Here is a 94,250-nt window from a genome sequence, read left to right as displayed (position 1 = left end):
GCAACCTCTTGATTTTGCTTGCCTGTTGCGCACTCTAAAATAATTTGAGCACGCTCGACCAGTCGACGCTCGGCACTATGACTGCGGACTATTTTTTCAAGCTGTTGTTTTTGTTCGGTGGTCAGTGTTATTTCTATCGCTATACTAGGCATAATGCCTAGTATAGCTGATATAATATATTATTTCTGCAATTAAACACTAGTTCTTACATTTAGTTGATGAAAACCCTTGGCTAGGCTAAGCGTAGGCTTGTCTTGTCGAATAATTAGTAATTGTGGCGTTAGTCTTGCTTAAAAATATTAATTATGAGGTCAAGAGTCAATTTTTTGTCGTTAATCAGTGCGGTATTAAGTTTAATAATTACTTACCTAACTGGCTACTTACTCTTGGGTGTTTTATATAGTAATTATAAAAATCATTATATTATGGGAATTTTATGACTGAATTGCTAAGCGGTTACGTCTTTGATCCAAAAAACAAAATTTGGGTTCGGAAATCAGGAAGTGAGCCTTTTAGTTACTCGGATGGGGATTTGACTGAAACTCGATTATATAACGCACTTAAAAACTGTAGGGATGTCAGTCTGTTTTCATCAGATATTCAGCGGCATTGTATAGATTGGCCTAGCCGCTATCATTTTGCGCCTGATAGAGCAAATATTGTGAGACCTTTTGCTGATCGCATTAAGAATGGGAAAACACTTGAGTTAGGATCTGGATGTGGGGGCGTAACCCGGTTTTTAGGTGAACTAGGAGGAGATGTAATAGCAGTTGATGGAAGTGCAATACGATCAAAAATTAATTCAGAGAGATGCCGGGATTTGACAAATGTTACTGTTATTGTTGATACCATCCAGGAGTTTAAAACAACAGAGTGTTTTGATGTGGTTACTTTAATCGGTGTGCTTGAATATTCTCAAGTGTATGTTGAAAGCGAGAATCCCATTGACCGGATATTGAAGATTGCAAGTGGGTTTCTAAAAGAAGACGGTGTTTTACTGATAGCTATAGAAAATCAGTTAGGTTTGAAATATTTTTGTGGTGCACCAGAAGATCATGTTGGACGGTCAATGTATGGAATTAACGATAGCTATACCGATAAATCTGTTATTACCTTTGGTCGTAAAGAGTTGACCGATCGTATAAAGCAATCGGGTTTTAAAAATATAGATGTTTATATTCCATTTCCTGATTATAAACTGCCTTTAACTATGATTTACCCAAGAGGGCTTAATACAGATGATCCTGATTGGAATTTGGGGACTCTCATTTCTAATACTGTAGTTCATGAGCCTCAACCATTTAAAAATCCGTTATTTTCGCTTGAGCAGGCCTGGCAAGTTGTAGTTCGTAATGGTTTGACGGCTGATTTAGCTAATTCATTATTACTTGTAGCCCATAAAAATAATGACGATGTTCTAAATACTAACATTCTGGCTGCACATTACAGCAGTCCAGCAGGCAGATGGACCTCAATACGAGAACATCAATTTGTTCAAGGGAGTGAAATTAAGGTAAGAACTCGTTCCATAATGCCGACGTCAGTCTTTATTAAGGATGATTGGACTTATACTGTCTATGAGCCTGGCGTCAAAAGTTATGATTTGTTAGTTCGTATAGTAAACAGACCTTCCTGGCGGTTACAGGAGTTAATAGATTGGGTTTGTCCATGGATAGAGTGTTTACGTGGAGCAGCAATAACTGTTGATTTGAAGCCAAAAAGATTCAAGGAATATGAAACGTTTCTGCCAGGTAAGTATTTTGATGCAATGCCAACCAACTTGATAATTCGTAATGATGGCAAGCCTGTTTTAATAGATTTAGAATGGGAATATGAAACGCCAATTCCTATCGAGTTTGTGTTGCATAGAGGGCTTTATTTAAGCTTGTTTAGACTAGTTAGTTGCGATGCGCCAGAGATAGGTACATCGTTGAGGATTTTTGATATATGTGAGACAGTTTTAAAGAATTACGGTATTAATTTCAGTGAAAAATCGTATGGCGAGTACATAGATTTTTTCAACGATTTTCAGAATGAAATTGCAGGCTTTCAAAAGAATTCTAAAAACCGTTTGGTCGCGGCGTTATCAACAGCATATTTATCGGTTAGAGAGGGGCTGTCTTATTCTTCTCACGCTAACAAAAGTGAGAAGCAAAAAATTCAGGTTACTAAAAAGTCAGTTGATAAAAATTTATATAGTATATGGCAAAGAAAGCACAAAGATAGGTGTTTGGGTTATAAATCTATTTTCAACTCTTTGTCTAAACAATTCGATAGCTCGCCAATATTTAAATTTATTATGACTGTTATGCCAGGTGAAGAGGCCTATTTAGCCGATGTCGTTGATGCTTTGGCTGCACAGACCAGTGAAAATTGGAGGTTGAGTGTTGTTTCACCCATGCCAGCACCTGATATGCTATTTAATGAGCTAGAATCATTGGAATGGGTGACCGTAAGCAACGACTACGAATACTTTCAGGCTGTGGATAATTTACTGTCATTAAGTAACTATGATTGGGTGGGATTTGTTGAGCCAGGGTTATCTTTCGAATCAGATTATTTAATGGTACTAACTGTTTATGTGTTAAATAATATTGAATGGAAATATATTTACAGTGACGAGGACAGTTTTGATTTCTATAAAAATAGAGTAAGTCCTAAATTTAAGCCGAATATAAATATAGATTTATTGCGATCAACGCCATATTTAGGTGGGTTATGCTTTATAGATAGAGAAACTCTAGCTTGTATTGGTGGTTATTCAAGATTAATTGACGCTGATTTCTATGATTTTGCGCTTAAAGTATGGGAGAAATTTGGTGATACTGTATTTGGGCACATACCCGATATTTTAGTGCATACTATCAAGTTGCCGAACAGAAACATTAATTATGAGTCGTATCGCACATCTCTTCAGGATCATCTAGGTCGATTGGGATTAGATGGCACAGTTAAAAATGGTCAAATTGAAGGGACTTTTAATGTAGAGTTCAACTGGCCAAACCAACCCCTTGTATCTATTCTTGTGCCAACTCGAAATAGGCTTGACTTGCTGAAGCCTTGTATCGAAAGCATCGTAACTAAAACTAGTTATCCTAATTATGAAATTATTATTATTGATAATCAAAGTGATGAACAAGAAACTCTTGATTATTTTGAATATCTAGAGCGAGAGCGAGCAAACTATATACGAGTAATTAGTTATCCAAAAGTATATAATTATTCTGCTATTAATAATTTTGCCGCAGAACATGCTTTGGGCGATTATTTGTTATTGCTAAATAATGATACTGTTATAGTGCAAGATAATTGGATTGATAGGTTACTCAATCATGGTCAGCGGAAAGAAGTGGGTATAGTAGGAGCTCGGCTCGTTTTCCCAAATCAAACTATACAACATGCTGGAGTGATTTTAGGTATGGGGTCTTTTGGTGTGGCTGATCATCCGCATATTAGTTTGCCCATGACTGATCCTGGTTATATGAACCGCGCCCAAGTGGTTCAAAACTTTTCCGCCGTGACCGCCGCATGTTTGTTGATTCCTAAATCTTTATATTTTGAAGTAGGCGGGCTTGATGAGGAAAACTTTAAGGTTTTGTTCAATGATGTTGATTTATGTTTAAAAGTAAGAGAGCGGGGCTATAAAATTGTCTGGACTCCTTATGCAACAGTTGTTCATCATGGTTCCAGCTCAATAAAAGGTGATAAAAATCCTGATAAAGCCAAGAGAGCAAGGCAAGAAGCTGACAAAATGTTGGAAAAGTGGCTTCCTCAGCTTGCCAATGACCCTGCTTATAATCGTAATCTTAGTCTCAAACATCGGCATTTTCAGATTGAAACAGAAACAGATGTAACATGGAATATCGATTTTCATGATCGGCTTCGGATTTACGCCTTTCCTGCTAATGATTCAGGTGTCGGCGAATATCGGGTAAGAGCACCGCTTCGTGCATTAACTAATGCAGCGATGATTCAAAGCAGTTTATTGCCTAATCACAGCGCCACATTGATTCCTGATATTGTTGAAATTGAGCGGGTTAAGCCAGATGTCTTGTTGCTGCAAAATGGTACGGCTGATTATCTAATTCATGCATGGGAACAGTACAAACGCTTTAATTCAGTATTTAGAATCTACTCTCAAGATGATTTGGTTTTTGCATTGCCTGGCAAGCATCCTTTGCAAGGCAAGTGGCCTAAAGACATGCGTAAGCGGCTTAGAAAGTTAATGGAAAATTCTGATCGCTTGATTGTGGCCAATGAACCCTTAAAAGAAGCCTACAGCCGATGGATTGGCGATATTAAGGTTGTGCCCAATTATTTGGAAAGTAACCGATGGGTGGATTTGCCGGTCACCAAAAAAGAACGGACTAGCAATAAACTGCGCGTGGGTTGGGCGGGGGGCGCGCAGCATCATGGTGATCTTGAATTTATTTTTCCTGTGGTTGAATCCTTAAAAGACGAGGTCGATTGGATTTTTATGGGCATGTGCCCTGATAGGCTTAAGCCTATTATCAAGGAATATCATGGGGGCGTGCCGTTTGATCTTTATCCTCAAAAACTGGCTGAACTGGATCTGGATTTAGCCATTGCGCCACTGGAATATAACAATTTTAATATGGCTAAAACGAATTTACGCATACTTGAATACGGCGTGCTCGGCTGGCCGGTAATTTGTTCCGATATTCTTCCTTACCAGAATGCCCCGGTGACCTTAGTCGGTAATAATACTCAGTATTGGTTTAAAGAAATCAGGGAAAAAATCGCTGAACCGGAAGCGCTGCGTGCAGAGGGAAGAGTATTGCAGCAGTGGGTGCTGGATAATTATTTGCTGGAAGATCATTTGGATGATTGGTTGAATGCGCTGACTCCTTAAAAAATATGGATTTCTATAGCTATTGTCTGGGTTTTCCGGGCTATGGCGTTTCGAAATGTTTGGTATGGGGCGGTCAATTCGTTCTTCTTTGACTGGCGGAGGTGCGATTTATCCGCCTAAGGCCAATGAATCGTTAGGCAAAAGTATAGGGGGGTGTCTTGCCCGCTCCAACAATTATCTGCATTGCATTAGCAGGGAGGCCATTTAATAGCCTCTTGCGTTGATGATTAATCAGTCAGATTACGGGTCGTTGTGACGTGGTTCTCATTTATGTTTTTCCTCAGTGAATAGTAAGAAAAATTATTAAAGCTTCATGGGGCATGGTCGATAAACAAAGCGAGATTAAACAAACTTGCTTATTTAAAGCAAAGACCCTGAAGGAGAGTCATCATGGCACAAGTCATTAATACGAATGTTTCTGCGCTCACTGCGCAACGGAACTTAAATAAGTCACAATCAGCAATGCAAACCAATTTGCAAAGGCTCTCATCAGGGTTGCGTATCAACAGCGCCAAGGATGATGCGGCCGGTCTTGCAATTTCCAATCGTTTCCAAGCCCAAGTCAATGGTTTGACTCAAGCATCCCGAAATGCCAATGACGGTATTTCTCTTGCCCAAACGGCCGAAGGCGCATTGGATGAGGTGACCAACGGTTTGCAAAGAATGCGTACACTGGCTGTTCAAGCTGCCAACGATACCAATTCATCGAGTGACCGCCAGTCTATACAGCTGGAAATTGATCAAATTGTCAGCGAAATAAACCGGATTGGTGGCACGACCCAGTTTAATGGTAAAAATCTGTTGGACGGCAGCAATAAAGAGTTTTCTTTTCAAATTGGAGCAAATTCCGGTCAGCAATTATCCGTTAAAATGGGCGATATGCGTGCCAGTGCATTAGGTCAACAACCCGGTGCAGTTCAAACGGTAGGAACCCGTGTTGCGCTTTCTGGGGATACAGTAGGAAATATTGGTGTTTCAAGTGGTGGATCTACAAGTTCCTCTGGTGTGGCGGTAGCATCTGGTGATGTAACCCTAAGCGTCAACGGTGGTGCACAGAACGTAGATATTGCCTTAGCTCGTTATGGCGGTGATATTACCCAACGTTCTGGTGCGGAATTAACTACTACTTCGGGGACTTATTACGGAGCGGGCGTTGCTAAAGACATCGCTACCCGAGTTAATTCAATTCGTAAGTTAGGTGAAGTGGATTCAACCGGTAAAACAGTATTGGAAGGTGTTTATGCAACCGCTCGTACTGAATTTAATATTTCTGATGCCGTCTCAGGAGATGTAGGTGTTGCTGGAACCAGTGGTATGCCCGCTTTAGAAAATTCCAATGTGGGTGCGGGTAAACTGCAAAATGACAGTTTAAAAATAAACGGTGTTGATGTAGGTCCCGTTAACCTTCAGGAAAATGATGCCGGTGGTGATCTAGTTAATGCGATCAACTCTAAAACTAATATAACAGGTGTATCTGCTAGCGTTGACAAGGACGGGCGATTAAACCTTGCTGCCGAGGATGGCAGGGATATTATCATTGAAACGAAGGATGCAGTCGCATCAAATCTGATTTTCAATGGGGGTGGTGGTGCTGTCAATGGGGCAGGAAATACCGACAATGATTTTACTGGTGGATTAAATCTTCGAATTTCAGGCCAAGTGACTTATTCTGCTACTGACACTATTGTTGCATCCGGTGCCACAATGGAAAGTGCGGGATTGGCTTCTGGGCAAGCCGTATCAGCAGGTCGAGATATACAACAAAATGTTCAGGCCAAAGGAACCATTGCGAACGCTGATGTCACCACGATTCAAGGCGCGAATACTTTAATGAAGTCAGTCGATAGCGCCTTGGAACAAGTCGACTCTTTCCGGGCTAATCTGGGTTCGGCACAAAACCGATTTGAAATGACGATCCGGAACCTTGATAATGTCTCTGAAAACTTGTCAGCCGCGAATTCTCGAATAAGAGATGCTGATTTTGCAGCGGAAACCACGGCAATGACGAGAAACCAGATTTTGCAACAGGCCGGTATCTCAATGTTGTCTCAAGCTAACGCTCAGACTCAAAATGTGATGTCTTTATTAAGATAGTCTTTAATGCCGGAATAGGTGCTTAGGCAGCTATTCCGGCTAAACTACGAGGAACAGATGATGGACACGGGAATTAAAAATATCTCTCGCACCATTAACCAGGTCCCCTCAGAGCTGGAATCAAAAAAGCTTCATCCTGCTGAAAAAAAGGATGAGGCTAAACGTGTTTTAGTAGAGCAGCAAACCAAAAAGCTTGAGCCTGAAGGTGTTGAGAAGAATGAGAAAAAAGAGGCGCTAAATAAGGAAGACTTAGCAGACGTAGTCACCAAGATCAATACAGCTTTTCAAAATGAAAAGCGGAGTATTCAATTTAAACTCGATGATGATAGCGGTAGGACTATCATTAAAGTGGTTGATCAAAAAACCGGAGAAGAAATCAAGCAAATTCCATCTGAGGAGATGCTGGAAATTTCCAGAAGACTCTCTGATCAGTTGGATAAAGAGGATCTGTCCGGCATGCTTATCAAGAGTAGGGCCTAACCTTAAGAGGATAAGAACATGGCAGGAATTCAAGCGCCCGGTGTCGGTTCGAACTTAGACATCAACAGTATCGTGACTCAGCTTGTTGCCGCAGAAAAAGCGCCGACTGAGAAACGCTTGAACAGTGATGAGGCCTTAGCTCAAGCACGGCTCTCAACCCTGGGTATTGTAAAAAGTTCGGTCTCCGATTTCCAAAGCTCAATCCGGGCGCTGGCTTCACTATCCGCTTTTCAAAGTAAAACGGTTTCCATTGGCAATGAAAAATTGTTTTCGGCGACCGTCAGTAATGCGGCCAAAGCGGGGCAGCACAGCGTTGAGGTCAAGCAATTGGCCCAAGCGCAAAAGCTGGCATCCAAATCATTTGCTGGAAGTTCGGCTAATGTTGGCAGTGGAACGCTGAATATCCAGTTCGGGTCTTATGATGAAGATTCAAACTTGTTTACCGAAAATGCCGCTAAACCCAGCAAGTCAATAAGTATTACTCCCCAAAACTCAAGTTTACAAGGTATAAGAGATGCCATTAATTCGGCTAAGGCCGGATTAACAGCGACTATTTTGAATGACGGAACCGGCGATCGGCTGGTGTTAAGTTCCGAAAGTGGTGCAGCTAATAGTATGCGTATCACTGTGACGGATGATGATGGCGATCCTACCAATGATTCAGGCTTGTCTCAGTTGGCCTTTGATCCTGAGGCCGTTGGTGTGGGTAGTGGAAAAAACATGGAACAGACGTTGGCGGCAAAAGATGCTTTGCTCAAAGTGGATGGCATCAATATCAAGCGCCCCACCAATTCGGTTTCCGGGGTATTGCCTGGCGTGACGTTTGATCTAAAAGACATCGCGCCGGATGCACCTACCACGCTTACTATCGGTGAAAATAAAACCAGTATCAAAGAGTCGGTGGAAAAATTTGTTAATAGCTTTAATGAGCTAAAAGGTGTGCTGAACAAAGCGACAAAATTTGATGCGGAAGAGAAAAAAGGTTCTCTTTTAACCGGTGATTCCGCAATACGCAGTATGAACAGTCAAATGCAGCGTCTGATGGGCGATATGGTCAAAGGCTTGACGGCTGATGTCAGAGCGCTGGCCGATATCGGTATCACCAGCGCCAGAGACGGTACTTTGTTACTGGATAACGGAAAATTAGACAAAGCGTTAAACACTAATATCGATGATTTTGCGGCACTATTTGCAACGACGGGACGGAGTAGTGACAGTCTTGTTAGTTATGTTAAGGCGGGAAGTGAAACAAAGGTTGGCTCGTATGCGGTTAATATTACCCAATTAGCCACTCAAAGCAGCTACAACAGTACGATAGGTAATGGGCTTTTTACTATTGATGCGAACAATAATACGTTCAAGCTAAAAGTAGACGGTACTCAGTCTGATTTAATTACGTTAAGCTTGGGATCAGATCTTACCGGGGCTGAACTAGCAGGAGCGCTTCAAGCGCAGATTAATAAAGATACGGCATTAAAAACAGCAGGTCGATCCGTGACTGTTAGTTTTGATGAGGTGAACGGCGTGATGGCGATCAAGTCCGCTCGTTTTGGTAGTGAGTCGTCCGTTGATGTGACTCAGATTTCTGCAGGAAGCAGTTCTTTGGGATTAACCATTCGGGCCGGAACGGCAGGATTGGATATTGCCGGCACTATCGGTGGATTTCCTGCAAGCGGCTTAGGTACTCGGCTAACTGGTGCTCAAGATGCTGCGGGCTTGCAGATTGATGTGGCTGGCGGGTCGCTTGGTGATCGGGGTACAGTAGGTTATACCAAAGGCTATGCTGAGCAGCTTAATACATTGATTAACGGTTTTTTATCGAGTGACGGTGTGTTGACGCGCCGGATGAATGATTTTACGCAACGCATTGAGTCTATTGGCGAAAGCAGAGTCAAGCTTAATGAGCGAATGGTAAGCCTTGAGGAGCGCTTACGCAGCCAATTTTTGGCCATGGATTTAATGGTCAGTCAAATGCGTTCTACTGGCGACTTTTTGACAGGCCAGTTGGCAACTTTGCCGTTTACTAATAAGAATTAGCCGGTTTTCAAGCTGCTTCAGTTAAGCCCGAACAGGGTTTATCTTGCGTTGAAATGCTCATTAATCCTAAAAATCATATTTCTCCGGTAAAAGGAAGTATTCTGTAGGAGCGACGCCTACGCCGCGACTAAAGCTTCAAATCGCCCTGCAGGCGTTGCCCTACGCGTCTCAAAGTCTCCGCGCAGGTAAAACAAAAAAAACACCGATCATCCCCTCCAGGAAAAGTTTTTATGCTTTTTTAGTGGCATATGAAATAAAGCGGTAATTATTTGCCGCTTGCTAGGCAAGAATTTGCTGATCCGGTTTTCTCTATTCCCACTTTAATAAACTTTTCTGAAGCTGCGTTTTGCTTTTTCATATCTAGGCATCGCTGCTACAAGTACCGCAATGCATAACGGCACAGGTCAATTATAAATAGCGGGTCAAAATTTTGACTGAAAGCTGGATGAATTCTTTATTTCAATAGAAGTCTGTTTTAAGTTATTGAATTAATTTCATTAAATAAGTTTTGGCATAGCTCATGTATCTATCAGTGTGACTCAATTCTAAGCCGCATTCGCGGTGTTGGGATGAAATTACACATTAAATAGCGAAAGTTATTTGACATTGCGAATGCAAATGGGAGAAAGACTATGCCACAAATTATCAATACCAATATACCCGCGTTGACAGCACAACGGAATTTGAACAAATCGCAATCGGCTTTGCAGACCAGTATGCAGCGCTTATCTTCCGGCTTAAGGATTAACAGTGCCAAGGATGATGCGGCTGGTCTTGCGATTTCGGATCGCTTCATAGCTCAAATTAATGGTTTGAACCAGGCATCCCGAAATGCGAATGATGGCATCTCGTTGGCACAAACCGCTGAAGGGGCGTTAGACGAAGTGTCAAACGGCCTGCAGCGGATGCGGACCTTGGCGGTGCAGTCTGCCAATGACACCAACTCAGCCAGCGACCGCCAATCCATTCAATTGGAAATTGATCAAATTGTCAGTGAGATAAACCGTATTGGAACTACCACTCAGTTCAACGGCAAAAGTCTACTGGACGGAAGCAATAAGGTCTTCAATTTTCAGATTGGTGCCAATGCTGGTCAGCAATTAGCTGTCAATATGGGTGATATGAGAGCTAGCGCTTTAGGCCAACAGCCGGGCGCCGTTCAGACGGTAGGCACAAGAGTTGCCTTGTCAGGTGACGCATCTGGCAATATTGGTGTCACCACTGCAAGTAGCACGGCCGCTTCTGGAAATGCGGTAAAGCTTGGTGATGTTAATCTGAGCGTTAGAGGTGGAGCTCAGTTGGTTGATATTGCCGAAGTTCGTTATGGAGGCAGCATTGTTCAGTTTGCCAGTGGTGATCTTGTCGATAGCAATAATTTAAATTACGGCGCAGGGGTTGCTAAAGATATTGCTGCTCGTATTAATTCGATACGGGAGATGGGGCAGGTAGATCAAACTGGAAAGATTGTATTAGAAGGTGTGTATGCTACAGCTCGCACCGAATTTTCTATTGGTGACGCTACTTCTGGGGATGTCAGTGTTGCTGTTGCAGGAACCAGTGGTATGCCTTCTGTTGAGTTCTCATATGTTGGGGTCGGCAGAATTGATCATGAGGGTTTAAAAATCAATGGTGTAAGTATTGGACCCGTTGATATTAAGGTTAAGGATTCAGACGGTTCGTTGGTTAATGCTATTAATGCTAAAACTAATGCTACTGGTGTGGTTGCCAATATCGATAAGGATGGAAGGCTCAATCTAGTAGCTGAAGATGGAAGGGATATCATCATGCAGACCAAGGATGCTGTGGCGGCAAACTTGCTATTTAATGGCGGTGGAGGGGCGGTTAATGGTATTGGGGGTAATGCAGGGTATGACTTCAGATTGCCAATCGATTTAAGGGTTTCGGGCCAGGTAACTATTTCTGCTGCAGATACAATATCCGCTAGTGGTACATCAACAACTTCAATGGCTGCAATCGGTTTAGATCCGGCTGCATCGGTATCAACAGGGCGAGGGATTCAACAAAACGTTCAAGCCATCGGCACTATAGCCAATGCAGACGTCACTACAGTTCAGGGTGCAAACCAATTGATGAAATCGGTGGACAGTGCGATTAATCAGGTGGACAGTTTACGGGCTGTATTGGGTGCAGCACAGAACCGGTTTGAAATGACCATCCGAAATCTCGATAACGTGGCTGAAAATCTCTCGGCCGCAAATTCACGAATACGCGATGCCGACTTTGCGAAGGAGACGACCGAAATGACACGGAATCAGATCCTGCAACAAGCTGGAACAGCAATGTTGAGTCAGGCCAATGCGCAAACCCAAAATGTGATGAGTTTGCTGCAAGGCTAACATCGGATTTAAGTTCATAAAAAAGCCGATTTATTTCGGCTTTTTTGCTTTAAACTATTCAAGAAATGAAGCGTCTGCCGATAATTAAGGCATCGGTAAGTTACTTGAAGGAAGATCGTCATGAATATGGGTTCCAGAAAATATGCGGTTAACAGTTATAAGTCAGGAGCGGCTTCTGAAATTGATGGGGCCAGTCCGCACAGGCTAATCCAAATGCTTTATGAGGGCGGATTGCAAAAGATTGCCGTTGCCAAAGGAGCCATTCAACGCAATGAAATTGCGACCAAAGGTGAAAATATCAGTCGTGCTATCGCGATATTGGGTGGACTGCGTTCGAGTCTGGATCTGAGTCAGGGCGATATTGCCGTCAATCTGGACAATCTGTATGAATATATGGAGCGTCGTTTGCTTGAGGCCAATATCAAAAATGACGAAGAGATTCTGGATGAAGTGAGTAGCTTACTTAGAGATGTAAAATCTGCCTGGGATGCAATCAGTGTTTAGTGTTTTATTTCCGGCGCCGGCGTCAGGTGTTCTTTTTTAAGTTTATATGAATTCAGCTACCCTAGAGCAGGCGCTTGATTTAACAGAGCAAATGCTGATGTTTGCGTTGCAGCAGGACTGGGAACAGCTAAGCCAGGTCGAAGCGTTGCAGCGAGAAACGATTCAATCGTTTTTCAATCAGGGGCCGGTCCTGACTCAAAACGATCAGAGTCTCATATTAAAAATCAATTCGTTATTGGATCAGGTTATTAGCTTGAGCGAGGCGGAAATGCATGCCGTCAATGAGCAGATTACCCAGATGAAAAAGGGGCGTGCCGCCACTAAGGCTTATGGGCAAGGCGAGCCTTAATGTTTTTTGAGTATGAGTTCCAAGACCAGTTTGCTGCCGAAATAAGCCAGCAGCAGCAGAATAAATCCTATCAAAGTCCATTGTATGGCGGTATTACCCCTCCAGCCGTAACGTGAGCGTCCAATCAAAAGGCACGAAAAAATAATCCAGGCAAGGATGGAGAGTACGGTTTTATGGACTAAGTGCTGAGCAAATAAATCTTCAATAAAAATAAAGCCGGTCAGAAGCGAGGCCGATAAAAACAAAAGTCCGTAACCAATCATTTGAAATAGTAATGACTCCATTGCTTGCAATGGCGGTAATGACCGAATCAGTTTTCGGGGGTGGTGGCTGCGTAATTGTTGATCTTGAATAGCCAAAAGCGCGGCCTGAAGCGCGGCGATGTTGAGCAAGCTGAACGCCATGATTGACGTGAGTATGTGCGTTGACATTTGCCAGCTGTAGGAGACGGGCGTGAATGAGGCCTCGGGCATTGCTATTTCAAGTCCAAGCATCAACGAAGCTAATGGGAATATTACAATACCCAGTTTTTCCACCGGCTTGTCCAATACTGCAATGAGCAGAAGTAGTGCAATCGACAGTGAAATGAGAGAGGCGGTACTGAAGAAGCTGAAATTAAAGCCTTGATGTTTATCCGTGACTAACGCGATGTTGAGCGCATGCAGCAAAACACCTATCCAGGCAATAAATAAAAAGGGGCGCCGGGTTTTTGCACTAAACAAATCTTTTAATAAAAGAAAAGTAGCGGATAGATAACCTAGGATGGATAAAATACCGGTAAATAGGGCGGCCATAAGTGTAGTTGGTTTCAGGTTGTCAGTGTTTTTGTTCAGTAAAGCGAGTATGGTTTGTGATCGTTTGATTGTGGTTAGCGCAAAGCAACTTTAACACTCATGCCTTAATTCAGTTGGATCCCATTTATTTGTCCTGCAGGGTTTTGCGGTCACTGATTTTGCCTAATTACCACGGCCTTGCAATCATTAAACAAATCAAAAGGCGTATTCGTTACGTTATGTTAATATATCGAGCTGAATAGTCCTAGCGCATTTACGTATAGGCATATGACTCATTTCTGAAGGTGTAGACGCAGCCATGTTTGATAATTTAACCGATCGATTAAGTAGTACACTAAAAAAAGTTAAAGGTCAGGGAAAACTGACTGAAAGTAATATTAAAGAGACGTTACGCGAAGTTCGCATGGCGCTTTTAGAGGCCGATGTTGCTTTGCCGGTAGTAACCGATTTTATCGAACGCGTTAAAGAGGGCGCTCTAGGCCAGCAGGTTCAAACCAGTTTAACGCCGGGTCAGGCTTTGATTAAACTGGTTCAAGCGGAACTCGTCAAGGTGATGGGAGAGGCTAATGAAGAGCTTAATCTGAAAATGAACCCTCCCGCTATCATATTGATGGCCGGATTACAGGGGGCCGGTAAGACGACAACAGTTGCCAAGTTAGGTCGTTGGCTGCAGTTGAACAAAAAGAAAAAAGTTGGGGTTGTCAGTGCTGACGTCTATCGGCCTGCAGCGATCAAGCAACTGGAAACGTTGGCTAATGATCTGGATTTGACGTTTTTTGAAAGTGATATTTCTCAAAACCCGGTTGATATTGCCCGCAATGCCATTGAGGCGGCCAAGAAGAAATTTTTAGATGTTGTCATAGTCGATACCGCGGGCCGTCTTCACGTCGATGATGAAATGATGGCTGAGATTAAGGCCTTGCATGCGGCGATCAATCCTATCGAAACCTTGTTTGTTGTCGATAGCATGACCGGTCAGGATGCGGCAAATACGGCCAAAGCGTTTAATGACGCATTGCCGCTTACCGGCGTGATTTTGACCAAGGCTGATGGTGACGCCAGAGGCGGTGCTGCTTTATCAATCCGACATATCACTGGCAAACCCATCAAGTTTATCGGGGTGGGCGAGAAAACCGATGCGCTTGAGCCTTTTTATCCTGATCGCTTGGCTTCGCGTATCTTGGGGATGGGCGACATCCTTGGCTTGATCGAAGAGATTGAGCAAAAAGTTGATAAAGCCAATGCCGAAAAACTCGCCAAAAAACTGCAAAAAGGCAAAAGTTTTGATCTGGAAGATTTGCGCGAGCAGTTGGTGCAAATGCAAAAAATGGGTGGCGTAGGATCCATGCTGGAAAAATTGCCGGGGATGAGCGATATTCCGAAAGAAATGAAAGAAAAAGTTAAGGATAAGGACATAGCAAGGCAAGTCGCTGTGATTAATTCAATGACGATGAAAGAGCGGCGCTATCCTGATTTAATCAAGGGTAACCGCAAAAAGCGAATTGCCGAGGGATGCGGGCAAGAGTTGCAGGACGTCAATCGTATTCTCAAGCAGCATAAGATGATGGAAAAAATGATGAAACGATTCAAAAAAGGCAATATGGCCAATATGGTTCGTGGATTGAAATCCAATATGCGTGGCATGAAAATGTAGGTGATATATCAAGCGCTTACAATGAGTGAGCGGTTGAGCAAGATAGAGTCATATTCCGTACCAAAAGCCTGTTTAGAAATTTAGCCCTTCACATATTTCTAAAAATGCGTAAAATAGTGCGATTAATTTTTTGAATAATGTTTCGAGGAAACTAGATGGTAACCATTCGTCTTTCAAGAGGTGGCGCTAAAAATCGCCCTTTCTATCAAGTTGTAGTGACTGACAGTAGAAGTAGCCGTGATGGACGCTACATCGAACGTGTAGGCTTTTTCAATCCTATCGCCCGCGGTAATGAGCAAAAATTACAGTTGGATGTTGAGCGGATTGCATTTTGGCAAGCAAGAGGCGCACAGCCTTCTGAGCGTGTTGCCAGTTTGATAAAAAACGCAAAAAAAGCAGCCGCTTAAAATTTGTCTAAATCTTATTCAATCGATGTCGGTGAGATATCCGGCGTTTTTGGTTTAAAAGGCTGGGTAAAGATATTCTCGTTTACGAACCCTCGCGAAAATATTCTGTCCTATTCCCCTTTGATTTTAACAAAGGGTGATATCAGTAAATCCGTTGAGTTCGTAGAAGGGCAAAGGCAGGGAAAAACGGTTGTCGCTCATATCAAAGGCGTCAATACCAGGGAAGATGCTGAAGCGCTTTTGGGTTGGAAGATCTCTGTTGATCGTAGTCAACTGCCTGAACCGGATGAAAATGAGTATTACTGGACCGATCTTGTTGGTTTAAAAGTACTGACTACCGAAGGTGTAGATTTAGGTTTGGTTGATCATTTGCTGGAAACCGGAGCAAACGATGTTTTGGTTGTTATCGGTGACAGAGAACGGTTAATCCCATTTGTCATCAATGATTATGTCATCAAAGTCAATTTTGAAGACAGTCAGATAATAGTGAATTGGGATCCGGATTTTTAGCTTTAAACATGCGATTTGACATCATAACGTTGTTCCCTGAGATGGTTATCGGAGCCTCAGGTTATGGTGTGACAGGTAAAGCCATTCAGAGTGGTTTGGTTAGTTTAAAAGCCTGGAATCCAAGAGATTATACTGTCGACAAGTACCGGACAGTAGACGACAGGCCTTATGGCGGTGGACCGGGCATGGTTATGAAATACCAGCCTTTGTTCGATACGGTCAATGCCATAAAAGCCGAACAGAAGAATAAAAAACTAAAAGTGGTCTACTTGAGTCCGCAGGGACGGCCAATTAGTCAGAGTTTGTTAACTCAAGCGTCGGAATTAGAGCAATTGATCCTGATAGCCGGTCGCTATGAAGGGATTGATGAGCGCTTTGTGCAACAAGTCTGTGACGAAGAATGGTCCTTAGGCGATTATGTGATCAGCGGCGGCGAATTGGCTGCATTGATTGTGGTGGATGGTATTACACGTTTGTTGCCGGGTGTGTTGGGTGATGAAGAGTCTGCTAAGCAAGACTCGCACATGGACGGGTTGCTTGATTTTCCTCATTACACGCGACCTGAGAAAATTGATGAGGATAGCGTACCGGCGGTTTTATTGAGTGGCAATCACGCCGATATCGAGCGGTGGCGCACCAAGCAGGCCTTGGGGCGAACCTGGCTTAAACGGCCGGATTTGTTGAAAAACAAGCCATTGGATGAAATGCAGCGCAAACTGCTGGAAGAATTTATTGTGGAATTGAATAATTTAAGGTGTGGTAATGAGTAATATTATAGATGTTTTGGAAGCGGAACAGTTGAGAAAGGACATACCCGTGTTCGGCGCTGGTGATACCGTTGTTGTACAAGTTAAAGTAAAAGAAGGCGAGCGGGAAAGAATTCAGGCTTTCGAAGGTATCGTAATTGCTAAACGCAATCGCGGTCTCAATTCATCTTTCACCGTCAGAAAAATATCTCACGGCGAAGGTGTTGAGCGGGTTTTTCAAACTCACAGTCATTTGATCAGCGAAGTACAGGTTAAAAGACGCGGTGCTGTCCGCCGTGCTAAGTTGTACTATTTGCGTGACTTGACGGGTAAAGCGGCCAGAATCAAAGAAAAAATTTGATTAGGCATCTAAACACCGGAAAAAGGCAGCCTTGGCTGCCTTTTTTGTTGGCGGCAAAGCCAATTAATTTTTTATCTGACTGCCATGACATTTAGTATTGAATGGGTTGATACAGCAGAAGAGCCGGAGGCCTCTCAGCTTATAAGTCTGCCTTTTGCCGATATGAAAATTGACTGGCGGGGTGATGTAATCGTTTCTACTGACTGGCTGCTTAGTGCCGGTTCTGCAAATAAGATGCAGTCTGATTCAATCATGACGTCCGTTTGGCTGGAATGCTGGCAACAAGCGGATAAAACAAAACGCCTTAGATTACTTAAGCAAGGAACCTGCTATCAATTTAAGGTTTGGCAGGAGCTGATCAAAATTCCCTTTGGACAAACAATGACCTATAAAGCCTTGGCGATGCAAATAGGTTCAGGGGCCAGAGCGATTGGCAATGCCTGCAAAAAAAATCCCTACCCTTTTATTATTCCGTGTCATCGGGTTGTTGCGGCTCATGGTTTGGGCGGATACAGCGGGGAAACACACGGTGATTTAGTGGCAATCAAGCGAGAGTTATTGGAGGCTGAATCAATGTTTAACTATGTCTATTGATTTAATCGACACATTTCTTGACATGCTGTGGGCTGAACAAGGGGTGAGTGAAAATACCTTGTCTGCCTACGGCAGCGATTTAAGGATTTTTTCCAAATGGTTAAAAGAAAAATCACTGATAGCCGTTATGTCAGATGATATTTCAGCTTTTTTAGCCTATCGCTATAAGCAAGGTATTGGTAACCGCTCAACGGCGCGTATCCTGTCCAGTCTGAGAAAGTTTTATGGTTACCTGCTAAGAGAAAATCGGATTGTTATCGATCCAACCTCGCTTATCGATTTACCCTATATCGGCAGAAAATTGCCGATATCACTTTCCGAGCAGGATGTTGAGTGTCTTCTTAATGCGCCGGAGACAATCAATGTGCTTGGGCACAGGGACAGAACGATGCTGGAAATGCTATACGCGACAGGATTGAGGGTATCGGAGCTGGTCGGGTTAAGATTGGAGCAAGTCAGTTTCAGACAAGGTGTGGTACGCATTACCGGTAAAGGCAATAAGGAGCGGTTGGTGCCGGTAGGCGAAGAGGCCATGACGTGGCTGCAAGAATATGTTGAACGGACCCGGCCGCAGTTACTGAAAGAACGTCGTTGTGAGTTTCTTTTTGTGACGCAACGCGCTGAGGGCATGACACGGCAGGCTTTTTGGCATATTATCAAACGCCACTCAAAGCAGGCCGGTATCACTAAGGATTTATCGCCTCATACCCTGCGTCATGCCTTTGCTACACATTTGTTGAATCACGGCGCTGATTTGCGGGTTGTACAGTTGCTGCTGGGGCATTCGGACTTATCAACGACCCAGATATACACCCATATTGCCCGTGAACGTTTAAAAGACTTACATGAAAAATTTCACCCCAGAGGATAATGCGAATGGCAAAATTGATTCATCCAACCGCTTATATAGCCGATAAAGCCCAATTGGCTGACGATGTCAAAGTGGGTCCTTTCGCAGTGATCGAAGATGATGTTCAAATCGGTCCCGGCTGCCAAATAGGCGCGCATGCCGTTGTGCAGCGTTATGTCAAAATGGGATCAGGAAATGTTTTGCATCCTCACTCCGTGTTGGGCGATTTGCCTCAGGATCTTGGTTTTAAGTCCGAAACGGTCACTTGGCTGACTATCGGCGACAATAATGTATTCAGGGAGGGATTTACCGCGCACAGAGCCACTAAAGAAAAAGGTGAAACGCGGATAGGTTCAGGTTGCTATTTTATGAATAACAGCCATGTCGCGCACGATTGTGTAGTTGGGGACAATACCATATTCGCCAATAATGTCGCGATTGGCGGTCATGTCGAAGTGGGTCATAAGGTGTTTATGGGGGGGTCGGTGGTGGCTCATCAGTTTTGCCGTATCGGCGCATACGCAATCGTCCAGGGTACCACCGGTCTTAATATGGATGTGATTCCTTTTATGCTGATTGGCGGACGACCCGCCCGGCATTATCGTCTTAATACCATAGGATTAAGACGCGCCGGTATAACCGGTGATCGGTATAAAGCACTGGAAGCGGCATTTCGGTTACTAAAAAAGAAAAAATGCATAGATGAGCTTGAGGAAACTGAAGAGATTCTGCTTCTTAAAGAATGGTTGTCCGTTAAATCAAAACGGGGCGTGCATGGCTTTATCGAGCTGTCCAGAGCAGACGAACGATAAGCTTAAAATAGGATCCCCGTATCCGGTTTAGCGTTTACGGGGCAGGGTGTCCGTGCTTAATTTCGGGGGAGTAAATTGTCGGGCGTTAACAGCGTGTTTACCGCAGGTTTTGTGTTATCTGCTTCCGGATAATCCAATGTGTAATGGAGGCCGCGGCTTTCCTTGCGCTGCTGGGCGCAGCGAATGATCAACTCCGCAACAATCACCAGGTTTCTTAGTTCCAGTAAGTCACTGGTGACTCTAAAGTGACTGTAGTATTCGGTGATCTCGCTTTTGAGCAGTTCAATCCGGCGCATGGCCCGGCTCAAACGTTTATCGGTTCTGACGATGCCGACATAGTCCCACATAAAGTTTCTAAGTTCGTTCCAGTTATGGGAAACCACGACTTCTTCATCCGAATCACCGACTTTCGATTCGTCCCACTCAGGTATGGCAACGACAGCGGGTGTGGCGGCTAGTTTTTCTAAAATATCGCGACTGGCCTGTTCTGCAAATACCAGGCACTCCAGCAGTGAATTGCTCGCCATGCGGTTCGCGCCGTGTAAACCTGTAAAAGCCACTTCGCCTACAGCATAAAGATTGCTGATGTCTGTGCGGGCGTTTTGGTCGGTGACAATGCCCCCGCAGGTATAATGTGCGGCGGGGACCACGGGTATCGGTTGCTTTGTAATATCTATGCCCAGCTTCAGACACGTTTCATAAATATTCGGGAAATGCTCCAATATGAACGAGCTGGGCTTATGGCTGATATCCAGATAAACGCAATCAATCCCGCGTTTTTTGATCTCGTGATCAATGGCTCTGGCAACAATGTCTCTAGGCGCCAGTTCTTCCCGTTTATCGAATCTTGCCATAAACCGGGTGCCGTCGGGCAGGATTAACTTTCCTCCTTCACCTCTAACCGCCTCGCTAATCAGGAAAGAGCGGCCAAGCGGGTGATAAAGACAGGTCGGGTGAAATTGCATGAATTCCATATTGCCGATCCGGCAACCCGCACGCCACGCCAATGCAATGCCATCGCCGGTAGCAATTTGAGGGTTGGTGCTGTACAGGTAGACTTTGCTGGCGCCGCCGGTTGCCAAGGCAAAAATTCGGGCTGCAATTGATTTGACTTTTCCGGCTTTAACATCCAGCACGTAGGCCCCGATTACCCGGTCGGGTGCTTGGCCGCATTTAGGGGTTGTAATCAGATCAATGACGTTGTGGTGTTCAAAAATAGTAATATTCGGATGTTGCTTGGCTCGGCTGACTAACGATTCTGATACCGCTTTACCAGTGGCGTCGGCTGTGTGCACAATACGGCGGTGAGAATGGCCGCCCTCCCGGTTCAAGTGAAACTGTCTCTCCCCGCTGCTGGATTGTTCCTCGGTAAATGCGACTCCCTGGCTTTTAAGCCACTCGATCGATTCTTTGCCATGAGTGACCGTGAGTTTTACTATTTCCGGGTCGCAAAGTCCTGCGCCTGCATCCAGCGTGTCGGCGATATGGGATTCCAGAGAATCCTGCGCATCCAGTACCGCAGAAATGCCGCCTTGCGCATAAGCAGTACTGCCCTCAGATACAGTAAACTTTGATAAGATAGCAATGCGCGTATGATCAGCCAGTTTAAGCGCAAGGCTTAGCCCTGCAGCCCCACTGCCGATTATGAGTACATCATAGTTTTGTTGAATGTTGTTACTTTCTGACATTACTAATTGTTTTTTTACGAGAAGTATATAAACCCGTATAGCTCGATTGCTAAGGTTAATGGATAATAACGTTTTTTTTACCGATAGCAATTTTTTTTGCATCCATAAGAACTTGTACGGTTTGGTTTGGTCTATTTGAATGAATTTAGAATGCTGTGAAAAATAAAACAGGAAACAGCGAAGAGCTTGATCAAGACTTGGTGTTGCGCGTGCAGCAGGGTGACAAGTCTGCCTATGATTTGTTGGTGATAAAGTACCAGCATAAAATCATTCAATTGGTTAATCGTTATGTGAAAGATCAAAGCGAAGCTCAGGATGTTGCTCAAGAAACTTTTATTAAGGCTTACCGCGCACTGGGAAATTTCAGAGGCGACAGCGCTTTTTATACCTGGCTTTACCGGATTGCCATCAATACGGCAAAAAATTATTTGGTGGCCAGAACGCGGCGTGGTACTGACAGTGAACTGGATATTGATGACGAAGAACAGGTCCACAATATTAATGAGCTGAAAGGTCTGGATACGCCGGAACAGATGTTATTGAATGATGAAATTATTGAAACAATTAAATCAGCGATAGAAAAATTACCTGAAGAAATGCGCATCGCAATCACTCTGCGGGAATTTGAGGGCATGAGCTATGAGGAAATAGCTGAGGCAATGGATTGTCCGGTAGGTACGGTGCGTTCACGTATTTTTAGAGCTCGTGAGGCAATAGATAGTAAATTGAACCCTTTATTGGGATAACGGTGGTTTTTGATGATTGAAGAACTGAATCAAAAAATTTCTCAATTAATTGACAATGATTTAGACAAAGAAAGGGCGCTTGCTCTTCTTAAAAAGATGAAGCAAGACCCTGTTTTGCAGGCAAAATTAAGCCGCTATGAAACGATAGGTCATGCCATTAAATCGGATGTTTTCTTGTCTGTTGATTCTGATTTCGCAGCCCGGGTAAACCAGGCCATTCAGAAAGAACCTGTTTACTTGTTGCCCAAACGAAAGTCGTTGTTTACCCCTAATTTGAGACTTTCCGCATTAGCGGCATCCGTTGCGTTACTGGCTGTTTTGGTTTCTCAAGGATTTCTAACCTATAGTTCGTCTGAATCCCTTAATAAACCAAGTCTGCTTATTGCCTCAAACACCAAGCCAGAACCACTAAACACATTGGCCCAGGTGTCTCGGCCGTTGGTCCCATCAGACAGGCCTTTGGAAACAAAGGCGGGAACGGTTCAGCCATCCGTTTCACGTTTTGCCGAATATCTTCAAGCCCATAACAGCACCCGTTATATTGACGGGGGATTTGAGCGCCAACCTTACGCTCGAGTCGTGAGTTACAGTCAGGAATAACCCCGTGTTAAAACTGTTTAGTATTATTCTGATCCTGGCTGCGACAAATACTTTCGCGGATGAACTTCAGCCTTCACCAAGCCAAACTCTGATGAAAATGCAGCAAGCCATGGACTTGCTGAATTATCACGGTACTGTTGCTTTTCTTAGAAATGGAAAATTAAACACGCTCAAATATTCTCATGCTTCAATTGAAGGGCAAAATCAGGAGCGTCTTATTACCTTAAATTCCCCCATGCATGAAGTTATCAGGGATGCTGATAAGGTCAGCTGTTTCTTTGAGTCAACGTCCAAAGTCGTCGTCGATCACAGGCCGTCTGCCCGTTCATTTCTAATGGATTTGCCGGAGCGTATGGACGGAGTCGAAGAATATTATGACCTGACTTTTTCAGGTGAAGAGCAGGTCGCTCTTTTGACGGCAAGAGTTTTGGATATCAAGCCCAAAGATGCGTTCAGATATGCCAGGCGGATCTGGGTAGAGAAACAGCAGTTTTTGCCTTTGAAAATTGAAGTGTATGATCAAAACAACAATACAATAGAGCAGGTGGTCTTTACCGAAATGACGCTGGAAAAGTCGCTGCCCCTAGTTGATGTCAATGCCAGCTTTTCCGGACGGGAAATTCAGCATATCCATGATCGGATGCCCATGCCTTTTGATCAGGCCGGATTTGAGCTCACTCAAGTGCCAGGTGGCTTTGCCCCCCAGTTTTATATTCAGCTTAACATGAGTGATGCAGACCAGCCTGTTGAGCATTTATTGTTGAGTGATGGATTTTCATCTATTTCGGTTTACCTGGAACAAAAAAATGAAAAGATGGAATTGGGCGCTAGTTCATCCGGCACTGTTAATTCTTTCAGTCGTCTGGTGGATAATTACCTTCTTACGGTGATGGGTGAAGTGCCTCCTTCAGCTGTTAAGCTGATTGCGGAAGGGGCCAAGCTTCGCTCTGATTAAATGTGCTGAATATTCCCTGAAAAAACTATTTCTTTTCTGCTTTTTGAAAAAAATGAGATTCGAGTTCTCGCGGGCTTAACAAGCAGCGTTTTTGGATGTTTCTTTCGGCTGGTAACGAAAGAGACCGCGCAGGAAAAACTAATTTTTCATGTCAAGCCCCTTTCTAGTCATTATCATTTGGATTCTAAAATTTTAGCTGTATTCTTAGGCGACTAAATCCCCACCAAAACTGAATTAGCTGGTCTTGCCATTAATACGGGGACAGCGCTGTATTTTTTTATTTGAGTCTACCCGGAGGTTTTATGCTCAGAAATGTTTACGGAATTTTCTTGCTGTTGTTAATGGCTGCGCAATCAGCGTTGGCTCAGCTGCCTGATTTCACTGTCATGGTCAAAGAAAATGGTAAAGCTGTCGTTAACATCAGTACCAAACAAAAAATGCCTGAAAATGATATGGCCGGAACCACTGAAATGCCTCAGTTGCCTGAAGGCATTCCGCCGGAAATGGAAGAATTGTTCAAACATTTCTTTCAAGGACCGGGTGGCGGCATGGCGCCACGTGAAGCTAATTCATTGGGTTCCGGATTTGTGATTTCCAACGATGGCTATGTGCTGACTAACCACCATGTTGTCAATAATGCCGATGAAATCATCGTAAAACTATCTGATCGCCGAGAAGTGCCGGCCAAGTTGATTGGATCAGACGCCCGGACTGACGTGGCTTTATTGAAAGTAGAGGCCACCGACTTGCCGGCAGTTGTCATCGGTTCTCCGGAAAAGTTGCAAGTGGGGGAATGGGTATTGGCGATAGGTTCACCATTTGGATTTGAGCAATCAGTGACGGCGGGTATCGTAAGCGCTAAAGGCCGGAGTTTGCCGGGTGGAAATTATGTGCCTTTTATTCAAACAGACGTCGCGATAAATCCAGGTAATTCAGGCGGTCCGCTGTTTAACATGGATGGTAAAGTGGTCGGCATAAATTCCCAAATTTACAGCCGGACGGGCGGTTTTATGGGGCTTTCTTTTGCCATTCCAATGGATGTGGTGATGAATGTCGTTGATCAGATTAAAACCAAAGGGAAAGTGTCTCGCGGTTGGTTAGGTGTCCAGATTCAAGATGTTACCCGGGAATTGGCCGAGTCCTTTGGAATGAAAAGACCTGTTGGTGCGTTGGTTGCAAAAATTGTTGCCGGGAGTCCTGCAGAAGATGCTGCGTTGCAGATTGGCGATATCATTACCGAGTTTAATGGAACCCCGATAGAAATGTCCGGGGACTTACCGCCCATAGTCGGAATGACGCCGATTGATCAAAAAGCCAGTTTAACCCTGATTCGTCAAGGTGAGAAAAAAACAATTCCCATCAAAGTAGGCTTATTACCTGAAGAAGAAAGCGAGCAGCCGGCTGAGAAAAAAGAAATCAAGCCGACTAATCGTTTGGGCATTTCAGTAACAAATTTAACCGATCAACAAAGAGAGCAATTGCAAGTCATCAAAAACGGCGTTCTAGTTGAGATGGTTGCCAGAGGGCCTGCATCGCAAGCGGGTATTCAAACGGGTGATGTGATTTTACGGATCAATAATAATATCGTCCGTGATGTGGCCGATTTTGATAAGATAGTCAGTCAACTTTCTGCCGGGAAATCAATTGCAGTTTTGATCCAGCGTCGCGGAAATCCGGTATTTTTAGCAATTAAACTAGACAAGTAACCAGTGGATTTAAAAAATATAAGAAATTTCTCCATTATTGCGCATATCGATCACGGAAAATCGACCTTAGCAGATAGGTTTATCCAGATTTGTGGCGGACTTACAGATCGGGAAATGGGTAATCAAGTGCTTGATTCGATGGATATCGAGCGCGAACGCGGCATTACCATCAAGGCACAGAGCGTGACTTTGTTTTACACTGCTAAAAACGGTGAAACCTATCAGCTTAATTTTATCGATACGCCCGGCCATGTGGATTTTTCTTATGAAGTATCACGCTCCCTCGCTGCGTGCGAGGGCGCTTTGCTGGTTGTCGATGCAGCGCAAGGTGTTGAAGCCCAAAGTGTAGCCAACTGCTACACCGCTATCGAGCAAGGGCTTGAAGTCGTACCTGTGCTTAACAAGATTGACTTGCCTTCTGCCGAACCGGAGCGTGTCGCTGCCGAGATTGAGGACGTTATCGGTATTCCTGCTGATGCGGCTTTAAAAATCAGCGCAAAAACCGGAATCGGTGTTGAAGATGTTTTGGAACAGATCATCGAGCTGGTTCCTTCTCCCAAGGGCAACGAGCAGGGCCCCTTGCAAGCGCTGATTATCGATTCATGGTTTGATAGTTATCTTGGCGTAGTATCGCTGGTCAGAATATTTAACGGCAGTATCCGCAAAAAACAGAAAATTACGATCATGTCTACGGGCAAGTCGTTCCTGGTTGAGAAAGTCGGCGTATTTACGCCAAAGCGTCAAGAGCGGGACGAGCTTAAAACCGGTGAAGTCGGTTTCATGGTAGCCGCTATCAAGGATATTTACGGCGCTCCGGTAGGCGATACGATTACCTGGACCGATAATCCTGCCGATGAGCCTGTTGCCGGATTCCAAAAAGTTCAGCCGCGGGTTTTTGCGGGGCTTTATCCGGTCAGCTCAGATGATTATGAAGATTTGCGTGAAGCGTTGAATAAGCTAAGGCTTAATGATGCAGCGTTGCAGTTTGAGCCTGAAACATCTCAAGCGTTGGGTTTTGGGTTTCGCTGCGGCTTTCTTGGCATGCTGCACATGGAGATTATTCAGGAGCGCTTGGAGCGCGAATATGATGTGGACCTTATTACCACATCACCCACGGTAATTTATGAAGTGACCACGCATAACGATGAAGTTTTGATGGTGGATAATCCGGCAAAACTTCCCGATACCGGCACTGTCCGGACCATCAAAGAGCCGATCATTCGCGCAAATATACTGGTTCCCCAGGATTATTTGGGCGCAGTGATTTCGCTGTGTATTGAAAAGAGAGGGTCGCAAAAGGATATGCAGTATGTGGGACGTCAGGTTTCACTGCATTATGAACTGCCTTTAAGCGAAGTGGTGCTGGACTTTTTCGATCGTTTAAAGTCGGCAAGCCGTGGTTTTGCGTCGTTTGATTATGAGTTTCTCCGGTTTCAAGAAGCCGATTTGGTCAAGTTGGACATATTGATCAACGGTGATAAAGTGGATGCCTTGTCCATCATCGTGCATCGGGAAATGAGTCATATCAAGGGTCGCGATCTGGTCGAAAAAATGAAAGAATTGATACCTCGCCAAATGTTCGAAGTAGCCATTCAAGCAGCAATAGGTTCCAAGGTTATTGCTCGATCCACAGTAAAAGCGTTGAGAAAAAATGTCACTGCCAAATGTTACGGAGGTGATATAACGCGCAAAAAGAAACTGCTCGAAAAGCAAAAGGCCGGCAAAAAAAGGATGAAACAAGTCGGTAATATCGAGATACCTCAAGAAGCTTTTTTAGCTGTGCTTCAGGTTAATAAAGAGTAATTTTCGCCAAAACCATTTTCCTATCATCACCTATCAATTAAACATGGATTTCGATTTCTCTTTTTTTTTGCTGATGGCTACGGTTGTAACAGGTGTTATCTGGGGCGCTTATATTTTGCTGCTCAAATTCACGCACACAGAACCGGTTCCTGAAAACGAACCTCTGATTGTCGAATATGCCCGATCTTTTTTTCCAATCGTATTAATCGTTTTGGTGCTGCGTTCGTTTTTAGTGGAACCTTTCAGGATTCCATCAGGTTCCATGATGCCGACCTTGTTAATTGGCGACTTTATTCTGGTGAACAAGTTTACTTATGGTATTCGGTTGCCTGTTATCAATACCAAAGTCATTGACATGAATCAGCCTGAAAGAGGAGATGTTGTCGTCTTCAGATACCCAAAAGAGCCGGCTGTCGATTACATCAAGCGGATCATCGGTTTGCCGGGTGATAAAATCGCTTATTACAATAAAAATCTTTACGTCAACGGTTCGCCGGTTCAGCGCGTTTCCCTGGGCATGTATCACGGGGTCGGTCAAGGCCAGTCAATGACCGGTGCTGAACATTTTGAGGAAAACCTTCAAGGTGTTGAGCACAGTATTCTGATACATAATGGCGCGCCTTCGGTGGAAGGTGTTTATGTCGTTCCGGAAGGGCACTTCTTCGTCATGGGTGACAACCGCGATAACAGTAACGATAGCCGTTACTGGGGGACTGTTCCCGAGGAGAATCTGGTTGGCAAGGCCTTTTTTATATGGATGAGCTGGGATTGGCAGAATAAAGGCATTGGTTTTGACCGCATTGGTACAGTGCTTAAGTAAACTACACTTAATGAGTTTTAAATCTGACTCAGGAGTTTTCTAATGAACTTGTCATCTAATCGCGAAAGCGGTCTGACCTTAATAACCTTGACACTGTTGCTGGGCTTAATTGCCTTTATTACGTTGCTGGTTTTAAAAATTGCGCCGATTTACATCGACCACAGCAAAGTGAAAAGTGCTTTGACAGGGGTAGAGCAGATGGAAAATATTGAGACGGTGACTAGGGAAGAGGTATGGAGTTCTCTGGAAAAGCGCTTCAACATGAATTATGTAACGGATGTAACAAAAGACAATGTCAGGGTGACTCGCCGTGGCGGTTATTTAAAAGTTGAAATTGAATATGAAGTCGTTAAGCCCATCGTCGGCAATTTGAGTGTGCTGGTAAATTTTTATGAAATTATTGAGGTAGGGCAGGAGTGATAAAAAACCCGGAAGTGCTTTGTAAAAAACTGGGCCTTAAATTTAATGATCCTCAGTTATTTGTCATGGCGCTGACGCATCGAAGTGTAGGTGCGAGAAATAATGAACGATTAGAGTTTTTGGGTGATGCCATTTTAGGATTTGTCGTTGCCGAGAAACTGCATGAGATTTTTCCCGAGGCGAGTGAAGGCGTGCTAAGCAGGCTCAGGGCCAGTCTTGTGAATCAGTGTTCTTTGGCAGATGTGGCAAGAAAACATAATGTCGGTGATTATCTTATTTTAGGCACCGGTGAATTAAAAAGCGGTGGGTTCAGGCGCGATTCTATTTTGTCGGATGCTTTTGAAGCCATTATCGGTTCTCTTTTTAAAGACCAGGGCATTGAGGTGTGCAAACAGTGGATTCTGACCATGTTTGACGAAAAGTTTACTTGCCTGTCGCTGGAGAACTGGCAAAAAGACCCTAAAACACAATTGCAGGAACTGATGCAGTCCAAAAAACTCAGTCTGCCCGAATATACGCTTTTATCCATGTCAGGTTTGCCTCATGAGCAAACATTTAAAGTCAAATGCTCTATCGATTTGACCGATAAATTCTCAGTTGGAAAAGGCGTTTCAAGAAAGAGAGCAGAACAGGATGCCGCTGAGCAAATGTTGATCTTACTAAAGAGAGATAATTAATGAATTGTGGCTATGTCGCTTTAGTCGGTCGTCCTAACGTTGGTAAATCAACATTAATGAATCATCTTCTGGGGCAGAAGATCAGCATTACTTCAAGAAAACCACAAACAACCCGGCATCGGATTCTGGGGATTAATACCACCGATGAAGGTCAGGCTATCTATATGGATACGCCGGGTATGCATAATAACGAGAAAAAAGCGCTTAACCGTTACCTTAACAGAACAGCAGAATCCACGTTGGCGGGTGTTGATGTCGTGGTCTGGTTGATCGATGGTTTGGCGTGGCAGGAATATGATGACGTTATTTTTGCCAAATTAAAGCAAGCCGGTCTGCCTGCAATCCTCGCTGTCAATAAAGTGGATAAGGTTAAGGATAAAGACACGATGCTGGCTTTTTTTGCAGAAGCTCAGGCGCGGTTTCCATTTGAGCATATCGTTCCTATCTCCGCGCTTAAAAACACTAATTTGCAGATGCTCGAATCCCTGATCATGAAATTATTGCCGGAGAGAGAGCTCATCTATCCGGCAGATCAGATTACAGATAGGCCGGAGCGGTTTCTATGCGCTGAAATTGTCAGGGAAAAGTTGACCCGGCGATTGGGGGATGAATTGCCTTATGCGCTCACCGTTGAGATTGAGCGCTATGAAGAGCATCCCACTCTGTCAAAAATATATGCGATTATCTGGGTAGAAAGGAACTCTCAAAAATCGATAGTCATCGGCAAGCAAGGCGAAATGCTTAAAAACATAGGCACCGATGCGCGCCATGACATTGAGCGTCTGATCGGGCAGAAAGTGTATCTGCAACTTTGGGTCAAGGTTAAACACGGTTGGTCTGATAATGAGCGTGCATTACAGAGTTTAGGATTTAATGAGTGAAAGGCTCGTCTCTCTGCAGCCAGGCTTTTTAATCCGGCATTGGCCTTATGGTGAAACAAGTTTACTTGCGGACGTTTTGACGCGTGATTTTGGCCGGATTTCTTTACTAGCCAGAGGCTTGAGAAAACCAAAATCCAAACTGGCGGGCGTGCTGATGCCGTTTGTGCCGTTGCTACTTTCCTATGGTGCCGGGCGCGGTGAGCTACATTATTTGTCCCATGCCGAACATCAGCACAGTGCGTTTGACAGTCCTCTTCAAGGTAAAGCGCTTTTTTGCGGATTTTATATCAACGAACTCATAACGCATTTTCTGCATCAATCCGATCCCCATCCTGAAGTATTTGAGCTTTATCAGCAGAGTCTTATGTCTTTGCAAAATGGCGCTGAAGTAGAAAGCTGTCTGCGCTGTTTTGAGGTCAACTTACTGGAGTTGGTGGGCTATGGTTTGGACATACGCTATGACAGTCAAACCCATCAATTGGTAGAGGCCGATAGAAAGTATCATTTCAGCGTTGAGCAAGGGCCTAGGGAATCGGTTTACGGGGAAATCAATGGCACCACTTTGCACGCTTTGCATTCTCGCCAGTTCAAAGATAAAGAATCGTTACTGCAAGCCAAAAAAATCATGAGAATGGTGATCGACTTTCATTTGCAAGGCAAGTTGCTTAAAAGTCGGGAGACCATTGCTAAAATCATTAAACACATGTGAAGAATGAAAATTACAACTATTTTGCTGGGCGTTAATATCGATCATGTAGCAACTTTAAGGCAGGCAAGGGGAACCAAATACCCGGAACCTATTCAGGCCGCTTTGATAGCAGAGCAGGCGGGTGCGGATGGTATAACCGCGCATCTTCGAGAAGATCGTCGGCATATACAGGACAGGGATATTTACTTGTTGAGTGAGATGCTGCACACTCGCTTGAATTTTGAAATGGCAGTCACTGATGAAATGGTGGCTTTAGCGATAGATGTTGCGCCGGCCGCTTGTTGTTTGGTTCCGGAAAAACGTGAGGAATTAACAACGGAAGGGGGTCTGGATGTAATCGCCAGTCAACAAAGAATGGCAAAAGTGTGTGGTACGTTGGGTAATGCGGGCATTGAAGTGTCTTTGTTTATAGATCCTGAGCTAAGGCAAATAGATGCTGCGCTTAAAGCGGGAGCTCCCGTTGTTGAATTTCATACCGGCCGTTACGCAGATGCCCGCAATGCAGTGGAACGGGCAGAAGAATTGGCAAGAATACGGCAGGCGGCGGCCTACGCCCATTCGGTGGGTCTTCAGGTGAATGCCGGTCATGGCTTGAATTTCGCAAATGTGGAAGCCATCTGTCGAATACCTGAAATCGTTGAATTGAACATTGGCCATGCGCTGATTGCACAGGCCTTATTTTCCGGCTTATCCAAGTCAGTGGCTGATATGAAACAGTTGATGAGACAGGCTCGCTTGGAAAGCCTCTCTACGAAATAGATATGAAACTTGTTTGCTATCAATTAACGTCTGCCGGCGACCGCGAGTCTAATCAAGATGCAATGGCGCATCAGATTAACGAGGACTACGGGCTTTTTATAGTGGCAGACGGCTTGGGCGGCTATCAATCAGGCGAAAAAGCGGCTCAATTTCTATGTCAGGCTATGATGCAATTGGCCGAGCGATTCACTGACAATATCCGTTCATTTCCATTGGATGTGTTATCGGCTTGGGTCGAAGATGCTGTTGATGAGATGAAGCGTTTATTCGGAAATGATCCTACTGCAGATGAAGCGCATACGACCTGTGCCATATTATTTGTCAATGACCGGTTTGTTTTGACCGCTCATTGCGGCGACAGCCGGGTTTACCGTATGAGTCCGCGCAAGGTTATCTGGCGTACCCGGGATCATTCGGTGTTACAGAAATTGCTGGATCAGGGCGAGATAACAGAAGAAGAGATGGGCTTGCATCCTGAGCAAAATCAACTGACGCGAAGTATCAATATTGCGAAAAGTCATCCTGTTGAAGTCAATCTTTACCCGCAGATGGAGCCAGGTGAAACCTTTGTGTTGTGTACCGATGGTTTTTGGGAGCACGTCAAACCCATGGAATGGCTACAATTGGCAGAACCCGCCAGCGGTCGTGTGGAATTAGGTAAGATGGCGCGCTTGTCAGTGCTGAGAGCGAAGGGTAAGAGTGATAATGTGACCGTTCAATGGGTCAGATGTTTAGCGTAAGACCTTCCATGGTCCTGATTGGCCTGAGATTAATGAGTAGCCAGACCGTGTTTTTGGATACGATAAAGCAGCGTGTCTCGGGAAATACCCAATAGTCGGGCCGATTTGCTGCGATTGCCATTGGTTCTTGATAACGCCTGATGGATTAAATCGAGCTCCAGGTCTTCCAGTTTGATTCCGGTTGCAGGTAGCGTGAAGTCGGCATTGGACGGTTCATTAAAAATGGGTGTGCTCGCTTTGAATTCATGCGGCAAATTTTCTGGCTCAATCGTCCTGCCTGCCAGCAAGATGCTGAGGCGTTCGCATAAATTGCGTAGTTCGCGTATGTTTCCCGGCCACGAATAGCCTTTCAGAGTTTTTAATGCCTGTTTGCTGAATTTAGGCGCTGTAATGCCGTGAGTTTCTGAAAAGTGATTAAGAAAATGACGTATCAGTTTTTCAATGTCATCAGTGCGTTGAGAAAGAGGAGGTATGTCGAGTGGGACAACATTCAGGCGGAAATATAAATCGCGTCTGAAATCGCCTCTTTCAATCTGCTGCAACAAGTCATTATTGGTGGCTGCAATGATTCTTACGTCAACAAAATAAGGTTTAGTGTCGCCGACTGCCAAGCATTCGCCTGTTTCCAGAAAACGCAGTAATTTGGCCTGTATGGCTAAAGGCAGGGAATTGATTTCATCCAGAAATAAAGTGCCGCCGTCAGCTGCCTGGAATATGCCCAGCTTGTTGCCGGTTGCGCCGGTGAAAGCTCCTTTTCTGTGACCGAATAATTCGGATTCAACCAAACTTTCAGGGAGAGCACCGCAATTGATGGTGATAAAAGGTTTATTGGCCCGGTTGCTTTCTTTTTGAATCGCTTTGGCAAGAACTTCTTTACCGGTTCCTGTTTCTCCTTTGAGAAGTACAGTCACGTCGGTAGCGGAAACCATCTTGGCGCTACGAATTAAAGATTCGAGTGCAGGAGACTGACCAATAATAGAATTAAAATGATCCACTGGAACCTCGACTTATTAAATATGTTGTAAACGCATGGGGTTTAGCCACGGAAGGGCTGCAAACAAGGCTAAAATAATCATAAAAAGGCCTACGGCCTGTTTAAAATACCGCATCCTCGATAACCTTGTCAGTATGCCGGTCATTATACCGACACCGATGACGGCAGGTAAAGTCCCTATTCCAAATGACAGCATGGTTAATGCGCTTCGGGTGATGTCACCCGTAGTTGCAGCCAGAGCCAATGCGGCATAAATTAATCCACAAGGCAGCCAGCCCCAGACCATTCCAAACAGAAAAGCCTGTAGCCGGGTTTTGACAGGAATCAGTTTTCGTCCGTAGGGTTCTATCAATTTCCAGAAACGTGAGCCTGCTTTTTCAATGTAGGCAAAGCGGGGAAACCAGCCTGCAATGTAAAAGCCTGCGCCGATCATGATGACTGCGGACAGCATCTGAAACAGGCGGTAAGCAATCGCTTCACCAAACGGCAGCATCAGTAAAAATTGAACTGCGCCAGCCAAGCCACCTGCTACCGTATAGCTAAAAATACGGCCCAGATTATAGTTTAAAACATACGGAAGAAGCCGGGTTTTGTTATTGCGAATTTCCGGTTTCAGGCTGAGTGTCAATGTGCCGATTATGGAGCCGCACATGCCGATACAATGCATGCTGCTCAATAGCCCCATCAAAAATGAGACAAGATAGGAAGAAGTAAAGGATATGTGAAATTCCATAGGTCCAAAACATTAACACAGAAAAAAATATAAACAATAGTTCGGTGCGGTAAATTAATTAAAACAGGTTATTTAACATAAAAAAGATCAGTTAAATAACATTGCTTAATTAAATTAAGCCGTTTTGATCGGGCGGATACAGTTTCTCGGCGAGGACAACATGATAAGAGCGAGAAGTATAGACGATAAATGAGTCGGCATGCCGGCGCGGCAGTTTACGGCAGCAACTCCCAATTTGACAACAAAGAAGGGGTAAGGTGAGTTTGGCGAGGATGTCGATAGCAGGATCGCTATCGTCAAGCCCCCATGGATAGGTTCACGGCTTACCTCGCCCCTAATTAACGCTAAAAAGCTTAAACTGGGAATTACTGATATTACGTGGACATCACCAACTTTAAGTAAATAAAAGCCTGGATTCGGCTGGCGCTTTATCCAGGCTATATGCTTAAAGCGGATTCTGTTATCCGAACTGCGCCGCTATTTGCTGCTGAATTTTTTCGGCCATCGCTTGCCTGTTATCTGCATCCCGAATGGGTCGGCCTACCACGATGTAATCGGCGCCATTTCTAAATGCCTGCTCCACACTCACGACTCTTTTTTGATCATCTTCCTCACGATTGTCCACCGGTCTGATGCCGGGTGTGATGATCAATAAACGATCATCCAGCTCCTGTCTTAACATTGGGGCCTCAAGTCCGGAGGAGACAATGCCGTCGCAGCCTATTTGTAAAGCGCGTTTTGCTCGGGATAAAACCAGCTCCCTGACATCGCATTGAAATCCCAAATCATCTAAATCGCCGCGATCCAGACTGGTTAAAGCGGTTACCGCGAGGACTTTGAGTGTGCCTTTTTCTTTGGCGGCAGCTTCCATGATGGCATCATTGCCGTGAATAGTCGCCAAATCAACGCCTTTTTGGCTAAGGGCGCGAATGGCCCGGCCTACCGTAGCCGGTACATCAAAAAACTTTAAATCGACAAAGACCTTTTTATTGCGCTGTTTAAGCCATTCGATAAAGCCGAAATAGTCGCCAGCCATAAATAATTCCATGCCGACCTTATAAAAAATGACAGCATCGCCCAGTTCTTCAACCAAAGCTTGCGCTTCGGGTATGCTGGGTACGTCCAGCGCCATGATCAGGCGCTCACGGGTAGGAATGGGTTTCTTGGAGATGAAAGAATCAGTCATGTCTATTGGTTCAGGTCTAAGGGTTAAGTCTAAATATGCAGCAGGCTATATTACCGGAACTTGTTTTGAGCGTGAATGTTAAAATACGCCGTTTGGTTGAGCACTCCGCCTGATATGATATCTACCTTGCTTCAAATGGCTTTGCTGATAGCCTGCGGCGCGGCTTGGCGCCTGTTTCGACCGGGCGGTTTGACTGCAGAACAAGCGCGTCCGGTTCTGACAACGGTCGTTTATTATTTGTTTTTACCGGCCATGGTGCTTGATGTCTTATGGCAGGCCGACATCGGCAGGCAGTCTTTGCAGTACAGTTTGCTTGGGGTGGCGGCTATTGCCTTTGCCATGGTCTGTATTGTGTTGACCGGGCGCCTTTTAAAGTTCGAACGGCACCGGCTGGGTGCAATGATTCTCGCGACGGCCTTTCCAAACGTCACCTATCTGGGCTTGCCGGTGCTTGAACAAACTTACGGTTATTGGGCCCGCTCGGTCGCTATTCAGATGGATTTATTTGCGACTGCACCTTTTCTGTTTACGATTGGTATCATGGTCGTTAAACGCTTCGGCGATTCGGAAACCGGTGAGTCAAAAGCTGTGTTATCGTATCTCAATACGCCTCCGTTTTGGGCTGCATTTCTGGCGGTAGCCTTGAATCTGAATCAGATCGCCATGCCCGACTGGCTTGATGGCGTTTTGCAGAAATTGTCGGCGGGCGTGGTGCCGATTATGTTATTTTCATTGGGATTAGCGTTAAGCTGGAAAGATGTCACCGTTCGCAATTTACCCTATGTACTGCCGGTGATTGTTATAAAAATGGCAATCATGCCGTTATTTGCACTTTGGCTTGCCGGTTTTTTGAGCCTGGAAGGCGATCATAAAGCGGCCGCCATTCTTGAAACAGCCATGCCGAGTATGGTCTTGGGTATTGTTTTCTGCGATCGTTACCGGCTGGACAGCGGCTTATATGCCATGGCTGTCACATTGACGACTACCTTGAGTTTAATAACCTTACCGTTTTGGCATCAAATTTTGTCAGTTTCGTAAGATTCAATCAAAACGTTAAAAATAGGCGCATTATCGGCCTCCACACTTATGACATTCACTTCAAGCACAGCCATAACATGAATCCGAAACTAGAGCTATTTTCCCAGGGAGAAGAAGTTGTCACCGGTCAAACGGTGGATACCAACGCCGCCTGGCTTGCCCAAGCCTGCGTTAATTTAGGCTTTATGATAACTCGCCAAACGGCCGTCGGCGATAAATTGGAAGATTTGGTTACGCTTTTGAACGAAATAGCCGAACGTTCGGATTGTTGTATTTGTACCGGGGGATTAGGCCCTACCAGCGACGATTTAACGGCCCAAGCCGTAGCTCAGGCTTTTTCACTGCCTTTGGAATTTGACCCGGTGGCTTTCGAACAAATCGAGCGGTTTTTTTTAAAACGAAAACGCGCCATGCCCGAAGTCAACCGTAAACAGGCGTATTTACCAAAAGGTGCTCAGCGGATTGATAATGAATGGGGAACGGCCCCCGGTTTTACAATGCGATACAACGATTGCTGGTTCGTATTTTTACCCGGCGTGCCTAGTGAAATGCGTCAATTGTTTGACAGTTTTGTCAGGGATCATCTTGGCAAGCAGTTCTCGTTGAAACCCAAGCAGCTGGTTTCGCTTAAAACAGTGGGTATCGGGGAATCCGACATTCAAACCGCGGTTGCATCGATTAAAATACCGGAGACCGTGCAATTGGGTTTTCGTGCCGGTGTCGATCATGTGGAAACCAAATTATTATTCCCCCATGACTATGATCAGGTTCTCATGACTGAACTGATAGATGCCTTCGCCGCAAATATTGGCGACTTTGTGTTTAGCATTGACAGGCCGGGTCATGCCTCTGGTGACTTGGTCAATGTTGTTGATCGATTGATGCAGGTGCAGAAGCAAAAGGCAGTCTTTATAGAAACCCTGAGCCAGGGTTTGCTGTCGGCTAAATGTGTCGATTGTGATTGGCTAATCGAAGGCGCCTATTACTCCGATATTCAGCAGCTAGCCGAAGATTTTGATCTGGCGTTAAACGACAAGGATCTGCTTGCTGTAGCTATCGCGGAAAAAATCAAACACCAGAAAAAGGTCGATCTGGTGCTGGTTCAGCTTCATCTAAGCGACCGGAACACGATACGCGATAAAAATATCGCCGTTGAAATCAGTACGGCTTTGTTAACACCTCATGGAATGCTGCAGGTCAAGCACATGATCAGCGGCCCGGCTCAGCGCAAACAAAATCAGTCAGCCGTGTTGGCCCTGGATACTTTAAGACGTTACTTACAACTTCATCAATAATTACTATGCCCTTATTACGCTTAACCAATGTTTCAATCGCTTTTGGTACTCACTTATTACTGGATAACGCTGACTTTCAACTGGATCCCGGCGAACGTGTAGGTCTATTAGGAAGAAATGGCGAGGGCAAATCCACGTTGATGAAAATTATTGCCGGCAATATTGCTGCTGATCACGGCGATATTTGGAAGCAACCTGAGCTTAAATTGGCATGGCTGGAACAAGCCCCGGATTTACCCGATGAGGCAACTATCTATGATGCAGTAGCCAGTGGTTTGGGCGAATTGGGTCAATGGCTAACCCGTTATCACACCTTGTCTTTGACGATGGGTAGCGCAGATGACAAAGCGTTGCAGGAATTAGGCGATTTACAACACAAATTCGAAGCCAAAAACGGCTGGCATTTCCAACAACGCGTGGAAAGTACGCTCAGCCGGTTAAACTTACCCCCGGACTTGCCGGTAAACAGTTTGTCGGGTGGCTGGAAACGTCGGGTGGCGCTGGCTAAAGCCTTAGTTATAGAGCCGGAAGTCTTATTGCTGGATGAGCCTACCAACCATCTCGACCTGGAAAGCATCACCTGGCTTGAAGATCAGATGCTTAGTTTTCAGGGGGCGGTGCTGTTCGTAACCCATGATCGCGCATTCCTGCAGAAACTGGCGACTCGCATTGTCGATTTGGACCGGGGGCAACTGGTTTCCTGGCAGGGCACTTATGATGATTACCTGTTCCGGAAAGCAGCCGCACTGGAAGACGAAGCGAATCAAAATGCCGAGTTCGATAAAAAACTGGCGCTGGAGGAAGCCTGGATAAGGCAAGGCGTAAAAGCCCGCCGCACCCGGAATGAAGGCCGGGTAAGAGCGCTTAAAAAGTTGCGGGATGAACGGTCACAGCGCCGGAACCTGCAAGGCACAACAAAACTGACGATGGAAAAAGGTGATGCCTCCGGTAAAAAAGTAATTGAAGCGATCAATCTTTGCAAAAGTTATGACGACAATCCGGTGGTCAAAGATTTTTCAACACTGATTCAGCGTGGCGACAAAATCGGATTAATCGGTCCGAACGGGGCAGGAAAATCAACGCTGTTAAAGCTGTTGCTCCAGCAAATCGAGCCTGACAGTGGTTCCGTAGAGCAGGGCACTCGGCTGCAAGTGGCTTATTTCGATCAATTGCGTGAACAGCTGGATCCTGAAATGACGGTCGTAGACTCGATTGCCGACGGCAACGACTATGTCGAGATAGCCGGAAACAAGCGTCATGTCATGTCCTATCTTGGCGACTTTCTGTTTGCTCCTGCCAGAGCGCGTTCTCCGGTTAAAAGTTTGTCGGGAGGCGAAAAAAACCGCCTGTTGCTGGCGCGCTTATTCACCAAAGCCGCTAACCTGATCATCATGGATGAGCCTACCAATGATCTGGATCTGGAAACGCTTGAATTGCTGGAGGAGAAACTGGTCGATTACGAAGGCACGCTACTGCTGGTCAGTCATGACCGAGCGTTTCTGGATAATGTCGTGACCAGTGTGCTGGTCTTTGAAGGCCAAGGCCTGATCAACGAATTTGTCGGTGGTTACAGCGATTGGCTGGCTTACTGCGCGCAGCAACAAAAAGAGCAATCAGTCAAGAAAATCGAAACTACCGAGAAAAAAACCAAACCGGAAGCGGCAAAAAAGAAAAAACTGAGTTACAAAGATCAAAAAGAACTCGAAGCGTTGCCGGAAACCATTAGTCGGTTGGAAAGAGAACAAGCCAATCTGTCTCTGAAAATCAGCGCTGCCGATTTTTATAAAAATGACAAGGCTCTCGTAGCCAAGACTTTAGATGACCTAAAGAGCATTGAAGTCCAGCTGGAACAAGCCTATTCTCGCTGGGATGAGCTGGAAAGCATGACGGTTGAGTAAAAAAATCCGTCAGGGGCATTGCATACATTGCAAATCTCCTTTATTCTTGCGCGTTCCCATCTGATGGGCATGCTAGTGGAGAGGTGGCCGAGCGGTCGAAGGCGCACGCCTGGAAAGTGTGTATACGGCAACGTATCAAGGGTTCGAATCCCTTTCTCTCCGCCACCTAAGCAATCATAAAGATTCAAAGAATACTAAAAAACCCGCAAGTTATCTGGCTTAGCGGGTTTTTTATTGTCCGTTAGATATCGTCAAAATACAGTGATATTCGTGCATTGGCGGCGGTAAGAGCGGATGCAACCTCTCTTTTTTATAGCAGATCCGGCCTAAAGCTTTTTACTTGATCTGTATCGAATTGCTATGGCATAAAATGAAATATGAGTTGCGGTCCTTCAAGGCATATCAGTCGTATATGTCGGGGAAAGTCATCGATGAAATCTGCAGAGAGAAGTAGGCTTTATGTCGGTGTAATTAATATCCTTGTCAGTAAATGACTGTCTTTTGAATTAAGGATGTGTTCATAGGGCCGTCAACAGGGTAAAAAAGCGACCTTGCACTGGGAGTAAATGTAATAATCATATTGATATTTAATTACCCACTTCAATTTGTTTAGCGCCTTAAATACTTATTTTTTTATGTCGGATAAAGATCGTGTTTTTAAAGAAGAAATTAAAGTAGCCAGTGACTTTAAGTTCGGTTCTACAGTGGCAAACGTTTTTGATGATATGGTCAATCGATCGGTGCCTTTATACGGGGAAATACAGCGAATGATGGCCGAGTTAGCCGCTGATTATGCCAAATCGGGTACGGATGTGTATGATTTGGGTTGCGCCACCGGCACCACCTTAATCGGCATGAATACCAGCGTATCCCAAGATATACGGTTTATAGGTATTGATGATTCGGTCGAGATGCTCGATAAATGCCGAATCAAGCTCAAGGATGCCGGTTTTTCCCGGCCATTTGATTTGCGTCTGGCTGATTTGAATCGGGATGTTGAGATTTCCAATGCTTCGGTTGTCGTTTTATGTCTGACACTGCAATTTGTTCGCCCCATTTCACGAGAAAAGCTGTTGAAAAGTATATTCGATGGCTTGGAAAGTGGCGGTGTGTTAATTCTGGTTGAAAAAATACTGGCAGAAGATAGTGTGTTTAATCGCGAGTTTATTAAACAGTACTATAACTACAAGCGCCGGAATAACTACAGCGAAATGGAAATCTCGCAAAAACGAGAAGCCCTGGAAAACATTCTTGTACCTTACAAGCTCAGCGAAAATATAACCTTACTACAGAATATAGGCTTTGAGCATAGCGAAGTGTTTTTTAAGTGGTATAACTTTTCCGGGCTCATCGCGAGAAAACAATGATTCAAATCGGTAATTTCTTTTCTAACTATTGCTTCTGGGTGTTTGTTTCGTTTTATATGGTATTATTTTTCCAGAGCCAGTCATCTTAATCGATTTGAATTCGTCGCTGAGTTATCCTCGTTTTTCTGTTTTTTTAATCTATAGTGATGGTCAAGCAACCTTTTCGCAGGAAAAGATTGCGGTAAAGTTTGCTATAAATAGCAAACGCGTCGTTTAAATATCCCGAATTAACTGGATTTGATGGGGCGGCGGAATGTTCTTTTGATAGAGTTTTTATTCAATAAGCGGAAAAATAACGATGATATTTACGACAACTCCGGATGTGCCGGGACGAGAAGTTAAAGAGAGTTTGGGCGTGGTAGTGGGCAATGTGGTGCAATCCAAGCATGTCGGACGTGATTTGATGGCGGCTTTAAAAGGCTTGGTGGGCGGAGAAATTAGAGGCTACACCGATATGTTGGCCGAGGCCAGGGATATTGCCATTGAAAGAATGGTAACCGAAGCAAAAAGTCGTGGCGCCGATGCCATCGTCAATATTCGCTTTACGACTAGCAATATCATGGCTAATGCGTCCGAAATTTTGGCTTACGGGACTGCAGTAAAGCTTAAATAAAGAAATTTCTGGATGATTGAGTCAATATGTCCACGGCCAATAAAAAATTATTCAAATAAGGCAGGAAGGTGGCGAAATGATAAAAATTATAAATTTGATGGTATGCGTTTTTGTCTTGTCATGCATAACCTTGGCCCATGCCGAAGAGGCCGTACCAAAGATTCCCATAAAGGAATCGGCCGAACAAGGCAATGCGCTTGCTCAGGCTCAATTAGGAGCTTTGTTTTTACTGGGTAGAGACGGTTATGAAGTCAATGTTCAGGAGGCGGCAGTCTGGATGCTTAAAGCGGCCGAGCAAGGTTTACTGGAAGCTGAAGTTATTGTGGCGGCAATGTACGACAGGGGTTTGGGCATGCCGCAAGATGTCAAAAAAGCCACGCAATGGTATGAGAAAGCGGCGGCTAAAGGTCATGGTGCATCGTTGGCTATTCTTGGCAAAAATGAAGCCGCCAAGGGCAGCGTGGCTTTCAATTATCAAGCGGTGCGCTTAAAGGCTGCCACTCAAATTCCAAACGAGTATGCAAAAAAGATATTATTGAAAACGAAATAAGGGTATCGGTTTTTATACAGGACAGATTTCGTTTCGAGGTCCGTCCTGTAGCCTCGATGATTACCTTGAAGGGCTGATTTCCCCAAACAGCTGTTGATCGACTAGGTCCAGCAAGCAATGCGTAATCAATAAATGCGTTTCTTGAATCCGGTGTCTTATATTTGAAGGCACGCGTATTTCTACATCGGTCTCATTGAGAATAGGTGCCAGCATGCCGCCTTCCTGGCCGGTTAAGGCAATGACTGAAATTTCTTTGTCATGAGCCGCGCTGACCGCTTTGACCATATTGGCCGAATTGCCGCTGGCGGTGTACAGTAAAAGAATATCGCCGCCTTGCCCTAGGGCTCTGATTTGTTTGGCATAAACATCATCAAATAAATGGTCGTTTGCAATTGACGTGATCGTTGCGGTATCGGTTGTTAGAGCAAAAGCGGGCAAAGATGGACGTTCACGGTCAAAACGGTTTAGCATTTTAACGGCGAACTGCGTGGCATTGAGAGCGGAGCCACCGTTTCCGCACGTTAGAATTTTATTGTCATTCAGTAACGTGGCGACCAATCTTAAAGAGGCAAACTCAATGATTTCGCTTAAGTTGAGCAGTGCTTCCTGTTGGGTCAGGGTGTTTTGAGTGAAATGTTGTTCGATACGATCTTGTAAACTCATGAAATCCACTATGTTTGAAAGGCGTTTTTTATCCAATTCACAGGATTGTCTCCTGTCATTGCGACAACATCAAAACGAATGGACGCTCCCGTTTTGTGCTGGGTTAAATAATATTGGGTGGCGGCAATAATCTTTGCTTGTTTCTGTCGGGTAACACTGGCTTCCGCGCCGCCATAACGGTTGTTTTTGCGATATCTGACTTCGACTATCACCAGCGTTTTACCGTCAAGCATGACAAGATCCAGTTCCCCGCTCTGGCAGCGGAAGTTTCTATCAATCAGTTTGAGTCCCTGGCTTATAAGGAATTGACAAGCTTGCTCTTCAGTCGCAGAGCCTTTGGCTAAATGAGGCGGTTTGTCTCTGTTGGGTATAAGCGCCATCATTCTATAGACATGTTTTCCGATGTGGATGGCAAACTATCAGTCTGAAGCCGGCTGCTGTTAACAATGCCTGTTGCAAGCGGCAGGCCTTGATTAAATTGGGCGCAGACAAGATTACGCTTGATACGGTTGCCTTCTGTCAGTGTCAGATTACCGCTGGCGCCTTTAAATGGCTCGTTTGCAAGGCGATCCAGTTGAGAGGTCAAATGGTAAGCATCTATACCCATTGCGATCAGGCGCAAGTAAATGGGCGGGAAGCTTTCCCGGACATTTTCCAATGCGGAAAAGCTGAGCGGTCCAGGGTAGGCGTCTTCGAACAGCCACGGCGTATCACAAAAAACGATATTTTCCAGATCGATATCGCTGGATGGATTGGGTAGACCGGTATAGACCTGCGGTGTTGCGTAAACCGGTAAATGAGCTGCCTGCAGGTATTTGAGTTGCGGATTGATCGAGCGGGCAGCCGTCTCATAGGCGTTAAGCAAGACTAATTCGGCATCGCGTCGAACGCGGGGTGTGAATGTGATGTCCGGAATGAGTTGCTGTAGCTTTTCGAAGCGATAAGTGCTCTCATCCAGATTAAGTAATTTTTTGATAGGTTCCGAAAAATCAGTTTGTTTAGGGTCGTAGCTTTGCGTCTCCAAAAGAGCGGTGTCGCCGGTTTCCCAAAGTTGTTGAAAAAAACCCTGGATGCGAGCGCCTTGTTCCGTTTCAGGGATCAATAGCAACGCTTTTTTGTGACCGTCTGACCAGGCTTTGGCGCTGACTTGCTCGGTATCATCGAAGGGGTTGAGGCCGAATTGATACAGGTTTTCTCTGGCTATTTCCGGAACATTATTTAATGCCAGGACAGGAATTTCCAGGTTTGCAGCGCCGGCGAGTTCGATAATGTCCGGCTTGCTTAAAGGGCCAATCACCAATTGGGCGCCTTCGGCTTTTGCCTGATTGTACAGTGCGGCTGCGGATGATTGTTCACTGTCATAAAAACGCAGCTCTGGTTTAGATGTGCTGTTATCCTGGTGATACGCCGCCATCACGCCTTCCCGGACGGCTTTGCCTGCCATTGCATAAGTGCCGGAACCGGGCAAAATGATGGCAATAATGCCAGGCAGGTTTTGCAGGCCGGCCAGAATTTGAGGCAGCAAATCATTGGCGGGATGGCCGGGAAACGCTTTTTGCCATTGCACGAAGTCGTTTTGAAGTTGAACGCGATTTTGAGAATCCTGGCGGACCAGTCTAGCCAGCGACAACCAGCCCGTCAAGTAACCTGAACTGCGTGCTTGGGTTTCTTGGAGCGTGTTTAAAGGCACTAGATTTAGCGCTTCCAGTATTGCCGAATTATTTTTGGCTTGTTGATCGGGAGGAAGCAAGGGGCCTAGTGCTATGCGCGACGTTGCGCTCTTGATCAGGTCGCCGGTCAATGAGTAAGCAAAGGCATTGGATTGATAGAACTTGATCAAATCGTTGTTTGGCAGCAGTTCGGGACGAATTTGTTCCAGACGGGCAACGGCTTGTTCGGCCTCGCCAAAGCTCAGATCAATCTGGGCTTGATAGAGATTGAGCAAACTTTGTTGTTGGGCTGATAATTGACTGGCATTGATAGCCTGAGCGTAAGTTTTTGCGGTATTGATGTCGCCTGACAAAATCATTGATTCAATCGCTAAAAGGCGAAATTGATCTTGCAAATCCGTTTCGTTATCAGCCAGATGTTGATAGACTCGAGCCGCTTTTTTGGGTTGGCCTTGCTGCATATAAGTTTTGGCTGCTTTAGCGTCTTGCTCATAGCTTGAATGCTCAATTCCTGTTGTGCCGCAAGCCGACAGCAAAATGACGCCCGACAAGAGTAAATTAGAATGATAGAGCCGTCTCATGGTGGTTGTCATACCCTCACAGCAGGAAATCAGGTGAAAATGAATGAATGATCAAGCGGGCAGATTATACGTTGTTGCAACGCCAATAGGTAATTTGGCTGATTTTAGTTTTCGTGCAATTGAGGTTTTAAAGACAGTTGATTTGATTGCGGCTGAAGATACCCGGCATGTTTTGCATTTATTACAGCATTACAATATCAATAACAAATTGATGTCATTGCATCAGCATAACGAAGATAGGGTTTCGGGTGATCTTTTGAAACAATTGCAACAGGGATTGTCGATTGCTTTGGTCTCGGATGCCGGCACCCCTTTGCTGAGTGATCCCGGCATGCCTTTGGTGCGGCTGGCTAAAAATGCAGGAATTGATGTGGTGCCCATTCCCGGTGCGTGTGCATTAATTGCCGCGTTATCGGTATCAGGTTTGCCGGTATCCCGGTTTATCTTTGAAGGATTTTTACCTAGAACGTCTTCGGCAAGAGTGGCATTTTTTACCGAGCGTTTAAATTGCTCGGCAACCTGGGCATTTTATGAGTCAAGTCATCGCATATTGGCTTCTTTGCAGGATATGGCCAAGGTTTTTCCTCTGGATCATCAGATTGTCATCGCCAGAGAAATGACCAAAATGCACGAAACGATTGTCAAATCGAGCTTGGAGGTAATGCTGGAAAAAGTCGCGCAGGACGAGAACATGCGAAAAGGCGAGTTTGTAGTCATTGTCGACGGATTTGTACCTCAAAAAGGTCATGACGAAATAAATGATGAGCAATTTAAGGTGCTGAAAATTCTGTTGCAGGAATGTTCCATCAAGACGGCCGCTTCGTTGGCGGCTGAAATCACAGGTGTTCGCAAAAAAGTCCTTTATCAGCTGGCCTTGAGTTTGGCTGGTCAAGCCGAGAGCGATTAACCGGCGGTTTAATCAGCAATTCTCAGTTTGATCTTTTCGGCGTCATTTTGGGCAGGGAAAAGCCTTTTGAGGAGCGCCATAAAACCTTCCATGGGGGCTTTACAGCAGCATCTGACCGCCAAGGACGGTGGAAATGCAGATTTTGTCCGGAATAAAAATCTGCCCTGCTGCCGACATTCTCAAAAAGCTTCCCCAGCCCTTTTTTCTCTTCAAATTGAGAATTGCTGCGCTTTAATGATTTTTCTGGTCAACCCTGGGTAATCACGTATAATCGGCACGATCAAGAGTTGGCTGAGCAGTCGCTGTCTCACTTTTTTGTGGGATGGAGGAAAGTCCGGGCTCCATAGGGCGGAGTGCCAGGTAACGCCTGGGAGGCGTGAGCCTACGGAAAGTGCCGCAGAAAATATACCGCCGAATGAAAATTCGGTAAGGGTGAAATGGTGCGGTAAGAGCGCACCGCGCAACTGGCAACAGGTGTGGCAGGGTAAACCCCACTCGGAGCAAGATCAAATAGGGGAACATACGCGTGGCCCGCGCGGTTCCCGGGTAGATTGCTTGAGCTGCAGGGTGACTTGCAGCCTAGATGAATGGCTGTTCCAGACAGAACCCGGCTTACAGGCCGACTCTTGATACTCTTCAAATACTTCTCTGTATCTCCATTTCGCCAATGCATTTTTGGCTCGTTTTTACTTCCTTTTTGTTATACCCAGCATCTGTCATTTCAGGTTTGATGATCCAAATTTTTTTCCTTTAAGTCGATACTTCAATTTCTATTATTAACCTCATGATATTAAGCGGAATTTATCAGGGCTGGCTTTGCTCTGTTTTTTCAGCCTCTAAGTCATTGTAGAAAAAGAAAGAATTTAAAATTAATTCACCCTTGACTAAGGCCTTAATGAAATCTATAGTGGATTAAAATTGTTGTGTTGTGGTGAAAAAGGGATTTTTTTGGGAGAGTCCGAAAGGCATGTTAAGAGGTATCAGTTCAATCAATCTCGATCCAAAAGGACGTATTGCGATTCCTACTCGTTATAGAGAGGAATTGCAGGAATGCTGTGATCGTCAGTTGATTGTTACTGTGGCAGTAAATGATCGTTGTGTGGGTGAGCCCGGGTGTTTATGGCTGTATCCATTGCCTGAATGGGAAAAGCTCGAACAAACGATTGTCAAACTACCCACCTTGAACAAAATGGCCGGTATGCTGCGCCGATTTGTGATTGGTAATGCCACTGAATGTGAAATGGACGGCCAAGGGAGAATGTTGATTCCCGAGAAATTAAGAGAATTTGCTCAAATGGACAAAAAAATTATGCTGGTTGGGCAACTCAATAAATTTGAGATTTGGAGTGAGCTTGCCTGGACCGCAAAAGAACACGAATGGATGGACGGTGGCGATACGGAAGGGCTTGAGGAGTTAGGAACATTATCGTTTTAATCACTGGGAAGACTTTGTGCAGCACCGACCGGTTTTATTTGTAGAGGTACTGCAGGCTTTAGCCATAAAAGAACAAGGCACCTACATCGACTGCACTTTCGGGCGAGGGGGGCATAGTCAGGGCATATTGACCGGACTTGGCAAGCAGGGGCGTTTGCTCGCGCTGGATAGAGATAAGGCGGCCGTTGAATCGGCAGTTGCCCAGGAGCTGCAGCAAGATGCCCGTTTTACTTTGGTGCACAACCGTTTTTCGGCATTGGCATCAATTGCCGGTCAACATGATTTACTGGGTTGTGTCGACGGGATTTTAATGGATCTGGGTGTTTCGTCGCCGCAGCTCGATACGCCCGAACGTGGTTTCAGCTTTATGAACGACGGACCTTTGGATATGAGAATGGATACTCATAATGGCGAAACTGCTGCGCAGTGGCTATCACACATTGATGAGCAGGGTTTGTCTAAAGTCTTGTTTGAATACGGTGAAGAGCGTTTTGCCAGACGAATTGCCCGAACTATTGTTGCATCCAGAATGAAACAGCCAATTTTAACGACCCGTCAGCTGGTCGAGTTGGTCGAAGACGCCGTGCCCGTGAGAGAAAAGCACAAACATCCGGCTACGCGCACTTTTCAGGCGATTCGTCTGGAAATTAATCAGGAATTGAATGAGCTTAAGACGGCGCTGGATCAAGCGGTTGAGGTACTAAAGCCAGGAGGTCGATTGGTTGTCATATCGTTTCATTCATTAGAAGACCGTATTGTCAAGCGTTTTATAAGGGCTGAGTCGGGCGGTAAATATGATCCGGGTCGGCTACCGATAAAAGAGTCCGAGATAACAAAAGGACTGCTAAAAAAGATGGGCAAGGCTATTAAAGCCGGTGACGAGGAAGTGTCTGAAAATCCCAGATCCAGAAGTGCCGTTATGCGGGTGGCTGAAAAAATATGAATGTGGTCAAGATTAAGGTCTTGTTGATGATGGGTCTTGTGGTTGGGCTTTTAGGTTCGGCTTTGGCTGTTATCTACAGTAAGTACCAATCGCGGTTGTTGTTCATTGATATTCAAAAGCAAGAGCGGGAACTCGATCGCTATGAAGTCGAATGGGGGCAGTTGCAACTTGAGTTAACGACTTTAGCGGAAGAAAACAGAGTTGAACAAATTGCGCGCGAGAAGCTAAGGCTGGTTTTGCCGCAACGGGAAGCGATTATTTACATTAAGCCCTAGATGCGCAGTTTTAATACACAGAAACAAACAAGGAAGCCGGTCAACGATTTTGCAGTAAGACGTAAAGTGTTGCTGGCTTTTATGTTGGCGGGAATGGCATTGCTGGTTGGCCGCGCCTTTGACTTGCAGGTGTTGAATAAACAGTTTTTAAAGCAGCAAGGTGATATGCGGCATGTCAGCGAAGTGGCGGTTTCTGCCTATCGGGGCATGATTCTGGATAGAAATGACGAGCCTTTGGCTATCAGTTCCCCAGTTGAATCCGCATGGGTCAACCCTATGGAACTGGTTGAAGTTGCTCCCTCGGACATTAAGCAAGTAGAGCAACTGCTGGGTTTGTCGGAAGGTAAAATTGCCAAGTTGATAATACCCGGATCAAAGCGGCAATTTGTTTATGTCAAAAGACGTATAAATCCGGATCAGGCAGACCGGGTAAAAAAATTAAATATTAAAGGCGTTTATTTCGATCGTGAATTTAAGCGCTATTACCCTGCCGGTCCTATCTCTGCTCAACTGGTTGGGTTTACCAATATAGATGATATCGGGCAAGAAGGCATTGAACTGGCCTATGAAAACCTTTTGAAAGGCGTAACAGGCCGAAAACGAGTGATCAGGGATGGCAAGCGGCAAATTATTGCTGATATTGAGGCCATTAAAGCACCCGTTGATGGACAGAATATAAAGCTAAGCATTGACGAGCGCATTCAGTACATCGCTTATCGGGAATTACAGGCAGGTGTGATCGAACATCAGGCAAATGCCGGTGCGTTGGTGCTTTTAGATGCAAAAACAGGCGAGGTGTTGGCTAATGTCAATTACCCTTCCTTCAATCCGAATATGCCTACCGGTACACCTAAAGGCGCATTTCGAAACAGGGGTCTGACCGATTTATTTGAGCCCGGATCAACTGTCAAGCCATTCGTAATTGCGGCGGCATTACAGGGTGGTTTTATCAAGGAAAGTATAAAAATTGAAACGGACGGTGCTTATCGAGTTGGCCGTAATGTTGTTAAGGATATTCACAATTACGGCACCATGGATTTAACACAGGTGTTAAAAAAATCCAGCAATGTTGCGACCAGTAAAGTGGCATTGACCATGCCGCCTAAATATTTTTGGGGGTTTTATCACCGGCTGGGTTTTGGTGTCTCAGCGGACCTGGGTTTTCCAGGTGAAGCCAAAGGCAGATTATTGGATTACCAACGTTGGAATAACTTTGCACAAGCGACCTTGTCGTTCGGTTATGGCGTCAATACCTCGGTTTTACAACTGGCGCGAGCATACACAGCATTGGCTGATGATGGTGTTTTACATTCAGTTAGCTTGCTGAAAAGAGATGAAGATACGGACGCAAAGCGCGTTTTCTCATCCAAAACAGCCAAACAGATACGCAGCATGCTTGAGCATGTGGTCATGCAGGATGGCACAGCCTATCTTGCAAGAGTCGATGGATACAGGGTCGCGGGTAAAACCGGTACGGTGAGAAAAGCCGGTGCCGGCGGTTATAAGGAAAAGAAATATTTATCGGTATTTGTCGGTATGGCACCTGCCAGTAATCCCCGCCTGGTCATGGCGGTTATGGTGGATGAGCCTAAAGCAGGGAAATATTATGGAGGATTGGTGTCCGGGCCGGTTTTTTCAAAGGTAATGGCTGGTGCGTTGCGGGTAATGGGCGTAGCTCAGGACCAGCTAGAAACCATGCCTTTATTGCTTTCTAATAAAACGGTTCAGTAAATGATGATGCTAAGCAGTTTATTGGACGGCTTTGCTTCGGTGAAGCATGATGTTTCCATTCAGGGTTTGACGTTAAACAGCCGTGAAGTTAACCCCGGCGATGCCTTTATTGCGTTGTCTGGGGCCAGACAACATGGTTTATTGTTTGCTGATGAAGCCATAAAAAGAGGTGCGGTAGCGATCATTTTTGATCCGGCTTACTGTGAAGATGTGAAGTTTAATCAGGATCAGGCGGTTATTTTCGTTGCCGTTGAGCAGTTAAATGCACGCTTGGGTAATATTGCCGGACGCTATTACGATGAACCCTCTGCAGCTATGAATCTGATTGGCATAACCGGAACCAACGGCAAAACTTCTTGCAGTCAGTTTCTGGGTCAAGCGCTGGATGACTGTGGCATTATCGGGACCTTAGGCTGGGGCAGTTGGGGTGCACTTAAAACGACTCAGAATACCACGCCTGATGCGCTGGCGATTCAGGCCATGCTGGCCGGATTTAAACAGGAAGGAAAAAAGTCGGTCGCAATGGAAGTGTCGTCTCATGGATTGGAGCAAGGCCGTGTCAATGGCATCACTTTTAAAGGCGTCGTCTATACGAATATCAGCCGTGATCACCTGGATTATCACGGCTCAATGGAAAACTATGTTGCGGCTAAATTAAGGCTATTGGCCAAACCGGGTGTGCAGTTTGCGGTTATCAATTTAGACGACAGCTACAGCACTTCGATACTTGATGCTGTGCCTCCCAAAGCTGCCGTATGGGGTACAAGCTTACAGGGTAAGCAGTTAGAAAATGGCGAAACGGTTTTTGCCAAAGAAATTAAACAGGGACTGGACGGAATGCAGTTTGATGTGTGCTGGCGTGATCATTGTCGGCGGGTCAGCGTTGAATTGTACGGCGATTTTAATGTTGAAAATCTGCTTCAGGTATGTGGCGTATTGCTGGCGATGGGCTTCTCCTTTGATGAGTCTGTCCGCCGGATTTCAAACATAAAGCCGGTTGCCGGGCGTATGACACGGTATGGCTCTGAATCGACGCCATGGATTTTTGTTGATTATGCGCACACGCCGGATGCGCTGGATAAAGTGTTAAACGGATTGAAAAAACATTGCCCCAATAGATTATGGGTAGTAATGGGTTGTGGTGGTGACAGAGATGCGGGTAAGCGTCCTCTGATGGGGCAAATCGCTGAAAAATGGGCGGACCGAATTGTTTTAACCGATGACAATCCACGCAGCGAAAATTCGCTGCAGATCATTGATGAAATCAGACAGGGATGCACTAGCAATAAGATTCGTGTGATTCAAGACAGAGAGCAGGCTATAAAAACCGTGGTTAGAGAAGCTGAACATCAAGATTGTATTTTGATTGCCGGTAAGGGTCATGAGTCCTATCAGGAAATCAACGGCGTAAAAAACCCTTTCAGCGATGCCGAAGTGGTTATCAGAGCCTTACAGGATATTCGATGATGCGGGTGTTGCTGAGCCAAATTGCACAATGGGTTGACGCCGAGCTGGCCGGCGAAGATAGTGAAGTTGAACACGTCAGTATCAACACACGGACCCTGCATCCCGGCGATCTTTATATAGCCATCAAGGGCAGCCATTTTGATGGTAATGATTTTGTGGATCAGGCCGAACAGGCGGGGGCTTGCGCAGTTATTGTAAGTAAGCCGGTTGAAACCCGTTTACCGGCCCTTAAAGTTGAGGATACCCGGCTGGCTTTGGCACAAATAGCAGGGCATTGGCGAAACCGTATGCCGGCCCGGATTGTTGGCATTACCGGCAGTAATGGCAAAACGACCGCAAAAGAAATGACGGCGGCAGTGCTGGGGAATGACGACTCGGTGCTGTTTACAGCCGGTAACCTGAACAATGACATTGGTGTGCCGTTGACCTTGCTGCGGTTGGAAGAAAAACATCGGTTCGGCGTGATCGAAATGGGCGCAAACCATGTTGGAGAAATAGCTTACACCAGCCGTTTTGTGCAGCCCGATGTGACGATTATTACCAATGCCGGACCTGCTCACTTAGAGGGATTTGGCAGCATTGAAGGCGTTTCCAGGGGCAAAGGCGAAATTATCGGAGCTTTAAAGGAGACAGGAACGGCCGTACTCAATCACGATGATGTTTATTTTGATTACTGGCACAGTCTGGCCGGTAAGCGAAAAGTCATTTCGTTCGGAATGAATCCTGGCGCAGATGTTACCTCAGATGGATTCAAGACTGAAATTACCGAAAATCGTTTTTGTACGGCGTTTACCCTTCGATATAAAAACGCTTTTATCGAGATCCGGCTTAATCTGGCCGGTCGTCATAACGTACTTAATGCCTTGGCAGCCAGTGCGGCAGGTTTGGCGCTGGGTCTGGATTTGGACCAAATAAAGCGAGGTTTGGAGTCCGTTCAGCCGGTCAATGGCCGTTTGTGTCCTCTTGCCGGTCAGCTGGGTAATATCGTCATCGACGATACCTATAATGCCAACTTTGCTTCATTAAATGCGGCGCTGGCGGTTCTGATGGACTGTGATGGTGAGCCTTGGGTTGCTCTGGGTGCTTTTGGTGAATTAGGTCCGGAAAGCTCATTGATTCATCACGACATGGGCAAACAAATGAAAGCGCTGGGTGTTAAAAAACTGTTCGCGACAGGAGACGATGCACGCCAAAGCGTTGAAGCTTTTGGAGAAGGCGCGGTTTATTTCGAAACCCAGCAAGCATTGATCGATGCCTTGAAATCCGAGCAGCAAGGACGGGAAGCTATATTAGTAAAAGGCTCGAGGTCTCAACGCATGGAAAATGTTGTCAATGCCATTGTTTAATACACAGGAATAAGAATGCTACTTTATTTGACTGATTATTTAATGACGCTCGATAGTGCATTCAGGGTATTTCAGTATCTGACTCTGAGAGCTATTTTAGGGGCATTAACGGCGCTGATTATCTCTTTTGTCGTTGGTCCGGTCATGATCAGAAAGCTGACCCGCAGGAAAATCGGCCAGAGCGTTCGTTCAGACGGGCCTAAAAGTCATTTTGATAAAGCCGGGACGCCGACTATGGGCGGTGCGTTAATAATCGTTGCGGTTTCAGTCAGCACGCTGTTGTGGAGCAATCTGAATAATCGGTATGTATGGGTGGTTTTGCTGGTTACCTTGGGTTACGGAATTATCGGTTTTATTGACGACTACCGGAAAGTAATGCTGGGAAACAGCGATGGCCTGTCTGCGAGAGCCAAGTATTTCTGGCAATCGGTTATCGGTCTGGCTGTTGCGGTATTTCTTTACATGACTGCTACGGTTCCTGCTGAAACCCAGTTCATCGTGCCGTTTTTCAAAGACGTCATGCTCAATATGGGCTTGTTCTATATCGTCATGGTCTATTTTGTCATCGTCGGTACCAGTAACGCGGTTAATTTGACGGACGGCCTGGATGGTTTGGCGATCATGCCTACGGTTATGGTGGCGGCAGGTTTGGGTATCTTTGCTTATTTATCGGGGCATGCCGAATTTTCCAAGTATCTTGCCATCCCCTTTTTGCCCAATAGCGGAGAACTCATCGTATTTTGTGCAGCCTTGGTTGGCGCCGGATTAGGATTCCTCTGGTTTAACGCGTATCCGGCAATGGTCTTTATGGGTGATGTCGGCGCCTTGGCATTAGGTGGCGCATTAGGTGTTTTGGCGGTTCTGGTCAGGCAGGAAATTGTTCTGGTCATCATGGGTGGTATTTTTGTTATGGAAACACTGTCAGTCATGATTCAGGTTGCATCATTCAAAATGACCGGAAAACGAGTCTTTAGAATGGCTCCCATTCATCATCATTTTGAATTGAAAGGCTGGCCTGAACCTCGCGTCATCGTCAGATTCTGGATTATTACCTTTATATTGGTCTTAGTCGGTTTATCGACATTGAAACTGAGATAACTATGGGCGTTCCGGATTTCAAGCAAGCACTTGCGACACACTTAGGGTTGGATCCCTATGCCTCTAAAGTTTTAGTAGTGGGCTTGGGTGACACTGGATTTTCGGTTGCCCGTTTTCTGAATGAACAGCAAATTCGCTTCGCAGTGGTTGACAGCAGGGATAGGCCGCCTTTATTGGCAAAACTGGCGGATGAGATTCCCGATGCGCCGATTTTTACCGGAGGGTTTGATGAAGCGGCTTTCAAGGTGGCATCGCATTTAATCATAAGCCCCGGTGTATCGTTAAAAGAATATCCGATTGTCAAAGCAATAGCCAGAGGCGCAAAAGTCTTCAGTGATATAGACCTGCTGGTGAGCTGCATTGATGCTCCCGTTGTTGGAATTACCGGTTCGAATGGAAAAAGTACGGTGACCACCATGGTCGGTGCCATGGCCAAAGAAGCGGGCAGACAGGTCGCCATAGGCGGCAATCTGGGAACGCCGGCGCTGGATTTGTTAGAGGCGGATTGTGATCTCTACGTATTGGAATTGTCGAGTTTCCAGCTGGAAAGAACGTCTTTACTTAATGCCGCTGCTGCTACTGTTTTGAACGTGACGGCGGATCACCTGGATCGTCATGACGGCATGGCGGACTATGCTGCTGAAAAACAGAAAATATTCAACGGTGACGGTGTGATGGTCATCAATAGGGATGACCCTTGGGTTGAAGCAATGACCAACCCTGAGCGGAAAGTCAAAACATTTTCGATTAAAACACAGGCCGATTATTGCCTGCAAAGTGACGGTTCAGTTGACTATCTGGTCAGCAATAATCAACGCTTAATGGCGTTATCCGAGTTGCCTTTAGAGGGATTGCATAATGCATCAAATGCATTGGCCGCTTTAGCGCTGGGTGATGCAATAGGGCTTGATCAGCAGGCTATGTGTAATGCCTTGCGAAAATTTAAAGGCCTGGATCATCGCATGCAACGGGTTGCACAGATTAAAGGTATTACTTGGGTCAATGATTCCAAGGCAACAAATATCGGGGCTTGCTTAGCCGCACTGCAAGGTTACAAGAATAAGGTCATCCTTATCGCTGGTGGAGACGCCAAAGGTGCAGATATGAATGAACTGGTGCCGGTGCTCAGGGAAAAAGCCAAAGCGGTGATCTTGATGGGCAAAGATGGCCCGCTGATTGAAAAAGCCATCAACGGGAGTGTGCCCGTTTATTCAGTTAAAAACATTGCTGAGGCTGTTAATGTGGCTTCCGGTCTGGCGGATAAAGGCGAAACGGTCTTGTTATCTCCGGCCTGTGCCAGTCTGGACCAATTTAAAAGTTATAAAGAGCGTGGCGAGAAGTTCGCTACGGCCGTTTTCGGGTTACAACAATGACTCCCTCAGATTCCAATAAACCAGCAAAAGAGTTTTATCTGGATTATCAGGTCATAGGCATTAGCTCTGCCTTATTGATCATCGGTTACATCATGGTGTCGTCGGCATCATTTCATTTGGGTGAAAAAATGCAAAGCAGCAACTGGCACTACCCGATGATGCAGATGATCCATATCGCTCTCGGATTAGTGTTTGCTGTCGCCATGTATTGTGTGCCGTTGAGCTTTTGGGAGCGCTACGGGCAATGGTTGTTTTTGGGCGGATTGGCTTTGCTGCTGCTGGTATTTGTTCCCGGTTTAGGCGTGAAAGTAAATGGCAGTACCCGTTGGATTTCGCTGGGAGGATTTCGAATTCAGGTCTCGGAAGTCGTCAAACTGATTTCAGTGATCTATATGGCGAGTTATGTGACGCGATATCAGGATACGTTAAGAAATTCGACTTTTGGCGCTTTTAAGCCTTTGGCATTGTTTGTAGTCGCCAGTGTTTTATTATTGTTGGAGCCCGACTTTGGGTCTGCGGTAGTAATCGTGTCGATGGCGATGGTGATCATGTATTTGAGTGGCGCGAGATTAGGCCAATTTGCGGCACTACTGCTGATCTTCGGTTCAGCCGCAGCAGCCTTGGTGATTATTTCCCCGTATCGATGGAAGCGTATCGTTTCCTATCTCGATCCCTGGGCCGATCCGGAAAATACCGGATTTCAGCTGGTGCAGGCCTTGATATCGTTTGGCCGGGGAGAGTGGTTAGGCGTCGGATTAGGGAATAGTTTGCAGAAACTCTTTTATCTACCTGAGGCGCATACCGATTTTCTGTTTTCAGTGTTAGCCGAGGAATTGGGTTTGCTGGGTATTACGCTGGTAATTCTGTTATTTGCTTTATTGGTATGGCGTGCGTTCAAAATCGGTGTGACGGCTGAAAACGCAGGTCTGGCATTCCACGCCTACGTTGCCTATGGCATAGGATTTTGGTTTGGATTTCAAGCGTTTATCAATATGGGCGTGAATATGGGCATATTGCCGACCAAGGGGATTACTTTGCCGTTAATGAGCTATGGCGGCGGCAGTATGATTGTGATGTGTAGTGCAATTGCCTTGCTGTTGAGAGTCAGTTCGGATGCCCATGTATTAAAAGCCGCTTTACCAAAAGGGAATCCGTTATGGGCAAGCGCATAGTGATTATGGCTGGAGGAACAGGCGGACATGTTTTCCCGGCTCTTGCTGTTGCTCATTATTTGCAGGAGCAGGATTGGCAAGTCAGCTGGATGGGAACTTTAAACGGTCTGGAAAGCAAGGTGGTTCCTGCTAACGGGATTGAAATTGACTGGTTGCCTGTGGCTGGGTTCAGAGGCAAGGGCTTGGCCGCAAAATTTAAAGCGGTGGGATTGTTAATCAGGGCTTGTTTCGCAGCCGGAAAAATTCTGCGTCAGCGTAAACCCGATGTGGTGCTGGGTATGGGCGGCTTTGTTGCCGGGCCGGGAGGGCTGATGGCTAAGCTGCAGGGCATACCGTTAATCATTCATGAGCAAAATCGCGTGCCGGGGACAACCAACCGATTGCTTGCTAAATTGGCAAATCAAGTGCTGGAAGCTTTTCCTGGTAGCTTTAAAAAGAACGTCAATGCCAAATGGGTGGGAAATCCATTGCGCAAAGAATTATTGTCTACCACCCAAACGATGGCCGCCAAATCAGCCGGGAGGGTGCACATTTTGATCTTAGGCGGCAGCCAAGGTGCCAAGGTGCTGAATGAAATTATGCCTGACACGGCTTTAAGGCTTGAATCGGTAAAGATCAAACATCAGACGGGTGAATCCATGCTCGCAGAGGTGACTCAACGGTATCAGGACTTAGGTATTGACGCACAAGTGACTGCGTTTATTCAAAACATGGCTGAAGCTTACCAATGGGCGGATTTGGTTGTCTGCCGCTCAGGCGCTATGACGGTCAGCGAAGTTGCAGCGATGGCGCTTCCTGCTGTTTACATTCCGTTTCCTTATGCAATTGATGATCATCAAACCGCCAATGCGAAGTATGCCGTCGATGCCGGAGGCGGATTGTTATTGATGCAGCAAGATTTAAATACTGAGAATCTGGCCGACCGGATCAATCATATTATTGGCCATCTCGACGAGATGGGACCTGCTGCACTGACTTGTGCAAAGCTGGATGCGACCCGGTGTGTGGCTGATAGTTGTATCGCGGAGGCCCGGCCATGAATTTTCCGAAAGTAAAAATGCCGACTAAAGCGTTAGGTAATGTTGACCGGATACACTTTGTCGGGATTGGCGGCACAGGCATGAGCGGCATTGCCGAAGTGCTTTCCAATCTGGGTTACCAGGTGTCAGGTTCAGATATTAAAACCAGTGCGGTAACCGAAAGACTGATTAAACAAGGTGTGGCTGTCCATATCGGGCATAAACGCGAGCATGTTGCAGGCGCTGATGTTGTTGTCGTTTCTTCTGCTATTGACCGCAGCAATGATGAGGTTGATGAGGCATATTTAAACAGAATTCCTGTGATTCCTCGTGCAGAAATGCTGGCTGAATTGATGCGGTTTCGTTTCGGCATAGCCGTAGCCGGGACGCATGGCAAAACAACGACGACCAGCCTGGTTGCGAGCATTTTGGCAGAAGCCGGGATGGATCCAACCTTTGTGATCGGTGGACGGCTTAATAGCGCAGGCACCAATGCCAAGTTAGGCCAAGGTCATTATTTGGTTGCTGAAGCCGATGAAAGCGACGCTTCATTTTTGTATTTGCAGCCGATGATGGCGGTCGTGACGAATATCGATCAAGACCATATGGCCACCTATCACGGCAGCTACGACAAGCTTAAAGCGACGTTTATCGAGTTTTTGCATCATTTGCCTTTTTACGGACTGGCCGTTTTGTGTCTGGACGATGAGGGGGTCAGGGCGATTTTGCCGAAACTGTCCAAACCGGTAAAAACCTATGGCGTTCATGAACAGGCCGATGTTCGGGCGATAGAAATTCATCAATGCGGAATGAACACTTCTTTTACTGTATTGCGCTCAGGTAACCATGAGCCGCTCAGGGTGCATTTGAATATGCCCGGATGGCATAACATGTTGAATGCATTAGCGGCAATTGCCATAGCAACCAGTCTGGGTGTGGATGACGACGCCATCGTAAGAAGTCTGGGCGCGTTTCATGGCATAGGTCGACGGTTTCAAATCAATGGAGATATTCCATTTGAGGGCGGTCGGTTAACCTTGGTGGACGATTATGGCCATCATCCCCGTGAAATTGCCGCAACGCTAGAGGCGTTGCGGCAGGCTTGGCCAAAACGCAGGGAAGTCATTATTTTTCAGCCGCACCGGTATTCCCGGACCCGTGATTTGTTTGAAGATTTCGTCCAGGTCTTATCTTCGGTGGATGTTCTGATTTTGCTGGATATCTATCCGGCAGGTGAAGCTCCTATCACCGGAGCAGACGGGCGATCATTAAGTCGAGCCATTCGCGTCAGGGGGCAAGTGGACCCGGTATTTGTAGAGGATTGGCGGGAACTGCCCAAACTGTTGGCGGGTATAGTCAGGAAGGATGATGTGATTTTGACCTTGGGTGCGGGAAATGTCGGACAAATCGCTACTGATTTGCCGGCTTTGTTGACTGAAGCGCTGGTCAAGCGATAGGCAGAGAGAATCATTGTGGTCGATTTAAAGGGCCGGTCACTCAGTAATGAGCCGCTTGTAAAATATACCAGCTGGCGCGTCGGAGGACCGGCGGATCGGATGTATATCCCGGAAGACAAGAACGATTTAATTTTATTTATACGCTCGCTGGATAGTTCTGAACCGGTCATGTGGCTGGGTTTAGGCAGTAATGTATTGATCAGGGATGGTGGCATTAGAGGAACGGTCATTAACACCCGCAATCGCTTGAAGCAATTGCGCCTGATAGCGGACAACACCGTTTATGTTGAGGCCGGGGTTCCTTGCGCATTGGTTGCCAGATTTTGCGGTGAACAAGGTCTGGTCGGCGCTGAATTTCTTGCCGGAATTCCGGGAACGATGGGCGGAGCGCTAAAAATGAATGCAGGCGCTTTTGGCGGAGAAACCTGGAACATTGTCAGAAGTGTGGAAACCATTAATCGGCAAGGTGAAGTATTGGAACGAGCGCCCGGCTATTTTCAGATAGCGTATCGTTCAGTCAAAGGATTAGAAAACGAATGGTTTTTGTCGGCAGTATTGCAATTGGAAACCGGTGATGCGGCGGTGAGTCAGCAAAAGATAAAGTCATTACTGGAAAGGCGGGGACAAACACAACCAACCAATCAGCCTAGTTGCGGTTCTGTTTTCAAGAATCCGGACGGTGATTATGCGGCAAGATTGATTGAAAACTGTGGATTGAAAGGTTATGCCATAGGTGGGGCTCAGGTCTCTGAAAAGCACGCCAATTTTATTATTAACACAGGCAATGCCAAGGCTGAAGAGATTGAGATGCTGATCAAATTTGTTCAGGACACGGTAGCCGAAAAGCAAGGCATCAGGTTAGCGACAGAAGTGTGTATGGTAGGGGAAAAAGAATGAAGCCGAAGGCGATTGAAATGCCGCAGCAGTTTGGGCGTGTAGCGGTCATGATGGGTGGAACTGCCGCAGAACGTGAGGTTTCATTAAGAAGCGGCACTGCTGTTTTTAATGCACTCAGAGAGTCAGGTATAGATGCCGTCGCGATAGATGTGACAGGCAATCCAGTGCAGGCATTAGCCGGTGAGCGGTTTGATCGCGTCTTTAACATCATCCACGGCCGTGGCGGCGAAGACGGTGTGTTACAGGGTGCGTTGGAAGCCATAGGTATGCCTTACACGGGCAGTGGTGTTTTGGCATCAGCACTCAGTATGGACAAGCTTAGAACTAAGATGTGTTGGCAAGGAGTAGGGTTGCCTACGCCTCGATGGGCCCTACTGAAACAGAGCGGCGATATTGACGCTTGCATCGAAAAGCTGGGTTTTCCCGTCATTGTCAAACCGGCCAAGGAAGGGTCCAGCATCGGCATGAGCAAAGCTTCAAATAGGGAAGAATTGATCAAGGCCTTTGAATTGGCGTCCGAATATAACTGCGATGTCTATGCAGAGACCTGGGTTTCGGGGCGCGAGTTCACGGTCGCGGTGGTTCAGGGTGATGCATTGCCGGTGATCCGCTTGGAAACGCCCAATGTTTTTTATGATTACGATGCAAAGTACAAGGCGAATACCACCCAATATCATTGCCCCTGCGGACTCAGTGACTCCGATGAGCAAGCGTTGCAGGCTTTGGCGGTTCGTGCTTGTGAGGCGGTCGGAGTTGAAGGTTGGGGCAGGGTTGATGTGTTTATTGATCAAGACGGTCATAACCAATTGATTGAGGTTAATACCGTACCCGGCATGACCGACCACAGCTTGGTACCTATGGCGGCAAAACAGGCCGGGATAAGTTTCACTGAGTTAGTTTGGCGAATTCTTGAAACCAGCTTTTAACTGAGGTGATATGCAGATCACCAGGCTTGTGTGCATAGGGTTGTTGTTGATAGGGCTAATATGGACTTTTTGGGATAAAGCAAAAACCTACCAGTCGGATGCGGCACCTATCAGGTATGTAAGAATTGAAGGCGTTTTTCAATACATCAGTAAAGAGGAACTTAAACAGACAGTTAAGCCTTTGGTGACGACCGGCATCTTCAGTGCCGATATGCTGGCAATTCAGCAGGCAATGATGAAGTTGCCGTGGATTGCTAATGTCAGGGTTAAAAGGGTATGGCCCGATGCGATTGACATTAAGGTTTATGAAAAAATGGCAGTAGCCCGATGGGGTGAAAATGGTCTGCTGTCCATGCGGGGAGAGATTTTCAGACCGTCGAATACGGTACAGTTTGAAAGTCTCCCTAAATTGCATGGCCCCGAAGGCCAAGCCGCCAAACTTCTTGAAATCATGAGAGGGTTGAGAACAACCCTGGCGGATCATTCATTTGGATTGGCAGAGTTTATTGTTAACGAACGGCGGGCCTGGAAGATCGTGTTAACGAACGGCATGGAAATACAACTAGGCGGAAAAGAACAACTGAGAGCTTTTCAGAGGTTTTTAAAGACCTTGAGTTTATTAAATCAAGGTCAAATAGAGTCAATTGCAAAAGTCGATTTAAGGTATCCGAACGGCTATGCAGTTACATGGAAACCCGGAGTTCCGGAAATAGACTGGAAGAAGATTGCTGAAGGACAGCAGCAGCCTTAACAGCTACAGATTATGGTGTTCTAAGAGTAAATAAAATGGCAAAAAAAACAGATAGGAATTTAATAGTTGGACTGGATATTGGAACATCAAAAGTTGCAGCCATCGTCGGTGAGCATACCGGGAATGGCGAAATTGAAGTTATAGGTATCGGGTGTACGCCTTCTCGCGGCTTAAAAAAAGGGGTTGTGGTTAACCTTGAGTCTACTGTGCAGTCAATTCGTCGAGCGATCGAGGAAGCAGAACTGATGGCGGGTTGCGAAATCACCTCGGTATTTGCAGGAATAGCCGGAAGTCACATAAAGAGCCTCAATTCCCATGGGATAGTCGCTATAAAAGAAAAAGAAGTGACTCAATATGACATAGACAGAGTGATTGATTCCGCCCGTGCAGTGGCAATTCCTGCGGATCAGAAAATTTTGCACATTCTGCCTCAGGAATTTGTGATTGATTTGCAGGATGGCATCAAAGAACCTATCGGGATGTCAGGCATTCGCCTGGAAGCCAAGGTTCACATGGTGACCGGAAGCGTGAGCGCCGCGCAAAACATTATCAAATGTATCCGCCGGTGTGGGCTGGAAGTAGACGATATCGTTCTGGAGCAACTGGCATCGTGTAATTCCGTTTTGACCGATGATGAAAAAGATTTGGGCGTTTGTCTTATTGATATAGGCGGAGGGACCACCGACATTGCTGTTTTCTCCCATGGTGCGATCAAGCATACCGCTGTTATCCCGATTGCAGGTGATCAAGTCACTAACGACATAGCCGTAGCTTTACGGACGCCCACCCAAAATGCAGAGCAAATCAAGCAGAAATATGCTTGTGCACTCACACAATTAGCCAATACAGATCAATTGATCGAGGTGCCTAGTATTGGTGATAGAGCACCCAGAAAAATATCCGTGCAAAATCTGGCGGAAATTATTGAGCCTCGTTATGAAGAGTTGATGTTGTTGGTTCAAGCTGAGCTAAGGCGAAGCGGATATGAAGAAATGATCGCCGCCGGTATTGTGATAACAGGCGGGAGCGCGAAAGTAACAGGGGTGATCGAATTAGCGGAAGAGATATTCCATATGCCGGTTCGGATGGGTCTGCCTCAGCATGTTTCAGGGCTGACGGATGTCATCAGAAATCCGATCCATTCAACCGGTGTGGGTTTGTTGCTATATGGGAAAGAACATAGGGGTGGCTTTGACAGTTTTGATGCGGATAGCACCGGCGTGTTGGCCAAAATGAAAAAATGGTTTCAGGGTAATTTTTAAGAATTATTACGTTTGCAAGGGGAACAATTATGAAATATGAACTAATGGACATCGGTGCTGAAAATGCCGTAATAAAAGTCATCGGCGTTGGTGGCGGTGGTGGCAATGCAGTCAATCACATGGTGGAAAAACACATTGAAGGCGTGCAATTTATCTGTGCAAATACCGATGCTCAGGCACTTAGAAAAATGAATGTGGATACTATCATTCAATTAGGCGCGGAATTGACCAAGGGTTTGGGTGCGGGGACCAATCCTGATATCGGTAAACAAGCGGCTTTAGAAAACAGAGAGCGAATCAAAGAAGTTATACAGGGTGCCGATATGGTTTTTTTAACCGCAGGCATGGGTGGCGGCACGGGTACTGGAGCCATTCCCACTATTGCTGAAATAGCCAGAGAATTAGGCATTCTTACCGTTGCAGTTGTAACTAAGCCTTTCCATTTCGAAGGCAAAAAGAAGATGGAAGTAGCGGAGCAAGGCATCAAGGAACTTGAAAAATATGTCGATTCTTTGATTACGATTCCCAATCAAAAACTGTTGCCGGTTTTAGGTAGCAACATCTCATTGGTAAGCGCATTTAATGCAGCCAACAATGTGCTGCTTGATGCGGTGCAAGGCATTACCGAGTTAATAACTCATCCCGGTATGATCAACGTCGATTTTGCTGACGTAAGAACCGTTATGTCGGGCATGGGTGCTGCGATTATGGGTACAGGATCGGCATCAGGTGAGAACCGTGCAAGAGAAGCCGCTGAAAAAGCCATCGCTTGTCCTTTGCTGGAAGATATCAACCTGCAGGGCGCGCGGGGAATTCTCGTCAATATCACAGCTGCTGATATGGGGATTGCCGAGTTTGATGAAGTAGGTAACATTGTTCACGAATTCGGATCGGAAGACGCCATCATTAAGATCGGTACAGCCATCGATCCTTCTTTGGGTGACGAAATCAAGGTGACTGTCGTGGCCACGGGCATGGGCGGACAGACCGTCGCAGCGCATCCACACATCAAGTTGGCGGTAAAAGCCGTGACGGCGGGCGAAATTAATTATGAAAAGCTGGATAAGCCCACTGTCATAAGACAAAATCGTGCTGAACTTCGTGAAACGCGTTTTGGTGCCCAGCCGAAAAAAGAGATCGATATGGACTATTTGGACATCCCTGCGTTTTTAAGGCGTCAAGCGGATTAATCGAGACAACTTGATTGATAGCGGAAAATTTCCACAGCCAGGGATGGCAGTGGAAGGTCTTCTGCTCATCAATATGGCAAAGTTCTGCCGACAGCCGGTTTCTCTCCATTTGTTGAGATGTGTCTTGACGCATAGCCGAAATTAAATGTACGACAGTCGTTACTGTGTTACGCCCTAAAAATTAGAGTCATTTGTTGTTCGATAGTTTGAATGAATGGCTAATATGATAAACTCCCTTAGTTTCCTGCCCCAATAAATTAGGCATTATTGAAATCTATGATCAAACAGCGAACTTTAAAAAACACGATTCGGGCCACCGGTGTAGGGCTGCATACCGGCGATAAGGTTTATGTGACTTTGCGTCCTGCGGAACCCAATACCGGTATAAGGTTCCGTCGTGTTGATCTGGACGAGCCCGTTACCATTATTGCGTCACCGGGAAATGTTGGGGAAACCACTCTCTCAACGACTCTCGTTCAAGACGGCATAAAAATATCGACTATTGAGCATTTGCTTTCAGCTTTTGCAGGATTAGGTATCGATAACGCTATTATTGATTTAAGTGCTGCTGAGGTGCCTATTATGGACGGCAGTGCCGGACCTTTTGTTTTCTTATTACAGTCGGCAGGTGTAGAAGAACAGGATATTCCTAAGCAGTATCTTCGAATAAAACGCAGTATCCGAGTTGAGGAAGGTGATAAATGGGCGGCATTTGAGCCTTTTAATGGCTTCAAAGTCACTTTTACAATTGATTTTGAACATCCTGCTTTCGCTGAACATTTGAAGACGGCTGTTATGGATTTTTCCTCGACAACTTTTGTTAAGGAAGTGAGCCGAGCTAGAACCTTTGGCTTTATGAAAGATATTGATATGCTCAGACAGAACAACCTTGCTTTGGGCGGCAGTCTGGATAACGCCATTGTTGTCGATGATGACAAAATTCTCAACGAAGATGGCTTGCGTTACGCCGATGAATTTGTAAAACATAAAATTTTGGACGCAATCGGCGATTTGTATTTATTGGGGCATACCCTGATCGGTGAATTTGTCGGTTATAAATCCGGGCACGGACTGAATAATAAATTACTCAGGACCTTACTTGACAATAAGGATGCGTGGGAAATGGTTACTTTTGATGATGAGAAGGATGCCCCCATTTCGTTTATGCGCAGTGCGGGTGATGTTGCGCAACCAGCGTAATTGTCACACTGAGTTGAAGCGATGAATCCGCTTCGCTTCAACTGTCTATTGGTTTTTTAGATAATTTTTCTAAAGTCAAACTCAAGCGCATTAGGGCCTGGTCCAGAGGATCAGCCGATTTTGACTTCTGATTAGCCTTAAGTGCCTTGATAACCGCCATAGAGGGAAGCTTAGGTCTAGGCTTTCTGATCTGGTATTCCTGGCGTAAAGTTTCTGTTATTCGTATCTGCAAAGACAAAACTTTAGCCTGTGTTGCCAGACTGGCGGCACTTATCAGCGTGGGCGCATGAAATCTCAGTTTTGTCGCATTAGCTGCATTGTCAGTATAAACCTGGAGTTTGCTACCCGAGACAGCAAGATATTTTATTGAGCGCGTCAGTTCATCGGGTATTTTTGATCGAATAGCGTTGAGAATGATCGATTGCTGTTTTGCATGCAGTGCTAACACGGCAAGCGTTTTATTGGGGAATGCCAGCGGGGTTTTAAACGAGTGCTTTTTAGCCATTGAACTTAATATAATGTGATACAGATTAGTTCTGATTGATTTTAACGGGTTGTTTTAATCAATTAAATCACATTGTTGATAGACAAGTTTTAATCTTCAAGGTGCATTGATTGACTTTAAGCCGATTTGGCATAAAATGGCCGCGGCTAGAAAGTGATAAAGCTTAATTGTTTGCTGTTACGATGTTTTTTCTGTAGTACTCCGTACCTGTAAGTCCTCGTTCTGTTCTGCATTAAGTCATTTCAATATTTCCCGCTGCACATCGCTTCACGCGTTACATTTTTTTATTCAGGAGTTACACATGGCTACTACAGGCACCGTTAAATGGTTTAATGCTGACAAAGGTTTCGGTTTTATTCAACAAGAGCAGGGACCTGATGTTTTTGTTCATTTTCGCAATATAGCGGGAACAGGCTTTAAATCCTTAAACGAAGGACAAAAAGTCCAATTCGTTGTGACCCAAGGTCAAAAAGGACCGCAAGCAGAAGAAGTTACTATTATCTAATCAACGGTAACAGGCCGGGTTGATTGGGTATTTCACTAATTTAGTATTTTTCCTGATCACCTGGCGCGATCCCTTCAAAACAATACGGATCATGTTTATCTAAACAAGCGCAGGCAATTTTCAATTCGCTTTTTTAATACATCCGTAAGTCCTCCCTACTCAAATCACTGATTTCTCTTCTTATGGCGGTCTGCCCGCCTCATTATTTATTGATTTTTTAATAACGCTAAAATTTTATTTTGAATTTTTCAGACGATAAGTCAAAAAAATCCAGATAGGATTAAATCCGTTCATTTTTAGCGGTAGTAACCCGTTTTAAGAATATAAAAATAACATTTAAACGATAAATGATAGCTAATGATCATTCAGCAGAGTCTTTTGGTGACAATCAAGAAACAATGCATAAATACCTAGTGTGATTGTAAAGAATAGGAATCATCCCTATAGTTAGGCCTGTGTTGTTATTTTTTTAATTAGCTAAAAAGGAATCGAGTCATGAGTGATTTTTACCAAGATGTATTAACAGGTGCGGTTTTTGTAAGCGGACTAATAGGCTTTGTTTCTGGCGAATTTGTGATTTCATCTGCGCTGTTTGCAACGGCGACTATTGCCAGTAATGTCAATATGAACCGTAAACTGAACAAGACAGGCAGTGAATGATGCAAAAAATTCTTCAAGGGAACTGTCTTAAAACATCCAGGAAAAGATCCCTGGATGTTTTAAACAATCCCATGGGCAATGTTATGCATCGCCTGAAAATGCATAAAAATCTCGTTGTACTGTTTGTTCACTGTCACTTTAGTGGCGGCTGGCGCTCCACTAACAAATCTGACTATATCCCCATCGCGTCAAGAAATTCAGCTCTTGATGCCCAAAACAGTCTATCTCTCGCGTTAACTGTTTGATTGCTATGCGTTCCTGACAAATCGGCTCAAGAAAACCGTAATCCGTTTACCTCGTCAATTTTTTCATGCCTTTTGTGGCAATTAATCGTGCTTCATGCCCACAGTTGGGTGGGTGCGCTCTCATGCATCAGTGGCAGTAATTAGCATCAGATGTGTCGGTTCGAAAGTTGTATTTACATGTAATATCGGAAATTATTGTGTTTATATAGCATCGATACCCGTTTGCTTAGGTTGTTTTTAACTGTAAATAAAGGGCCACTCGTTATATAATCGGCGCTATTTGAAAATGCAATCTCACAATTCACCTCGGAAAAAAGCATGTTGGGTAAGCTGGTTAAAATTGTAATAGGCAGTCGAAACGATCGCTTGATCAAGAAAAAAAGGAAGCTGGTAAAAAAAATCAATGCGCTGGCGGCAGATTATGAAAAATTATCCGACGAGGAGCTAAAAGCCAAAACGCTGGAATTTCGTGAACGTCTGGACAAAGGCGTAACCATAGAAGATTTGATTCCTGAAGCGTTTGCTACGGTCAGAGAAGCGTCTTCCCGTGTATTTGGCATGCGGCACTTTGATGTGCAGTTAATCGGCGGTATGGTGCTGAATGACGGCAAAATTGCTGAAATGAAGACCGGGGAAGGTAAAACGTTGATGGCAACTCTGGCGGCTTATCTTAATGCCTTGCCCGGTAAAGGCGTTCATGTCGTTACCGTGAACGATTATCTGGCTGCTCGCGATGCGTCTTGGATGGGTAAGTTGTACGCTTTTCTCGGGTTGACGACAGGTGTTATTGTCAGTCAGATGGATAGCGGCGAGCGCCGAACTGCATACGCGTGCGACATCACTTACGGAACAAACAACGAATTCGGCTTTGACTATCTGCGCGACAATATGGCGTTCAGCATGGCTCAAAAAGTTCAGCGAGAGCTGGCGTTTGCGATTGTGGATGAAGTGGATTCCATTCTGATTGATGAGGCAAGAACCCCGTTAATTATTTCCGGGCCGACGGAAGGCAGTACCGACGTTTATATGAAAGCGAACGAAATTGTTCCTTTCCTTACCAAACAAGAAAAAGAAGATGAACCGGGCGATTTTTCTGTTGATGAGAAAACAAGACAGGTGTATTTGACTGAAGAAGGTCATGAACGGGTCGAACGGTTGATGATTGAGCATGGTTTGATGGCGGAAGGGGGTAGTTTGTATGACGCTGCCAATATCAGGCTTATGCATTATCTGAATTCATCGTTGAGAGCGCACAATTTATTCCAAAAGGATGTCGATTATATCGTCGCAAACAATGAAGTTGTCATTGTTGATGAGTTTACCGGGCGGGTCATGCCGGGGCGGCGCTGGTCGGAAGGTTTGCATCAAGCCATAGAAGCTAAAGAGCATGTGGCTATTCAAAATGAAAATCAAACCTTGGCCTCCATTACCTTCCAAAATTACTTCAGGCTTTATGAAAAGCTGTCCGGTATGACCGGTACTGCCGATACAGAGGCGTTTGAGTTAAATAGTATCTATGGTCTGGAAGTGGTTGTGATCCCTACCCATAGACCCATGATCAGAAAAGACCTGGGGGATTTGGTTTATCTGACTGCCGCTGAAAAATATCAGGCTATTGTCGAAGATATTAAACAATGCGTAGAGCGCGGGCAGCCGGTTTTAGTGGGTACTACATCAATTGAAAATTCCGAAATCATATCCAGATTGCTGACACAGCAAAAAATCAAGCATGAAGTGCTCAATGCCAAGCAGCATGAGCGTGAGGCGCATATCATCGCCCAAGCCGGTATGCCCGGAGCCGTTACTATAGCCACCAATATGGCTGGTAGGGGAACCGATATCGTGTTGGGAGGCAACCTTGATGAAGAATTGAAATCATTGCCTGAGGAAACCAGCGAAGAAGAGATGCAAAAGGTTCGAGGAGCCTGGCTGGACAGACACCAACTTGTGCTGGAAAGCGGAGGTCTGCATGTCATCGGTTCTGAACGCCACGAATCCCGCCGGGTCGATAATCAGTTAAGAGGGCGTTCCGGCCGTCAGGGTGATCCGGGTTCAACACGTTTTTACCTGTCCCTGGAAGATCCGTTGATGCGTATATTTGCATCGGATCGCGTTGCATCGTTGATGCAAAAACTGGGCATGGGACACGGTGAAGCCATAGAGCATCCTTGGGTAACCCGTTCGATTGAAAGTGCCCAGCAAAAAGTGGAAAACCGCAATTTTGATATTCGCAAACAAATTTTGACTTACGATGATGTGGCGAATGATCAGCGAAAAGTCGTTTATGCTCAACGTAACGAGTTGATGGCGGCAGAAGATATCTCCGACATCATCACGCAGATCAGAAAAGATGTGGTCAACAATGTGATTACTCAGTATATCCCTCCAAAAACCATGGAAGAGCAATGGAATACCAAGGGTTTAGAGGAACATTTGCATCAGGAATTCAATGTTGAAATACCCGTCCGGCAAATGCTCGCCGACGATAAAAAGTTGCATGAAGCCACATTAAGAGACCGTATTGTCGAGATGGTTGAGCAGTCGTATAGACAAAAAGAAGAGAGAATTGCGCCAGATGTTTTACGGCACTTCGAAAAATCAGTCATGATGCAGGTGTTGGACAACAGCTGGAAAGAACATCTTGCTGCAATGGATCATCTTCGTCAGGGTATTCATTTCAGAGGCTATGCGCAAAAAGATCCAAAGCAGGAATATAAACGTGAATCGTTTGATATGTTTACCGCTCTGCTTGACCACATAAAGTATGAAGTCGTCGGAATTCTTGCTAAAGTTCAGGTGCAAGAGGAAGAGGATGTCCGTGCGATTGACGAGCAGCGCCAGGAACCTCAAGAGTTACATTTTGAACATGCTGAAGCCGAGTCTTTTGTTCAAGCGATAGAGCATGAGGCTAGTGAAGCGGATAGTGAAGCTGAATCCGAAACGGAACAGCCTTTTGTCCGTGATGGAAAAAAAGTTGGACGGAATGATCCTTGCCCTTGTGGTTCCGGAAAAAAATATAAGCAGTGCCATGGTCAAATAAGTTAATTTCATGTAAAAACGATTTGCTTTGCTGCTTACCTGCTCTTACAGAATAATGGTATCGGCTTACCGCTCCGATTTTATTGGGTGCATGTGATTGATTGAAAAGGCTTCTGCAACAGGGTTTTATTCCTGCGCCCTTTAAAATCAAGCGCCTACACCCTCAATTGAAAGCGGGCGAGTAGTTACGAATAATCATGTTATTCAATAGAACTTTGGGTACGGCCTAAATCGCCAGAAGCCTGCAACGAAAAACTGATGGGTGGGAATAAAAATTAACTTCCTAACCGTTGTAGGCAAGCTGTTTTAGGTCATAACGCGTTAATAACCCGTGTAGAATTTTTTTTAAATCAAGTGGTTCAACTATGCATTCCAAAAAATTCACAAGCAGTAAACCGGCCGCCAATATTACCAAGCTTTCGCCTTTAGGATTAGAGAGCAAGCATCTGGTAGCGGATTTCAAGAGGTACTATGGACATCGATTAGGCAGGGACGAAAACTGCAGGTCTCCTTATTATGCTTATGAAGCTTTAGCTCTGGCGATCAGTGATCGTCTCATTGAGCGATGGAAAGCCACTTACAACGCTTATAAAAAGGAAGACTGCAAAAGAGCGTTTTATCTGTCGATGGAATTCTTGATGGGGCGGACTCTGAGTAACGCAATGCTTAATTTGGGCGTCACCGATGTTACAAAAAGTGCGATGTATGAACTTGGCCTCGAAATCGAAGAACTCATTGACAGTGAGCCTGATGCGGGCTTGGGTAATGGTGGTCTCGGCCGATTAGCGGCTTGTTTCATTGATAGCTGCGCGACGCTTCAATTGCCGGTGACAGGTTATGGTTTGCGCTATGAATACGGCATGTTCACCCAGACGCTGGTCAATGGCGAACAAGTGGAAAGACCGGATCATTGGTTGCGAAATGGCAATATTTGGGAGATTGAAAGACCTGAATATGCACATAGAATCAAGTTCGGTGGGCACACCGAGTCTCATATCGACGAGCGTGGAAAAAAGAGGGTCTGCTGGATAGATACGCACGATGTGCTTGCGGTGCCCTTTGATACTCCGATCCCCGGTTACAAAAATGGTACTGTCAATACCTTGCGCTTATGGAAAGCGACGGCGACTGAAGAATTTGATTTGCAGGAGTTTAATGCAGGGGATTATGCCGAATCGGTTGCGGCAAAAAATACAGCAGAAAATATTACCATGGTGCTCTATCCGAACGATGCCAATGAAAACGGCAAGGCTCTTCGTTTGCGCCAGCAATATCTTCTGGCTTCAGCCAGTTTGCAGGATGTTATTGCCAATTGGGTAGGACGGCATGGTAACGATTTTTCTCAATTTGCTGAAAAAAACTGCTTCCAGCTTAACGACACCCACCCCAGTATCGCGGTTGCAGAATTAATGCGCCTGTTGATCGACATCCATGGTCTGGATTGGGATCAAGCCTGGAAAATAACCAGAAATACGATGGCTTATACCAATCATACGCTGCTGCCCGAGGCTCTGGAGCGTTGGTCTGTTAGTTTATTCGAAAGTTTATTGCCTCGTTTGTTGGAAATCATTTACGAAATCAATTCTCATTTTATAGCGGAAGTTTCTGTGCACTGGCCGGGTGATCATGAGCGCATGAGACGGATGTCATTGATCGAGGAAGGCAATGAAAAACAGGTCAGAATGGCCTACCTGGCTATAGTAGGCAGCTATTCTGTTAACGGTGTGGCGGAGCTCCATTCAAAGCTGTTGCAGGAAGGTCTTTTCAAGGATTTCCACGAACTATGGCCTCATAAGTTCAACAATAAAACTAATGGTGTGACGCCAAGGCGTTGGTTGGCAGCTTGTAATCCGGATTTGGCTAAGCTGATTTCAGAAACCATTGGCGATGGCTGGTTGACTGATTTGGCTCAGCTTGAAAAGCTCAAGCCCTATGCGGACGATCCGAAATTCAGAGAAAAATGGTACAAAATCAAGCAAGAATGCAAAAGCAAGCTGGTTGAATACAAAAGAGCCGAGTTGGGCGTTGATTTAAGCACGGATGCCTTATTTGATGTTCAGGTTAAGCGCATTCACGAGTACAAGCGCCAACTGCTTAATGTGTTGCATGTCATCCATCTGTATGACCGCATCAAGCGCGGAGAAACTAAAAACTGGACCAATCGCTGTGTATTGATTGGCGGGAAAGCTGCACCAGGCTATTACATGGCCAAAAAAACCATTAAATTTATCAATAATGTTGCTGATGTCATCAATAATGATCCTGATGTAGGCGATAAATTAAAGCTGGTGTTCTTGCCTAATTACCGTGTTTCAGCGATGGAAAAAATATGCCCCGGTGCGGATTTATCGGAACAGATTTCCACGGCAGGAAAAGAAGCGTCGGGTACCGGCAACATGAAATTCATGATGAATGGAGCGCTGACTATAGGCACCCTGGACGGAGCTAATATAGAAATCAGAGAAGAGGTGGGTGATGATAACTTCTTTTTATTCGGTTTGACCGAAGGTCAAGTGGAAGAACTGCGTTCGCATTATGATCCAGTATCGATAATTGAGCAGGATGAAGATTTGAAAAGAGTCCTCAATCTGATTGAGTGCGGCCATTTTAGTTTGCTTGAGCCAGGCATTTTTGACGATGTGGTTAATTCTATCAGGAGCTCTAACGATCCTTGGATGACCGTTGCCGATTTTCGCAGTTACGTCGATGCCCAAAATCGAGCGGAAGCCGCTTATTTGGATAAAGACAACTGGACTAGAATGAGTATTCTGAATTGTGCGTCCAGCGGAAAGTTCTCGACGGACCGGACAATCAGTGACTATAACCGCGAAATCTGGAAGTTGACTCCCGTTGCGCCACTGATTAGCTGACGGTTTGTCTTTTTGAGGATGTCGGCAGCAGGGATGCTGCTGTCAAGCCCCCAAGGAGGAGTTTACGGCGTTTCTCGAAAGGCTTTTCCCAGTCCAAAGTGACGCTGAAAATATCAAACTGGGAATTACTGGCCTTTAAGAGTCGGGTATTAGCTGATTTTTTAAGTCAGCTAATATCTCAAGTCTGATTTTCGGTGTCGGAGCGCATTTCGTTTTATTTGCCAATGACTTAGTTTTGGCAAGCCCTCAAAATATAATCCCATGACTGTTTCATAGACTTTAATATGTTCGATATCGTGCTCTATGAGCCTGAAATTCCAGCCAATACCGGAAATATCATCCGGCTTTGCGCCAATGCCGGCGCGCATCTTCATTTAATCAAGCCTTTGGGATTTAAACTTGAAGATAAAAAATTAAGACGGGCGGGCTTGGATTATCATGAATGGGTTGACATGAAAGTACATGACTCGTTGGATGCTTATCTAGCCGCTAATAAACCTGACAGGCTTTTTGCGTTGACGACAAAAGGTAAGAAAGTGTTCTCTGATATCGGTTTTGCTGCGGGAGATGCTTTTTTGTTTGGACCCGAGACAAGAGGCCTGCCAAATGCTTTATTAGCAGCGATGCCCGCTGATCACTTGTTGTGTTTGCCGATGAAGCCTGAAAGCCGGAGCATGAACTTGTCAAATACGGTCGCAATAATGCTTTATGAAGCTTGGCGACAGACAGGGTTTGATGGGGCGAGTTTAAAACCAGCCATCGTGTAGGCTAGTTTTCGGGTTTTTGCTCTCTTTCCAGCAGGTTTTGAACGGCTATTAAAGGCGATAAGTCGTTGTACAACACGTTGTAGATTTGTTCGGTAATTGGCATGTCGATGTTGAATTTTTTTGCCAGCAAATACGTTTCTTTGGCGGCTGAAACGCCTTCAATTTCCTGATTGATTTCTCGTCTGGCGGCTTCTCTGTCTCTGTTTTGTCCTATTGCCAGTCCGAATCGCCTGTTTCTGGATTGATTGTCGGTACAGGTTAGAATCAAGTCACCTAAACCAGCCAATCCCATAAACGTTTCCTGACGCCCGCCCATTTTTAAACCCAGGCGGATTATTTCATGGAGGCCTCGGGTAATCAATGCAGCCCGGGTGTTGGCGCCAAAGTTCAAGCCATCTGCGATACCGGCAGCGATCGCAAGCGCATTTTTCACTGCGCCGCCAACTTGAACGCCAATCAAATCCGAACTGGTGTAAATTCTGAATCGGGAGCTGTGCAGCATTGAGGTGAGTTCATCTGCAAAAGCCATTTTATTTGACGCGATGGTTATCGCTGTGGGCAAGTCCGCGGCTACCTCTCGGGCAAAAGTGGGGCCAGAGAGAGCAGCAACAGCGGTATCTTCAGAAAAGATAGTGTGAATCGAATGGTGGAGTAACGATCCATCTTCAGGGTTAAAGCCTTTTGTTGCCCAGGCAATTTGAATATCTGGTGATACTAATGGCGACAGCTTCAGCAGGGTATCCTTAAACACCCTGCTTGGAACTGCAATTAAAAGGGTATCGCAGAATTGCGCCGCCTCTTCAAGATCTGATGTTAATTTCAGAGCAGCCGGCAAAGTCACGCCCGGAAGGTAGCGCTCATTAGTTCGTTGTTCAATGGTTGACGCGATATGAGCGGGGTTATGTCCCCATAGCAATGTCTGGCAACCGTTCCTGGCTGCCTGAATAGCAAGCGCTGTGCCCCAGGAGCCTGCGCCGAGCACGCATATTTTTTTCATACAGCAATCAATTAACTTGATTGGAGCCAGGTACCTGTTGTTTTAATTGTTGGAGATGTTGATGGTAAAGCGCGTCAAAATTAACAGGCGCCAGCAGCAATTGTGGAAATCCACCTTTCGCAACCAGATCGGAAACGGCTTCCCGTGCATAAGGAAACAAGATGTTGGGACAAAAACTACCTACCATAGGCCCCATTTCCTCTTCACTAAAACCGCTCAAGGAGTAAATGCCTGCTTGGCATACTTCAACCAGATAGGCGGTCATTTCGCCGCATTTTACCGTGACAGTAACGGTCAGCGTGACTTCATACATGGAATTTTCTAGGGGTTGAACATTTGTGCCTAAATTGAAATCAACTTTGGGCTCCCATTTTTCGGTAAAGATTTTAGGGGAGTTAGGCGTCTCGAAAGAGATGTCTTTAGTGTAAATTTTTTGAATGGAAAACTGCTTTTCAGGAGTTTGATTAACTTCAGCCATGATCTTATTTGATTAATGTAAGGTTAGATTAAGGGAGACCGTTTTGGGATGCGAGTCCTGGGTTAAGCTTTTTGTTTTTTGCCTGCTTTGATTGGGAGTTTGTTGTCTTCCCAGGATTGCATGCCGCCGGTGATAGTGTAGATATCTGTGAAGCCTGCTTTTGTCAGTGTTCTGCAAGCGGGAACAGAACGTGTTCCGGTTTGGCAAACCACAATGACGGGGGAGGATTTGCTTCCTGAAAGTTGACTGATTTGTTCTTCAATTTTGCCTGCTGGAATATTGATGGCATCTTCTATATGACCTTTTGAAAATTCGGCAGGTTCTCGAACATCCAGGATTGTCGCGCCTTGGCTGTTCATTTTAACGATTGCCAGCATTGGGGATAGCGACTTGAAATTATTGGTAAAGCTTTCAAACAGATCTTGAATCAATAAAAAAGTAACAACCGCCAAAGCGAGGGATAGCAAGTAATGGTTTAGGACAAACTCTATTAAACGTTCCATGGATTTACAAAAAATTAGTTAGAAAAAATGTGAAAAAATCAGTGCGAACAGAAAACATCGCGCATCATTTTAATGAGTTTGAGCATCCGTTCATCATCGATAAAGTAAAAAACCCGGTTAGCTTCTTTTTTTGAGCCAAGAATGTTTTTTTCTCTGAGGATGGCCAGATGTTGCGAAATATTGCTTTGGCTGGTGCCAACCTGCTCAACAATATCTTGGACGCTGATAGCGTTATTGCCTAGAACACACAGTATCTTAAGTCTTAGTGGGTGCGACATGGCTTTTAAGCAGCGGGCCGCCCTGGCGATGTCTGCGTCGTTGTAATCAATGTGTTCGTTGTCTTTGTCCATGTTAACTGATTTGGGTTTGCGAGGGTTGCCAAAAAAGAGGCTCAGAATTTTTTTGCACAGCGGCAAGTTACGTGTATTAATATAATGTCAGCCAGGACGCTTAATTCGCTAGAATCACAAAATATGCTGCGCCCAATACTAAGTACCGATTACAAACTCCCTGCATTCTTACTTATCCTGAATAAATCAGGAATCGAAGAGCCAGAATTTGACGTGCTTTGAGTGCAAATGGTCTGCGAATTTAACAAAACGACTTACTAATTTCAATGCTTTTTAAGCAATACACTTATAATATACGCTTTGGGAAAGGATTTCATAATTCTGTCGCCCCTACTTTTTTTGTTTTATCAATCGGAGATGAAAAAATATGAAAATTCGACCGAAGCCGCTTTTATTATTGATCCTCGATGGATTTGGTTACAGGCAGGAAACAGATAACAATGCGATAGCATTGGCCAATACTCCCTGCTGGGATTCTCTGATCGAGGAATACCCCATGACCTTGATCAATTGTTCCGGTCGTGTCGTAGGATTGCCTGCTGATCAAATGGGTAATTCAGAAGTGGGTCACCTGCATATAGGTAGTGGAAGGTATGTGCCTCAGGATCTTTCCAGAGTCAACGATGCCATAGAGGACGGTAGTTTTTTTGAAAATCCGGCCTTGTGTGGTGCAGTGGATCAGGCGATTGCCAAGAATAAAGCGCTTCATGTGATGGGCTTGTTGTCACCGGGTGGTGTTCACAGTCACGAATTGCAAATTATAGCCATGCTTGAACTTGCCGCAAAACGAGGACTCAGAAACATTTATTTACATGCCATTCTGGATGGCAGGGATGTGCCACCGCAAAGCGCTATGGATTCGCTTAAGCTGATTGAAGAAAAATTCAACGAATTGGGTGTGGGGCGGATTGCTTCCATTGTGGGCCGTTTTTATGCAATGGACAGAGATAAACGTTGGGAGCGGGTCAAAGAAGCCTGTGACTTAATCGTGAATGCCAAAGCGAGTCATCAAGCGGTTACTGCAAAAGAGGCTCTTCAAGCTGCTTATGATCGAGGAGAAACAGACGAATTCGTCCTGCCTACCGTTATTGTGGATCAGCATCAGCAAGGGGTGCCTTTGGATCAGGAGGACTCCATTGTTTTTATGAACTTTCGTGCGGATAGAGCGCGCGAAATTTCACAGGCGATTACCGATGAAGACTTCAATGGTTTTGAACGGGATTTCCTGCCGCATAAAGGCTCTTATGTCACATTAACCGAGTACCATGAAAAATTTAATTATCCCGTTGCCTATCCTTCGCTTGAAGTAAAAAACGGTCTGGGTGAAACGCTTTCAAAGTCAGGGTTGACTCAATTACGCTTGGCCGAAACTGAAAAATATGCGCATGTCACCTTTTTTCTTAATGGCGGCACCGATGAACCGTTTCCTGGCGAAGACAGAATATTAGTGCCTTCCCCGAAAGTCAGGACTTATGATCTTCAACCTGAAATGAGCGCGGAAGAAGTGACCGATCAATTGGTGGAAGCCATACTGGGGCAAAAATATGATGTGATCATTTGCAATTACGCAAATTGCGATATGGTAGGTCATACTGGCATACTTGATGCGGCAATTATTGCAGTGGAAACTATCGATAAATCTCTGCAGAGAATTGTTGAGGCACTGAAATCGGCGGGTGGCCAGATGCTGGTGACGGCAGATCATGGCAATATCGAGCAAATGAGTGATGAACAATCCGGACAACCTCATACAGCGCATACAACCAATTTGGTGCCTCTGGTTTATGTTTTAGGCGATAAACCTCTTGTTGAAGGCGGCGGCTTATCAGATTTAGCACCAACCATGCTGGAAATATTGGGTGTGCCTCAACCGCTTGAAATGACTGGGCGTTCTTTGCTGGGAGCAAAATAGGCAGCAGATGGGGCGTAATTTACTCTCAGGGATTCTTTATCTGCTCTGCATGGCATTAGTTCAGGCAGGGACGGATAAAACCGCCGACGAATTAATCCGTATTCAAAGCGAGATCAGTCAGGCTAATAAAACCCTCACGGACAATCAGGAACAGCAGACCGCGTTAATGTCTGAACTGGCCGAGATTGAAAAGCAATATGGGATAACGGTTGTCTCTCTTAAGGCGATGGAGAAACAAATTGCTGAAAAGCAGCAAAAATTGCGTAAAGTCAAAGACGAAACTTCTACGCTGAGTGCGGACATCAGCGAGCAAAAAAAGGCTCTGGAAGTTCAGATAAAAGCGGCTTATGCGATGGGGAAAAAAGATAAGCTCAAGCTCATGCTTAATCAGCAGGACCCTGCTCTATCCAGCCGTATTCTTGTTTACTATGATTACCTGAACAAAGATAGGCTGGCAAAGCTTGATTACATTTTAGAAGCACAGTCCCGATTAACCGCTCTAGAGCTCGAACAGGTCAAGGACACTGAGATTTTGGAGCAAAATCTTAAGGTTAACGAAGCTCAACAAAAATTGCTGGTTGACACTCAGGCCAAAAGAAAAGAGTTATTGGCTTTATTGGAAAAAGATTATTCTTCAACACAAGCCAAATTAAGTCAGTTGCAGGAAGGGGAGCAACGGTTACAGAAAGTGGTTGCCGGACTTCAGCGATTCAATTTCAAGGAAGTGATAAAAAGTGTTTTTGACCTGTCTTCGGATCAGCCTTTCGAGAAACTAAAAGGTAATCTGCCTTGGCCGGTAGAAGGCCAGATCGTTCAAAAATTCGGAAGCCAGCGGATGGATAGCCGATGGGACGGGGTATTGATTGAAGCTAGTGAAGGAACCGAGTTGAAAGCGGTTTCCAATGGGCGCGTGGTTTTTGCGGATTGGCTCAGGGGGTATGGATTACTCATTATTATAGACCACAACGATGGCTATATGACGCTCTATGCTTTTAACCAAAGTTTGTATAAATCGGTAGGCGACCAGGTTAAGGCGGGCGAAGTGATCGCCGCAGTAGGCAAAAGCGGTGGAAGAGATCAGCCCGGACTCTATTTTGGCGTTCGAGAGCAAGGTAAACCGGTTGATCCGTTATTGTGGTGCAAGCAGCCGGAACCCGGCGAAGTGGGCTAAATTATTAATTTTTTGGAAAATCAGGTGGTTGGAGTTTTAATGTCCATGCTTAAGAAAAATAGTGTATTGGTATTGTTTTTGGGATTTATTCTGGGCTTATTTGTCAGTGTGGGCGGTAACGTACTTGCTGAGCGCGAGAGCGTTGAAAATGGGGCTGAGGATACGAGTGTTTTGCCTTTCGAGGATTTACGCACTTTTACGGAAATTTTTGGGAGGATCAAACGGGATTATGTAGAGACTGTTTCTGATAAGCAATTATTAGAGCATGCCATACGAGGCATGTTAAGTGGGCTGGATCCTCATTCTGATTATTTGACAGTTGATCAATATAAGGAACTGCAGGAAGGAACGACCGGCCAATTTGGCGGATTGGGAATTGAAGTCACGATGGAGAATGGCTTTGTTAAAGTCGTATCCCCTATTGACGATACGCCTGCTCAAAGAGCCGGAGTTAAAGCCGGAGACTTAATTGTCAGATTGGATGAACAGCCTGTTAAGGGCATGGCATTAGGTGATGCCGTTAAGTTAATGCGGGGAGAGCCCGGCAGCAGTATTTTGCTGACCATAGTCAGAGAGGGCGAAGAAGCGCCGTTGAAGATTAGCATCATGCGGGATATCATCAAAGTTAAAAGTGTAAAAAACCGCTTGCTTGAAAAGAATTATGGCTACGTAAGAATCAGTAGCTTTCAGTCGGGAACAGGAGAGGGATTAAGAAAAGCTTTGGAAGAGCTAAGCAAGGAAAATAACGGTAAACTCAGAGGCCTTGTCCTGGATTTAAGAAATAATCCGGGTGGTGTTCTGAACGCGGCTGTTGAAGTCAGCGATATTTTCCTGGAGAAAGGTTTGATTGTCTACACCGAAGGCCGCATTGAAAATTCAGAAATGCGTTTCAATGCTGCTCCTGACGATTTACTTGAAGGTGCTCCAATGGTGGTATTAATCAATTCCGGTTCCGCTTCGGCTTCAGAAATTGTGGCCGGTGCACTTCAAGACCATAAGCGTGCAGTCATCATGGGTGATAAATCGTTTGGAAAAGGTTCCGTTCAAACCATTCTGCCTACCAGTAATGGTGGTGCCGTCAAGTTGACCACAGCGCGTTACTATACGCCATCCGGACGTTCCATTCAGGCAGAAGGCATTGAGCCGGACATTCAATTGGATCGTATAAAGCTGGAAACCGTAGAAGCGCCTGACTTTAAGCCTGTTAAAGAAGCTGATTTATCTCGGCATTTAAAAAATGGCGGCAAAAACAAGGGGGAACTGTCAATAACTCAGGAAAATGCAGAGAAAAAAGATCTTGCGATAACCGATTATCCATTGCATGAAGCATTGATGTTGTTGAAAGGTATTTCTATCTTGAAGAAATAAATAAAGTTTAAAAGCCTACGAAAAGCCCGGTCTGCCTTATGGTGGCCGGGTTTTTTTTTCATCATTTTTTACCGCACTCAACTCCAGTTCAAGTTACTTGTGCCTTTAGCTAAGGTTGATATAAAAGACTGTCTCGTTATAATGCAGGAAAGTTATTTGTATTGATAATGCTCTGAGAGTGTTGTCAATATATTCTATTCATCAAAATTATAGGGAGAACTTCATGCCTGTTGAAGTCATGCTCACGGTAGTGGCAACGTCCATTATCCAGTCCGTGTTTGGCGCAGGTGTTTTGCTGTTTGGAACGCCGTTATTACTTCTCTTTGGGTATGAATTCGTTGATGTATTAACTATTTTGCTCCCAATTTCAATCGCGATTAACCTGCTGCAAATCCTCAAAGATCGTACTCAGATTGATTTTGCGTTTTACCGGAATATAGCAATATTGACTTTGCCGTTTATCGCCGTGTTTTTATTTTTGGTGACCCATGCTCGCATCAATATCAGTTTGTTGATGGGGGTTTTTTTGCTAGTCATTGCTTTTAAGGAATTTTTACCTTCTGTCGCCAGTTTCATTGATAGCATGATGAAGTATGAAAAGGCTTATTTTATGGTCATGGGTATTGTTCACGGCGTCAGTAATTTGGGTGGTTCATTATTGACTGCAATGGTCCATCATAAGAACTATCAGAAAGATGTCGCGCGCGTGACGGTAGCCGCGTCTTATTGTACCTTTGCCTTGATTCAGTTATTGACACTGGCTCTGTTTAGCAATCAGCAGGCTGATTTGTCGATTAATCAAAGCGGAATTTATGCTATTGTCGGTGTGCTGGTGTTTATGTTTAGTGACGAGGTGCTTTATGCTCAGATTGATCGGGAAAAGTATCGACGCATCTTTGCCGGCTTCCTGGCGATATCAGGGGCTGTGTTGATGGTGAGGTCTGTGGTCTGATGAACCGGTTTGGCTAGGGACTGATGAGACAACCCTACATTTCAGATTTTGCTTAACATACTGAGTGGACACTCATGAATCAATTAATAGCAATTGCTTTGGGCGGTTCCGTCGGTGCAGTAATGCGCTTTCTGGTCGCTAATGGGATTTATGCCTGGTTGGGTCGGGGTTTTCCTCACGGAACTTTGTTTGTTAATGTAACCGGCTCGTTTCTGATGGGTTTTTTGTCGGTGCTTATGCTTCAGCGCTTTTCCATTGCGTTGGAATACCGTGCGGCCATTCTAGTGGGTTTTCTGGGGGCTTATACGACGTTTTCAACATTTGCGCTGGAAACCATCAATTTGTTTGAAGCCGGCAGTTTGCTTAAGGCCGGCTTGAATGTGTTTCTTAGCACCTTGTTATGTCTGGTCGCAGTCTGGTACGGAATGATATTGGGTCGGCAGATGTTTACGACGGCCCTTTATCCGTGGGTGGGTCAGGGCTTGCCTTATGTTGATCTGGGGTTAGCATTGATTGCCGCTTTTTTAATTTCCAGCTTGGCAGAATGGCTGCATCACCGCCTTGATTGGACGCTGGAAGTCCGGGCGGTCATTTTGATTCTTACATTAGGTGTGGTGACTATTTCATCGACCCTGTTGTTGGTTTTTAAGTTATCCGAACCTCGCTTAGAATTTCACGGCTTATTGAGTTTGTTCGTTATCAATGCGTTATTCGGCGTGGCGGCGGTGTGGTTGGGTATTTTAATGGGAAATTGGTTATGGCAACTCAAACTATCACAGTAGTGCGAATCTATTTACGCGAGGGCGAGCATCTTCTGGACAAAATTTTGAAAATGCTTCAAGAAAATAGCAAGGCGAAAGGAGCGACCGTTTTTCAGGGCATAGCCGGATTTGGTGAGGATGGTGTTTTGCGTACAGCCTCATTGGTCACTCTGGCGATGGATTTGCCGTTGGTTGTGGAGTTTTACGGCGAGCCGGTCCACATGGATGAGTTGATAGCCGAATTAACCATGCAAGTTACTCTGCCCCATATTGTCAGCTGGTCGGCTGTCAGTCATGTTTGATGTTGATTAGATGGTAATGTTTTAGTGACTAAAGCGACACAAGCGGTTGCTTGCGATAACTCTGCAGTAACAGCCTGTTACGTGCAGAGTTAAAAAAGGATTATTTAACAGTCAATCCGGCAAAATATTAAAACTGATTGGCCGGTTTTTGGTAGCTCACTGAAAAATCGTTCAACATCGAAAGCGCCAGAGTCAGGTTCTGGTTGCCTTCAAAATTAAAGGCGTTGAACCCGGAACGGCTAAGGTAGAAAATCTGGTCGGCCAAAAAATTTCCCACCGCACGAATTTCTCCAGTGAATTGATATCGATTCTTGAGTAGCCAGGCTTTGCTGAATGCGCGGCCGTCCGAAAATATGACGAAATTGACTTCGACTAATGGAATCAATGCCAAGTCGCCGGATAAGATTTCCAGATTATCGGTCGATTCGATTCGAACGCCGACCTTTCCATCATGACGCAGCAGCTGTTCTTTTTCTTTTAGCCAGCGCTCCAGTGTAACTGTGCAATCTCCAGGCAATAAGGGGTGCTCGTCTGCGATAAATTGCCAGCTGTCTTCAATAATATTTCTATCTTTAATGATTTGCATAAACTTGTTTTTTAAATGGAGTTAACCCTGCTCTTTTTACCATGTCTAAAAAAGACTCGTCTTCGATACGGTTTTTGACGTAGACGTCCAAAATGGCGGCAACAGCTTGTGCAATTTGATCCTTCGGCACAGATGGCCCAAGTCTATCGCCAATGGCCGCCTCGTTTTCAGACGAGCCGCCCAGTGTAATCTGATACCACTCTTCACCTTTTTTATCGACACCGAGTATGCCGATATGTCCCACGCTCTGATGAGCGCAGCCGTTCATGCAGCCGGAAATATTGATTTTGATGTCGCCCAGGTCGTGCAGATAATCAAGGTTATCAAGGGTTTCATTGATTTCACGGGTAATGCCGATTGAGCCTGCGTTCGCCAAAGAACAAAAGTCCAGACCCGGGCAGCAAATGATATCAGTCGCTGTTCCTATGTTCGGCGTCGCCATTTTGGTTTTGTTCAATTGTTGCCATAAGTCGAACAAGTCAGCCTGTTTCACATCGGCAAACACCAGGTTTTGCCGATGGGTGCTGCGAACTTCTCCAAAGCTGAAGCGATCGGCAAGATCGGCAACCACTTCCAGTTGGCTGTCGGTAATGTCTCCCGGCGGTTCATCAGGCGCTTTTAACGAGACAAAAGCAGCCCTGTAGCCGGGGACTTTATGTTCAACAGTATTGTGTTTAACCCACGTTGCAAAAGCATTATCCGATTCCAGGTGGTTGGGAAAAGTAGAGTCGATAGATGCACTGTTGTCATAGTGAGGGAGTACAAAATGAGCTTGCATCTCGTGGATACGCTCATCGCTCAATTCCATTCCGTCCTTGATGTGATGCCATTCTTCATCAACCAGTGACTTAAATTTTTCCAATCCTTCTTCTTTGACCAGAATCTTGATACGCGCTTTGTATTTGTTATCGCGTCTGCCAAACAAATTATAAATACGAAGAATCGCTTCCAGATAGGATAAAAGATGTCTTTTTTCCAAATAAGGCCTTATCACTTGGCCGATGACCGGAGTCCGGCCCAAACCACCGCCGACGAAAACCTTAAAGCCGGTTTCACCTTGTTCATTTTTAACCAGATGCAAGCCGATATCGTGAAACTGAGTGGCCGCCCGGTCATGTAAGGCCCCGCTGACCGCAATTTTAAATTTGCGGGGAAGGTAGGCAAACTCGGGGTGCAACGTTGTCCATTGGCGGATAATTTCGCAATAGGGCCGGGGGTCCTCGATTTCATCCTTGCAAATGCCTGCCAAGTGGTCAGACGTAGTGTTTCTCATGCAGTTGCCGCTGGTTTGAATGGCATGCATCTGAACTTCGGCGAGTTCTGCCAAAATATCCGGCACTTCTTCAAGTTTTGGCCAGTTGTATTGCACGTTTTGTCGTGTTGTAAAATGACAATAGCCTTTATCGTATTTTCGGGCAATATGGGCTAGTTTGCGCAATTGTGTAGAGGACAGTAATCCATAAGGAATAGCGACACGCAGCATGGGGGCGTGAATCTGGATGTACAAACCGTTCATGAGTCTTAAAGCTCGAAACTGGTCTGCGTCGAGTTCGCCCTTTAAAAAACGTTCGGTTTGACTTCTAAATTGAGCTACGCGCTCATTGATGAGAGTTTGATCGTCTTGATTGTACTGATACATAAGGAGGTTAAGCTAATAAGCCTATTTGGCAAAGGTGAGGTCAATTGAAAATAATATACTGCGAGTCTTAAAATGACAAAGTTTATTATATGGTTATAATATTCCGACTTAAATAAAAGAATCGTTTTGCGTAAATTAATTAAAAAAATTAGGGGGTTATTTTGGTGCGTTTTTTATTGGTGTTATTGATTCTGGTCTTGCCGGAGTTGGCACTTGCTTCAGGTTTTGAGAGTTTGAAATTAACAGGGACTGAGCGGGGTATTTATACAGTCATCATATTTGTCATTGCATATGGTTTTGTGATGGCTGAAGAGTTTACCGGCATGAAAAAATCAAAGCCGGTTATTCTTGCAGCGGGTATTATCTGGGCTCACGCAGCGGTTTTAGCCACTTCAGCAGGTGTTTCCACTGAAGCGTTGCATGAGGCTTTTGAGTACAACTTGAAAGAATATGCAGAGTTGATGCTGTTTCTTTTGGTTGCAATGACCTATATCAATGCCATGGCCGAAAGGAACGTCTTTGAAGCGCTTCGCTCCTGGATGGTTCGCAAACAATTCGGTTATCGCAAGTTGTTCTGGATCACCGGCATCATTACGTTCTTTCTCTCCTCGGTAGCCGACAATCTGACCTCCGCGCTTCTCGTTGGCGCTGTAGTATTGGCTGTAGGTGCTAACAATGCTAAATTCGTCAGCATAGGTTTTGTCAATTTGGTTGTTGCAGCTAATGCTGGTGGGGCATTTTGTCCTTTTGGCGATATAACAACGTTGATGGTTTGGCAAGCCGGATATGCTGAGTTCTTTGATTTTTTCAAATTGTTCATTCCGTCAGTGGTTAATTATGTAGTACCTGCAGCATTTATGTATTTTGCTGTTCCGGATGAGCAACCAGATGCTTCTGATGAAGCTGCTGTTGTATTAAAACCAGGCGCAATACAAGTTTGTGTGTTGTTTTTTCTGACGATTGCGTCAGCAGTAAGTTTCAAGCAATTCCTGCATTTGCCTCCTTTCATGGGCATGATGGTGGGTATGTCCGTGTTGATGCTTTATGGTTTCCGTATAACAACACTTTACAGAGCTGATGAAAACAACCAGTTCGATATATTTAACCAAGTGCGTGATGCGGAGTGGGATACTTTATTGTTCTTCTTTGGTGTTGTTTTTGCGGTTGGCGGATTAGGCTATATAGGCTATCTGGAACTGCTGTCAGCAGCCATGTATGACGGACTGGGCTTTACTACAGCTAACATTCTGGTCGGTATCATTTCAGCTATCGTCGATAATATTCCTGTTATGTTTGCTGTCTTGAACATGAGTCTGGATATGGATCTTTATCAATGGCTGTTAGTCACCTTGACGGCAGGTGTGGGCGGTTCAATGTTATCGATTGGTTCTGCTGCAGGTGTTGCTTTAATGGGGCAGTCGCAACATAAGTACACGTTCTTCAGTCACTTGAAGTGGACTCCGGTTATTGCGGCAGGGTATGCAGCAAGTATTTTTACTCATTATCTGGTTAATGGATGATTGCTTGTTTGAATAACGCCCGTAGTTGTTTTAGCCGCGGTCGATAGATGACGGCGGCTAAAACCTGGCGTGATGCTTTCCTCATTTATGTCCAGCCGCAAGTGCTGGGCATGATTTTTCTCGGCTTTTCTGCCGGTCTTCCCTTTCTTTTGGTGTTTTCAACGCTGTCTGCCTGGTTAAGGGATGAGGGCGTTGAGCTCTCTGTGATTGGTTTTTTTAGCTGGATAGGGGTGACCTATTCCATAAAAGTCTTTTGGGCTCCGGTTGTCGATAGGCTGGCGCTTCCTTTGTTATCTCGATGGCTTGGCAAAAGACGCTCATGGATGCTGCTTGCACAGTTGGGCATTGCTTTAGGTTTATTTGTCATGGGCGGTCTTGATGTCAAGACTCAATTGGAATTGATAGCTTTGCTTGCCGTATGGGTGGCTTTTTGCTCAGCAACACAAGATATCGTGATCGATGCTTATCGGATTGAAGCGGCTGTTGCTGAGTATCAGGGCGCAATGGCGGCCACTTATGTATTGGGTTACCGGATTGCTTTGCTGGTTGCGGGTGCAGGTGCTTTTTACCTGGCCAACTATTTCAATTGGAGCATCGCTTATGATGTCATGGCCGGCACCATGTTGGTTGGTGTCATTGCCACGCTGTCAATCAACGAGCCTGATCACATCTTGATCGAGCGCCATTTGTCTTTAGGCTTGCTTGGACAAGATAACGCTCAGGAAAAAGGGCTGTCGCTTTTTTTGCGTTGGCTCAAGGATATCGTGCTAAGTCCATTCGTTGAGTTTTTTGTTAGGAATGGAAAACGCTCTATTTTTATTCTGATGCTCATCGCGCTGTATAAAATGAGCGATATTACGATGGGTGTGATGGCGAATCCTTTTTATCTGGATTTGGGCTTTACCAAAAAAGAGATTGCTGATGTCAGCAAGATTTTTGGCTTTTTCATGACGATTGCCGGCGCCTCTCTGGGGGGGGTGCTGGTGGTCAAATTGGGTATCATGCGCGCATTATTGTTAGGTGCGGTTATGGTGGCAATGACTAATTTGTTATTTGCTGTTCTTGCGGCGACAGAACCGAGTCTGGTGTTGCTCGCCAGCGTAGTAAGTGCCGATAATTTAAGCGGCGGCATGGCGACTTCTATTTTTATTGCTTATCTTTCAGGCTTGACCAGCAAGCTTTATACCGCGACACAGTACGCTTTATTCAGCTCATTAATGACGCTGCCGGCTCAATTATTAGGCGGTTTTTCCGGGATAGTCGTTGAACGGTACGGTTATTTTGTGTTTTTTGGCTATGCAGCGGCGGTTGGTGTGCCCGCTATAGTATTGTCGCTTGTCTTGATGAGGATGCGTCCTGCTGGTGATCAATGCTAATGTTATAGTCCATGGTGAGTGGTGCATGGTCAGAAAATTTTTCTTCCTTATAAATCGAAGTGCTTATCTCCTTATCCGCTAAATTGCCACTGATTATTTGATAGTCAATTCTCCAGTCCACATTTTTGGCCCATGCCTTCACTTTGTTAGGCCACTATGTGTATTCTAGCGTTTTTGGCAAGTTTGCCCAGATTCACGTCCACAATGAAGGGGGGATTAGCCGAAGTCTTTTCTCGCAATTTAAGCAAGGGGCTGATGTCCAGGTTTTTGAAAGCCGGATAAACAGCAACGCGGTCGTTTGCTCGCAGTTGATAATCGAATCCTACCGCCTCGTCATCGACAATAATAAGGTCGACTTCAGTGTGAGGCACGCCGAAAATTTCTATCGGATCTTTAATCCCGGGACGACCGCTAAAACGATATGGCACCTTCTGCTTACGCCGTCCCTACGGAAAAAATCATTGAACGTTCCGTAGAAACGAAATTCGGCCATTTCATGACAGCTACCTATGAATTCAGATGATGGCTGTGCTTTATTGCCGTGATACAAATAATATCCTTTACTGAGGAAACAGGATATCCAATACTTGGTTTAAAGCGTATAAGCAATTTGAAGTACAACGTTTCGCGTGTTGTTGCTCCAGGTCAGTTCATAGACGTCAAACTCATTGGCGCATTGACTATCATCGCCGGCTATTTTGATGCCCAGTTTATTGAGCTTGTAATGGGTTTTTTCGATCCGTAGCAGGTTGACAGGGTTTTCCAGAAGTTCCAGTAGAGTCATCAAATAGACATCCGGATTGGCAAGGCTCTTAACCCGCGACTCGAAAGAATTATCGCCAGGATTGAGGGCTTGAGCGGCAATCCGTAATGACATCTCTTGCTTGATAAGAGCGACTAAGTGATCAAATAAATACTTCTTTAATGCCGAGTTCAATTCTTCCCCGTCGGCGCAAGGCGTAAGCAGTTTATGTGAAGAAAAATTAACTGCCTGCTGTGATATGTCGCGAACCAGCATATCGCCTACCATGCCTGAGCCCAGCATCGATTTTTCACTTTTGCAAGCCGTTAACAAGGCATAAACGACCGGAACCTGCTGCTGTGAATTGACGCGTAAATAGGTGCTTATTTCGGGACTGGTTTCAAACAGTCTTTTGATATCATCGATGTTAACGAATAACGAGTTAATGAGCGGGTCAGTTCGAAACGAATCCTGATTTATGTCAATCGTAGATGGAATCTCTGCTGCAACCTGGAGAATGTGTTGGTAAATGCCGCAAACAGAGTGTTCTAATTTTTCAGAGTAGCCCTGCACCGCCCGCATCTTGCCGTTTACAGTATCAACGAAATTTTCAATGATCTGTTTGTCGTCATCGCTTTTTAGTCGCCCGTTCTGAAGACGGCTGCTCAAGTTGCCAACGAGCCCTTGCAGATGCAGGATTTTATCGTCGAAAAACGATCTAGGCTTAGGCGCTTCGTTTGTTCCTCTTGCGTCGTTCATAACCGCCTCATTCGAAGTGCTTGAAATGTGAAGAGTTCATGCCGGATAGACAGGATAAATGATACTACCCGAAGACCCGGTTGAACAGTGTCAAATCCAGTATTAATGCCTACTCAGCAGAAACTAGAAGGAATCACCTTATCGCCAATAGACACCGCATTCATGAAGACTAAAGCGTAATTGGCTTTGCAGTTACGGTAATGCGTTAGTCGGTTGGACTGGGTGCTAAATTTAAGCCGAAATCAGCCAAGGGTTATAAAGCAGGTTAACTTTCGATGCTTTTCAAGGCGTCATCGACTTTTTCCAGCCAGACAAAATTCAGCTGATTTCTGACCGCTTCAGGTATTTCTTCGAAATCGCGTTGGTTACGTGCGGGAAGCATGACGGTTTTGATACCGGCTCTGGCTGCTGCAATGACTTTTTCTTTGATGCCGCCGACAGGAAGCACCAGACCGCGCAGACTGATTTCTCCGGTCATGGCTATATCACTTTGAACAATGCGATCGGAAAGTGCAGAGTAAAGTGCGGTAAACATGGCAACTCCGGCGCTGGGGCCGTCTTTGGGAATGGCGCCGGCCGGCACGTGGACATGAATGTCGTTTTTTTCGAAAATGTCCGGATTTAAATTCAGCGTGGTTGCGTGCGCTTTGACCAGACTTAACGCGGCTTGGGCGCTTTCTTTCATGACGTCGCCGAGCTGGCCGGTGAGAATGAGTTTGCCGCTGCCGGGCACTTTTGTGGCTTCAATAAACAGGATGTCACCTCCCACGGGTGTCCAGGCCAGACCCGTTGCAACGCCAGGAACACTGGTGCGCATCGCAACTTCGCTGTCATATTTTTTGGGTCCTAGTATTGCTGAAATATGTTCAGTTTCAATACTTTCAGTAAGCACAAGCCCTTCGGCGATACGCATCGCCACCCGACGAAATATGGTGCCGATCTCGCGTTCCAGGTTTCTGCAGCCGGCTTCACGGGTGTAGTCCTGGATGATGGTTTCTATCGCAGCATCGCTGATGCTGCATTGCTTGGCTGTCAGACCGTTCGTTTCCAGTTGTCTACCCACCAGGTAACGCCGCGCTATTTGGGCCTTTTCGTCCAGGGTATAACCGGTTAATTCGATCACTTCCATGCGATCGCGTAACGGGATAGGGATGTTATCCAGAACGTTGGCGGTGCCGATAAACATGACATGGCTCAGGTCAAACACAACACCCAGATAATTATCGCGGAACGTTGAGTTTTGTTCGGGATCAAGGACTTCCAGTAAAGCCGAAGACGGATCCCCCTGAATACCTGAGCCGAGTTTATCCATTTCATCCAGCATAAATACCGGATTATTGGTACCCGCTTTGCGAATGGATTGAATGATAGTACCCGGTAATGCGCCGATATAGGTACGGCGGTGGCCTCTTATTTCGGCTTCATCATGGACGCCGCCGAGACTGGTCCGGACAAATTCGCGGCCACTCGCCCTGGCGATACTGCGGCCCAATGATGTTTTACCCACGCCGGGAGGTCCTGTAAAACAGAGAATCGGACTTTTGCCGTTGGGGTTTAACTTGCGAACCGCCAGGAACTCCAGGATGCGTTGTTTGATTTTATCCAAGCCATAATGATCGGCATTAAGAATATCTCTTGCTTTGGCAATATCAATGACGCCCGGACTGGCTTTTGACCAGGGCAATTCGGTTAGCCAGTCAAGATAAGTGCGCACCATTGAATATTCGCCGCTGGCATCTGACATATGCTGCAAACGGCTCAGTTCCTTACGCGCTTGTTTCTCAGCTTCTTCAGGCATGTTGGCGGCAGTGATGGCCTTACTGATTTCTTCAATTTCGGCGGTATTTTCCTCGCCTTCGCCCAATTCTTTCTGGATGGCCCTCATTTGTTCGCGCAACATAAACTCGCGTTGCTTTTGGCCCATGCTTTCCTGGGTTTGCTCATTGATCTGATTCGAGAGTTTTAATACCTCAATACGGTAATTTAGTAATTCCAGAATTTTGTCGAAGCGTTGCTGAATATCAAACAATGCCAGGATTTCCTGCTTTTCTTCGGCTTTTTCAATCAGATAACTGGCAATTAAATCGGCCAAGAGGGACGGGTTGGCCATTGACTGAATGGCATTGACCACTTCAATAGCCGATTGCCGTGTCAGATTGAGCACTTCTATGGCCTTTTCTTTGACCGTAATGACGCGTGCGTCAATATCCCGCGAACTGACTTCAGGTTCTTCATAGAGTTCAACGTGAGCGGCCAGAAAAGGATAATCCGGTATGAATGCCTTGACGCGAAAGCGCTGAGTACCTTGGCATGCAACGTGATGCGTGCCGTCAGGAATAGCGATGTAGCGTAATATTTCCGCCACAGTCCCGGTTGGATAAAGATCATCCGGTTTTGGGTCTATGTCATTGTTATCGCGCTGCATCAATAAACCGATCGGCTTTTCCAGACGGATTGCCTGCTGCAAGGCTTCTATGGAGAGTTTACGGCCAATCACCAGAGGCATAACCACTTGAGGAAAAAGAACCGTGGCGCGGACCGGCACAATGATGAGTGCATCGTCAGGAAGTTGGGGCACCTGCGGGGAATCTTCAGGCGATGTTTTCGATAGGGCATTTTCTGATGCCGATTTCGTACCCGGCAACAGTTTTTTAAGGTCCTGGATGGTCATAGGATTCCTTTATATTTTTCGTAGTGATATCAATAGACAACCGTTTAAAAAATCGCGGTTTCCGATTTCAAAATGTCCGGCAGGCAGGTCAATAATGCGTTCAAATCGGCCGTAAGGGATTTCCAGTCTTCGTATGTCAGTCTCAGCACTGACCGGCAAATGGCGTTTGCCACTCACTACTAGGTGGTCTTTTTCTAGCACGACTTTTACCAGTTCCGGATTAACGCCGGGGAGGGCGATCATGATCTTGAATTCATACTGCGTTTCATAAATGTCGACCGGTGGTTCCCACGAAGGCGGTCTGGACTTCATAGTGCTGGGCCTAAAGAACTGGCGGTGCAAGCGGTCTGCCCTATCTATCATTGCACAGGCTTCCGCCCACATCCAGGATTCAAGATCACGTGTTGGCATAAGATCGTTCCAGATTTTCGGGTTAAAGTTAACGAGGTCTGTCGAACAGATTAGATTTGTTACTTTAAATCTTTAAAGTCGTTCCGGATAGTCTGAATTTTAGCTCGATAAGTTTCGGCATCGCCATAATCAATAAATTTTTGATAGCGGCTGTGCAAGTTTTTGATGCGCGCGGCATGTTTAATAGAGCACCAGAATTGTTCTGTGCGAGCGGCAATTTCAGCTCCATAGATGATCAGTCCGTTCACATAGCTGCGGTATGCGTTTTGTAAATAAAGTGAATTAATTCGGCTCGGTTTCGAATTTGATTAGCGCTTTATCTAGGGTCGTAACTTGCAGTCACAGGCATTAGTCTTTCGCTGGTGTTTGGCCAAAAAAAAGACTCTTGCCTATTGGGGGAGTCTTTTTTAGCACTAAATCGCTCGTTTTTTTACAGCGGAATAGCCATTTTAGGCAAGCGCCTTGCGGCACAATCGTCCGCCAACCAATAATCCTAAACTGCTCAATATCATGATGGGTTAGGAGGTTAGCTCAAATTTTTCCTGCATGTGACTTGGACCAAATAGCCCTTTAGACCATCGCGCTACAAATTCGACAATGGCGACTACCATGATCAGTGGCCCCTGCGTGGTTTCGCCCAAAGCCAGTCCGTCTATCATTTGCTGAGGAACCCGCCAATGAAAATGCTCGCCAGATCCCTGATATACATAAGGCAAAATGGCATAAGCACCGCCCCAGGTAACAATGGCGCCTTGTGCAGCAATTCTCATTTTAAAACCCTACCCGGAGTCAGGAATTGTGCCGTTGAGTCCTTTCAGCATAAACCGCATCAAATGATCCCAGTCATCGAATGGAAGATACTGCATTAAAGCGCGAAGATGTTCAAAAAAAGTCCGCCGTGAGGGTAGCAAGCCGCGCACGGCACGGTAATAAGCATCGACCCAATCCAGCGTGGTATGAAGCAAATAGGCGAGTAGCACCAGGGTGGCCATCAAATTCGCTAAATGGTGTTGGCCGTGACCGAAGTTATGGTCGAAATGATAGCCGTGGTTTTTGAGCACGTTATTGTTTTCGTTTTCAATTTTCCAACGGCACCGGCCTGAGGCGGCGATGTCGATGACCGTCTCATCGTCGATGTCATGGGTCGTCACCCAGGCATTGCGGTAGAGCTGTTTGCCGTTTTCGTCGGTTTCCGTCAATTCGCACCAATTGAGCATTAAGGTGTCGTCGCTGTTACGTAGCGGCAAGTGAGGCATGTAACGATAATGCTCGGTGATGTGCCGTTTACCGTTCCAGCGCTTGCGTTCCACGACCCGCACCTGGCCGGTACGTTCAAAATCGGCGAGCCAATCGTATAACGCGGAATGGGAATCCGGTTTGCAGACCAGCAGGAGATGAAAGCCCTGCTCGATGGCCCTTTGGCAAAAGTCGTGATGACAATACAGGTCGTCGCCGAGCAAGGTGGCACCCCACGGGGCATACCGCGCGCCCCAAGCATCCAGCCAACGCTTGGCCGCTGCCAGTTCGCAGTCTTGCTTCTCCTGGCCGTCTTGCGGGTGCACAAACTCAGGCGGCAAGGGCACGACCTGCGTTTGCCCCGGCGCCACGATGACCGGCGTCACGGCGGTATGCCGATGCAGGATTTTGCCGTTCTTCATCGTTTGCCGCGTGCACTGTGGGCAGGCGATTTTCTCCGAGGAAAAAAAGTCAGTGCCATCCAATGCGATGAGCAGGGTGTTGCCGGTGCGGCGGAAAGGATCTAAATAACCGTTTTGATGGAGCCCCTCGCTAATGTCCGCGAACACCGGATAGACCAGCTGCGGTGGAATCGGGTCGAGAATGTTCCGGGCTTGATTCATACTGGGAATTGAGTGCACACCAAACAGCGATTGCGCATTATTTTTCCCATAGGTTTTTTGCATGCGCACCTGGTAATCTAAAAACGAGGGACTTTGAGTAAAAAATACGGAAAATGCGCTTAACGCGGCATCTTCAACGGCATATTTCAGGTTGTTGCTGGTGGCGGTTTTTCGGCTGTCCGGCAGGCTGCTAAATGCGGCGCGGGTTTTGTCAATCAATGAGCGCGCTGTAAAGGGTGCCGGTTTCGTTGAGGGATGAAAGGGACTGGCCATAAGCTTCCGTGCAGGTTGCAAAAATTAAACATTATACAAGCTATGGTTTTAAATTGAGAATTGCTG

The 94,250-nt window shown here is 45.5% G+C and carries 85 protein-coding genes, 1 tRNA gene, 1 other RNA gene and 1 pseudogene; 66 read left to right on the top strand and 22 right to left on the bottom strand.

What is annotated here, in order from left to right:
• Positions 1-436 precede the first annotated feature (436 nt).
• The 7 genes from Q7V32_RS14705 to Q7V32_RS14675 all read left to right on the top strand — a co-directional run bounded on the left by Q7V32_RS14705 (position 437) and on the right by Q7V32_RS14675 (position 12,694).
• Positions 437-4,873 (top strand): glycosyltransferase, encoded by a 4,437-nt coding sequence (locus tag Q7V32_RS14705; protein WP_304897728.1) that lies wholly within the window; start codon positions 437-439, stop codon positions 4,871-4,873.
• A 390-nt stretch (positions 4,874-5,263) separates the two neighbouring features.
• Positions 5,264-6,967 carry a flagellin gene (locus Q7V32_RS14700; RefSeq protein ID WP_304897727.1) on the top strand — a complete coding sequence of 568 codons (1,704 nt, stop codon included), beginning with the start codon at positions 5,264-5,266 and terminating at the stop codon, positions 6,965-6,967.
• 60 nt (positions 6,968-7,027) lie between these two features.
• Positions 7,028-7,447 carry a flagellar protein FlaG gene (locus tag Q7V32_RS14695; RefSeq protein ID WP_304897726.1) on the top strand — a complete coding sequence of 140 codons (420 nt, stop codon included), beginning with the start codon at positions 7,028-7,030 and terminating at the stop codon, positions 7,445-7,447.
• 18 nt (positions 7,448-7,465) lie between these two features.
• Positions 7,466-9,484: a flagellar filament capping protein FliD gene (fliD, locus tag Q7V32_RS14690; RefSeq protein ID WP_304897725.1), complete on the top strand. Its 2,019-nt coding sequence runs from the start codon at positions 7,466-7,468 to the stop codon at positions 9,482-9,484.
• 632 nt (positions 9,485-10,116) lie between these two features.
• Entirely contained in the window at positions 10,117-11,841 is a 1,725-nt protein-coding gene (locus Q7V32_RS14685) for a flagellin (protein ID WP_304897724.1), read from the top strand.
• 120 nt (positions 11,842-11,961) lie between these two features.
• The gene (gene fliS, locus Q7V32_RS14680; protein WP_304897723.1) at positions 11,962-12,345 is read left to right on the top strand and encodes a flagellar export chaperone FliS; all 384 of its coding nucleotides are present in this window, start codon (positions 11,962-11,964) and stop codon (positions 12,343-12,345) included.
• Positions 12,346-12,391: 46 nt separating this feature from the next.
• A complete protein-coding gene (locus tag Q7V32_RS14675; protein WP_304897722.1) occupies positions 12,392-12,694 on the top strand; it encodes a hypothetical protein in 303 nt (100 codons plus the stop codon).
• On the opposite strand, the gene Q7V32_RS14670 is transcribed toward Q7V32_RS14675, so the two are convergent.
• Positions 12,691-13,488 carry an inner membrane protein YpjD gene (locus Q7V32_RS14670; protein WP_304897721.1) on the bottom strand — a complete coding sequence of 266 codons (798 nt, stop codon included), beginning with the start codon at positions 13,486-13,488 and terminating at the stop codon, positions 12,691-12,693. The two genes, Q7V32_RS14675 and Q7V32_RS14670, sit on opposite strands and share 4 nt — an antisense overlap.
• A 298-nt stretch (positions 13,489-13,786) precedes the next feature.
• On the opposite strand from Q7V32_RS14670, the gene ffh reads away from it, so the two are divergent.
• The 8 genes from ffh to lpxA all read left to right on the top strand — a co-directional run bounded on the left by ffh (position 13,787) and on the right by lpxA (position 19,422).
• The gene (gene ffh / locus Q7V32_RS14665) at positions 13,787-15,142 is read left to right on the top strand and encodes a signal recognition particle protein (protein ID WP_304897720.1); all 1,356 of its coding nucleotides are present in this window, start codon (positions 13,787-13,789) and stop codon (positions 15,140-15,142) included.
• Between the two features lie 155 nt (positions 15,143-15,297).
• The gene (gene rpsP / locus Q7V32_RS14660) at positions 15,298-15,549 is read left to right on the top strand and encodes a 30S ribosomal protein S16 (protein ID WP_159652152.1); all 252 of its coding nucleotides are present in this window, start codon (positions 15,298-15,300) and stop codon (positions 15,547-15,549) included.
• Positions 15,550-15,552: 3 nt separating this feature from the next.
• Entirely contained in the window at positions 15,553-16,059 is a 507-nt protein-coding gene (gene rimM, locus Q7V32_RS14655) for a ribosome maturation factor RimM (RefSeq protein ID WP_304897719.1), read from the top strand.
• Positions 16,060-16,067: 8 nt separating this feature from the next.
• Positions 16,068-16,829 carry a tRNA (guanosine(37)-N1)-methyltransferase TrmD gene (trmD, locus tag Q7V32_RS14650; RefSeq protein ID WP_304897718.1) on the top strand — a complete coding sequence of 254 codons (762 nt, stop codon included), beginning with the start codon at positions 16,068-16,070 and terminating at the stop codon, positions 16,827-16,829.
• Positions 16,822-17,166, top strand: a complete 345-nt coding sequence (gene rplS / locus Q7V32_RS14645) for a 50S ribosomal protein L19 (protein WP_159652158.1) — start codon at positions 16,822-16,824, stop codon at positions 17,164-17,166. The genes trmD and rplS overlap by 8 nt, the downstream gene beginning before the upstream one ends.
• Before the next feature lie 84 nt (positions 17,167-17,250).
• Entirely contained in the window at positions 17,251-17,760 is a 510-nt protein-coding gene (locus Q7V32_RS14640) for a methylated-DNA--[protein]-cysteine S-methyltransferase (protein ID WP_304897717.1), read from the top strand.
• Positions 17,750-18,631, top strand: coding sequence for a site-specific tyrosine recombinase XerD (xerD, locus tag Q7V32_RS14635; protein ID WP_304897716.1), 882 nt, complete (start codon positions 17,750-17,752; stop codon positions 18,629-18,631). The genes Q7V32_RS14640 and xerD overlap by 11 nt, the downstream gene beginning before the upstream one ends.
• A gap of 5 nt (positions 18,632-18,636) precedes the next feature.
• Positions 18,637-19,422 carry an acyl-ACP--UDP-N-acetylglucosamine O-acyltransferase gene (gene lpxA / locus Q7V32_RS14630; protein WP_304897715.1) on the top strand — a complete coding sequence of 262 codons (786 nt, stop codon included), beginning with the start codon at positions 18,637-18,639 and terminating at the stop codon, positions 19,420-19,422.
• A gap of 56 nt (positions 19,423-19,478) precedes the next feature.
• Here the strand turns inward: lpxA and nadB are convergent, their stop codons facing one another.
• Positions 19,479-21,110 (bottom strand): L-aspartate oxidase, encoded by a 1,632-nt coding sequence (gene nadB / locus Q7V32_RS14625; protein ID WP_304897714.1) that lies wholly within the window; start codon positions 21,108-21,110, stop codon positions 19,479-19,481.
• 155 nt (positions 21,111-21,265) lie between these two features.
• Between nadB and rpoE the strand changes: the two genes are divergently transcribed.
• The 12 genes from rpoE to Q7V32_RS14565 all read left to right on the top strand — a co-directional run bounded on the left by rpoE (position 21,266) and on the right by Q7V32_RS14565 (position 31,926).
• On the top strand, positions 21,266-21,856 hold the full coding sequence (gene rpoE / locus Q7V32_RS14620; protein ID WP_304897713.1) for an RNA polymerase sigma factor RpoE: 591 nt from the start codon (positions 21,266-21,268) through the stop codon (positions 21,854-21,856).
• Between the two features lie 12 nt (positions 21,857-21,868).
• A complete protein-coding gene (locus Q7V32_RS14615; RefSeq protein WP_304897712.1) occupies positions 21,869-22,456 on the top strand; it encodes a sigma-E factor negative regulatory protein in 588 nt (195 codons plus the stop codon).
• 4 nt (positions 22,457-22,460) lie between these two features.
• Positions 22,461-23,411: a MucB/RseB C-terminal domain-containing protein gene (locus Q7V32_RS14610; RefSeq protein ID WP_304897711.1), complete on the top strand. Its 951-nt coding sequence runs from the start codon at positions 22,461-22,463 to the stop codon at positions 23,409-23,411.
• A 302-nt stretch (positions 23,412-23,713) separates the two neighbouring features.
• On the top strand, positions 23,714-25,117 hold the full coding sequence (locus Q7V32_RS14605; protein WP_304897710.1) for a DegQ family serine endoprotease: 1,404 nt from the start codon (positions 23,714-23,716) through the stop codon (positions 25,115-25,117).
• Between the two features lie 3 nt (positions 25,118-25,120).
• On the top strand, positions 25,121-26,920 hold the full coding sequence (lepA, locus tag Q7V32_RS14600) for a translation elongation factor 4 (RefSeq protein WP_304897709.1): 1,800 nt from the start codon (positions 25,121-25,123) through the stop codon (positions 26,918-26,920).
• Between the two features lie 43 nt (positions 26,921-26,963).
• The gene (lepB, locus tag Q7V32_RS14595) at positions 26,964-27,740 is read left to right on the top strand and encodes a signal peptidase I (RefSeq protein WP_304897708.1); all 777 of its coding nucleotides are present in this window, start codon (positions 26,964-26,966) and stop codon (positions 27,738-27,740) included.
• Positions 27,741-27,782: 42 nt separating this feature from the next.
• Complete coding sequence (locus Q7V32_RS14590) at positions 27,783-28,160, top strand: DUF4845 domain-containing protein (protein ID WP_304897707.1); 378 nt, start codon at positions 27,783-27,785, stop codon at positions 28,158-28,160.
• Positions 28,157-28,837: a ribonuclease III gene (gene rnc, locus Q7V32_RS14585; protein WP_304897706.1), complete on the top strand. Its 681-nt coding sequence runs from the start codon at positions 28,157-28,159 to the stop codon at positions 28,835-28,837. The genes Q7V32_RS14590 and rnc overlap by 4 nt, the downstream gene beginning before the upstream one ends.
• Positions 28,837-29,718, top strand: a complete 882-nt coding sequence (gene era / locus Q7V32_RS14580; protein ID WP_159652184.1) for a GTPase Era — start codon at positions 28,837-28,839, stop codon at positions 29,716-29,718. The genes rnc and era overlap by 1 nt, the downstream gene beginning before the upstream one ends.
• The gene (recO, locus tag Q7V32_RS14575) at positions 29,711-30,427 is read left to right on the top strand and encodes a DNA repair protein RecO (RefSeq protein ID WP_304897705.1); all 717 of its coding nucleotides are present in this window, start codon (positions 29,711-29,713) and stop codon (positions 30,425-30,427) included. The genes era and recO overlap by 8 nt, the downstream gene beginning before the upstream one ends.
• Before the next feature lie 3 nt (positions 30,428-30,430).
• A complete protein-coding gene (gene pdxJ / locus Q7V32_RS14570; RefSeq protein ID WP_370691468.1) occupies positions 30,431-31,186 on the top strand; it encodes a pyridoxine 5'-phosphate synthase in 756 nt (251 codons plus the stop codon).
• Positions 31,187-31,188: 2 nt separating this feature from the next.
• Positions 31,189-31,926 carry a PP2C family serine/threonine-protein phosphatase gene (locus Q7V32_RS14565; protein ID WP_304897704.1) on the top strand — a complete coding sequence of 246 codons (738 nt, stop codon included), beginning with the start codon at positions 31,189-31,191 and terminating at the stop codon, positions 31,924-31,926.
• A 29-nt stretch (positions 31,927-31,955) separates the two neighbouring features.
• Here Q7V32_RS14565 and Q7V32_RS14560 read toward each other — a convergent pair whose 3' ends face one another.
• From Q7V32_RS14560 to pyrF, 3 genes are all read right to left on the bottom strand, one after another.
• On the bottom strand, positions 31,956-32,921 hold the full coding sequence (locus Q7V32_RS14560) for a sigma-54-dependent Fis family transcriptional regulator (protein WP_304897703.1): 966 nt from the start codon (positions 32,919-32,921) through the stop codon (positions 31,956-31,958).
• Between the two features lie 15 nt (positions 32,922-32,936).
• A complete protein-coding gene (locus tag Q7V32_RS14555; protein WP_304897702.1) occupies positions 32,937-33,653 on the bottom strand; it encodes a sulfite exporter TauE/SafE family protein in 717 nt (238 codons plus the stop codon).
• 460 nt (positions 33,654-34,113) lie between these two features.
• Positions 34,114-34,839, bottom strand: a complete 726-nt coding sequence (pyrF, locus tag Q7V32_RS14550; protein WP_304897701.1) for an orotidine-5'-phosphate decarboxylase — start codon at positions 34,837-34,839, stop codon at positions 34,114-34,116.
• A 75-nt stretch (positions 34,840-34,914) separates the two neighbouring features.
• On the opposite strand from pyrF, the gene Q7V32_RS14545 reads away from it, so the two are divergent.
• The 7 genes from Q7V32_RS14545 to Q7V32_RS14515 all read left to right on the top strand — a co-directional run bounded on the left by Q7V32_RS14545 (position 34,915) and on the right by Q7V32_RS14515 (position 41,600).
• Entirely contained in the window at positions 34,915-35,877 is a 963-nt protein-coding gene (locus tag Q7V32_RS14545; protein ID WP_370691467.1) for an AEC family transporter, read from the top strand.
• A gap of 77 nt (positions 35,878-35,954) precedes the next feature.
• Entirely contained in the window at positions 35,955-37,172 is a 1,218-nt protein-coding gene (locus Q7V32_RS14540) for a competence/damage-inducible protein A (RefSeq protein ID WP_304897700.1), read from the top strand.
• A 5-nt stretch (positions 37,173-37,177) separates the two neighbouring features.
• On the top strand, positions 37,178-39,070 hold the full coding sequence (locus Q7V32_RS14535) for an ATP-binding cassette domain-containing protein (protein WP_304897699.1): 1,893 nt from the start codon (positions 37,178-37,180) through the stop codon (positions 39,068-39,070).
• Between the two features lie 77 nt (positions 39,071-39,147).
• A tRNA-Ser gene (locus tag Q7V32_RS14530) sits at positions 39,148-39,235 on the top strand.
• A 470-nt stretch (positions 39,236-39,705) separates the two neighbouring features.
• Positions 39,706-40,437, top strand: a complete 732-nt coding sequence (cmoA, locus tag Q7V32_RS14525) for a carboxy-S-adenosyl-L-methionine synthase CmoA (RefSeq protein WP_304897698.1) — start codon at positions 39,706-39,708, stop codon at positions 40,435-40,437.
• A gap of 298 nt (positions 40,438-40,735) precedes the next feature.
• A complete protein-coding gene (locus Q7V32_RS14520; RefSeq protein WP_304897697.1) occupies positions 40,736-41,050 on the top strand; it encodes a heavy metal-binding domain-containing protein in 315 nt (104 codons plus the stop codon).
• A gap of 76 nt (positions 41,051-41,126) precedes the next feature.
• Entirely contained in the window at positions 41,127-41,600 is a 474-nt protein-coding gene (locus Q7V32_RS14515; RefSeq protein WP_304897696.1) for a tetratricopeptide repeat protein, read from the top strand.
• Between the two features lie 60 nt (positions 41,601-41,660).
• Here the strand turns inward: Q7V32_RS14515 and Q7V32_RS14510 are convergent, their stop codons facing one another.
• From Q7V32_RS14510 to Q7V32_RS14500, 3 genes are read right to left on the bottom strand one after another with little or no spacing between them, the layout of a single operon-like run.
• Positions 41,661-42,263 carry an SIS domain-containing protein gene (locus Q7V32_RS14510; RefSeq protein WP_304897695.1) on the bottom strand — a complete coding sequence of 201 codons (603 nt, stop codon included), beginning with the start codon at positions 42,261-42,263 and terminating at the stop codon, positions 41,661-41,663.
• Positions 42,264-42,271: 8 nt separating this feature from the next.
• Positions 42,272-42,646 carry a YraN family protein gene (locus tag Q7V32_RS14505; protein WP_304897694.1) on the bottom strand — a complete coding sequence of 125 codons (375 nt, stop codon included), beginning with the start codon at positions 42,644-42,646 and terminating at the stop codon, positions 42,272-42,274.
• Complete coding sequence (locus Q7V32_RS14500; protein WP_304897693.1) at positions 42,643-44,526, bottom strand: penicillin-binding protein activator; 1,884 nt, start codon at positions 44,524-44,526, stop codon at positions 42,643-42,645. The genes Q7V32_RS14505 and Q7V32_RS14500 overlap by 4 nt, the downstream gene beginning before the upstream one ends.
• A gap of 31 nt (positions 44,527-44,557) precedes the next feature.
• Here Q7V32_RS14500 and rsmI point away from each other — a divergent pair, with 31 nt between their 5' ends.
• The 19 genes from rsmI (at position 44,558) to lpxC (ending at position 64,963) form a co-directional block, all read left to right on the top strand.
• Positions 44,558-45,421: a 16S rRNA (cytidine(1402)-2'-O)-methyltransferase gene (rsmI, locus tag Q7V32_RS14495; protein ID WP_304897692.1), complete on the top strand. Its 864-nt coding sequence runs from the start codon at positions 44,558-44,560 to the stop codon at positions 45,419-45,421.
• A 283-nt stretch (positions 45,422-45,704) separates the two neighbouring features.
• Positions 45,705-46,052: RNase P RNA component class A (gene rnpB / locus Q7V32_RS14490), an RNA gene on the top strand.
• A 336-nt stretch (positions 46,053-46,388) separates the two neighbouring features.
• On the top strand, positions 46,389-46,856 hold the full coding sequence (gene mraZ, locus Q7V32_RS14485; RefSeq protein ID WP_304897691.1) for a division/cell wall cluster transcriptional repressor MraZ: 468 nt from the start codon (positions 46,389-46,391) through the stop codon (positions 46,854-46,856).
• Positions 46,857-46,872: 16 nt separating this feature from the next.
• On the top strand, positions 46,873-47,799 hold the full coding sequence (gene rsmH, locus Q7V32_RS14480; protein ID WP_304897690.1) for a 16S rRNA (cytosine(1402)-N(4))-methyltransferase RsmH: 927 nt from the start codon (positions 46,873-46,875) through the stop codon (positions 47,797-47,799).
• Positions 47,796-48,074: a cell division protein FtsL gene (ftsL, locus tag Q7V32_RS14475; protein WP_304897689.1), complete on the top strand. Its 279-nt coding sequence runs from the start codon at positions 47,796-47,798 to the stop codon at positions 48,072-48,074. Before rsmH ends, ftsL begins: the two co-directional genes overlap by 4 nt.
• The gene (locus tag Q7V32_RS14470) at positions 48,075-49,805 is read left to right on the top strand and encodes a penicillin-binding protein 2 (protein WP_304897688.1); all 1,731 of its coding nucleotides are present in this window, start codon (positions 48,075-48,077) and stop codon (positions 49,803-49,805) included. It begins immediately after the preceding gene.
• Positions 49,806-51,272 (top strand): UDP-N-acetylmuramoyl-L-alanyl-D-glutamate--2,6-diaminopimelate ligase, encoded by a 1,467-nt coding sequence (locus Q7V32_RS14465; RefSeq protein WP_322277441.1) that lies wholly within the window; start codon positions 49,806-49,808, stop codon positions 51,270-51,272. It begins immediately after the preceding gene.
• Entirely contained in the window at positions 51,269-52,618 is a 1,350-nt protein-coding gene (murF, locus tag Q7V32_RS14460) for a UDP-N-acetylmuramoyl-tripeptide--D-alanyl-D-alanine ligase (RefSeq protein WP_322277442.1), read from the top strand. Before Q7V32_RS14465 ends, murF begins: the two co-directional genes overlap by 4 nt.
• Before the next feature lie 15 nt (positions 52,619-52,633).
• The gene (gene mraY, locus Q7V32_RS14455; protein WP_304897687.1) at positions 52,634-53,716 is read left to right on the top strand and encodes a phospho-N-acetylmuramoyl-pentapeptide-transferase; all 1,083 of its coding nucleotides are present in this window, start codon (positions 52,634-52,636) and stop codon (positions 53,714-53,716) included.
• 2 nt (positions 53,717-53,718) lie between these two features.
• Complete coding sequence (gene murD, locus Q7V32_RS14450; protein WP_304897686.1) at positions 53,719-55,089, top strand: UDP-N-acetylmuramoyl-L-alanine--D-glutamate ligase; 1,371 nt, start codon at positions 53,719-53,721, stop codon at positions 55,087-55,089.
• A complete protein-coding gene (ftsW, locus tag Q7V32_RS14445; protein WP_304897685.1) occupies positions 55,086-56,261 on the top strand; it encodes a putative lipid II flippase FtsW in 1,176 nt (391 codons plus the stop codon). The genes murD and ftsW overlap by 4 nt, the downstream gene beginning before the upstream one ends.
• On the top strand, positions 56,246-57,301 hold the full coding sequence (gene murG, locus Q7V32_RS14440; protein ID WP_304897684.1) for an undecaprenyldiphospho-muramoylpentapeptide beta-N-acetylglucosaminyltransferase: 1,056 nt from the start codon (positions 56,246-56,248) through the stop codon (positions 57,299-57,301). Before ftsW ends, murG begins: the two co-directional genes overlap by 16 nt.
• The gene (murC, locus tag Q7V32_RS14435) at positions 57,298-58,737 is read left to right on the top strand and encodes a UDP-N-acetylmuramate--L-alanine ligase (RefSeq protein ID WP_304897683.1); all 1,440 of its coding nucleotides are present in this window, start codon (positions 57,298-57,300) and stop codon (positions 58,735-58,737) included. Before murG ends, murC begins: the two co-directional genes overlap by 4 nt.
• A gap of 15 nt (positions 58,738-58,752) precedes the next feature.
• Positions 58,753-59,634: a UDP-N-acetylmuramate dehydrogenase gene (gene murB, locus Q7V32_RS14430; RefSeq protein ID WP_304897682.1), complete on the top strand. Its 882-nt coding sequence runs from the start codon at positions 58,753-58,755 to the stop codon at positions 59,632-59,634.
• Entirely contained in the window at positions 59,631-60,560 is a 930-nt protein-coding gene (locus Q7V32_RS14425) for a D-alanine--D-alanine ligase (protein ID WP_304897681.1), read from the top strand. Before murB ends, Q7V32_RS14425 begins: the two co-directional genes overlap by 4 nt.
• A gap of 10 nt (positions 60,561-60,570) precedes the next feature.
• A complete protein-coding gene (locus Q7V32_RS14420) occupies positions 60,571-61,311 on the top strand; it encodes a cell division protein FtsQ/DivIB (RefSeq protein ID WP_304897680.1) in 741 nt (246 codons plus the stop codon).
• A 35-nt stretch (positions 61,312-61,346) separates the two neighbouring features.
• Positions 61,347-62,573 (top strand): cell division protein FtsA, encoded by a 1,227-nt coding sequence (gene ftsA, locus Q7V32_RS14415; protein WP_159652242.1) that lies wholly within the window; start codon positions 61,347-61,349, stop codon positions 62,571-62,573.
• Positions 62,574-62,602: 29 nt separating this feature from the next.
• Positions 62,603-63,763, top strand: coding sequence for a cell division protein FtsZ (gene ftsZ, locus Q7V32_RS14410; RefSeq protein ID WP_159652244.1), 1,161 nt, complete (start codon positions 62,603-62,605; stop codon positions 63,761-63,763).
• Between the two features lie 276 nt (positions 63,764-64,039).
• Entirely contained in the window at positions 64,040-64,963 is a 924-nt protein-coding gene (gene lpxC / locus Q7V32_RS14405; protein WP_304897679.1) for a UDP-3-O-acyl-N-acetylglucosamine deacetylase, read from the top strand.
• Between the two features lie 37 nt (positions 64,964-65,000).
• On the opposite strand, the gene Q7V32_RS14400 is transcribed toward lpxC, so the two are convergent.
• Complete coding sequence (locus Q7V32_RS14400) at positions 65,001-65,468, bottom strand: DciA family protein (RefSeq protein ID WP_304897678.1); 468 nt, start codon at positions 65,466-65,468, stop codon at positions 65,001-65,003.
• Between the two features lie 301 nt (positions 65,469-65,769).
• Between Q7V32_RS14400 and Q7V32_RS14395 the strand changes: the two genes are divergently transcribed.
• From Q7V32_RS14395 to trmL, 5 genes are all read left to right on the top strand, one after another.
• Positions 65,770-65,973: a cold-shock protein gene (locus Q7V32_RS14395; protein WP_159652250.1), complete on the top strand. Its 204-nt coding sequence runs from the start codon at positions 65,770-65,772 to the stop codon at positions 65,971-65,973.
• Between the two features lie 495 nt (positions 65,974-66,468).
• Positions 66,469-66,633 (top strand): hypothetical protein, encoded by a 165-nt coding sequence (locus Q7V32_RS14390; protein WP_304897677.1) that lies wholly within the window; start codon positions 66,469-66,471, stop codon positions 66,631-66,633.
• 563 nt (positions 66,634-67,196) lie between these two features.
• Positions 67,197-69,923: a preprotein translocase subunit SecA gene (gene secA / locus Q7V32_RS14385; RefSeq protein WP_304897676.1), complete on the top strand. Its 2,727-nt coding sequence runs from the start codon at positions 67,197-67,199 to the stop codon at positions 69,921-69,923.
• A 359-nt stretch (positions 69,924-70,282) separates the two neighbouring features.
• Entirely contained in the window at positions 70,283-72,787 is a 2,505-nt protein-coding gene (locus tag Q7V32_RS14380; protein ID WP_304897675.1) for a glycogen/starch/alpha-glucan phosphorylase, read from the top strand.
• 284 nt (positions 72,788-73,071) lie between these two features.
• Entirely contained in the window at positions 73,072-73,554 is a 483-nt protein-coding gene (trmL, locus tag Q7V32_RS14375) for a tRNA (uridine(34)/cytosine(34)/5-carboxymethylaminomethyluridine(34)-2'-O)-methyltransferase TrmL (RefSeq protein ID WP_304897674.1), read from the top strand.
• 1 nt (position 73,555) lies between these two features.
• On the opposite strand, the gene Q7V32_RS14370 is transcribed toward trmL, so the two are convergent.
• The 4 genes from Q7V32_RS14370 to Q7V32_RS14355 form a co-directional block, all read right to left on the bottom strand.
• Positions 73,556-74,551 (bottom strand): NAD(P)H-dependent glycerol-3-phosphate dehydrogenase, encoded by a 996-nt coding sequence (locus Q7V32_RS14370; protein WP_304897673.1) that lies wholly within the window; start codon positions 74,549-74,551, stop codon positions 73,556-73,558.
• A gap of 7 nt (positions 74,552-74,558) precedes the next feature.
• Positions 74,559-75,029, bottom strand: coding sequence for a protein-export chaperone SecB (secB, locus tag Q7V32_RS14365; protein ID WP_304897672.1), 471 nt, complete (start codon positions 75,027-75,029; stop codon positions 74,559-74,561).
• Positions 75,030-75,091: 62 nt separating this feature from the next.
• Positions 75,092-75,532, bottom strand: a complete 441-nt coding sequence (locus Q7V32_RS14360) for a rhodanese-like domain-containing protein (RefSeq protein ID WP_304897671.1) — start codon at positions 75,530-75,532, stop codon at positions 75,092-75,094.
• Between the two features lie 38 nt (positions 75,533-75,570).
• Positions 75,571-75,882, bottom strand: coding sequence for a helix-turn-helix transcriptional regulator (locus Q7V32_RS14355; RefSeq protein WP_159652264.1), 312 nt, complete (start codon positions 75,880-75,882; stop codon positions 75,571-75,573).
• A gap of 367 nt (positions 75,883-76,249) precedes the next feature.
• Here Q7V32_RS14355 and gpmI point away from each other — a divergent pair, with 367 nt between their 5' ends.
• From gpmI to Q7V32_RS14325, 6 genes are all read left to right on the top strand, one after another.
• Positions 76,250-77,794: a 2,3-bisphosphoglycerate-independent phosphoglycerate mutase gene (gene gpmI, locus Q7V32_RS14350; protein ID WP_304897670.1), complete on the top strand. Its 1,545-nt coding sequence runs from the start codon at positions 76,250-76,252 to the stop codon at positions 77,792-77,794.
• Between the two features lie 7 nt (positions 77,795-77,801).
• Positions 77,802-78,965 (top strand): murein hydrolase activator EnvC, encoded by a 1,164-nt coding sequence (locus Q7V32_RS14345; RefSeq protein ID WP_304897669.1) that lies wholly within the window; start codon positions 77,802-77,804, stop codon positions 78,963-78,965.
• A gap of 45 nt (positions 78,966-79,010) precedes the next feature.
• Positions 79,011-80,333 carry a S41 family peptidase gene (locus Q7V32_RS14340; protein WP_304897668.1) on the top strand — a complete coding sequence of 441 codons (1,323 nt, stop codon included), beginning with the start codon at positions 79,011-79,013 and terminating at the stop codon, positions 80,331-80,333.
• 223 nt (positions 80,334-80,556) lie between these two features.
• Positions 80,557-81,285, top strand: a complete 729-nt coding sequence (locus Q7V32_RS14335) for a TSUP family transporter (RefSeq protein ID WP_304897667.1) — start codon at positions 80,557-80,559, stop codon at positions 81,283-81,285.
• A 74-nt stretch (positions 81,286-81,359) separates the two neighbouring features.
• Entirely contained in the window at positions 81,360-82,067 is a 708-nt protein-coding gene (gene crcB, locus Q7V32_RS20845) for a fluoride efflux transporter CrcB (protein ID WP_322273442.1), read from the top strand.
• Positions 82,043-82,348 (top strand): DUF190 domain-containing protein, encoded by a 306-nt coding sequence (locus Q7V32_RS14325; protein WP_304897666.1) that lies wholly within the window; start codon positions 82,043-82,045, stop codon positions 82,346-82,348. Before crcB ends, Q7V32_RS14325 begins: the two co-directional genes overlap by 25 nt.
• Positions 82,349-82,475: 127 nt before the next feature.
• Here Q7V32_RS14325 and Q7V32_RS14320 read toward each other — a convergent pair whose 3' ends face one another.
• Positions 82,476-82,934, bottom strand: a complete 459-nt coding sequence (locus Q7V32_RS14320; protein ID WP_304897665.1) for a DUF934 domain-containing protein — start codon at positions 82,932-82,934, stop codon at positions 82,476-82,478.
• Positions 82,921-84,573, bottom strand: coding sequence for a nitrite/sulfite reductase (locus Q7V32_RS14315; protein WP_304897664.1), 1,653 nt, complete (start codon positions 84,571-84,573; stop codon positions 82,921-82,923). Before Q7V32_RS14315 ends, Q7V32_RS14320 begins: the two co-directional genes overlap by 14 nt.
• A gap of 164 nt (positions 84,574-84,737) precedes the next feature.
• Between Q7V32_RS14315 and nhaD the strand changes: the two genes are divergently transcribed.
• Both nhaD and Q7V32_RS14305 read left to right on the top strand, forming a co-directional pair.
• Positions 84,738-86,093 carry a sodium:proton antiporter NhaD gene (gene nhaD, locus Q7V32_RS14310; protein WP_370691469.1) on the top strand — a complete coding sequence of 452 codons (1,356 nt, stop codon included), beginning with the start codon at positions 84,738-84,740 and terminating at the stop codon, positions 86,091-86,093.
• A 47-nt stretch (positions 86,094-86,140) separates the two neighbouring features.
• Entirely contained in the window at positions 86,141-87,469 is a 1,329-nt protein-coding gene (locus tag Q7V32_RS14305) for an MFS transporter (RefSeq protein ID WP_304897662.1), read from the top strand.
• A 146-nt stretch (positions 87,470-87,615) separates the two neighbouring features.
• On the opposite strand, the gene Q7V32_RS14300 is transcribed toward Q7V32_RS14305, so the two are convergent.
• The 7 genes and pseudogenes from Q7V32_RS14300 to Q7V32_RS14270 form a co-directional block, all read right to left on the bottom strand.
• The gene (locus tag Q7V32_RS14300) at positions 87,616-87,897 is read right to left on the bottom strand and encodes a hypothetical protein (RefSeq protein WP_304897661.1); all 282 of its coding nucleotides are present in this window, start codon (positions 87,895-87,897) and stop codon (positions 87,616-87,618) included.
• A gap of 164 nt (positions 87,898-88,061) precedes the next feature.
• Complete coding sequence (locus tag Q7V32_RS14295) at positions 88,062-88,970, bottom strand: hypothetical protein (RefSeq protein ID WP_304897660.1); 909 nt, start codon at positions 88,968-88,970, stop codon at positions 88,062-88,064.
• 265 nt (positions 88,971-89,235) lie between these two features.
• Complete coding sequence (lon, locus tag Q7V32_RS14290; protein WP_304897659.1) at positions 89,236-91,641, bottom strand: endopeptidase La; 2,406 nt, start codon at positions 91,639-91,641, stop codon at positions 89,236-89,238.
• 9 nt (positions 91,642-91,650) lie between these two features.
• Entirely contained in the window at positions 91,651-92,052 is a 402-nt protein-coding gene (locus Q7V32_RS14285) for an Hsp20/alpha crystallin family protein (RefSeq protein WP_304897658.1), read from the bottom strand.
• 59 nt (positions 92,053-92,111) lie between these two features.
• Positions 92,112-92,300, bottom strand: coding sequence for a hypothetical protein (locus tag Q7V32_RS14280; RefSeq protein ID WP_304897657.1), 189 nt, complete (start codon positions 92,298-92,300; stop codon positions 92,112-92,114).
• Between the two features lie 306 nt (positions 92,301-92,606).
• Positions 92,607-92,807: pseudogene (locus tag Q7V32_RS14275) on the bottom strand (chromate transporter); the annotation flags it as partial.
• A gap of 24 nt (positions 92,808-92,831) precedes the next feature.
• On the bottom strand, positions 92,832-94,130 hold the full coding sequence (locus Q7V32_RS14270; RefSeq protein WP_304897656.1) for a transposase: 1,299 nt from the start codon (positions 94,128-94,130) through the stop codon (positions 92,832-92,834).
• Positions 94,131-94,250 lie beyond the last annotated feature (120 nt).

It is taken from the genome of Methylicorpusculum sp., from assembly GCF_030651835.1.
Lineage (GTDB): Bacteria > Pseudomonadota > Gammaproteobacteria > Methylococcales > Methylomonadaceae > Methylicorpusculum.
Note: the sequence above shows the minus strand (reverse complement) of the source record. Positions and strands in the feature narration are given on the sequence as shown.

What these genes read in the sequence shown, in the direction of transcription:
- Q7V32_RS14705 (WP_304897728.1), top strand. Translation starts at nt 437, where the DNA reads ATGACTGAATTGCTAAGCGGTTACGTCTTTGATCCAAAAAACAAAATT.
- Q7V32_RS14700 (WP_304897727.1), top strand. Translation starts at nt 5,264, where the DNA reads ATGGCACAAGTCATTAATACGAATGTTTCTGCGCTCACTGCGCAACGG.
- Q7V32_RS14695 (WP_304897726.1), top strand. Translation starts at nt 7,028, where the DNA reads ATGGACACGGGAATTAAAAATATCTCTCGCACCATTAACCAGGTCCCC.
- fliD (WP_304897725.1), top strand. Translation starts at nt 7,466, where the DNA reads ATGGCAGGAATTCAAGCGCCCGGTGTCGGTTCGAACTTAGACATCAAC.
- Q7V32_RS14685 (WP_304897724.1), top strand. Translation starts at nt 10,117, where the DNA reads ATGCCACAAATTATCAATACCAATATACCCGCGTTGACAGCACAACGG.
- fliS (WP_304897723.1), top strand. Translation starts at nt 11,962, where the DNA reads ATGAATATGGGTTCCAGAAAATATGCGGTTAACAGTTATAAGTCAGGA.
- Q7V32_RS14675 (WP_304897722.1), top strand. Translation starts at nt 12,392, where the DNA reads ATGAATTCAGCTACCCTAGAGCAGGCGCTTGATTTAACAGAGCAAATG.
- Q7V32_RS14670 (WP_304897721.1), bottom strand. Translation starts at nt 13,488, where the DNA reads ATGGCCGCCCTATTTACCGGTATTTTATCCATCCTAGGTTATCTATCC.
- ffh (WP_304897720.1), top strand. Translation starts at nt 13,787, where the DNA reads ATGTTTGATAATTTAACCGATCGATTAAGTAGTACACTAAAAAAAGTT.
- rpsP (WP_159652152.1), top strand. Translation starts at nt 15,298, where the DNA reads ATGGTAACCATTCGTCTTTCAAGAGGTGGCGCTAAAAATCGCCCTTTC.
- trmD (WP_304897718.1), top strand. Translation starts at nt 16,068, where the DNA reads ATGCGATTTGACATCATAACGTTGTTCCCTGAGATGGTTATCGGAGCC.
- rplS (WP_159652158.1), top strand. Translation starts at nt 16,822, where the DNA reads ATGAGTAATATTATAGATGTTTTGGAAGCGGAACAGTTGAGAAAGGAC.
- Q7V32_RS14640 (WP_304897717.1), top strand. Translation starts at nt 17,251, where the DNA reads ATGACATTTAGTATTGAATGGGTTGATACAGCAGAAGAGCCGGAGGCC.
- xerD (WP_304897716.1), top strand. Translation starts at nt 17,750, where the DNA reads ATGTCTATTGATTTAATCGACACATTTCTTGACATGCTGTGGGCTGAA.
- lpxA (WP_304897715.1), top strand. Translation starts at nt 18,637, where the DNA reads ATGGCAAAATTGATTCATCCAACCGCTTATATAGCCGATAAAGCCCAA.
- nadB (WP_304897714.1), bottom strand. Translation starts at nt 21,110, where the DNA reads ATGTCAGAAAGTAACAACATTCAACAAAACTATGATGTACTCATAATC.
- Q7V32_RS14615 (WP_304897712.1), top strand. Translation starts at nt 21,869, where the DNA reads ATGATTGAAGAACTGAATCAAAAAATTTCTCAATTAATTGACAATGAT.
- Q7V32_RS14605 (WP_304897710.1), top strand. Translation starts at nt 23,714, where the DNA reads ATGCTCAGAAATGTTTACGGAATTTTCTTGCTGTTGTTAATGGCTGCG.
- lepB (WP_304897708.1), top strand. Translation starts at nt 26,964, where the DNA reads ATGGATTTCGATTTCTCTTTTTTTTTGCTGATGGCTACGGTTGTAACA.
- Q7V32_RS14590 (WP_304897707.1), top strand. Translation starts at nt 27,783, where the DNA reads ATGAACTTGTCATCTAATCGCGAAAGCGGTCTGACCTTAATAACCTTG.
- era (WP_159652184.1), top strand. Translation starts at nt 28,837, where the DNA reads ATGAATTGTGGCTATGTCGCTTTAGTCGGTCGTCCTAACGTTGGTAAA.
- recO (WP_304897705.1), top strand. Translation starts at nt 29,711, where the DNA reads ATGAGTGAAAGGCTCGTCTCTCTGCAGCCAGGCTTTTTAATCCGGCAT.
- pdxJ (WP_370691468.1), top strand. Translation starts at nt 30,431, where the DNA reads ATGAAAATTACAACTATTTTGCTGGGCGTTAATATCGATCATGTAGCA.
- Q7V32_RS14565 (WP_304897704.1), top strand. Translation starts at nt 31,189, where the DNA reads ATGAAACTTGTTTGCTATCAATTAACGTCTGCCGGCGACCGCGAGTCT.
- Q7V32_RS14555 (WP_304897702.1), bottom strand. Translation starts at nt 33,653, where the DNA reads ATGGAATTTCACATATCCTTTACTTCTTCCTATCTTGTCTCATTTTTG.
- pyrF (WP_304897701.1), bottom strand. Translation starts at nt 34,839, where the DNA reads ATGACTGATTCTTTCATCTCCAAGAAACCCATTCCTACCCGTGAGCGC.
- Q7V32_RS14545 (WP_370691467.1), top strand. Translation starts at nt 34,915, where the DNA reads ATGTTAAAATACGCCGTTTGGTTGAGCACTCCGCCTGATATGATATCT.
- Q7V32_RS14540 (WP_304897700.1), top strand. Translation starts at nt 35,955, where the DNA reads ATGAATCCGAAACTAGAGCTATTTTCCCAGGGAGAAGAAGTTGTCACC.
- Q7V32_RS14535 (WP_304897699.1), top strand. Translation starts at nt 37,178, where the DNA reads ATGCCCTTATTACGCTTAACCAATGTTTCAATCGCTTTTGGTACTCAC.
- cmoA (WP_304897698.1), top strand. Translation starts at nt 39,706, where the DNA reads ATGTCGGATAAAGATCGTGTTTTTAAAGAAGAAATTAAAGTAGCCAGT.
- Q7V32_RS14520 (WP_304897697.1), top strand. Translation starts at nt 40,736, where the DNA reads ATGATATTTACGACAACTCCGGATGTGCCGGGACGAGAAGTTAAAGAG.
- Q7V32_RS14515 (WP_304897696.1), top strand. Translation starts at nt 41,127, where the DNA reads ATGATAAAAATTATAAATTTGATGGTATGCGTTTTTGTCTTGTCATGC.
- Q7V32_RS14510 (WP_304897695.1), bottom strand. Translation starts at nt 42,263, where the DNA reads ATGAGTTTACAAGATCGTATCGAACAACATTTCACTCAAAACACCCTG.
- Q7V32_RS14505 (WP_304897694.1), bottom strand. Translation starts at nt 42,646, where the DNA reads ATGATGGCGCTTATACCCAACAGAGACAAACCGCCTCATTTAGCCAAA.
- Q7V32_RS14500 (WP_304897693.1), bottom strand. Translation starts at nt 44,526, where the DNA reads ATGACAACCACCATGAGACGGCTCTATCATTCTAATTTACTCTTGTCG.
- rsmI (WP_304897692.1), top strand. Translation starts at nt 44,558, where the DNA reads ATGAATGATCAAGCGGGCAGATTATACGTTGTTGCAACGCCAATAGGT.
- mraZ (WP_304897691.1), top strand. Translation starts at nt 46,389, where the DNA reads ATGTTAAGAGGTATCAGTTCAATCAATCTCGATCCAAAAGGACGTATT.
- ftsL (WP_304897689.1), top strand. Translation starts at nt 47,796, where the DNA reads ATGAATGTGGTCAAGATTAAGGTCTTGTTGATGATGGGTCTTGTGGTT.
- Q7V32_RS14470 (WP_304897688.1), top strand. Translation starts at nt 48,075, where the DNA reads ATGCGCAGTTTTAATACACAGAAACAAACAAGGAAGCCGGTCAACGAT.
- Q7V32_RS14465 (WP_322277441.1), top strand. Translation starts at nt 49,806, where the DNA reads ATGATGATGCTAAGCAGTTTATTGGACGGCTTTGCTTCGGTGAAGCAT.
- murF (WP_322277442.1), top strand. Translation starts at nt 51,269, where the DNA reads ATGATGCGGGTGTTGCTGAGCCAAATTGCACAATGGGTTGACGCCGAG.
- mraY (WP_304897687.1), top strand. Translation starts at nt 52,634, where the DNA reads ATGCTACTTTATTTGACTGATTATTTAATGACGCTCGATAGTGCATTC.
- murD (WP_304897686.1), top strand. Translation starts at nt 53,719, where the DNA reads ATGGGCGTTCCGGATTTCAAGCAAGCACTTGCGACACACTTAGGGTTG.
- ftsW (WP_304897685.1), top strand. Translation starts at nt 55,086, where the DNA reads ATGACTCCCTCAGATTCCAATAAACCAGCAAAAGAGTTTTATCTGGAT.
- murG (WP_304897684.1), top strand. Translation starts at nt 56,246, where the DNA reads ATGGGCAAGCGCATAGTGATTATGGCTGGAGGAACAGGCGGACATGTT.
- murC (WP_304897683.1), top strand. Translation starts at nt 57,298, where the DNA reads ATGAATTTTCCGAAAGTAAAAATGCCGACTAAAGCGTTAGGTAATGTT.
- Q7V32_RS14425 (WP_304897681.1), top strand. Translation starts at nt 59,631, where the DNA reads ATGAAGCCGAAGGCGATTGAAATGCCGCAGCAGTTTGGGCGTGTAGCG.
- Q7V32_RS14420 (WP_304897680.1), top strand. Translation starts at nt 60,571, where the DNA reads ATGCAGATCACCAGGCTTGTGTGCATAGGGTTGTTGTTGATAGGGCTA.
- ftsA (WP_159652242.1), top strand. Translation starts at nt 61,347, where the DNA reads ATGGCAAAAAAAACAGATAGGAATTTAATAGTTGGACTGGATATTGGA.
- ftsZ (WP_159652244.1), top strand. Translation starts at nt 62,603, where the DNA reads ATGAAATATGAACTAATGGACATCGGTGCTGAAAATGCCGTAATAAAA.
- lpxC (WP_304897679.1), top strand. Translation starts at nt 64,040, where the DNA reads ATGATCAAACAGCGAACTTTAAAAAACACGATTCGGGCCACCGGTGTA.
- Q7V32_RS14400 (WP_304897678.1), bottom strand. Translation starts at nt 65,468, where the DNA reads ATGGCTAAAAAGCACTCGTTTAAAACCCCGCTGGCATTCCCCAATAAA.
- Q7V32_RS14395 (WP_159652250.1), top strand. Translation starts at nt 65,770, where the DNA reads ATGGCTACTACAGGCACCGTTAAATGGTTTAATGCTGACAAAGGTTTC.
- Q7V32_RS14390 (WP_304897677.1), top strand. Translation starts at nt 66,469, where the DNA reads ATGAGTGATTTTTACCAAGATGTATTAACAGGTGCGGTTTTTGTAAGC.
- secA (WP_304897676.1), top strand. Translation starts at nt 67,197, where the DNA reads ATGTTGGGTAAGCTGGTTAAAATTGTAATAGGCAGTCGAAACGATCGC.
- Q7V32_RS14380 (WP_304897675.1), top strand. Translation starts at nt 70,283, where the DNA reads ATGCATTCCAAAAAATTCACAAGCAGTAAACCGGCCGCCAATATTACC.
- trmL (WP_304897674.1), top strand. Translation starts at nt 73,072, where the DNA reads ATGTTCGATATCGTGCTCTATGAGCCTGAAATTCCAGCCAATACCGGA.
- Q7V32_RS14370 (WP_304897673.1), bottom strand. Translation starts at nt 74,551, where the DNA reads ATGAAAAAAATATGCGTGCTCGGCGCAGGCTCCTGGGGCACAGCGCTT.
- secB (WP_304897672.1), bottom strand. Translation starts at nt 75,029, where the DNA reads ATGGCTGAAGTTAATCAAACTCCTGAAAAGCAGTTTTCCATTCAAAAA.
- Q7V32_RS14360 (WP_304897671.1), bottom strand. Translation starts at nt 75,532, where the DNA reads ATGGAACGTTTAATAGAGTTTGTCCTAAACCATTACTTGCTATCCCTC.
- Q7V32_RS14355 (WP_159652264.1), bottom strand. Translation starts at nt 75,882, where the DNA reads ATGGACAAAGACAACGAACACATTGATTACAACGACGCAGACATCGCC.
- gpmI (WP_304897670.1), top strand. Translation starts at nt 76,250, where the DNA reads ATGAAAATTCGACCGAAGCCGCTTTTATTATTGATCCTCGATGGATTT.
- Q7V32_RS14345 (WP_304897669.1), top strand. Translation starts at nt 77,802, where the DNA reads ATGGGGCGTAATTTACTCTCAGGGATTCTTTATCTGCTCTGCATGGCA.
- Q7V32_RS14340 (WP_304897668.1), top strand. Translation starts at nt 79,011, where the DNA reads ATGCTTAAGAAAAATAGTGTATTGGTATTGTTTTTGGGATTTATTCTG.
- Q7V32_RS14335 (WP_304897667.1), top strand. Translation starts at nt 80,557, where the DNA reads ATGCCTGTTGAAGTCATGCTCACGGTAGTGGCAACGTCCATTATCCAG.
- crcB (WP_322273442.1), top strand. Translation starts at nt 81,360, where the DNA reads ATGAATCAATTAATAGCAATTGCTTTGGGCGGTTCCGTCGGTGCAGTA.
- Q7V32_RS14325 (WP_304897666.1), top strand. Translation starts at nt 82,043, where the DNA reads ATGGCAACTCAAACTATCACAGTAGTGCGAATCTATTTACGCGAGGGC.
- Q7V32_RS14320 (WP_304897665.1), bottom strand. Translation starts at nt 82,934, where the DNA reads ATGCAAATCATTAAAGATAGAAATATTATTGAAGACAGCTGGCAATTT.
- Q7V32_RS14315 (WP_304897664.1), bottom strand. Translation starts at nt 84,573, where the DNA reads ATGTATCAGTACAATCAAGACGATCAAACTCTCATCAATGAGCGCGTA.
- Q7V32_RS14305 (WP_304897662.1), top strand. Translation starts at nt 86,141, where the DNA reads ATGACGGCGGCTAAAACCTGGCGTGATGCTTTCCTCATTTATGTCCAG.
- Q7V32_RS14295 (WP_304897660.1), bottom strand. Translation starts at nt 88,970, where the DNA reads ATGAACGACGCAAGAGGAACAAACGAAGCGCCTAAGCCTAGATCGTTT.
- lon (WP_304897659.1), bottom strand. Translation starts at nt 91,641, where the DNA reads ATGACCATCCAGGACCTTAAAAAACTGTTGCCGGGTACGAAATCGGCA.
- Q7V32_RS14285 (WP_304897658.1), bottom strand. Translation starts at nt 92,052, where the DNA reads ATGCCAACACGTGATCTTGAATCCTGGATGTGGGCGGAAGCCTGTGCA.